This window comes from Paraburkholderia sp. BL21I4N1 (assembly GCF_002973525.1).
Taxonomy (GTDB): domain Bacteria; phylum Pseudomonadota; class Gammaproteobacteria; order Burkholderiales; family Burkholderiaceae; genus Paraburkholderia.
In genome coordinates this window covers 112,606-226,498 of record NZ_PVEN01000008.1, presented here as the reverse complement: position 1 = coordinate 226,498, position 113,893 = coordinate 112,606, and the positions used below count along the sequence as shown (strand labels likewise).

General features: G+C 62.4%; 107 protein-coding genes, 1 other RNA gene, 1 pseudogene and 1 riboswitch (1 of these 110 cut by a window edge). Of the genes and pseudogenes, 57 read left to right on the top strand and 52 right to left on the bottom strand.

Translation table 11 applies throughout. From position 1 onward, the window contains the following. Nucleotides 1-212 precede the first annotated feature (212 nt). The 5 genes from leuS to B0G83_RS21625 all read left to right on the top strand — a co-directional run bounded on the left by leuS (nt 213) and on the right by B0G83_RS21625 (nt 6,553). On the top strand, nt 213-2,804 hold the full coding sequence (gene leuS, locus B0G83_RS21645) for a leucine--tRNA ligase (RefSeq protein ID WP_105509443.1): 2,592 nt from the start codon (nt 213-215) through the stop codon (nt 2,802-2,804). Between the two features lie 91 nt (nt 2,805-2,895). Further along, nucleotides 2,896-3,447, top strand: a complete 552-nt coding sequence (gene lptE, locus B0G83_RS21640) for an LPS assembly lipoprotein LptE (RefSeq protein WP_105509442.1) — start codon at nt 2,896-2,898, stop codon at nt 3,445-3,447. A gap of 36 nt (nt 3,448-3,483) precedes the next feature. Continuing rightward, a complete protein-coding gene (gene holA / locus B0G83_RS21635; RefSeq protein WP_105509441.1) occupies nt 3,484-4,605 on the top strand; it encodes a DNA polymerase III subunit delta in 1,122 nt (373 codons plus the stop codon). A gap of 134 nt (nt 4,606-4,739) precedes the next feature. Then, the gene (locus tag B0G83_RS21630; protein WP_105509440.1) at nt 4,740-6,011 is read left to right on the top strand and encodes a glutamate-5-semialdehyde dehydrogenase; all 1,272 of its coding nucleotides are present in this window, start codon (nt 4,740-4,742) and stop codon (nt 6,009-6,011) included. 125 nt (nt 6,012-6,136) lie between these two features. Further along, a complete protein-coding gene (locus B0G83_RS21625) occupies nt 6,137-6,553 on the top strand; it encodes a CopD family protein (protein WP_105509557.1) in 417 nt (138 codons plus the stop codon). A 31-nt stretch (nt 6,554-6,584) separates the two neighbouring features. Here the strand turns inward: B0G83_RS21625 and B0G83_RS21620 are convergent, their stop codons facing one another. Both B0G83_RS21620 and B0G83_RS21615 read right to left on the bottom strand, forming a co-directional pair. Next, a complete protein-coding gene (locus B0G83_RS21620; RefSeq protein WP_105509439.1) occupies nt 6,585-7,025 on the bottom strand; it encodes a nuclear transport factor 2 family protein in 441 nt (146 codons plus the stop codon). 66 nt (nt 7,026-7,091) lie between these two features. Beyond that, a complete protein-coding gene (locus tag B0G83_RS21615; RefSeq protein WP_105509438.1) occupies nt 7,092-7,529 on the bottom strand; it encodes a nuclear transport factor 2 family protein in 438 nt (145 codons plus the stop codon). 942 nt (nt 7,530-8,471) lie between these two features. Between B0G83_RS21615 and B0G83_RS39585 the strand changes: the two are divergent. The 3 genes and pseudogenes from B0G83_RS39585 to B0G83_RS21605 form a co-directional block, all read left to right on the top strand. Further along, a pseudogene (locus tag B0G83_RS39585) lies at nt 8,472-8,606 on the top strand (ESPR-type extended signal peptide-containing protein); the annotation flags it as partial. 9 nt (nt 8,607-8,615) lie between these two features. Then, nucleotides 8,616-11,087, top strand: coding sequence for a YadA family autotransporter adhesin (locus B0G83_RS21610; protein ID WP_374954932.1), 2,472 nt, complete (start codon nt 8,616-8,618; stop codon nt 11,085-11,087). Between the two features lie 343 nt (nt 11,088-11,430). Continuing rightward, nucleotides 11,431-11,925, top strand: coding sequence for an OmpA family protein (locus B0G83_RS21605; RefSeq protein WP_308701476.1), 495 nt, complete (start codon nt 11,431-11,433; stop codon nt 11,923-11,925). A 66-nt stretch (nt 11,926-11,991) separates the two neighbouring features. On the opposite strand, the gene B0G83_RS21600 is transcribed toward B0G83_RS21605, so the two are convergent. Next, the gene (locus tag B0G83_RS21600; RefSeq protein WP_105509435.1) at nt 11,992-12,837 is read right to left on the bottom strand and encodes a MurR/RpiR family transcriptional regulator; all 846 of its coding nucleotides are present in this window, start codon (nt 12,835-12,837) and stop codon (nt 11,992-11,994) included. 296 nt (nt 12,838-13,133) lie between these two features. Between B0G83_RS21600 and edd the strand changes: the two genes are divergently transcribed. The 4 genes from edd to B0G83_RS21580 all read left to right on the top strand — a co-directional run bounded on the left by edd (nt 13,134) and on the right by B0G83_RS21580 (nt 17,915). Beyond that, nucleotides 13,134-15,038 (top strand): phosphogluconate dehydratase, encoded by a 1,905-nt coding sequence (gene edd / locus B0G83_RS21595; RefSeq protein WP_105509434.1) that lies wholly within the window; start codon nt 13,134-13,136, stop codon nt 15,036-15,038. A gap of 26 nt (nt 15,039-15,064) precedes the next feature. After that, a complete protein-coding gene (gene eda, locus B0G83_RS21590; protein WP_105509433.1) occupies nt 15,065-15,706 on the top strand; it encodes a bifunctional 4-hydroxy-2-oxoglutarate aldolase/2-dehydro-3-deoxy-phosphogluconate aldolase in 642 nt (213 codons plus the stop codon). A gap of 270 nt (nt 15,707-15,976) precedes the next feature. Next, nucleotides 15,977-17,410 (top strand): gluconate:H+ symporter, encoded by a 1,434-nt coding sequence (locus tag B0G83_RS21585; RefSeq protein ID WP_105509432.1) that lies wholly within the window; start codon nt 15,977-15,979, stop codon nt 17,408-17,410. A gap of 10 nt (nt 17,411-17,420) precedes the next feature. Next, entirely contained in the window at nt 17,421-17,915 is a 495-nt protein-coding gene (locus tag B0G83_RS21580) for a gluconokinase (RefSeq protein WP_105509431.1), read from the top strand. Nucleotides 17,916-18,022: 107 nt separating this feature from the next. Here the strand turns inward: B0G83_RS21580 and purB are convergent, their stop codons facing one another. Continuing rightward, entirely contained in the window at nt 18,023-19,411 is a 1,389-nt protein-coding gene (gene purB, locus B0G83_RS21575) for an adenylosuccinate lyase (RefSeq protein WP_105509430.1), read from the bottom strand. A gap of 165 nt (nt 19,412-19,576) precedes the next feature. On the opposite strand from purB, the gene B0G83_RS21570 reads away from it, so the two are divergent. The 6 genes from B0G83_RS21570 (at nt 19,577) to B0G83_RS21545 (ending at nt 25,408) form a co-directional block, all read left to right on the top strand. Beyond that, entirely contained in the window at nt 19,577-20,533 is a 957-nt protein-coding gene (locus tag B0G83_RS21570) for a LysR family transcriptional regulator (RefSeq protein ID WP_105509429.1), read from the top strand. A 146-nt stretch (nt 20,534-20,679) separates the two neighbouring features. After that, nucleotides 20,680-21,993, top strand: a complete 1,314-nt coding sequence (locus B0G83_RS21565; RefSeq protein WP_105509428.1) for a Glu/Leu/Phe/Val dehydrogenase — start codon at nt 20,680-20,682, stop codon at nt 21,991-21,993. 299 nt (nt 21,994-22,292) lie between these two features. After that, a complete protein-coding gene (locus B0G83_RS21560; protein WP_105509427.1) occupies nt 22,293-23,186 on the top strand; it encodes a glutamate/aspartate ABC transporter substrate-binding protein in 894 nt (297 codons plus the stop codon). An 82-nt stretch (nt 23,187-23,268) separates the two neighbouring features. Continuing rightward, nucleotides 23,269-24,009, top strand: a complete 741-nt coding sequence (locus B0G83_RS21555) for an amino acid ABC transporter permease (RefSeq protein ID WP_105509426.1) — start codon at nt 23,269-23,271, stop codon at nt 24,007-24,009. Beyond that, complete coding sequence (gltK, locus tag B0G83_RS21550; protein WP_105509425.1) at nt 24,009-24,686, top strand: glutamate/aspartate ABC transporter permease GltK; 678 nt, start codon at nt 24,009-24,011, stop codon at nt 24,684-24,686. The genes B0G83_RS21555 and gltK overlap by 1 nt, the downstream gene beginning before the upstream one ends. Further along, nucleotides 24,683-25,408, top strand: coding sequence for an amino acid ABC transporter ATP-binding protein (locus B0G83_RS21545; RefSeq protein WP_105509424.1), 726 nt, complete (start codon nt 24,683-24,685; stop codon nt 25,406-25,408). The genes gltK and B0G83_RS21545 overlap by 4 nt, the downstream gene beginning before the upstream one ends. A 130-nt stretch (nt 25,409-25,538) precedes the next feature. Here the strand turns inward: B0G83_RS21545 and B0G83_RS21540 are convergent, their stop codons facing one another. Continuing rightward, nucleotides 25,539-26,474 (bottom strand): class II glutamine amidotransferase, encoded by a 936-nt coding sequence (locus tag B0G83_RS21540; RefSeq protein WP_105509423.1) that lies wholly within the window; start codon nt 26,472-26,474, stop codon nt 25,539-25,541. 32 nt (nt 26,475-26,506) lie between these two features. Beyond that, nucleotides 26,507-26,662, bottom strand: a complete 156-nt coding sequence (locus B0G83_RS38700) for a hypothetical protein (protein ID WP_181157001.1) — start codon at nt 26,660-26,662, stop codon at nt 26,507-26,509. On the opposite strand from B0G83_RS38700, the gene pyrC reads away from it, so the two are divergent. The 3 genes from pyrC to rnpB all read left to right on the top strand — a co-directional run bounded on the left by pyrC (nt 26,640) and on the right by rnpB (nt 29,120). Next, nucleotides 26,640-27,701, top strand: a complete 1,062-nt coding sequence (gene pyrC, locus B0G83_RS21535) for a dihydroorotase (protein WP_105509422.1) — start codon at nt 26,640-26,642, stop codon at nt 27,699-27,701. The two genes, B0G83_RS38700 and pyrC, sit on opposite strands and share 23 nt — an antisense overlap. Nucleotides 27,702-27,721: 20 nt before the next feature. Further along, a complete protein-coding gene (locus tag B0G83_RS21530; protein ID WP_105509421.1) occupies nt 27,722-28,549 on the top strand; it encodes a DUF3025 domain-containing protein in 828 nt (275 codons plus the stop codon). Nucleotides 28,550-28,706: 157 nt separating this feature from the next. After that, an RNA gene (gene rnpB / locus B0G83_RS21525) (RNase P RNA component class A) lies at nt 28,707-29,120 on the top strand. A gap of 143 nt (nt 29,121-29,263) precedes the next feature. Here the strand turns inward: rnpB and B0G83_RS21520 are convergent. Continuing rightward, the gene (locus B0G83_RS21520) at nt 29,264-29,686 is read right to left on the bottom strand and encodes an OsmC family protein (protein ID WP_105509556.1); all 423 of its coding nucleotides are present in this window, start codon (nt 29,684-29,686) and stop codon (nt 29,264-29,266) included. Between the two features lie 705 nt (nt 29,687-30,391). Here B0G83_RS21520 and rplM point away from each other — a divergent pair. The 3 genes from rplM (at nt 30,392) to erpA (ending at nt 31,795) form a co-directional block, all read left to right on the top strand. Beyond that, entirely contained in the window at nt 30,392-30,820 is a 429-nt protein-coding gene (rplM, locus tag B0G83_RS21515) for a 50S ribosomal protein L13 (protein ID WP_020069304.1), read from the top strand. 11 nt (nt 30,821-30,831) lie between these two features. Continuing rightward, nucleotides 30,832-31,224, top strand: a complete 393-nt coding sequence (gene rpsI / locus B0G83_RS21510; protein ID WP_007180423.1) for a 30S ribosomal protein S9 — start codon at nt 30,832-30,834, stop codon at nt 31,222-31,224. 205 nt (nt 31,225-31,429) lie between these two features. After that, nucleotides 31,430-31,795 (top strand): iron-sulfur cluster insertion protein ErpA, encoded by a 366-nt coding sequence (erpA, locus tag B0G83_RS21505; RefSeq protein WP_035548542.1) that lies wholly within the window; start codon nt 31,430-31,432, stop codon nt 31,793-31,795. 110 nt (nt 31,796-31,905) lie between these two features. On the opposite strand, the gene B0G83_RS21500 is transcribed toward erpA, so the two are convergent. Continuing rightward, entirely contained in the window at nt 31,906-33,036 is a 1,131-nt protein-coding gene (locus B0G83_RS21500; protein ID WP_105509555.1) for an anhydro-N-acetylmuramic acid kinase, read from the bottom strand. Nucleotides 33,037-33,252: 216 nt separating this feature from the next. Between B0G83_RS21500 and tyrS the strand changes: the two genes are divergently transcribed. The 3 genes from tyrS (at nt 33,253) to B0G83_RS21485 (ending at nt 35,821) form a co-directional block, all read left to right on the top strand. Next, the gene (gene tyrS, locus B0G83_RS21495) at nt 33,253-34,503 is read left to right on the top strand and encodes a tyrosine--tRNA ligase (RefSeq protein ID WP_105509420.1); all 1,251 of its coding nucleotides are present in this window, start codon (nt 33,253-33,255) and stop codon (nt 34,501-34,503) included. Between the two features lie 68 nt (nt 34,504-34,571). Beyond that, complete coding sequence (dtd, locus tag B0G83_RS21490; protein WP_074765712.1) at nt 34,572-35,030, top strand: D-aminoacyl-tRNA deacylase; 459 nt, start codon at nt 34,572-34,574, stop codon at nt 35,028-35,030. 119 nt (nt 35,031-35,149) lie between these two features. After that, nucleotides 35,150-35,821: a histidine phosphatase family protein gene (locus B0G83_RS21485; RefSeq protein ID WP_105509419.1), complete on the top strand. Its 672-nt coding sequence runs from the start codon at nt 35,150-35,152 to the stop codon at nt 35,819-35,821. A 123-nt stretch (nt 35,822-35,944) separates the two neighbouring features. Here the strand turns inward: B0G83_RS21485 and ruvB are convergent, their stop codons facing one another. From ruvB to B0G83_RS21445, 8 genes are all read right to left on the bottom strand, one after another. Further along, the gene (gene ruvB / locus B0G83_RS21480; protein ID WP_105509418.1) at nt 35,945-37,009 is read right to left on the bottom strand and encodes a Holliday junction branch migration DNA helicase RuvB; all 1,065 of its coding nucleotides are present in this window, start codon (nt 37,007-37,009) and stop codon (nt 35,945-35,947) included. Between the two features lie 121 nt (nt 37,010-37,130). Then, nucleotides 37,131-37,712 (bottom strand): Holliday junction branch migration protein RuvA, encoded by a 582-nt coding sequence (gene ruvA / locus B0G83_RS21475; RefSeq protein ID WP_105509417.1) that lies wholly within the window; start codon nt 37,710-37,712, stop codon nt 37,131-37,133. A gap of 125 nt (nt 37,713-37,837) precedes the next feature. Beyond that, a complete protein-coding gene (gene ruvC, locus B0G83_RS21470) occupies nt 37,838-38,380 on the bottom strand; it encodes a crossover junction endodeoxyribonuclease RuvC (protein WP_105509416.1) in 543 nt (180 codons plus the stop codon). Nucleotides 38,381-38,645: 265 nt separating this feature from the next. Then, nucleotides 38,646-40,211: a bifunctional phosphoribosylaminoimidazolecarboxamide formyltransferase/IMP cyclohydrolase gene (purH, locus tag B0G83_RS21465; protein WP_105509415.1), complete on the bottom strand. Its 1,566-nt coding sequence runs from the start codon at nt 40,209-40,211 to the stop codon at nt 38,646-38,648. Between the two features lie 56 nt (nt 40,212-40,267). Beyond that, the gene (locus B0G83_RS21460) at nt 40,268-40,501 is read right to left on the bottom strand and encodes a Fis family transcriptional regulator (RefSeq protein WP_007180440.1); all 234 of its coding nucleotides are present in this window, start codon (nt 40,499-40,501) and stop codon (nt 40,268-40,270) included. Then, nucleotides 40,498-41,562, bottom strand: coding sequence for a tRNA dihydrouridine synthase DusB (dusB, locus tag B0G83_RS21455; RefSeq protein WP_105509414.1), 1,065 nt, complete (start codon nt 41,560-41,562; stop codon nt 40,498-40,500). Before dusB ends, B0G83_RS21460 begins: the two co-directional genes overlap by 4 nt. A gap of 230 nt (nt 41,563-41,792) precedes the next feature. Next, complete coding sequence (locus tag B0G83_RS21450) at nt 41,793-43,130, bottom strand: UbiH/UbiF/VisC/COQ6 family ubiquinone biosynthesis hydroxylase (RefSeq protein ID WP_105509413.1); 1,338 nt, start codon at nt 43,128-43,130, stop codon at nt 41,793-41,795. Nucleotides 43,131-43,136: 6 nt separating this feature from the next. Further along, on the bottom strand, nt 43,137-44,543 hold the full coding sequence (locus B0G83_RS21445) for an aminopeptidase P N-terminal domain-containing protein (protein ID WP_105509412.1): 1,407 nt from the start codon (nt 44,541-44,543) through the stop codon (nt 43,137-43,139). Nucleotides 44,544-44,726: 183 nt separating this feature from the next. On the opposite strand from B0G83_RS21445, the gene B0G83_RS21440 reads away from it, so the two are divergent. Continuing rightward, nucleotides 44,727-45,341: a glutathione S-transferase C-terminal domain-containing protein gene (locus tag B0G83_RS21440; protein ID WP_181156999.1), complete on the top strand. Its 615-nt coding sequence runs from the start codon at nt 44,727-44,729 to the stop codon at nt 45,339-45,341. 252 nt (nt 45,342-45,593) lie between these two features. Then, nucleotides 45,594-46,352, top strand: a complete 759-nt coding sequence (locus B0G83_RS21435) for a M48 family metallopeptidase (protein ID WP_105509410.1) — start codon at nt 45,594-45,596, stop codon at nt 46,350-46,352. Between the two features lie 73 nt (nt 46,353-46,425). Here the strand turns inward: B0G83_RS21435 and lnt are convergent, their stop codons facing one another. The 7 genes from lnt to B0G83_RS21400 form a co-directional block, all read right to left on the bottom strand. Next, nucleotides 46,426-48,159 (bottom strand): apolipoprotein N-acyltransferase, encoded by a 1,734-nt coding sequence (lnt, locus tag B0G83_RS21430; protein WP_105509409.1) that lies wholly within the window; start codon nt 48,157-48,159, stop codon nt 46,426-46,428. A gap of 61 nt (nt 48,160-48,220) precedes the next feature. Further along, entirely contained in the window at nt 48,221-49,114 is an 894-nt protein-coding gene (locus tag B0G83_RS21425) for an HlyC/CorC family transporter (protein WP_105509408.1), read from the bottom strand. Nucleotides 49,115-49,413: 299 nt separating this feature from the next. Continuing rightward, nucleotides 49,414-50,100: a gamma-glutamylcyclotransferase gene (locus tag B0G83_RS21420; protein WP_105509407.1), complete on the bottom strand. Its 687-nt coding sequence runs from the start codon at nt 50,098-50,100 to the stop codon at nt 49,414-49,416. Between the two features lie 29 nt (nt 50,101-50,129). Beyond that, nucleotides 50,130-50,591, bottom strand: a complete 462-nt coding sequence (gene ybeY / locus B0G83_RS21415) for an rRNA maturation RNase YbeY (RefSeq protein WP_105509406.1) — start codon at nt 50,589-50,591, stop codon at nt 50,130-50,132. A 60-nt stretch (nt 50,592-50,651) separates the two neighbouring features. Continuing rightward, nucleotides 50,652-51,734: a PhoH family protein gene (locus B0G83_RS21410; protein ID WP_105509405.1), complete on the bottom strand. Its 1,083-nt coding sequence runs from the start codon at nt 51,732-51,734 to the stop codon at nt 50,652-50,654. Between the two features lie 79 nt (nt 51,735-51,813). After that, the gene (gene miaB, locus B0G83_RS21405; RefSeq protein WP_105509404.1) at nt 51,814-53,187 is read right to left on the bottom strand and encodes a tRNA (N6-isopentenyl adenosine(37)-C2)-methylthiotransferase MiaB; all 1,374 of its coding nucleotides are present in this window, start codon (nt 53,185-53,187) and stop codon (nt 51,814-51,816) included. Nucleotides 53,188-53,282: 95 nt separating this feature from the next. Next, on the bottom strand, nt 53,283-54,266 hold the full coding sequence (locus B0G83_RS21400) for a LysR family transcriptional regulator (RefSeq protein ID WP_105509554.1): 984 nt from the start codon (nt 54,264-54,266) through the stop codon (nt 53,283-53,285). Between the two features lie 122 nt (nt 54,267-54,388). On the opposite strand from B0G83_RS21400, the gene B0G83_RS21395 reads away from it, so the two are divergent. From B0G83_RS21395 to ribB, 4 genes are all read left to right on the top strand, one after another. Beyond that, entirely contained in the window at nt 54,389-54,790 is a 402-nt protein-coding gene (locus tag B0G83_RS21395; RefSeq protein ID WP_105509403.1) for an extradiol dioxygenase, read from the top strand. A 17-nt stretch (nt 54,791-54,807) separates the two neighbouring features. Further along, nucleotides 54,808-55,974: an MFS transporter gene (locus tag B0G83_RS21390; protein ID WP_105509402.1), complete on the top strand. Its 1,167-nt coding sequence runs from the start codon at nt 54,808-54,810 to the stop codon at nt 55,972-55,974. Nucleotides 55,975-56,393: 419 nt separating this feature from the next. Next, a complete protein-coding gene (locus B0G83_RS21385) occupies nt 56,394-57,149 on the top strand; it encodes a helix-turn-helix domain-containing protein (protein ID WP_258168047.1) in 756 nt (251 codons plus the stop codon). A 121-nt stretch (nt 57,150-57,270) separates the two neighbouring features. After that, a riboswitch (FMN riboswitch) is annotated at nt 57,271-57,455 on the top strand. Between the two features lie 146 nt (nt 57,456-57,601). After that, entirely contained in the window at nt 57,602-58,321 is a 720-nt protein-coding gene (ribB, locus tag B0G83_RS21380; RefSeq protein WP_105509401.1) for a 3,4-dihydroxy-2-butanone-4-phosphate synthase, read from the top strand. Between the two features lie 107 nt (nt 58,322-58,428). On the opposite strand, the gene B0G83_RS21375 is transcribed toward ribB, so the two are convergent. From B0G83_RS21375 to glpD, 4 genes are all read right to left on the bottom strand, one after another. Beyond that, entirely contained in the window at nt 58,429-59,115 is a 687-nt protein-coding gene (locus B0G83_RS21375) for an HAD family hydrolase (protein WP_105509400.1), read from the bottom strand. Nucleotides 59,116-59,293: 178 nt separating this feature from the next. Further along, a complete protein-coding gene (locus B0G83_RS21370; protein WP_105509399.1) occupies nt 59,294-60,010 on the bottom strand; it encodes an MIP/aquaporin family protein in 717 nt (238 codons plus the stop codon). Nucleotides 60,011-60,103: 93 nt separating this feature from the next. Further along, entirely contained in the window at nt 60,104-61,603 is a 1,500-nt protein-coding gene (glpK, locus tag B0G83_RS21365) for a glycerol kinase GlpK (protein ID WP_105509398.1), read from the bottom strand. 180 nt (nt 61,604-61,783) lie between these two features. Next, on the bottom strand, nt 61,784-63,313 hold the full coding sequence (gene glpD, locus B0G83_RS21360) for a glycerol-3-phosphate dehydrogenase (RefSeq protein WP_105509397.1): 1,530 nt from the start codon (nt 63,311-63,313) through the stop codon (nt 61,784-61,786). Between the two features lie 204 nt (nt 63,314-63,517). On the opposite strand from glpD, the gene B0G83_RS21355 reads away from it, so the two are divergent. Continuing rightward, complete coding sequence (locus B0G83_RS21355; protein WP_105509396.1) at nt 63,518-63,892, top strand: hypothetical protein; 375 nt, start codon at nt 63,518-63,520, stop codon at nt 63,890-63,892. Nucleotides 63,893-63,910: 18 nt separating this feature from the next. Here the strand turns inward: B0G83_RS21355 and B0G83_RS21350 are convergent, their stop codons facing one another. The 3 genes from B0G83_RS21350 to B0G83_RS21340 form a co-directional block, all read right to left on the bottom strand. Continuing rightward, nucleotides 63,911-64,528 carry a TetR/AcrR family transcriptional regulator gene (locus B0G83_RS21350; protein WP_105509395.1) on the bottom strand — a complete coding sequence of 206 codons (618 nt, stop codon included), beginning with the start codon at nt 64,526-64,528 and terminating at the stop codon, nt 63,911-63,913. A gap of 138 nt (nt 64,529-64,666) precedes the next feature. After that, nucleotides 64,667-64,864 (bottom strand): hypothetical protein, encoded by a 198-nt coding sequence (locus B0G83_RS21345; RefSeq protein WP_035548469.1) that lies wholly within the window; start codon nt 64,862-64,864, stop codon nt 64,667-64,669. 405 nt (nt 64,865-65,269) lie between these two features. Then, nucleotides 65,270-66,049, bottom strand: a complete 780-nt coding sequence (locus tag B0G83_RS21340) for a DeoR/GlpR family DNA-binding transcription regulator (protein WP_105509393.1) — start codon at nt 66,047-66,049, stop codon at nt 65,270-65,272. Nucleotides 66,050-66,401: 352 nt separating this feature from the next. Here B0G83_RS21340 and B0G83_RS21335 point away from each other — a divergent pair, with 352 nt between their 5' ends. From B0G83_RS21335 to B0G83_RS21320, 4 genes are all read left to right on the top strand, one after another. Beyond that, entirely contained in the window at nt 66,402-68,039 is a 1,638-nt protein-coding gene (locus tag B0G83_RS21335; RefSeq protein ID WP_105509553.1) for a gamma-glutamyltransferase family protein, read from the top strand. Nucleotides 68,040-68,066: 27 nt separating this feature from the next. Then, nucleotides 68,067-69,446, top strand: a complete 1,380-nt coding sequence (locus B0G83_RS21330; protein ID WP_105509392.1) for an MFS transporter — start codon at nt 68,067-68,069, stop codon at nt 69,444-69,446. Between the two features lie 348 nt (nt 69,447-69,794). After that, a complete protein-coding gene (locus B0G83_RS21325) occupies nt 69,795-70,622 on the top strand; it encodes a ferritin-like domain-containing protein (protein WP_105509552.1) in 828 nt (275 codons plus the stop codon). Between the two features lie 113 nt (nt 70,623-70,735). After that, the gene (locus tag B0G83_RS21320; RefSeq protein ID WP_105509391.1) at nt 70,736-71,269 is read left to right on the top strand and encodes a hypothetical protein; all 534 of its coding nucleotides are present in this window, start codon (nt 70,736-70,738) and stop codon (nt 71,267-71,269) included. Nucleotides 71,270-71,330: 61 nt separating this feature from the next. Here B0G83_RS21320 and B0G83_RS21315 read toward each other — a convergent pair whose 3' ends face one another. The 4 genes from B0G83_RS21315 to B0G83_RS21300 all read right to left on the bottom strand — a co-directional run bounded on the left by B0G83_RS21315 (nt 71,331) and on the right by B0G83_RS21300 (nt 75,887). Continuing rightward, a complete protein-coding gene (locus B0G83_RS21315) occupies nt 71,331-72,881 on the bottom strand; it encodes a DEAD/DEAH box helicase (protein ID WP_105509390.1) in 1,551 nt (516 codons plus the stop codon). A 214-nt stretch (nt 72,882-73,095) separates the two neighbouring features. Further along, nucleotides 73,096-73,716 carry a hemolysin III family protein gene (locus tag B0G83_RS21310; protein ID WP_035548452.1) on the bottom strand — a complete coding sequence of 207 codons (621 nt, stop codon included), beginning with the start codon at nt 73,714-73,716 and terminating at the stop codon, nt 73,096-73,098. A 120-nt stretch (nt 73,717-73,836) separates the two neighbouring features. After that, nucleotides 73,837-75,135 (bottom strand): cytochrome c, encoded by a 1,299-nt coding sequence (locus tag B0G83_RS21305; protein WP_105509389.1) that lies wholly within the window; start codon nt 75,133-75,135, stop codon nt 73,837-73,839. Between the two features lie 20 nt (nt 75,136-75,155). Continuing rightward, nucleotides 75,156-75,887, bottom strand: coding sequence for a c-type cytochrome (locus tag B0G83_RS21300; protein WP_105509388.1), 732 nt, complete (start codon nt 75,885-75,887; stop codon nt 75,156-75,158). A 370-nt stretch (nt 75,888-76,257) separates the two neighbouring features. Here B0G83_RS21300 and copC point away from each other — a divergent pair, with 370 nt between their 5' ends. Together copC and B0G83_RS21285 are read left to right on the top strand one after the other, a co-directional pair. Then, a complete protein-coding gene (gene copC, locus B0G83_RS21290; protein ID WP_105509386.1) occupies nt 76,258-76,653 on the top strand; it encodes a copper homeostasis periplasmic binding protein CopC in 396 nt (131 codons plus the stop codon). Next, nucleotides 76,650-77,579, top strand: a complete 930-nt coding sequence (locus B0G83_RS21285) for a CopD family protein (protein ID WP_105509385.1) — start codon at nt 76,650-76,652, stop codon at nt 77,577-77,579. The genes copC and B0G83_RS21285 overlap by 4 nt, the downstream gene beginning before the upstream one ends. Nucleotides 77,580-77,757: 178 nt before the next feature. Here the strand turns inward: B0G83_RS21285 and B0G83_RS21280 are convergent, their stop codons facing one another. From B0G83_RS21280 to dgoD, 4 genes are all read right to left on the bottom strand, one after another. After that, complete coding sequence (locus B0G83_RS21280) at nt 77,758-77,979, bottom strand: YodC family protein (RefSeq protein ID WP_105509384.1); 222 nt, start codon at nt 77,977-77,979, stop codon at nt 77,758-77,760. Nucleotides 77,980-78,005: 26 nt separating this feature from the next. Then, a complete protein-coding gene (locus tag B0G83_RS21275; protein ID WP_105509383.1) occupies nt 78,006-78,308 on the bottom strand; it encodes a hypothetical protein in 303 nt (100 codons plus the stop codon). 252 nt (nt 78,309-78,560) lie between these two features. Next, complete coding sequence (locus B0G83_RS21270; RefSeq protein WP_258168103.1) at nt 78,561-79,814, bottom strand: MFS transporter; 1,254 nt, start codon at nt 79,812-79,814, stop codon at nt 78,561-78,563. Nucleotides 79,815-79,966: 152 nt separating this feature from the next. Next, nucleotides 79,967-81,115, bottom strand: a complete 1,149-nt coding sequence (dgoD, locus tag B0G83_RS21265) for a galactonate dehydratase (protein ID WP_035548440.1) — start codon at nt 81,113-81,115, stop codon at nt 79,967-79,969. A gap of 206 nt (nt 81,116-81,321) precedes the next feature. Here dgoD and B0G83_RS21260 point away from each other — a divergent pair, with 206 nt between their 5' ends. Next, the gene (locus tag B0G83_RS21260; protein ID WP_105509551.1) at nt 81,322-82,035 is read left to right on the top strand and encodes a FadR/GntR family transcriptional regulator; all 714 of its coding nucleotides are present in this window, start codon (nt 81,322-81,324) and stop codon (nt 82,033-82,035) included. An 8-nt stretch (nt 82,036-82,043) separates the two neighbouring features. Here B0G83_RS21260 and B0G83_RS21255 read toward each other — a convergent pair whose 3' ends face one another. Both B0G83_RS21255 and B0G83_RS21250 read right to left on the bottom strand, forming a co-directional pair. Next, a complete protein-coding gene (locus B0G83_RS21255) occupies nt 82,044-83,288 on the bottom strand; it encodes an NADH:flavin oxidoreductase (protein WP_105509381.1) in 1,245 nt (414 codons plus the stop codon). Between the two features lie 112 nt (nt 83,289-83,400). Continuing rightward, nucleotides 83,401-84,939 (bottom strand): DHA2 family efflux MFS transporter permease subunit, encoded by a 1,539-nt coding sequence (locus B0G83_RS21250; RefSeq protein ID WP_105509380.1) that lies wholly within the window; start codon nt 84,937-84,939, stop codon nt 83,401-83,403. Nucleotides 84,940-85,073: 134 nt separating this feature from the next. On the opposite strand from B0G83_RS21250, the gene B0G83_RS21245 reads away from it, so the two are divergent. The 6 genes from B0G83_RS21245 (at nt 85,074) to B0G83_RS21220 (ending at nt 93,292) form a co-directional block, all read left to right on the top strand. Further along, the gene (locus B0G83_RS21245; protein WP_105509550.1) at nt 85,074-85,517 is read left to right on the top strand and encodes a MarR family winged helix-turn-helix transcriptional regulator; all 444 of its coding nucleotides are present in this window, start codon (nt 85,074-85,076) and stop codon (nt 85,515-85,517) included. Nucleotides 85,518-85,639: 122 nt separating this feature from the next. Beyond that, complete coding sequence (locus B0G83_RS21240) at nt 85,640-86,503, top strand: LysR substrate-binding domain-containing protein (protein ID WP_105509379.1); 864 nt, start codon at nt 85,640-85,642, stop codon at nt 86,501-86,503. A 190-nt stretch (nt 86,504-86,693) separates the two neighbouring features. Beyond that, a complete protein-coding gene (locus tag B0G83_RS21235; RefSeq protein ID WP_105509378.1) occupies nt 86,694-88,805 on the top strand; it encodes an alkaline phosphatase family protein in 2,112 nt (703 codons plus the stop codon). Nucleotides 88,806-88,818: 13 nt separating this feature from the next. Beyond that, a complete protein-coding gene (locus tag B0G83_RS21230; protein WP_258168041.1) occupies nt 88,819-89,187 on the top strand; it encodes a hypothetical protein in 369 nt (122 codons plus the stop codon). Nucleotides 89,188-89,242: 55 nt separating this feature from the next. Then, nucleotides 89,243-91,381: a phosphocholine-specific phospholipase C gene (locus tag B0G83_RS21225; protein WP_105509377.1), complete on the top strand. Its 2,139-nt coding sequence runs from the start codon at nt 89,243-89,245 to the stop codon at nt 91,379-91,381. 330 nt (nt 91,382-91,711) lie between these two features. Further along, nucleotides 91,712-93,292 carry a methyl-accepting chemotaxis protein gene (locus tag B0G83_RS21220; protein ID WP_105509376.1) on the top strand — a complete coding sequence of 527 codons (1,581 nt, stop codon included), beginning with the start codon at nt 91,712-91,714 and terminating at the stop codon, nt 93,290-93,292. 52 nt (nt 93,293-93,344) lie between these two features. Here B0G83_RS21220 and B0G83_RS21215 read toward each other — a convergent pair whose 3' ends face one another. Continuing rightward, nucleotides 93,345-93,707 carry a hypothetical protein gene (locus tag B0G83_RS21215; protein WP_105509375.1) on the bottom strand — a complete coding sequence of 121 codons (363 nt, stop codon included), beginning with the start codon at nt 93,705-93,707 and terminating at the stop codon, nt 93,345-93,347. 331 nt (nt 93,708-94,038) lie between these two features. Between B0G83_RS21215 and B0G83_RS21210 the strand changes: the two genes are divergently transcribed. The 3 genes from B0G83_RS21210 (at nt 94,039) to B0G83_RS21200 (ending at nt 95,571) form a co-directional block, all read left to right on the top strand. Further along, complete coding sequence (locus B0G83_RS21210; RefSeq protein WP_105509374.1) at nt 94,039-94,374, top strand: hypothetical protein; 336 nt, start codon at nt 94,039-94,041, stop codon at nt 94,372-94,374. Between the two features lie 608 nt (nt 94,375-94,982). Next, a complete protein-coding gene (locus B0G83_RS21205; protein WP_105509373.1) occupies nt 94,983-95,294 on the top strand; it encodes a BrnT family toxin in 312 nt (103 codons plus the stop codon). Beyond that, complete coding sequence (locus tag B0G83_RS21200) at nt 95,275-95,571, top strand: hypothetical protein (RefSeq protein ID WP_105509372.1); 297 nt, start codon at nt 95,275-95,277, stop codon at nt 95,569-95,571. Before B0G83_RS21205 ends, B0G83_RS21200 begins: the two co-directional genes overlap by 20 nt. A gap of 16 nt (nt 95,572-95,587) precedes the next feature. Here B0G83_RS21200 and B0G83_RS21195 read toward each other — a convergent pair whose 3' ends face one another. From B0G83_RS21195 to B0G83_RS21185, 3 genes are all read right to left on the bottom strand, one after another. After that, entirely contained in the window at nt 95,588-96,427 is an 840-nt protein-coding gene (locus B0G83_RS21195) for a hypothetical protein (protein WP_105509371.1), read from the bottom strand. A gap of 318 nt (nt 96,428-96,745) precedes the next feature. Further along, nucleotides 96,746-96,943: a hypothetical protein gene (locus B0G83_RS21190; protein WP_105509370.1), complete on the bottom strand. Its 198-nt coding sequence runs from the start codon at nt 96,941-96,943 to the stop codon at nt 96,746-96,748. Then, a complete protein-coding gene (locus B0G83_RS21185; protein WP_105509369.1) occupies nt 96,936-97,817 on the bottom strand; it encodes a hypothetical protein in 882 nt (293 codons plus the stop codon). The genes B0G83_RS21190 and B0G83_RS21185 overlap by 8 nt, the downstream gene beginning before the upstream one ends. Before the next feature lie 617 nt (nt 97,818-98,434). Between B0G83_RS21185 and B0G83_RS21180 the strand changes: the two genes are divergently transcribed. Both B0G83_RS21180 and B0G83_RS21175 read left to right on the top strand, forming a co-directional pair. Continuing rightward, nucleotides 98,435-99,295 (top strand): hypothetical protein, encoded by an 861-nt coding sequence (locus B0G83_RS21180; RefSeq protein ID WP_105509368.1) that lies wholly within the window; start codon nt 98,435-98,437, stop codon nt 99,293-99,295. Between the two features lie 26 nt (nt 99,296-99,321). Continuing rightward, nucleotides 99,322-100,053: a hypothetical protein gene (locus B0G83_RS21175; RefSeq protein WP_105509367.1), complete on the top strand. Its 732-nt coding sequence runs from the start codon at nt 99,322-99,324 to the stop codon at nt 100,051-100,053. Nucleotides 100,054-100,206: 153 nt separating this feature from the next. On the opposite strand, the gene B0G83_RS21170 is transcribed toward B0G83_RS21175, so the two are convergent. The 3 genes from B0G83_RS21170 to B0G83_RS21160 all read right to left on the bottom strand — a co-directional run bounded on the left by B0G83_RS21170 (nt 100,207) and on the right by B0G83_RS21160 (nt 105,311). After that, a complete protein-coding gene (locus tag B0G83_RS21170) occupies nt 100,207-100,950 on the bottom strand; it encodes a hypothetical protein (protein WP_105509366.1) in 744 nt (247 codons plus the stop codon). 44 nt (nt 100,951-100,994) lie between these two features. After that, entirely contained in the window at nt 100,995-104,165 is a 3,171-nt protein-coding gene (mobF, locus tag B0G83_RS21165; RefSeq protein ID WP_105509365.1) for a MobF family relaxase, read from the bottom strand. A gap of 81 nt (nt 104,166-104,246) precedes the next feature. Then, nucleotides 104,247-105,311: a site-specific integrase gene (locus B0G83_RS21160; RefSeq protein ID WP_105509364.1), complete on the bottom strand. Its 1,065-nt coding sequence runs from the start codon at nt 105,309-105,311 to the stop codon at nt 104,247-104,249. A 467-nt stretch (nt 105,312-105,778) separates the two neighbouring features. Here B0G83_RS21160 and B0G83_RS21155 point away from each other — a divergent pair, with 467 nt between their 5' ends. Next, nucleotides 105,779-106,177: an AlpA family transcriptional regulator gene (locus B0G83_RS21155; protein WP_105509363.1), complete on the top strand. Its 399-nt coding sequence runs from the start codon at nt 105,779-105,781 to the stop codon at nt 106,175-106,177. Between the two features lie 61 nt (nt 106,178-106,238). Here B0G83_RS21155 and B0G83_RS21150 read toward each other — a convergent pair whose 3' ends face one another. After that, on the bottom strand, nt 106,239-106,952 hold the full coding sequence (locus tag B0G83_RS21150; protein WP_105509362.1) for a hypothetical protein: 714 nt from the start codon (nt 106,950-106,952) through the stop codon (nt 106,239-106,241). 214 nt (nt 106,953-107,166) lie between these two features. Here B0G83_RS21150 and B0G83_RS21145 point away from each other — a divergent pair, with 214 nt between their 5' ends. Together B0G83_RS21145 and B0G83_RS38230 are read left to right on the top strand one after the other, a co-directional pair. Continuing rightward, complete coding sequence (locus B0G83_RS21145; RefSeq protein WP_258168037.1) at nt 107,167-109,044, top strand: type IV secretion system DNA-binding domain-containing protein; 1,878 nt, start codon at nt 107,167-107,169, stop codon at nt 109,042-109,044. A gap of 67 nt (nt 109,045-109,111) precedes the next feature. Continuing rightward, nucleotides 109,112-109,441, top strand: a complete 330-nt coding sequence (locus B0G83_RS38230; protein ID WP_146120271.1) for a hypothetical protein — start codon at nt 109,112-109,114, stop codon at nt 109,439-109,441. 77 nt (nt 109,442-109,518) lie between these two features. Here B0G83_RS38230 and B0G83_RS21140 read toward each other — a convergent pair whose 3' ends face one another. The 4 genes from B0G83_RS21140 to B0G83_RS21125 form a co-directional block, all read right to left on the bottom strand. Further along, nucleotides 109,519-109,905 (bottom strand): hypothetical protein, encoded by a 387-nt coding sequence (locus tag B0G83_RS21140; RefSeq protein WP_105509360.1) that lies wholly within the window; start codon nt 109,903-109,905, stop codon nt 109,519-109,521. 70 nt (nt 109,906-109,975) lie between these two features. Then, the gene (locus tag B0G83_RS21135) at nt 109,976-110,605 is read right to left on the bottom strand and encodes a hypothetical protein (protein WP_105509359.1); all 630 of its coding nucleotides are present in this window, start codon (nt 110,603-110,605) and stop codon (nt 109,976-109,978) included. A 72-nt stretch (nt 110,606-110,677) separates the two neighbouring features. After that, nucleotides 110,678-111,010, bottom strand: coding sequence for a hypothetical protein (locus B0G83_RS21130; RefSeq protein ID WP_105509358.1), 333 nt, complete (start codon nt 111,008-111,010; stop codon nt 110,678-110,680). Nucleotides 111,011-111,020: 10 nt separating this feature from the next. Further along, a complete protein-coding gene (locus B0G83_RS21125; RefSeq protein ID WP_146120270.1) occupies nt 111,021-112,145 on the bottom strand; it encodes a CAP domain-containing protein in 1,125 nt (374 codons plus the stop codon). 181 nt (nt 112,146-112,326) lie between these two features. On the opposite strand from B0G83_RS21125, the gene B0G83_RS21115 reads away from it, so the two are divergent. Together B0G83_RS21115 and B0G83_RS21110 are read left to right on the top strand one after the other, a co-directional pair. Beyond that, nucleotides 112,327-112,782 carry a helix-turn-helix domain-containing protein gene (locus B0G83_RS21115; protein WP_105509355.1) on the top strand — a complete coding sequence of 152 codons (456 nt, stop codon included), beginning with the start codon at nt 112,327-112,329 and terminating at the stop codon, nt 112,780-112,782. Nucleotides 112,783-113,114: 332 nt separating this feature from the next. Continuing rightward, nucleotides 113,115-113,893, top strand: partial view of a helix-turn-helix domain-containing protein gene (locus tag B0G83_RS21110; RefSeq protein WP_105509354.1) — the 5' portion only. It continues 265 nt past the right edge of the window; 779 of the gene's 1,044 nt are visible here — the first part of the coding sequence; its start codon is at nt 113,115-113,117; its stop codon lies beyond the right edge, outside the window.

Here is a 113,893-nt window from a genome sequence, read left to right as displayed (position 1 = left end):
GACTCGGCGCGGACTCGGCGCCTGCACGGTGCGCATTCAGCGCGCACCAGTCGCGCGGGAACGCATCACCGCGCCTGACGCCGCGCGGCGTACCCGCCCGCGAACGGTATAATCAGCCCTTTCCCCCGCAGAGGGGAATCGACGCCATTTCATCCAGCAGAGCACCAAAGCGGCCGGTGCGAAAGCACCGAACCCAGCGATCCCATCACACCATGCACGAAAAATACGTTCCCTCCGACGTCGAATCCGCCGCGCAAGGGCAATGGCGCGCCATCGACGCGTACAAGACTTCGGAAACCACCGAGAAACCCAAGTTCTACTGCGTCTCGATGCTGCCGTACCCGTCGGGCAAGCTGCACATGGGCCACGTGCGCAACTACACGATCAACGACGTGATGTACCGCTATCTGCGGATGAACGGCTACAACGTGCTGATGCCGATGGGTTGGGACGCGTTCGGCATGCCGGCGGAAAACGCGGCAATGGCCAACAACGTGCCGCCCGCGAAGTGGACCTACGACAACATCGCTTACATGAAGAAGCAGATGCAGTCCATGGGCCTCGCGATCGACTGGTCGCGTGAAGTCGCGACCTGCAGCCCCGATTACTACAAATGGAACCAGTGGCTGTTCCTGAAGATGCTCGAAAAGGGCATCGCGTACAAGAAAACGGGCACCGTGAACTGGGATCCGATCGACCAGACCGTGCTCGCGAACGAGCAGGTGATCGACGGCCGCGGCTGGCGTTCGGGCGCGCTGGTCGAAAAGCGCGAAATCCCGATGTACTACATGCGCATCACGCAATACGCGGACGAACTGCTGAACGACCTCGAAGGCCTCGGCTGGCCCGAGCGTGTCAAGGTCATGCAGCAGAACTGGATCGGCAAGAGCTTCGGCGTGAACTTCGGCTTCCCGTATGAGATCGACGGTGAACAGAAGCTGCTGCGCGTGTTCACCACGCGCGCTGATACCGTCATGGGCGTCACGTTCTGCGCGATTGCCGCCGAGCATCCGCTCGCCACGCGTCTCGCGAAAGACAAGCCGGAACTCCTGCCCTTCATCGAAGAATGCAAGCGCGGCGGTGTCGCTGAAGCCGACGTCGCGACTATGGAAAAGAAGGGCATGGGCACGGGCTTCTACGTCACGCATCCGCTGACGCAGGAACAGATCGAAGTGTGGATCGGCAATTACGTGCTGATGAGCTACGGCGAAGGCGCGGTCATGGGCGTGCCGGCGCACGACGAGCGCGATTTCGCATTCGTGAAGAAATACAGCCTGCCGATCAAGCAGGTGGTGGCCGTCGAAGGTAAGGTGTTTTCCACCGAAGCCTGGCAGGAATGGTATGGCGAGAAGACCGGCACGCTGATCAACAGCGGCAAGTACGACGGCCTCGCCTACGAACCGGCGGTCGACCAGATCGCCGCCGACCTGAAGGAACTCGGCCTCGGCGACAAGCAGATCACGTGGCGTCTGCGTGACTGGGGCGTGTCGCGCCAGCGTTATTGGGGCACGCCTATTCCTATCATCCACTGCCCGAAGTGTGGCGACGTGCCGGTGCCGGAACAGGATCTGCCGGTGGTGCTGCCGGAAGACCTCGTACCGGACGGCACGGGCAATCCGCTCGCCAAGTCCGAAGCGTTCGTGAACTGCACCTGCCCGACGTGCGGCAGCGCGGCTAAACGCGAAACCGACACGATGGACACCTTCGTCGATTCGTCGTGGTACTTCTACCGCTACGCGTCGCCGGATGCGAAGACCATGGTCGACGAGCGCACCGATTACTGGGCGCCGATGGATCAGTACATCGGCGGTATCGAGCACGCGATTCTGCACCTGCTGTACTCGCGTTTCTGGGCGAAGGTGATGCGCGACCTGGGTCTCGTCAAGTTCGGCGAACCGGCGAAGAACCTGCTCACGCAGGGCATGGTGCTCAACGAAACGTACTACCGTGAAAGCGAGGCCGGCAAGAAGACCTGGTACAACCCGGCCGACGTCACGGTCTCGTTCGACGACAAGGGCCGCCCGGTCGGCGCGGTCCTGAACGCGGACGGCCAACCGGTCGTGCTCGGCGGCGTCGAGAAGATGTCGAAGTCGAAGAACAACGGCGTCGATCCGCAACTGCTGATCGACCAGCACGGCGCGGACACCGCGCGTCTATTCGTGATGTTCGCCGCCCACCCTGAGCAGTCGCTCGAGTGGTCCGGTTCGGGCGTGGAAGGCGCGAGCCGTTTCCTGCGTCGCGTGTGGAGTTTTAGTCAGGCGAACGAAGCTGCGTTGCGTGCGGGCGGCACGGTCGAGGCCGCAACACTGGGCGACGTCGACAAAACGCTGCGCCGCGAGATTTACAGCGTGCTGAAGCAGGCTGATTTCGACTACCAGCGTCTGCAGTACAACACGGTGGTATCGGCCGCGATGAAAATGCTCAACGCGCTAGACAGCGCGAAGGGCGCGCAACCGGCCGTACTGCGCGAAACGTACAGCGTGATGTTGCGCGTGCTGTATCCGGTGGTGCCGCACCTCACGTTCCAGTTGTGGCAGGAACTCGGTTTCGCCGACGTCCACGGTTCGCTGCTCGACGCGGCATGGCCGAAGGTCGACGAGCAGGCATTGGAACAGTCGGAGATCGAACTCGTGCTGCAGGTGAACGGCAAGGTGCGCGGCGCGATCACCGTGGCGAAAGACGCCACGCGTGAAGCGATCGAACAGCTCGCGGCCGCTCACGAGATGGTCGCGAAGTTCAGCGAAGGCAAGGCGCCGAAGAAGATCGTCGTGGTGCCGGGCCGCCTCGTGAACGTGGTCGTTTGACGCGCGACGAGAACATGACAGCGGACAGGAGCGGCCGCGCAGGGCGGCGCCTGTCTCTCGCTGCGGAATCTACTGCGAACCAGGAGCCAATGTGACTCGCAGAATGGTATTGACGCTGGCTTGCAGCGTGCTGATGTTGTCCGCTTGCGGCTTCCAGTTGCGCGGCCAGCAGGACTACGCGTTCAAACGCCTCTATATCGCCGGCGGTTCGCCCGCGGCCAATGCGCGCCTCACGCGCATGGTGCAAGGCGGCAGCGATACGGTGGTGGTCACCGCGCTCGCCAATTCCGACGCGACGCTGCAATTGAACGAAGCCCGCAGCGTCAGCACGCTGACGCTGAATTCGCTCGGCGTGGTCGAGGAGTATCAGATGAATCTCTCGATGAACTACACGCTGGTCGGCAAAGATGGCACGGTGCTGATTCCGCCGAGCGTGATCGGGTTGAACCGCGCAATGACTTATAGCGACCAGTATTCGCAGGCCAAGGCTGCGGAGTCCGACATCCTGTTCGCCGATATGGAAAACGACGCGATCGACCAGCTTACGCGCCGTCTGTCGATCGTGCGTTCGCTGCATCCGGCGCCGGGTCAGGAAGTGCCGGCGGTGTCGCCGCGCGCGCCGTTGCCGCCACCGCCGCTGTGAGCGTGGTGCTTCGTTCAACTTTGCCGGACGCTCCGCATGCAACTGCGACTTGACGCGCTCGAAGCGCATCTCGCCAAGGGACTCGCCGGTCTCTACGTCGTGTACGGCGACGAGCATCTGCTCGCGCAGGAAGCGTGCGACCGCATTCGTGCCACGGCGCGCGCGGCTGGCTTCACCGACCGCTCGGTGTTCACCGTGGAGCGTGGGTTCGACTGGAGTTCGCTACTCGGCGCGAGTCAATCGATGTCGCTGTTCGGCGACCGTCAACTGGTCGAATTGCGGATTCCATCGGGCAAGCCCGGCAAGGAAGGCGCGGATGCGTTGAAGGCGCTTGCCGCCGCGGTCAACGACGATGTGCTGACCATGGTCACGTTGCCGCGTCTCGACGCGGCAACGCAGAAATCGGCGTGGTTCACGGCGCTGGCCGACGCCGGCGTCGCGTTGAAGATCGATCCGGTGGAGCGCGCGCAGTTGCCGAACTGGGTCGGCCAGCGGCTCGCGGCGCAGGGGCAGCGGGTTGCGGCCGGCGAAGAAGGGCGGCGCGCGCTGGCCTTTATCGCTGAACGGGTGGAAGGCAATCTGCTGGCCGCGCATCAGGAAATTCAGAAGCTCGGGCTGTTGTATCCGGCGGGGTCGTTGAGTTTCGACCAGGTTCAGGACGCTGTGTTGAACGTCGCGCGTTACGACGTTTTCAAGCTGAACGAGGCGATGCTCGCGGGCGACGTCGGTCGTCTGTCACGTATGCTCGACGGGCTGCGTGGCGAAGGCGAGGCTGCGGTGCTGGTGTTGTGGGCGGTCGTCGAAGAAGTGCGCACGCTGCTGCGGATCAAGCGCGGCGTGGAGGCGGGTAAGCCGCTTGCGATGCTGGTGCGTGAGAACCGTGTGTGGGGGCCGCGCGAGCGGTTGATCGGACCGGCGCTTTCACGTGTAACGGAAGGGGCGCTGGAAAAGGCGCTTGCTTTGGCGGCCAAGCTGGATCGGCAGGTGAAGGGTTTGTCCGGCGGGACGCGGGGAAACCATCGCAACGATCCGCCGCCCGATCCGTGGGATGGTCTGTTCGAGCTGGCGATGACCGTGGCGTCGCCAAAAACGTTGGCCGTGCCGCCACTGCGGCCTCGGAGCGCAGCGACTGCTGCGCCGTCGCGCCGGCCAGTTTGAGCTGTGAGGCGGCGCTGGCGGCCCAAACCGCCACGCCAGGCAAAGCACCGCCGCGCGTCTTACAATCGCTTGATGTTTCGCTAATTCTGTCAGTCCGCCCCGCCTGAGCGTGGCGCGGCACCAAGAGAATCTCCATGGATATCGACCAGTACATGACCGACCTCGGCCGCCGCGCCCGTCACGCTTCGCGCGCGATGGCGCGGGCGTCGACGGCGGCGAAGAATGCCGCGCTCGCGGCCGTTGCTCACGCCATTGAACGCGATACCGTGTTGCTGAAAGAAGCCAACGCGCGCGACCTCGCCAAGGCCCGCGACAAAGGACACGACGCGGCGTTTATCGACCGTCTCACGCTGTCGGACAAGGCGCTGAAGACGATGGTCGAAGGCTTGCGGCAGGTCGCCGGACTGGCCGATCCGATCGGTGAAATCGGCAACATGAAGTTTCGGCCGAGCGGCATTCAGGTGGGTCAGATGCGTGTGCCGCTGGGCGTGATCGGCATCATCTACGAATCGCGGCCGAACGTGACGATCGACGCCGCCGCACTGTGCCTGAAATCGGGCAACGCGACGATTCTGCGCGGCGGTTCCGAGGCGCTCGAGTGCAATACGGCGCTGGCGAAGTTGATCGGCGAAGGCCTGGAAGCGGCCGGATTGCCGCAAGACGCGGTGCAAGTGGTGGCCACGGCGGATCGCGCGGCCGTCGGCAAGCTCATCACGATGACGGAATACGTCGACGTGATCGTGCCGCGTGGCGGCAAGAGCCTGATTGCGCGTCTGATCGAAGAAGGCCGCGTGCCGATGATCAAGCACCTCGACGGCATCTGCCATGTGTATGTGGACGATCGCGCGGATCTGACGAAAACGCTGACCGTTTGCGATAACGCGAAGACGCACCGCTACGGCACCTGCAACACGATGGAAACGCTGCTGGTTGCGCGTGATATCGCGGCTGAGGTATTGCCGGCGCTGGGCAAGCTGTATCGCGCGAAAGAAGTCGAGTTGCGCGTGGATGCGGCGGCGCGAGCGGTGTTGTCGGCTGCGGGCGTGGCGCCGCTTGTCGATGCCACCGAGGAAGACTGGCGCACCGAGTATCTTGCGCCGGTCCTGGCGATCAAGGTGGTCGACGGTCTTGACGCGGCGATCGAGCACATCAACGAATACGGCTCGCATCACACCGATGCGATCGTCACCGAAGACCACGACCGCGCCATGCGCTTTCTGCGCGAAGTCGATTCGGCGAGCGTAATGGTGAACGCGTCGACGCGTTTCGCCGATGGTTTCGAATTCGGCCTTGGCGCAGAAATCGGTATCTCGAACGACAAACTGCATGCGCGTGGGCCGGTGGGTCTGGAAGGGCTGACGTCGCTCAAGTATGTCGTGCTGGGTCATGGCGAAGGCCGCCAATAAGTGGCGAGCGTTCGTCGCGAGCGCTGATTGAAAAAGCGGCTGCGCAACGCAGCCGCGCTCGCACTTGCCGCCGCTTCCGCCCGATTCGCACACACTAACGAACCCCACAACAACAGGTGCTCCCGATGCTTTGGGTCAAAACATTTCACATTGTCCTGGTGGCTTCCTGGTTTGCCGGCCTGTTCTATTTACCGCGCATCTTCGTCAATCTGGCGATGGAAACGGATACGGCTGCAACGGCGCGTCTCCTGACGATGGCGCGAAAATTGTTCCGCTTCATGACATTCATCGCGGTGCCGGCGCTGGCCTGTGGTATCTGGCTGTGGCTAGTGATCGGGATTGGCCGCGGGCAGGGCTGGATTCACGCGAAGGTCGGCGTGGTGGTCTTGTTGATCATCTATCACGCGTACTGCGGTGTGTTGCTGCGGACTTTTGAACGTGGCGAGAACCGTCGTTCGGATAAGTGGTATCGGATGTTCAATGAGTTGCCCGTGCTGGGCATGCTGGCGGCTGTGGCGCTGGTGGTGATCAAACCGTTTTAAGCTTTGGGTGGGAGCGCAACGCTCCACACTGTTAGACGTTATGCACCGACCCGAGAGTCGTATGTGACGACGCGACACGCCAGGTGTCGCCACGTCGCACATACAGGTCGGTGAACGCGTAATCGATCGTTTTTAAACCCGATGCCGGCGTGTAGTGATTGACGCCGGACACCATCGCGACATTCCCCAGTACACGTACTCTCAGATCGCCGAGCGACTGCGCGGCGCCAGGCGGCAAGGACGGTGCGAACAGCACGTCGGCTTTGCTGCGACGGGCGCCGTTTGGCATGGTTTCGACGAAGGAGTTGTCGAGTAGTTGGTCGAGCGTGGCGCGGTCGCCGTGAGCGACGGCGTCGACCCACATCTGCTCGATCGAAACCAGTGTGGCGTCAACTTGAACCTCGGTGTGGAGGCCGACGGCCAACACGCAAGTTGATAGGCCGAGGGTGGTCAGGAAGGCAAAATATTTCATATTCCCTGTTTATGGAAGAAAGGTGCGTTAAATGTCACGCGGCGACTAAACCGCAATGAATCATGATCACGCTCCATTGCCTGATTTGCGCATGCGCGATGACACGGCGCGCCAGCCGTTCGGTCGTCTGGCGTAGACATCGGTGAACAAGAAATAGATTGCTTTAGCGCTGGGTGCCGGTTGGTAGTGGTTGACGCCGGTTACAACGGCAATGTCGCCGATTACCCGTACGTTGACCTCCGTAAGTGTCTGGCTCGAACCGGCAGGAAGTCCCGGCGCGGAAAGCGCGTCCGCTTTGCTACGGCGTGCTCCGTTGGACATCGTCTCGACGAACGAGTCATCCAGAATTTGGTCGAGTACGGCGTGATCGTGGCGGGACGAGGCATTTACCCAGGATTGTTCAAGGGCAGCTAACGCCGCTTCGTCCGATGTTGCGGTGGATGCCTGCGATGCAACGGGCGAAAGCAGCAGGCCGACGGTAGCCAGGATGGTAAAGCGGTTCATGAAAACTCCTGAAGAGAGTGAATACGTTCTCAAATACGGTTGTCGATCCGGAGCTGCGATCGAGAATCGTCTGGTGTTGATAAGAAGATGACGGCGTTTAAATTTGGATGCAGGCTCGTTGCGCAAAATGGGATTGATTGGTTGGTTGGCGTTTTATCTGTCGTCACTTTAATAGGTCAGCTTTTGAGGCCTTGGGTCCAATTTTGTCGGCGACCAGTGGGTTAATCCACAGGATTAGTCTTAATTTTCTTATTTTGATGTGAGAAAGTCTGAGCGTGGATCGTATTTGTCAGGGTGCGCGCAGAGATTCTCGTTGGTGGCGGGGGAATAAAATTTAAAAATAGGAGGGATCCTATTTTTATTCTAACGTGCGCCGCACGCAGAGATTTTTGAGTCTCAAATCGCTTAGTCAGCGTGCGACCACCTTCTGATAAGCCCATCAGCTAAGAGATGTATGTTTTTGACCTGACGATCAGCACGTCAAACGGTCCACGGTGTGACGCGTACGAGCGACGAGTTATGGATATGCGGCGCCGCATCATGGCTGGCCGACCAAGTCCCTCGTCGGTTGTTTCGTCGTTCAGTTTCGCGTCGCGCAATCAGGATTTTCTTAATTTTTAAAATAGAACGAATCAGCCTAAATTTTTATATTTCAGATTTTTGTCTGTGAATATTAGGACCTTTCCTAGGTAAATTGGTTGTTCTGTCTGGTTGACGAGGAATTGTCCTAAGTATAATTGAATTTTAAGAATTGTCCCATTAAAGCGTGAGTCGCTTAAACATACATTTGTGTCACCAGCCGAAGGGTGAGTGACGTGGTCCGAAAATTCTCATTCGTATGACCGCTTTTTCATTCCCTCGGTGACCGACTGATATGCGTGAAGCGCCGACTTGGTCGCTTGCAAAACAGATCAGTTACTACACTTTCAACAGGATGAAATCGTGAACAAGTCGTACAAAACCGTTTGGAATGAAACTACCGGAACCTATGTGGCTGCATCGGAAGTGGCGAGGAGTCGGGGGAAGAAGAGTAAGAGCAAGAGCGTGCTTGTTGCCGCGATCCTGGCAGCAGGCGCTGGCGCTTCGGTGAGTGCAAGCGCCGGCGGATTGGACAGTGGCTCAGTAGTGGACGGCAATCAGGAGGTCATTGGTGCGGGCGCTTTCGTGATTACCGACGCAGCCGACGTCGGTCAGGTGTGGGACGTGATCCCGGCCGGCTCAGGTAGTGACGGCCTTCAGGCAACTTTGCTCAGGGGCGGCATGCTCAAAGCCGGTGCAGGCGGCTCGGGCATCGATACGACGGGGCTGAACACCTCGTACAAGACCGCAGCGTACTATTCGCAGGTCGCCGGCATGGGTGACAGCGTTGGCTCGACCCCCCCGTCGGACGTGGCGCGCGTTGAAGGCGCCGCATCGATCGCGATCGGTTCGAACGCGTACGCCAAGGGTGCAAAGTCGACAACAGTTGGCGCGCAGTCTTTTGCTTCGGGTGCTGATTCGGTCGCCCTGGGCTCGGGCTCGGTGGCGAATCTGGACAACACCGTCTCGGTGGGTAGCGATGGCACGGGTTCGTACACCGCTTATGACGCAAAGGGCGTGGCGTACACGATCCATAATCAGGCGAACACACGTCGTCTGGTGAACATGGCCGCCGGTCAGAACGACACCGATGCTGTCAACGTGTCACAGCTCAAGGGCGTGACGGCTGCGCTCGGTGGTGGTTCAAGCCTGAACGCGGATGGCTCGGTAAAGGCGCCGACCTACGCGGTCAACGGTACAACCTACGACAATGTCGCCGACGCAATCGCGGCGGCAGCATTGACCGGTGGTGGCGGCGGGACCGATCCGAACGCAGTAGCCTATGACGATGCCTCGAAGGGTCTTGTGACGCTGAAGGGCGCCGAAGGCACGTCGATTACCAATGTGAAGGCAGGCGAACTGTCGGCAACCAGTATGGACGCAGTGAACGGTTCGCAGTTGTTTGCCACGAACGAGAAGGTTGAACAGAACGCGTCGGATATCGCGAAGAACACCGGCGACATCACGAATCTGGACCAACGTGTGACGAACAATGCAACGTCGATCAGCAACATCGATGGCCGCGTGACCAACGTTGAAGGCTCGGTGACCAACATCACTAACCAGATCAACAGCGGTGAAATCGGTCTCGTGCAGCAGGACAAGGATTCGCACGACCTGACGGTCGCCAAGGATCTGGACGGCACGCATGTCGACTTCATGGGTACCGCAGGTGCGCGTGAGTTGATCGGTGTGGCAAACGGCACGACGGACGCTTCGGCCGTCAACCTGAGCCAGCTCAAGCCGGCAGTCGACGCACTCGGCGGCGGCGCAATGATCAACGCAGACGGTTCGGTTACCGGTCCGACGTATCACATGCAAGGTGGTACGCAGAACACGGTGGGCGGTGCGCTCGATTCACTCGACGCCAACCTGTCGACGTTGAAGACGCAGATTGACGGAGCAGGCGTTGGCCTCGTCACGCAAGACGCGGTGTCGAAAGACATTCTCATCGCGGGCAGCACCAACGGTATGCGCGTCAACATGGCTGGTACTGGGGGTAACCGTGTCGTGACAGGCGTGGCGGCCGGTGCGGTCAACGCGTCGAGCGTCGAAGCGGTCAACGGTTCGCAGTTGTATGCGAGCGCGGCCAGCACGGCCGCAGCGATCGGAGGCGGCTCGACCGTCAACGAAGATGGCACGATCACCGCACCGACTTACGTTGTCGGTGGCACGACCGTGACCAACGTGGGTGACGCGATCAGCAACATCGATAGCCGTACGACGCAAAACTCGACCGACATCACCAACATGCAGGCGACGATCAACAACTTTGGCGGGTCGGTGGCGAATGCGGTGCAGTACGACTCGGCCGCTCACGACAAGATCACGCTGGGTGGATCGGCTGGCGCAGCGAAGGTGAAGCTGACCAACCTGCAAGACGCGGATTTGTCCGCAACCAGCACTGACGCGGTGACCGGCTCGCAGTTGTGGAACACCAACCAGCAGGTTGCGGATCTGAATCTGCAGATCAAGAATCAGGCGTCGACCGGCAACACGTATATCGCGATCAACACGGATGGTGGCGCCGCTTCGGCATCGGGTGACAACTCGATGGCGATGGGCGGTGGCGCACAAGCAAGCGGCGCGAACTCGGTGGCAATCGGCGGTGGTTCTGTCGCGGATCAGGACAATACCGTGTCGTTCGGTTCGGAAGGCAACGAACGCCGTCTCACGAATGTCGCGGACGGCAAGGCCGGAACCGATGCCGTGAACATGCGTCAATTCCAGTCGGGCATGACTGAGTTGTCACGTAACGCGTACAGCGGCGTCGCGGCGGCCACCGCGTTGACGATGATTCCGGATGTTGACCAGGGCAAGACCATTGCAGTGGGTGTCGGCACGGCGAACTACAAGGGCTATCAAGCCACGGCGTTGGGCGCATCGGCTCGCATCACGCAGAACCTGAAGGTGAAGATTGGTGCGGGTATCAGTTCGGGTGGCACGACGATCGGCGCAGGTGCTTCGTACCAGTGGTAAGTGCCTTGACGGACGGGGCGTGAGTCCCGTCCGTCAACCGGGTCTGTCTTGACCTATAAAAGTGCGCCCTCGTCGGCGGCTCGCGCCGCCGGGAGGGCCGCTTCAATTCACTGAATTCCCAAAAATGAACATGAATCTGATGAAGTATCTCCGCGCGCCGTTACTCGGCACGTTTGTCTGTTTCCTTGCTGCATGCACCACGCAGTCTGGTCCTACCTACACGCTGCGTGCAGTGAGCGTCCCGAACCAGCAGGTACCGGTCTATCGCGTTAGCTGCGACGGACTTCTGGAAAACTCGAATAGCTGCGTCCGCGTTGCTGAAGAAACCTGTAAAGAAAACGGCATGGCGCTGCTTGAATCGATCGATCGTGTCGACGCTACCGTACCGAAGAAGGACCCGCGCGAACTGACCTTTATGTGTGGCAAGCCGGCCGTGCAACAGCCGGCCGCGCAGCCGGTCGTGAAGCAGGACGTCCAGCCGGTCGCGCCGCAGCGTCAGCTGGTTCTGCAAGGCGACGCCAACTTCGCAACCGACAGCGCAACGCTTAACCCGGCAGCGAAGGCCAGCCTCGACCGATTTCTCAGCGCGAACCAGGGTATCAAAGTTCGTCGTGTGGTCGTGACGGGTTATACGGACAGCAGGGCGTCGGAACCGCATAACCTGAAGCTCTCCCAGGCGCGCGCAACCACCGTCGCGCAATATCTGCACGATGGCGGCCTGCAAGCCGAGCAGTTCTACACGCAAGGCAAGGGCAGCGCCGATCCGGTCGCATCGAATGCCACGGCTGAAGGCCGTGCACAGAACCGCCGTGTCGAAGCCAGCGTGCGTGTCGAATAATCCGCAGCACACATCGTTTTGACCTCAAAGGCCTGCCATCGAGCAGGCCTTTTCATTTCCAGCGCGTCAACCCTCGCCGTCGATCCTCAACCGCCCAATCACTCCCTTCGCCTGTCCCAGTCGCTCCACAAGCTCGGGACCACGACTCAGCGCCACACCCACCGCCAGAATGTCCCCGATCGCCAGATGCGACATGCGCGATGTCATCGGCGAAAACACATCGGTTTCTTCCACCACGTTCGAGAACAACGAAATCGTCGCCACCCTCGCCAGCGGCGAATTCCCATGCGTAATCGCAATCACTTTCGCGCCACGTGCCAACGCCGAGCGCGCCGCTTCGATGATGTCGCGTGTACGGCCGGTATTCGACACCGCCACCACGACATCGCCAGGTTCGAGCAACGCCGCCGACATCGAATAAGTATGCGGATCGGAATACGCGACGCTCGGCATGCCGAGCCGGAAGAATTTGTGCTGAATATCCTGCGCGGCAATTCCTGACCCGCCCGCACCGTAGAACTCGATACGCGCCGCGTTGGCCAGCAGTTCCACCGCGGCATGAACGCTATCCGGCGACAGGTTATTGCGCACCTCGATCAATGTCCCGATGGTCCGGTCGAACACTTTCGCAATCAGTCCCGGCGCGCCTTCATCCGGCCGTACGTCGCGGTACACGGTCGGCACGCCCGCCGCGATCCCCTGCGCCAGCCGGATCTTGAATTCGCGAAACCCCGAAAACCCAAGCGCGTGACAAAACCGCGCGATAGTCGGCTGACTCACACCCGCGCGGGCGGCGACTTCGGTCATCGACAGATCGAGCACCTCGCGCGGTGCCTCGATGATGTAATCGGCCAGCTTGCGCTCGGACGGCCGCAACTGGTCGCGCATCTCTTCCACCTGGGACAGCATCATCGGAAAACTCGCACTATGCTGAAGAATGCGTGGACTATAGCTGATCCCCACAAAAGGTACAAAAACTACAAATCGATGCGTAGGTGTTATCCCTAGGTTTCACCAATTCCCCGCAGACGGGCTACCAGTATGGGCTTGTTTATATTTGCAAGATGCGGCAACGCAGCACGAGCCCACATTGCGATCTTGTAGTTTTTCTACTAAGATGACGTGGGTCGACTGATCCGACATCCCCTGCGATACCTACCTGGCACGGCGCGTACGCGTCCCTCAAGGCCAGCGACGAAGGAGCTCCGATGGTTTCCCCGCATTCGCAATTGTTGAAGGTCACGCAACGTGTGATCGAGCGCAGCAAGCCCACCCGCGAGGCGTACCTCGCCCGCATCCATCAGGCGCAGGGCAAGTTCCCGGCGCGCGGCGCGCTCTCCTGCGCCAATCTGGCGCACGGTTTCGCGGGTCTGGAAGGCAACGACAAGCTAGTCATCAAGCAGATTCGCGAGCCGAACATCGGCATCGTGTCCTCGTACAACGAGATGCTGTCGGCCCACGCGCCGTACAAAAACTACCCGGACATCATCAAGCAGGCCGCGCGTGAGAACGGCGGCGTCGCGCAATTCGCGGGCGGCGTGCCGGCCATGTGCGACGGTGTGACGCAAGGCAATGCGGGCATGGAGTTGTCGCTGTTCTCGCGCGAAGTGATTGCCATGAGCACGGCGGTCGCGCTCACCCACAACATGTTCGACGCGGCGTTGTGTCTCGGCATCTGCGACAAGATCGTGCCGGGCCTGCTGATCGGCGCGCTGCAATTCGGCCATCTGCCGACCATCTTCGTGCCGGCAGGTCCAATGGGCAGCGGCCTTTCGAACGACGACAAAGCCAAGACGCGCCAGCTCTTCGCCACCGGCCAGTGCGGCCGCGACGCGCTGCTCGAAGCGGAAGCCGCCGCGTATCACAGCCATGGCACCTGCACGTTCTACGGCACCGCGAACAGCAATCAGATGCTGATGGAAGTAATGGGTTTGCATCTGCCGAGTTCGGCCTTCGTGCATCCGCACACGCCGCTACGCGATGCGCTGACCGCGCAAGCCGCGCGCCGTGTGCTCGATCTGACGGTGGACCGTGGCAACTACATGCCGATCGGCCATGTGGTCGACGAGAAAGCGGTCGTCAACGGCATCGTCGCGTTGCTGGCCACGGGCGGTTCGACCAATCACACGCTGCACCTCGTCGCGATCGCTCGGGCGGCGGGCATCGTGATCGACTGGGACGACTTCGACACGCTGTCGCAAGCGGTGCCGCTGCTCGCCAAGATCTATCCGAACGGCAAGGCCGACGTGAATCACTTCCACGCCGCCGGCGGCGTCGCGTTCCTGGTGCGCAATCTGCTGGAAGGCGGCTTGCTGCACGAAGACGTCAACACCGTCGCGGGCAAAGGCCTCAAGCACTACACGGAAGAACCGAAGCTGCTCGACGGCAAGCTCGAATGGGTGCCGGGCGCGCAGACCAGCGAAGATACGGCCGTGCTGCGGGGCATCAAGGAGCCGTTCCAGCCGGACGGCGGTTTGCGTCTGATGCAAGGCAAGCTCGGCCGGGGCGTGATCAAGATTTCGGCGGTGGCGGCGCAGCATCGCAAGGTCAAGGCGCCGGCGATCGTGTTCGATTCGCAGGAAGCGGTGCAGGCGGCCTTCGACAAAGGCGAGCTGAAGCGTGATTTCATCGCGGTGGTGCGCTTCCAGGGCGCGCGCGCAAACGGCATGCCTGAGTTGCATCGTTTGACGCCGCTGCTCGGAGTGTTGCAGGATCAAGGTTTCCATGTCGCACTGGTTACTGACGGCCGCATGTCGGGCGCGTCGGGCAAGGTGCCGGCGGTGATTCATCTGTCGCCGGAAGCGCTGCTGCAAGGGCCGATCGGCAAGGTGCGCACGGGCGACATACTGGTGATCGACGCCGATGCCGGCGTGCTCGACGTGGAGATCGACGCAGCCGAATGGGCCGCGCGTCAGGGCGCCGTGCCGCAGCATCAGGCGGAAAACGAAGTCGGCTTCGGCCGTGAACTGTTCGGTGTGTTCCGCGCGGCGGCCGCGCCGGCGGAGCTGGGTGCCTCGGTGTTCGGCGCGATGGTCGGCGAAGTTCCGGCCCACCACGCCGCTCAAGTCAAAGCACACAGCGAAACCCACACAAGCACCACCCAAGCCAGCTAAACGCTGCAGAAACAAGGAGTTTGACTATGACGTCGAAAACAGTAAGCGATATCGTGCGCCTCGGCCCGGTGATTCCGGTGCTCGCGTTCGACTCGGCCGAGCAGGGCGAACACGTATCGCGCGCGCTGCACGCGGGCGGCGTGAAAGTGCTGGAGATCACGCTGCGCACCGCGGCGGGCCTGGAAGCGATCGAACGCGCGAGCCAGCTCGCCGACGACATCGTGGTCGGCGTCGGCACGATCACGAAGCCCGAACATTGCGCGCAAGCCAAGAAAGCGGGCGCGCAATTCGGTGTCTCGCCGGGCCTGACGAAAGACATGCACAAGGCTGCTCAGGACGCCGGCCTGCCGCTGCTGCCGGGCGTAATGACGCCGAGCGACATCATCCAGGCGCTGGAACTGGGCTATGAGATCGTCAAGTTCTTCCCGGCGCAGCAAGCCGGCGGCGTGCCGATGCTGCAGGCTTTTCATGGTCCGTTCCCGAATCTGAAGTTCTGCCCGACCGGCGGCATCACGGCTGAAACAGCGACGCATTTTCTGTCGCTGCCGAACGTAGTCTGCGTGGGCGGTTCGTGGCTCACGCCGAAAGCCGCGCTGGCCGCGCAGAACTGGGACGAAGTCACGCGTCTCGCGCGTGCCGCGAGCCAGTTGGCCGCACCCTCGCATTAAGGTCACGGGACCGCACGCGCTTTAGTCCGCGCTTTTGTCCGTTTTTCAGGCCGACACAAAGGAGCCTCGTCGACACAGCTAGTCATGCTGTCGCGGCGAGGCTCCTTTTCGATATGCGCGTCCAAATGGCGGGCGTTTTACGGCAACAGACAGTAAAATTCAGCGTCCGCGCGGTCAGCCCGGTTTTCAGGCGTCGCGCAGGTCGCCGTGAGACGAGGTGCCGGCCGCTTGTCCTGCACTCAGAATCAATAACGCAAAAGGAGGAGCTTCATGGGAGCTACCCACGGCAGCCTGCTGCTGGTCTTCGGCGTGATCGCCATCGCCTTGCTGATCCTGCTGATCACGCGCTACAAGGTGTATCCGTTCCTCGTCCTCATTATCGTGTCGCTGCTGCTGGGGCTCGCCTCCGGCATGCCGATGGCGACCATCGTCAAATCGTTCGAAACGGGTAACGGCAACACGCTCGGGCACATTGCGATCGTGGTGGGCCTCGGCACCATGCTCGGCAAGATGATGGCCGAATCCGGCGGCGCCGAGCGCATTGCCACGACGCTGATCGACTGGTTCGGCGAGAAGCATATTCACTGGGCGATGATGGTCGTCGCGATCATCGTCGGCTTGCCGGTGTTCTTCGAAGTCGGCTTCGTGCTGCTGATTCCGATCGCGTTCAACGTCGCGAAGCGAACCAATAAATCGCTGTTGCTGGTCGGCCTGCCGATGGTCGCGGGTCTCTCAGTCGTGCATGGTCTGATTCCGCCGCATCCGGCCGCGATGCTCGCGGTGCAGGCCTATCACGCGGATATCGGCAAGACGATCGCTTATGGGTTGATCGTGGGCATCCCAACGGCGATCGTCGCGGGTCCGCTGTTCGCGTTGCTGATCAGCCGTTATATCAAGCTGCCGAAAGATAACGCGCTTGCCGCGCAGTTTCTTGGCGGCGCGGCAGCAGGTGTGGCTGCGGGCGGAGGGGCAGGTGCTGCTGGCGCTAGTGACGCCGCGAAGAGCGGCGCACAAAACATCGCGCCGAAACGCGAACTGCCGAGCTTCGGCATCACCCTGTTCACGGTTTTGTTGCCGGTGATCCTGATGCTGATAGGCAGTTGGGCCGACCTCATCACCGAGCCGAAAACGTTGCCTAACGATCTGCTGCGCTTCATCGGCAATTCGGACGTCGCGCTGTTGATCGCCGTGCTGGTCAGCTTCTGGACCTTCGGTGCGAGCCGCGGCTTCACGCGCGAGCAGATCCAGAAGTTCTGCGGCGACTGTCTTGCGCCGATCGCGGGCATTACTCTGATCGTCGGCGCGGGCGGCGGTTTCGGTCGGGTGCTGATGGACAGCGGTATTTCCAAGGAGATCGTCAATGTGGCCACCTCGGTGCATATGTCGCCGCTGCTGTTCGGCTGGCTGGTCGCCGCGCTGATTCGTCTCGCGACGGGTTCGGCCACGGTCGCCATGACCACGGCGTGCGGCATCGTCGCGCCGATCGCGGCCGCGGGTGGCGTGCAGGTTCAGCCGGAATTGCTGGTGCTGGCCACGGGCTCGGGCTCACTGATCTTCTCGCACGTGAACGACGGCGGCTTCTGGCTGATCAAGGAATACTTCGGTATGACGGTGGGGCAGACCTTCAAGACATGGTCGCTCCTCGAGACCATCATCTCGCTGATGGGGTTGGGTTTGACCTTCGCACTCGCGGCGGTCGTGTAAGGAGTTTTTGATGATTCTGATCGCAATGGGCGTGTCGGGCGCCGGCAAGACAAGAATTGGCGAAATGCTGGCGGAACGCCTGCAATGCCCGTTCACCGACGGCGACGCGTTTCACAGCGCCGCCAACAAGGAAAAGATGCACCACGGCATTCCACTCACCGACGAAGATCGCTGGCCGTGGCTGCAAACGATCCGTACCGCGATCGTGGACAAGCAGAAGGCGGGCGAGACGGCGGTGTTCACGTGTTCGTCGTTGAAGCGTTCGTATCGGGACGTGCTGCGCAACGGCGATAAAGACGTGTGTTTCGTTTATCTGCAGGGCTCGCGCAAGGTGCTGGAAGAGCGGCTGACTACGCGTACCGGGCACTTCTTCGATCCGTCGCTGCTGCAAAGCCAGCTTGATACGCTGGAAGAGCCCGGTCCGGATGAAGCGATCACGGTGAGCATCGAGTTGACGCCAGAACAGATCGTCGAGGAAGTGTTGAAGCAGGTGGAAGAGCGCTAAGCTAGTCCGGCGACGCATCGACACACGGTTGAAAAAAAGACGCTCCGAGGAGCGTCTTTTTCATGCCTCAAACAACGAGGCGATGATCGATCAATGACGGCGCGACTTCACGCAATCCGCTTCGCCAGCTCCACGGCCTTGCCGATATACGAACCCGGCGTCATTGCCAGCAAACGATCTTTCGCGTCTTGCGGAATTGCCAGGCCGCTCACGAAGGTTTGCAGCGCTTCGCGCGTAATGCCCTTGCCGCGCGTCAGTTCCTTCAACTGCTCGTACGGGTTCTCGATGCCGTAAACGCGCATCACCGTTTGCACCGGCTCCGCCAGCACTTCCCAGCAATTGTCGAGGTCTTCGTTCAGACGTTGGGCATTCACTTCGAGTTTGTCGAGACCGCGAATCAGCGAGTCGTACGCGAGCAGCGAGTAACCGAACGCGACGCCGATATTGCGCAGCACCGTCGAGTCGGTCAGGTCGCGCTGCCAGCGCGACACAGGCAGCTTGTCGGCGAGATGGCGCAGCGTGGCGTTCGCCAGCCCCAAATTGCCTTCCGAGTTCTCGAAGTCGATCGGATTGACCTTGTGCGGCATGGTCGACGAACCGATTTCACCGGCCTTCGTGCGCTGCTTGAAGTAACCGACCGAGATATATCCCCATACGTCGCGATCCAGATCCAGCAGGATCGTGTTGGCGCGCGACACCGCGTCGAACAGCTCGGCCATGTAGTCGTGCGGCTCGATCTGGATCGTGTACGGATTGAACGTGAGCTTCAGACGTTGTTCCACCACTTCACGCGAGAAGCTTTCCCAGTCGAACTCCGGATACGCGGACAGATGCGCGTTGAAGTTGCCGACCGCGCCGTTCATCTTGCCGAGCAGTTCGACCTTCGCGATCCGGTCGATTGCGCGTGCCAGACGCGCGGCGACGTTCGCCATTTCCTTGCCGAGCGTAGTGGGGCTGGCCGGCTGGCCGTGCGTGCGCGACAGCATGGGCTGTTCGGCGTGCGCATGGGCCAGCGCGACGAGACGCTGATGCACCGAGCGCAGCGCCGGCAGGATCACGTGTTCACGGGCGCCGGCCAGCATCAGGCCGTGCGACGTGTTGTTGATGTCTTCCGACGTACACGCGAAGTGGATGAACTCGCTCGCGCGTTCCAGTTCTTCCTGACCCTTGACCGATTCCTTCAACCAGTATTCGACGGCTTTCACGTCGTGATTCGTCACGCGCTCGATGTCTTTGATGCGCGCGGCGTCGTGCGCGGTGAAGCGTTCGGCCAGTTGCAGCAGGAACTGTTCGGACGCTTCGGAAAAGCGCGGCACTTCGGCGAAACCGGCGTGCGACAACGCGATCAGCCAGTGGATTTCGACCGTCACGCGATTGCGCATGAAAGCGGCTTCCGAGAGCCACTCGCGCAGGGCTTCGGTTTTCGACGCGTAACGGCCGTCGAGCGGGGAGAGCGCGTTCAGCGCGAAGAGGGTGTCGGGGCGGGTGTCGGACATGATGGGGGCGTGACGCAAGGGTGAAGACGCGGAGGAAACTGCGGGAACCGCGAATTTTACCACCGGACGCCGCCTGGCCCGGGTTGTCCGGGGTCGTGCCGCCGCCCAACGCGCCGCACCCACTAGAATGCTGACTTCTTACCACTTGCCGGCAGCAGGCCCCGCATGGAACTGAAATGGCTCGAAGACTTCGTTTCGCTCGCGGAAACGCGTAGTTTCAGCCGCTCGGCCGAATTGCGCCACGTCACGCAGCCGGCTTTCTCGCGACGGATTCAGGCGCTCGAAGCGTGGCTCGGCACCGAACTGATCGACCGTTCGGTTTATCCGACACGCTTGACGGCGGCCGGTCAGGTGTTCAACGAGCAGGCGCTGGCGATGCTGTCGCAGTTCCACGAAGCCCGCGCGCTGCTGCGCGGCCACACGGCGACGCCGCAGGCGACCATCGAGTTCGCGGTGCCGCATACGCTTTCGCTGACATACTTTCCGCGCTGGCTGCAGCGCATCGAAGCGCAGATGGGCCCGATCCACACCCGGCTGCGCGCGCTGAACGTGCACGACGCGGCCTTGGCGCTGGTGGAAGGCGGCTGCGATCTGATGATGGGCTATCACCATCCCAGCCATCCGGTCGCGCTCGATCCGGGCCGCTACGACATGCTGACGCTCGGCAACGAGCCGATCAGCCCGTTCTCCGCGCCGGGCCGCGCCGGCCGGCCGCGGTACACGCTGCCGGGCACGCCCGAGACGCCTGCGCCTTACCTGTCCTACACGCCGAATGCATATCTGGGCCGCATGACCGAGGTGATTCTCGCCAACGCGCCGGAGCGCCTGCATCTGGACCGGCTGTATGAAACCGACATGGCCGAAGGACTCAAGGCGATGGCGCTGGCCGGCCACGGCATCGCGTTCCTGCCGCACAGCGCGGTGGAAGACGCGGTCGCCGACGGCAAGCTGATCCGCCTCGATCGCGCGACGCGCGGCACGCCCGAGGGGCAGCTCACGCTGAGCATGGAGATTCGCCTGTATCGCGACAAGCTCGCCGCGAAGAGCGACGATGCGCGGCAGATTCTCGTGCGACAACTATGGGATGTCGTTTCGGAGGAACTGGCGCAGCGCAGCGCCTGAGTTCCCGCCGTCCTGCCTCCACGCGACGCAAATTTGCGGCTTCTTGAGGGTTATGCAAAAAAAACATAATCGGATAAGGAAACGGCATTGGATTTCAAATCGGCGTTTTTCCACAATGCTGCTATTCGATCAACGCCGGAGCGTTCATGTCTTCCCAGCAGCAAGTCGCACAATCCGCATCAACGTTGCAGTCGGTTCCCTCCTACCTGAATAAAGACGACCTCGGCCCGTGGGGCAACTACCTGCGCCAGGTCGACCGCGTCGCGCCGTACCTCGGCTCCCTGTCCCGCTGGCTCGAAACCCTGAAGCGCCCGAAGCGCATTCTGATCGTCGACGTGCCTATCGAACTCGATAACGGCACGGTCGCGCATTTCGAAGGCTATCGGGTGCAGCACAACGTGTCGCGCGGTCCGGGCAAGGGTGGCGTGCGTTATCACCAGGACGTGACGTTGTCGGAAGTGATGGCGCTGTCGGCATGGATGTCGGTGAAGAACGCCGCGGTGAACGTGCCGTACGGCGGCGCGAAGGGCGGTATCCGCGTCGACCCGCGTACGTTGTCGCGTGGTGAGCTCGAGCGCGTTACGCGCCGCTACACCAGCGAAATCGGCATCATCATCGGACCGAATACCGACATCCCCGCGCCGGACGTGAACACGAACGAGCAGATCATGGCGTGGATGATGGACACGTACTCCATGAACCAGGGCCAAACGGCTACGGGCGTCGTGACCGGCAAGCCGATCACGCTCGGCGGTTCGCTGGGCCGTCGTGAAGCCACCGGCCGCGGCGTGTTCGTGGTCGCTAGCGAAGCGGCACGTCGCATCGGTGTCGAGATCGAAGGCGCACGCATTGCGGTGCAAGGCTTCGGCAACGTCGGCGGGATCGCCGCGCGTCTGTTCCAGGAAGCGGGCTCGAAGCTGGTGGCGGTGCAGGATCACACCGGCTCGCTGTACAAGTCGACCGGTATCGACGCGGTGGCGCTGCTCGACCACGTGGCGAAGACGGGTGGCGTGGGCGGTTTCGCGGAAGCGGACGCCGTCACGAACGAAGAATTCTGGAACGTCGAATCGGACATCCTGATTCCGGCCGCGCTGGAAAACCAGATCACCGAAAAGAACGCCGGCAAGATCAAGACGAAGATCGTCGTGGAAGGCGCCAACGGCCCGACCACCACGGCAGCGGACGACATCCTGCATGATCGCGGCATTCTCGTGATTCCGGACGTCGTGGCCAACGCCGGCGGCGTGACCGTGTCGTACTTCGAATGGGTGCAGGACTTCTCGAGCTTCTTCTGGACCGAAGACGAGATCAACCAGCGTCTGGAACGCGTAATGCGCGAAGCGTTTGCCGCCGTGTGGCAAGTGTCGAGCGAACAGAAGGTATCGGTGCGGACCGCGGCGTTTATCGTCGCGTGTAAGCGGATTCTGGAAGCGCGCGAACTGCGCGGCCTGTATCCCTGATCGTTCCGCGTGAAACGGCGGGCTTGCGTACTCGCGGGTCCGCTGGGCGTTTCAGCTTCAGCTTCGGTTTCAGCGTCAAATCCTTAGCTTCAACGCGGTCCACAAGACGGCGTGTTTGACCCGGCGGGCGGCATCGTATCGATGCCGCCCGCCTTTGCATGTCCGGCAGCGGCGTAACGCCGCAGCAGCCGGCGCCGCGAAACCGTAGCGGCGTAGGCACAACACCATGGTTTATCGCCATACTTTCAAAATAATTACTTTGCTAAACTGGCGCCGGTTCTTGCCAAGGAGATCACCACATGAAGGTTAAAAAAGCTGCGCTGCTGCTCGCGACTCTCGGACTGTTTACCGTTGGCGCGCATGCGCAAGACGCGGGTACGCTGAAAAAGATCAAGGACACGGGCGTCATTTCGCTGGGTCACCGCGAATCGTCGATTCCGTTTTCGTATTACGACGACAAGCAGAATGTCATCGGCTACTCGCAGGAATTCGCGCTGAAGGTGGTGGAAGCCGTCAAGCAGAAGCTGAACATGCCGAACCTGAAGGTGAAGCTCACGCCGGTCACGTCGCAAAACCGTATTCCGCTGGTGCAGAACGGCACCGTCGACATGGAATGCGGCTCGACCACCAATAATGCCGAGCGCCAGCAACAGGCCGCCTTCTCGAACACGATTTTCGTGATCGGTACGCGTCTGATGACGCGTAAAGACTCCGGCATCAAGGACTGGGCCGACCTGAAGGGCAAGACGGTCGTGACGACCGCCGGCACCACCTCCGAGCGCCTGCTTCGCAAGATGAACCAGGACAAGAGCATGGGCATGAACATCATCAGCGCGAAAGACCATGGCGAGTCGTTCCTGACGCTCTCCACCGGCCGTGCCGCTGCGTTCATGATGGACGACGCGTTGCTCGCGGGCGAACGCGCCAAGTCGAACAACCCGACCGACTTCGTGATCGTCGGCACGCCGCAATCGCATGAAGCGTACGGCTGCATGATTCGCAAGAACGATCCGGAATTCAAGAAGGTCGTGGACGACGCGATCGCGAAGGTCGAAACCTCGGGCGAAGCCGATGCGATCTACAAGAAGTGGTTCGAATCGCCGATTCCGCCGAAGGGCCTGAACCTGAACTTCCCGGAAAGCGATGACATGAAGGCGCTCTTCAAGAGCCCGAATGACAAGGCAATCGACTAAACCTTAGCTGTTTTTTTGAAACGCTAAACGGAACGGAAGGGGCCACGCGCTTCTTCCGTTTCTTTTTGCTGGAGTCTTGGTCATGTCATATCACTGGAACTGGGGCATTCTGCTGAGTCCGGTCTCCACCGGCGAGCCGACCACCTACCTGGGCTGGTTGCTGTCCGGCTTCTGGGTGACGATTACCGTGTCGTTGTCGGCATGGGTGATCGCGCTGATCGTCGGTTCGTTCTTTGGCGTGCTGCGTACGGTGCCGAACAAATGGGCGTCGGGTGCCGGCACGGTTTACGTTGCGGTTTTCCGCAATATCCCGCTGATCGTGCAGTTCTTCATCTGGTATCTGGTGATACCGGAGCTGCTGCCCGTTTCCGTCGGCAACTGGTTCAAGCAATTGCCGCCGGGCGCGCAGTTCTTCTCGGCGTCGATTCTGTGTCTGGGGCTGTTCACCGCCGCACGTGTTTGCGAGCAGGTGCGCTCGGGCATCAACGCGTTGCCGAAGGGCCAGCGCGCCGCGGGTCTGGCCATGGGTTTCACGCAATGGCAGACGTATCGCTACGTGCTGTTGCCGGTCGCGTACCGCATCATCGTGCCGCCGCTCACGTCCGAGTTTCTGAACATCTTCAAGAACTCGGCGGTCGCGTCGACGATCGGCCTGCTGGATCTGTCCGCGCAGGCGCGTCAGCTGGTCGACTACACGTCGCAAACGTATGAGTCGTTTATCGCGGTCACGCTGGCCTATGTGCTGATCAATCTCGTCGTGATGCAACTGATGCGCTGGGTCGAAGCCAGAACCCGGTTGCCTGGCTATATCGGAGGCAAGTAATGCACCATTTCGACTGGAGCGGTATTCCGGGCGCACTGCCTACGCTGTGGACCGGCGCGGTCGTCACTTTCCAGATCACGCTGATCGCGATCGTGTTCGGTATCATCTGGGGCACCATTCTCGCCATGTTGCGGTTGTCGTCGTTCAAGCCTTTCGTGTGGTTTGCGAAGGCTTATGTGACGATCTTCCGTTCCATTCCGTTGGTGATGGTGTTGCTGTGGTTCTTCCTGATCGTGCCGCAGGTGTTGCAGAACGTGCTCGGTTTGTCGCCGGATATCGACATTCGCCTCGCGTCGGCCATGGTCGCGTTCTCGCTGTTCGAAGCGGCCTATTACTCGGAGATCATCCGCGCCGGCATTCAGGCGGTGCCGCGCGGGCAGGTCAACGCGTCGTTCGCGCTCGGCATGAACTACGCGCAGGCCATGCGTCTCGTGGTGCTGCCGCAGGCTTTTCGCGCGATGGTGCCGCTGCTGCTCACGCAAGGTATCGTGCTGTTTCAGGATACGTCGCTCGTCTATGTGATCAGCCTCGCCGACTTCTTCCGCACCGCCACCAATATTGGCGACCGTGACGGTACGAATATCGAAATGGTACTGTTCGCGGGCGCATGTTACTTCGTGGTCTGTGTGATCGCGTCGAGCCTCGTCAAAGGTCTTCAGAAAAAGGTCGCAAGATGATCTCAATCAAGAATGTTTCGAAGTGGTACGGTCAATTCCAGGTGCTGACCGACTGCACGACGGAAGTCAAAAAAGGTGAAGTGGTGGTGGTGTGCGGACCGTCGGGTTCGGGCAAGTCCACGCTGATCAAGACCGTCAACGGCCTCGAGCCGTTCCAGAAGGGCGAGATCGTCATCAACGGCCAATCGCTGACGGACAAGAAAACCAATCTGTCGAAGCTGCGTTCGAAGGTCGGCATGGTGTTCCAGCATTTCGAACTGTTCCCGCATCTGTCGATCGTGCAGAACCTGACGCTCGCGCAGGTCAAGGTGCTCGGCCGGTCGAAAGACGAAGCCACGGCGAAAGGGCTGAAGTTGCTCGATCGCGTGGGCTTGCGCGCGCATGCGGACAAATTCCCGGGCCAGTTGTCGGGTGGTCAGCAGCAGCGGGTGGCGATTGCGCGTGCGTTGTCGATGGATCCGATCGCGATGCTGTTCGACGAGCCGACCTCGGCGCTCGACCCGGAAATGATCAACGAAGTGCTCGACGTGATGGTCGAACTCGCGCAGGAAGGCATGACCATGATGTGCGTGACGCACGAAATGGGCTTCGCGAAGAAGGTCGCGCACCGCGTGATCTTCATGGACCAGGGTTTGATCGTCGAAGACGACCGCAAGGAAGACTTCTTCGCGAATCCGAAGTCGGATCGTGCGAAGGATTTTCTGGCGAAAATTCTGCACTGAGTGGCTGTCGGGCCGCGCGGGTTGGGTCGCGCGCGGCTTGTTCCGCTGGAAACAGAAAAGCCGCTCCCGGGAGCGGCTTTTCTGTTTCTGCTTTTTACTTCAGCGCCTACGCCTGGCGAGACCGGCGCGATCAGGACTCGAACGCGGCCGTATCGTCAGCGGCTTCGAGATCGAGCTCAGCCAGCGCCGGCTCTTTCGCCTCGTCGGTCGCGGCAATCGTCGTGGCCGACGCCGATGCATCCAGCGCCGGATTCCGCAGCTTCTCGAGCACCGAAGCCGGCACCGGCACGTTGATGCGGCCGATCACTTCGCCGTGCTGGAACATCATCAGATCGCCCGGCTTGAACGCGGTCCAGACTTCGTTGTCGGTCAGCGGCTTGGTCGCGATCACGGCGACCCGGTCTTCCGGCGTCGTGTATTTGGCGAAGTCGATCGACACGTCCGCATCGACCAGATGCGCCGTGGAAAACGGCCAGCGCCGCACGATGTAGTGCAGATGCGTCGAGCAGTGCGCGAACAGCGCCTGGCCGTTCGACATCAGGAAATTGAACACGCCGAATTGCGTGATTTCGCGCGTGAGGGTTTCGAGCGCGGCGAACAGTTCGTCCAGCGGTGGCTGTTGCGCACCGGGAAAGGCCTTGCGCAAGCCTTCGAGCAGCGCGCAGAAAGCGAGTTCGCTGTCGGTCGTACCGACCGGTTGATACACACCCGACAAGACCGGCGAATAGTCTTTCAGGTCGCCGTTATGCGCGAAGATCCAGTGACGTCCCCACAATTCGCGCATGAACGGGTGGCAGTTTTCCAGCAGGATGTGCCCCTGCGTCGCCTTGCGAATGTGCGCGATGGTGTTTTTCGATTTGATCGGATAGCGCTTGACCATTTCGGCGATCGGCGAGGTGGCCGACGATTGATGGTCGATGAACAAACGGCACGCTTTGTCTTCGAAGAAGGCGATGCCCCAGCCGTCGGCATGGTGATCGGTGACGCCGCCGCGGGCCGCAAAGCCGGTGAACGAGAACGTGACGTCCGTCGGCGCGGCGCAGTTCATTCCGAGAAGTTGGCACATGTTGCGGGTAAGCCTGTGAACGGGGCGAGCCGTTACAATGATGATTTTCCAAGCATATCACCGAGCCAGAAGCGCCAAATAGCAAAATTGACGTGGGTTTGTGCCGCAAATAACGGTTTGACCGCATCAATTGGCTTTTTTCGCTGAGCCTCGTCCCCACTCGCCATGACCGCATCCAACGCTTCCATCGACTCCATCACGCTCGCCCGCCCGGACGACTGGCACCTGCACGTTCGCGACGGCGCCATGATGGCCGCCGTTCTGCCGGACACCGCGCGCCAGTTCGGCCGCGCGATCATCATGCCGAATCTGAAGCCACCGGTGACCACCACCGCGATGGCCGCGGCGTATCGCGAGCGGATCGTCGCCGCGATTCCGGAAGGCGCGAAGTTCGAACCCTTGATGACGTTGTATCTCACCGACAACACGCCGCCCGACGAAATCCGCCGCGCGCGTGAAAGCGGCTTCGTGCACGGCGTGAAACTGTATCCGGCGGGCGCGACGACGAACTCGGACGCGGGCGTCACCGACATCATGAAGTGTGCGAAAACGCTCGAGGTCATGCAGGAAGTCGGCATGCCGCTGCTGGTGCACGGCGAAGTGACGGATGCGTCGATCGATCTGTTCGACCGCGAGAAAGTGTTCATCGACCGGGTGATGACGCCGCTGCGCGCCGCGTTTCCGGCGCTGAAGGTGGTGTTCGAGCACATCACCACGAAAGACGCGGTCGACTATATCCGTGACGCCGGCGTGGCGCCGGGACTGCTGGGCGCCACGATCACCGCGCACCATCTGCTGTACAACCGCAACGCGATCTTCCTGGGCGGCATTCGTCCGCATTACTACTGCTTGCCGGTGCTGAAGCGCGAAACGCATCGCCTGGCACTGGTCGAGGCGGCGACGTCGGGCAATTCGCGTTTCTTCCTCGGCACCGATAGCGCGCCGCATCCGAAAGGCTTGAAGGAGCACGCGTGCGGCTGCGCGGGTTGCTATACGGCGCTGCACGCGCTCGAGCTTTATACGGAAGCGTTCGACAACGCCGGCGCGCTGGATAAGCTCGAAGGCTTTGCGAGTTTCTTCGGTGCGGACTTCTACGGCCTGCCGCGCAGTGCGGAGCAGGTCACGCTGCGTCGCGAGGCGTGGACGCTGCCGGCCGAGTTGCCGGTCGGCGATACGCCGGTGGTGCCGCTGCGTGGCGGCGAGTCGATCGGCTGGCGCCTGGTCTGAACTTGTCTGCGTTGAGCTCCATGCCGGTGAGCGAGGTTCAGAGCCCGGGCTTCGCCGGGATCGACTGGTCGATGCCATGGTTCGCGCAGTTTGCAGGACGCGGTGAGCGTTGGCAGCGGGCCGCGCTGACGAGCTACGCGGCGTTGCTCGCCGAAATGAACGCCGACGCCACGTTGATGGGGCAAACCACGGGGCGCGGCGAGCGTCTCGCGTTTATCGCGCAAGACGACTTGCCGCCCGGCGCGGCGTACGAGGCGCACATCTCGGCGACCGGTTGCGTGCCGACGCGCCACAATCTGCACGACTTCTTCAATGCATCGATGTGGTTTGCGTTTCCGCGGATCAAGGCGGCGCTGAACGCGCGGCAGTCGGCGGCTATCGACGTGTTGGGCGTCGGCCCGACCCGCGGCGGCGTGCGCGATACGCTGACTGTGTTCGATGAAAACGCGCTGTTGTTTGCATGCGCGGATCCGATGTTGAGCGACGCGCTGCGTGGCTTTGACTGGCAAACGTTGCTGGTTGCCCGGCGTGATGCATGGGGTGCGCGTTGCGAAGTGCGCTGCTTCGGCCATGCGTTGCTGGAAAAATTGATCGCGCCGTTCAAGGCCTGTACGGGGCACGCGTGGATCGTCGACGTGCCGCCGGAGTATTTCACCTGGCACGCCACTGCGCGAAACGTGTGGCTGGACGCATCGGTCGGCGCCGCGCTGCTGAACACCGAAGCGTTGACGAGCCGCATGTTCGCGCCGCTCCCGGTACTGGGCATTCCGGGCTGGTGGCCAGACAACGAAGCGCCCGCGTTCTACGACGACGCTTCCGTGTTTCGTTCCGGACGACGATTCCGTTAAACAGATTCAAATGTGTGACGCCACGTTGCGCGGTAACGGGCCTCGAAAATGTTCGGCGACGTCGCCTCGGAAGCGCGCCCGTTCGGCCTTGTCCATCTGGCTATTTCAACCGTCGATGCCGGTCATCCGCCCCGCAGGTGTTAAAATCCTGCCCAGCAAAGCAGGCTAGGCAGTCGCGGCCTCTGCGGCTTCGGCCAACGAGGGCGAGGAAAGTCCGGACTCCACAGGGCAGGGTGATGGCTAACGGCCATCCGTGGTGACACGCGGAACAGGGCAACAGAAAGCAAACCGCCGATGGCCCGGCGCAAGCCGGGATCAGGTAAGGGTGAAACGGTGCGGTAAGAGCGCACCGCGGCTGCTGCAAGGCAGACCGGCACGGTAACCTCCACCCGGAGCAATTCCAAGTAGGCAGGCTAGCATCTTCGAGATGCAGGGCGGTGCCCCCGTCACGTCTGCGGGTAGGAAGCTTGAGCGCGTCAGTAATGGCGCGCCTAGAGGAATGACTGCCACGCGCGCGGCGTTTTCGGACGCGGCGCGTGCACAGAATCCGGCTTATCGGCTTGCTTTGCCACCCAAACAAAAAATGCCGGCGTCCGTCAGGACGTCGGCATTTTTTTCTGCGGTGCGGGTTTTAGCCGCTCGGCGATTCGACAGCGGGTGCGCGGTGTGTACTCGCGTCCGCCGTATTGCCGTACTGCTGCACCGAATTCGGGCTCAACCCGCGACGATGTCGAATGAGTGCGTCAATTCAGCGGTCTTCGCGATCATGATCGACGCCGAGCAATATTTATCGTGCGACAGATTGATGGCGCGTTCCACGGTGGCCGGGTTCAGATTCTTGCCGGTCACTGTGAAGTGGAAATGGATCTTGGTGAAAACCTTCGGATCTTCGCTGGCGCGCTCCGCCTTCAGCGTCACCGAGCAGCCGGCAATTTCCTGGCGGCTTTTCTTCAGGATCATCACGACGTCGTACGCCGTGCAGCCGCCCGTGCCGAGCAGCACCATTTCCATCGGACGCGGTGCCAGATTGCGGCCGCCGCCTTCCGGCGCGCCATCCATGGCCACCAGATGGCCGCTTCCTGTTTCGGCCGCGAACGCCATGCCGTCTTGGCCCATCCAGCTTACTTTGCATTCCATGCTGTGCTCCACCGCGCTGCGCAATATCGAGACGGCATTGTAGCCCGGTGTTTGGGGATTCGCCCGAGGCGACTTCGGCTGGAACTTATGCCTGATGACGGCTTGCGTGTTGCGCTGCCGCATGTTCATGCCGATTCGGGAATGCCCCGATCGTTTTAGGGGTTTTACTCTAGCCGATGCCGCTTCGGAACGAAGTGTAGGAGCAGCATGGACCTTGATTCATAAGGAAATTGTGCGAATTGCGCTTTCGTAATTCAGTTGTCACACTGTGAAATTGAATTTCACAATGCAAATGTTCTTGCGTCGCACAAGGGTGCCTCATATAATCGTCTTCATCGGTTGCAGCAGTTGTGCAACCTCCGCTGTCTCCTCCACCTCCTCCTTTGGTGGATTAAACCCGAACCGCTCGTTCGGGTTTTTTTTCGCCCGTATGTCTACCCGACTGCTTCGTGATCGTCCCGGTTTTGCGCCGGATCCGGCACCACTAAGCGCATTAAACCATGCCGGTCTGGCCCGCTAATTGACGGAAATTTCCAGCAAACCCTCGCACGTTTTGACTTGCCGTAGCAAATTCCATTATAATTCAAGGCTTTTCCGCATTCGCGCCCGCGGAGGAAGAACCAGGGAGAGCCTGCACGCGCCTCGATGCGCACACTACAAGCAGGAAAAAAACATACTGGGCGCAGCAATTTTTTTGGATCGATCATGAAGACGTTTTCCGCAAAAGCCCATGAGGTTACGCGTGAATGGTACGTGATTGACGCGACGGATAAGGTTCTCGGGCGTGTCGCCAGCGAAGTGGCACACCGTCTTCGCGGCAAGCACAAGCCTGAATTCACTCCGCACGTCGACACCGGTGATTTCATCATCGTTATCAACGCCGGCAAGCTGAAGGTCACGGGCAACAAGGCTACTGACAAGAAGTACTATCGCCACTCGGGTTACCCGGGCGGTATCTATGAAACGACGTTCGGCAAGATGCAAGAACGCTTCCCGGGCCGTGCGCTCGAGAAAGCGGTCAAGGGCATGCTGCCGAAGGGCCCGCTCGGCTACGCGATGATCAAGAAGCTGAAGGTCTACGCCGAAGCAACGCATCCGCATTCGGCGCAACAGCCGAAAGCGCTCGAGATCTAAGGGGAGCCCACATGATCGGTAACTGGAATTACGGCACGGGCCGCCGCAAGAGCGCCGTCGCACGCGTCTTCATCAAGGCTGGCAAGGGTGAGATCATTGTAAACGGCAAGCCTATCGCCGATTACTTCTCGCGCGAAACGTCGCTGATGATCGTGCGTCAACCGCTGGAACTCACGAACCACGGCGTCACGTTCGATATCAAAGTCAACGTGAACGGTGGCGGTGAAACGGGTCAAGCCGGTGCGGTTCGCCACGGTATCACCCGCGCGCTGATGGACTACGACGCAACGCTGAAGCCGGAACTGTCGAAGGCTGGCTTCGTGACGCGTGACGCTCGTGAAGTCGAACGTAAGAAGGTCGGCTTCCACAAGGCACGTCGCCGGAAGCAATTCTCGAAGCGTTAATCGTTTCGAGTGCGAGCTGGCCCTCGGGCCGGTGCGCTGCAAAAGCCGCCAACGCTTTCGCGAAGGCGGCTTTTTTTATGGCTTCGTATTGTGGTGGTTGCGCCGCAGCTTGATTCCACGGGGAGAACCCATTGATTCTGTGGGGTTAAGCACGATATTGAGATCAGCCCTACAATAGCGGCTAGAAGCTTTTTGGAGAGTCCGAATGAACGCAGTCACCGAAACACCCGTGACCGAAATGCCTGCCCCCTTCGTTTTTACCGACGCAGCGGCTGACAAGGTCAAGCAACTGATCGAAGAAGAAGGCAATGCGGAGCTGAAATTGCGCGTGTTCGTGCAAGGCGGCGGCTGCTCGGGCTTTCAGTACGGGTTTACGTTCGACGAAGCCGTCAATGAAGACGACACCGTCATGAACAAGAGCGGCGTCCAGTTGCTGATCGATTCGATGAGCTACCAGTATCTGGTCGGCGCTGAGATCGATTACAAGGACGATATCAACGGCGCGCAGTTCGTCATCAAGAACCCGAACGCTTCGACCACGTGCGGTTGCGGTTCGTCGTTCTCGGTTTGATGGCTGCTGTCTGAGCGCGAGTTGTACGAATAAAAAACGGGGCTGCGGCCCCGTTTTTTCGTTGTCCCGGCATAGGCGCACGTCAGACGCCGCTTCGATTCACGCTTCTTTCAGCGCGGGTAGATCGCGCCCAGTATGCGTTCCGCAGCTGCACCGGTGACCGCCGGCAGATTGCCCGGCAGCCTCGCCACGCAACGCATCGCCAGCCACGCGAAGGCCAGCGGCTCAACCTGGCTTGGCGGCACGCCGAGCGCGTCGGTGGTCATCACTGGGACGCCGCTGACGCCGCTGTCTTCCAACGCCTGCTGCAACGCCTTCAGAATCTCCGGATTGCGCGCGCCGCCGCCACACACGTAGACCGCCTTGGCATCCGATGCATGCCGCTCGATTTCGCGCGCCACGGTCACCGCAGTGAGTGCGACAAGCGTCGCTTGCACGTCGGCGGGGGCAAGCGAGGCGAACGGCTGGAGTTTTGCGTCGAGCCATTCGGGGTTGAACAGGTCGCGTCCAGTACTTTTGGGTGGTTGCTGCGAGAAGAACGGCTCGTCCAGCAGCGCGTTCAGCAGCGTGCGATCCACCTGGCCGCCAGCGGCGAAATGGCCGTTTTCATCGAAGGGCTTGCCGAGATGGCGCTGCGCCCACTCGTCGAGCAGCGCGTTCGCCGGCCCGCAGTCGAAGCCGCGCACCCCGCCCGTTGCGTTGAGAATCGTGATGTTGCTGATCCCGCCAAGATTGCAGACCACCCGCGTTTCGTTCTTCGCGCCGAACACCGTGGCATGAAACGCCGGCACCAGCGGCGCGCCCTGGCCGCCGGCCGCGACGTCGCGACTGCGGAAGTCGGCGATCACGTCGATATGCATCATTTCCGCGAGCAGCGCCGGGTTGTTGATCTGCCGCGTATAACCTTTTTCCGGCCGATGCCGCACCGTCTGCCCGTGCACCCCGATCGCGCGCACTTCTGCCGCGGACACGCGGCTTTCGCGCAGCAGTTCGTGGCAGCACACCGTGTAGCGGGTGGCGAGCGCGTTGGCGGCCAGCGCTTCGCGTTCGATCTCGTTGTCGCCGGGTTGCTGCAGCGCGAACAACGCGTCGCGCAGGCCGGCCGCGAAGCCGACGAACGCCTCGGCGAGCACCACCGGTGGCTTGCCTTCGGCAAATCTCACGGCCACGCCATCCACGCCGTCCATGCTCGTGCCGGACATCAATCCAAGGTAGACGCCGTCTGCGGTGTCTTGCGCCACGTTGCTGCTCCTGTCGAGATTCGTTGCGATTGGTTGTAGCAGATTATCCAGCCAAGCGCGGCCGAATATAAAGCGTCGTGACGCCAACCACCGGGGCCGTCGCGCGAAAATTGTGTAGAAATCGCGCCCCGCCGGGACGCTTGCGACGGCGTCAGTGGGCGCGGCGGCGCGCATCTATGGGACAATCTCTTTTTTTCGCGACTTCAAGTTTCCAGCATGAGCACCGAGTCCACCAAGCCTACCCCCGCTGCCGTCCTTCCGCTCACCGACGAAGTCCGTCACGCGCTCGCCGTCACCAAGCGCGGTGTCGACGAACTGTTGATCGAAGACGAATTCGCGCAAAAGCTCGCGCGAAGCGCCGCGAGCGGCAAGCCGCTGCGCATCAAGCTCGGGCTCGATCCGACCGCGCCGGACATCCACATCGGCCACACGGTCGTGCTGAACAAAATGCGCCAGTTGCAGGATCTCGGCCACACGGTGATTTTCCTGATCGGCGATTTCACGTCGTTGATCGGCGATCCGTCGGGCCGCAATGCCACGCGTCCGCCTCTCACGCGCGAACAGATCGAATCCAACGCCAAGACGTATTTCGAGCAGGCCGCGCTGGTGCTCGACCGCGACAAGACGGAGATCCGCTACAACAGCGAATGGTCGATGCCGCTTGGCGCCGACGGCATGATCAAGCTCGCGTCGCGCTACACGGTGGCGCGCATTCTTGAACGCGAAGATTTCACCAAGCGCTTCCAGGGCGGCGTGCCGATCTCGATCCACGAGTTCCTGTACCCGCTGATGCAAGGCTATGACTCGGTCGCGCTGAACGCCGACCTCGAACTCGGCGGCACCGACCAGAAGTTCAACCTGCTGGTGGGCCGCGAGTTGCAGAAGCAGTACGGCCAGGAGCAGCAGTGCATTCTGACCATGCCGTTGCTCGAGGGGCTCGACGGCGTCGAAAAGATGTCGAAGTCGAAGCACAACTACATCGGCATCAGCGAAAAGCCGACGGACATGTTTGGCAAGCTGATGAGCATTTCCGACGTGCTGATGTGGCGTTACTTTGAACTGCTGTCGTTCCGTCCGATGGACGAGATCGCAGGCTTCAGGAAAGAGATCGAAGCGGGCCGCAATCCGCGCGATTTCAAGGTGATGCTCGGTCAGGAGATCGTTGCGCGTTTCCACTCGCAAGCGGACGCCGAGCGGGCGCTCGAGGACTTCAACCATCGCGCGAAGGGCGGCGTGCCGGACGATATCCCGGCGGTGACGCTCGCGGGCGCGCCGCTCGCCATCGGGCAGTTGCTCAAGCAGGCGAACCTGGTGCCGTCGACCAGCGAAGCGCTGCGCAACATCGAGCAGGGCGGTGTGAAGATCGACGGCGCGACCGTGTCCGACAAGGGGCTGAAGGTCGAAGCGGGCGAGTTCATCGTGCAGGTCGGCAAGCGCCGTTTTGCACGCGTCACGCTGACGGCCTGATCGCGCTCGACCAGGGATAACTCAGCGATGACACGAACGCTGCTACAGCGAGAGTCGGAGTTGCGCCGATGATAGCGTTGATCCAACGCGTGCGGCGCGCGGAAGTGCGCGTGGCCGACCGCGTGACCGGCGCGATTGAAGCAGGTCTGCTCGCGCTCGTGTGCGCCGAACGCGGCGACACCGAGGCGGCCGCCGATCGGCTGCTCGCCAAGGTGCTCGGCTACCGCGTGTTTAGCGACGCGGCCGGCAAGATGAATCTCTCCGTGCAGAATCTGGACGGCGCCGGGCGCGCGGGCGGCTTGCTGCTCGTGTCGCAGTTCACGCTGGCCGCGGATACCAACAGCGGCCTGCGCCCAAGCTTCACGCCGGCCGCCCCACCGGACGAGGGCAAGCGCCTGTTCGATTACTTCGTTGCCGCGGCGCGCGGCAAGCATCCGATCGTCGAGACCGGCGAGTTCGGCGCCGATATGCAGGTGTCGCTCGTCAACGACGGGCCGGTCACGTTCTGGCTACAGACCAACGCCTGATTTGCAGGCGGTTTGTCAGCAGCAACATGGCGGCGCGTTTGCGTTCGCCTCTCCCTCCAGCCGCTTTTTGCGACAATAGCGGTTCGGCATAACCGGCGAATGGTGCCCACTTTCATTCCATGACCACGCAGATTCTGTTTATCCGGCACGGCGAGACCGATTGGAACCGCATCAAGCGCATTCAAGGTCACATCGACATTCCACTGGCGACGACGGGTCTGGCCCAGGCGCAACGTCTCGCACGCCGCATGGCCGACGAGGCGAAGCAGGGCGCGCGGCTCGACGCGATCTATTCGAGCGACCTGCAGCGCGCGCAGCAAACCGCGCAGCCGATCGCCGACGCGCTCGGCCTGTCTCTTCAGCTGCGCGAAGGTCTGCGCGAGCGTTCATACGGCGCGTTCCAGGGCCATGACAGCGACGAGATCGCACTGCGTTTCCCCGACGAATACGCACACTGGCAAACTCGCGACGCCGGCTTCGCGCCGCCGGACGGCGAGTCGCAACGCACGCTCTACCACCGCGTATTGCATGCGATCGAACCGCTGGTCGCGGCGCATCCCGGCGGGCGGATTGCGTGTGTCGCGCACGGCGGCGTGCTGGATTGCGTGCGCCGTTTCGCCTGCAATTTGCCGCTCGACGCGCCGCGTGATTACGCGTTGCTCAACACGAGTGTGAATGTGGTGGATTTCGATAACGGCCGCGCGACGATCGTGTCGTGGGCGGACGTGTCGCATCTCGACGTACCGAGCTCGGACGACACCTTTAAGAAGGTCCCGGAGCCGGGTCGTTAAGCGCTAGGTCGCGGCAGGGCTCAGGCTACAGGTTGATGTCTTGTTGACGCTTGCTGTGTGACCTGCCGCAGTGCCGTTAGCCAGCGTGATCTGACATTCGGCACAGCACTCGCGCCATCCAGCTCAGGTCGCAGCCGAATCCCAGATGCCCGGCAACGCGCTCGTTGAATCCGGTGCGGCCAATCCGAAATGCCGATAAGTGAGCATCGTGGCGACGCGGCCGCGCGGCGTGCGCTGCAGGAAACCCTGCTGAATCAGATACGGTTCGAGCACGTCTTCGATCGTGTCGCGTTCCTCGCCGATCGCCGCCGCCAGATTGTCGACGCCAACCGGGCCGCCGTCGAACTTGTGCAGGATCGCTTCGAGCAGCTTGCGGTCCATCAGATCGAAGCCGACCGCGTCGACGTCGAGCATTTTCAGCGCGGCGTCGGCCACTTGCGCGGTAATGTTGCCGTCGGCTTTCACCTCGGCGAAGTCACGCACGCGACGCAGCAGGCGGTTCGCGATCCGCGGCGTGCCGCGTGCGCGCCTGGCGATTTCGAACGCGCCGTCCGGATGAATCTGCGCCTTGAGCAACGACGCCGAACGCGTGACGATTCGAGCCAGCTCTTCAGCGTTATAGAACTCGAGCCGCGCGACGATCCCGAAACGGTCGCGTAGCGGATTGGTCAGCATACCCGCGCGGGTGGTCGCACCGACCAGCGTGAACGGCTGCAGGTCCAGCTTCACGCTACGCGCGGCCGGCCCTTCGCCGATCATGATGTCGATCTGATAATCCTCCAGCGCCGGGTACAGAATTTCTTCGACGACCGGTGAGAGCCGGTGGATTTCGTCGATGAATAGAACGTCGTTGGCTTCGAGATTGGTGAGCAGCGCGGCGAGGTCGCCGGCCCGTTCGAGCACCGGTCCGGACGTTTGCCGCAGATTGACGCCCATTTCCCGCGCGATGATGTGCGCGAGCGTGGTTTTGCCGAGGCCCGGCGGCCCGAACAGCAGAACGTGGTCGAGCGATTCGGAGCGGCGCTTGGCCGCCTCGATGAAAATTTCCAGCTGGCCGCGCACCTTTTCCTGCCCGACATACTCGTCGAGCTGGCGCGGCCGCAACGCACGCTCGAACGCTTCTTCGTTCGGCGAGACGGGCGTGGCCGCGATGATGCGCTCGGCGGCAAGTTTGTCGGTTTCGATCATCTGGCCATTGTACCGCGCTGGCCTCGTTGCGAAACCCGGCCGAACGGCCAGGGTGCGCTAAGCCCATGGCCTGTGAGATGCTGTACCGGTCGCATGCAAAGTCAGCGTCCGGAGCGTCGTGTCAGCCCTTGGACAACGCCTTCAGTGCGAGCTTGATGCCCTCGGAAACGCCGGTGCCGGCCGGCACGTTCTTGACGGCCGCCAACGCTTCTTTTTCGGAGTAACCCAGGGCGAGCAGCGCGTTCAGGATATCGGAGGCATGGTCGGATGCCGACGCCGCGCCAGCCATTGCGCCCAGGTCGGCGCCGAGCTTGCCCTTCAGTTCGAGCAGCAGGCGTTCGGCCGTCTTCTTGCCGATGCCGGGCACGCGCGTGAGGCGAGCCGCGTCCTGCATCGTCACGGTCTGCGCCAGTTCGTGCACGCTCATGCCGGACAGCACCGCGAGCGCCATGCGTGCGCCGATGCCGGAAATCTTCAGCAGTTCGCGGAAGGTGGCGCGTTCTTCGGCGGTGCCGAAGCCGTACAGCAGATGCGCGTCCTCGCGCACGATCATCTGCGTGAGCAGCACGACGCGTTCGCCGGTCGAGGGCAGGTTGTAGAACGTGCTCATCGGCACGTCGACTTCATAGCCGACACCGTTGCAGTCGACGAGCAGATGCGGCGGGTTTTTTTCCAGCAGAACGCCGGCAATGCGACCGATCATGGCGGATTCGATTTCGAGAGAAAGGGCGAGTGTAGCGCAGCGGGCGGGGCGCGCGCGATGCCTGCACCGCGTGTGTCACAACCAGCGCGCGCGGCGCCGATCACGGCTGGCGAACGCCGGCGGCTCTAGCCCACCAGTCGCCCGCGTCTCACGCGCAAGCCCTTCTTCGCGAGTGCCGGTGCAATACCGCCGAGCGTGCTCAGCGTCGTGCCGCTGTGCGCATGGCAGATCGCCATGCCGAGCGCGTCGGCGGCGTCCGTGCTGGGCACGCCGGAGAGGTTCAGCAGTCGTACCACCATCTGCTGCATCTGTTCCTTGGTGGCGCGGCCGTAGCCCACCACCGCCTGCTTCAATTGCAGCGCGGTGTACTCGGCCACCGGCACGCCGCCCGCGACCAGTCCGCAGATCGCCGCGCCGCGCGCCTGGCCAAGCAGCAGCGTGGACTGCGGGTTGACGTTGACGAACACTTTTTCGATCGCCGACTGATCTGGCGAGTGCTGGCGGATCAGCGTCGAGATGCCTTCGAAAATGGTGCCCAGACGCGAGGGCAGATCGGCGTCGGCGGTCTTGATGACGCCGCTCGCGACGTAACTGAGCGTGTGGCCGCTTTGATCGATCACGCCGAAGCCGGTCACGCGCAAGCCGGGGTCGATGCCGAGAATTCTCATGAGGTGCCGCACATGCCGTAAAAACCAGGTGCTTGCGATACTACAACACGCGCACCGCGTGACGGCCGGCGAGCGTCGAGATCGGCGGAATAAAAACCGCTACGTGCGCGGTTCAGCGGTAACGATGCAATGGCAACCTCGGCGGCGCCAAAAGAAAACGGCCCGGCGGAAAACTCCGCCGGGCCGTTTCATCGCTGAACGCGAGCTAGTCATCCACGGCGAGCGACTTCACCCTCGGGCCGCCCCCGTCACACCAGCCAAAAAATCAATGCCGGAAGTGACGCACACCGGTCAACACCATGGCGATGTTGTGCTCATCCGCCGCGCTGACCACTTCGTCGTCGCGCATCGAGCCGCCCGGTTGAATCACGCAGGTCGCGCCTGCCGCCACCACCACGTCCAGACCGTCACGGAACGGGAAGAACGCGTCCGACGCCACCGCCGAACCCGTCAGCGTCAAACCGGCGTTCTGTGCCTTGATGCTGGCGATACGCGCCGAGTCCACGCGGCTCATCTGGCCGGCGCCGACGCCCAGCGTCATGCCGTTGCCGCAGAACACGATCGCGTTCGACTTCACGTACTTCGCCACGCGCCATGCGAACAGCAGGTCGTCCATTTCCTTCGGCGTAGGGTGACGTTTCGTGACCACACGCAATTCGCGCGGCTGCACGTTCTTCGAATCGAGCGATTGCACCAGCAGGCCGCCGCCCACGCGCTTCAGATCGAATGCGTTGTGACCGTCGCCCAAAGCGATTTCCAGCAGACGCACGTTCTGCTTCGCCGTGAACACCTGACGCGCTGCCGCGCTGAACGACGGCGCGATCAGCACTTCGACGAACTGCTTGGCCACTGCTTGCGCCGCCGCTTCATCCACTTCGCGGTTGAACGCGATGATGCCGCCGAATGCCGACGTCGGATCGGTCTGCAGCGCCTTCGCGTACGCTTCGTGCGCATCCGCGCCGATCGCCACGCCGCACGGGTTCGCGTGCTTGACGATCACGCAGGCCGGCACGTCGAACGTCTTCACGCATTCCCACGCCGCGTCGGAATCCGCGATGTTGTTGTAGGACAGTTCCTTGCCCTGCAACTGGCTGTAGTTCGCCAACGCGCCGGCCGGCACCGACAGATCGCGGTAGAACGCCGCGCTCTGGTGCGGGTTTTCGCCGTAGCGGAGGTCTTGCACCTTGTCGAACGCCAGGTTGAACGTAGCCGGGTACGTGTTGCGCGACGCGTGTTGCAACTCGTCGGTCAGGCTGGTCAGGTAGTTCGTGATCGCGCCGTCGTACTGCGCGGTGTGCGCGAATACCTTGGTGGCGAGGCGGAAATTCGTCTTGTACGACACCGCGTTGCTGTTCGCACGCATTTCGTCGAGCACGACCGCGTAGTCGGTCGGATCGACCACCACCGTCACGTCGCGGTGATTCTTCGCCGCCGAACGCAGCATGGTCGGGCCGCCAATGTCGATGTTCTCGATCGCGTCTTCCAGCGAGCACTCTTCTTTCGACACGGTCTGCACGAACGGGTACAGATTCACGACCAGCAGGTCGATGGTCGGAATGTCGTGCTTTTCAAGCGCGGCCATGTGTTCCGGGAGGTCGCGGCGCGCCAGAATGCCGCCGTGCACCTTCGGATGCAGCGTTTTCACGCGCCCATCGAGCATTTCCGGGAAGCCCGTGTAATCGGCGACTTCGGTGACGGGCAGACCCGCGTCCGCGAGCAGTTTCGCGGTGCCGCCGGTCGACAGGAGCTTGACGCCGAGGTCGGACAGCGACTTGGCGAAGTCGACGATGCCGGACTTGTCGGAAACGGAGATGAGCGCTTGCTTGATCATGATGAAGACGAAAAGCCGAAGGGAAACGTGGCAGGGCGCGAGAAAACGACAGCGAACTACAACAAACCGTGCTGTTGCAGCTTCTTGCGCAGCGTATTGCGGTTAATGCCGAGATACTCGGCGGCCAGCGACTGATTGCCGCCGGCCTGCTCGAGCACCACTTCGAGCAAGGGTTTTTCCACGCACGAAATCACCATGTCGTAGACGTCGTGCGGATTGGAGCCGTCGAGATCCTGGAAATACATCCCCAGGCTGTCGCGGACAGATTGTTCGATATTGTTCTTGCTCATGCTGCTAGTCGGTCGGTTGGGTCCGGCTCGCCGTTCTCGTTGAGCGTTTCGTCGACATAGACAAGGCGGTCGGAGATCGCCTTTTGTGCGTCGAAGAACTCGTTGACGGCGAGGAGTTGTTCGCGCGTGGTGTCCAGCGTATTCATGCGATGCCGGAACACGTTGGCGCCAGAAAGGCCGCGAGTGTACCAGCCGATGTGCTTACGCGCAGTGCGCACGCCGGTAAATTCCCCGTAGAACGCGTAGTGATCTTCGAGATGCTCGTTCATCACATGCTGGATTTCGTCGATGCGCGGCGGCGGCAGCAACTCGCCCGTTTTCAGGAAATGCTCGATCTCCCGAAACAGCCATGGGCGCCCCTGCGCGGCGCGGCCGATCATGATCGCGTCGGCGCCAGTGGCGGCGAGTACCGCGCGCGCCTTGTGCGGCGTCGTAATGTCGCCGTTCGCGACCACCGGAATGCGCACGGCGGCCTTGACGGCGGCGATGGTCTCGTATTCGGCGTCGCCGTGATAGAGATCGGCGCGGGTGCGACCGTGCACGGTCAGCATGGCGATGCCGGCGTTTTCGGCCAGATGCGCGACGCTCAGCGCATTCTTGTTGTCGCGATTCCAGCCGGTGCGGATTTTCAGCGTGACGGGCACCGCGTCGGGCCCGACGCCCACCGCGCCGACCACCGCCTCGACGATGCGCTGCACCAGCGGCTCGTTCTGCAACAGCGCCGAGCCGGCCGCAACGTTGCAGACCTTCTTGGCCGGACAGCCCATGTTGATGTCGATGATCTGCGCGCCGTTCGCGACGTTGTGGCGCGCGGCTTCGGCCATCATGACCGGATCGGCGCCGGCGATCTGCACGGCGATCGGCTCGACCTCGCCAGTGTGGTTGGCGCGCCGCATGGTCTTTTCGCTTTTCCACAACTGCGCGTTCGAGGCGACCATTTCCGACACCGCATAGCCCGCGCCCAGCCGTTTGCACAGTTGCCGGAACGGCCGGTCGGTCACACCCGCCATGGGCGCGACGAACAGGTTATTACGCAGATTGTGGGAGCCGAGAGTGGGCATAGCGTGGACGCGCGCCGCGCCCGATTGCGCAATTTGTGTCAATCGGAGCGTTCGCGAAATGCGAGAGAAAACCACCATTTTAGCGTTAACAGATAGCCGGCACCCGACATGCGTGTGTCGTAACCCATTAAATCTTCTATGAAAGTGGTCCGGTTCATAGAACCGGCATCTCACATGCGGTGCGCGCCGCGCCGCGTCAAAAGGCCGCGCGGCGCGAGCGGACGGCGTGCCTAGCGGCGTTGCCCGAACATCATTTGACGCGCCAGCGCGGTTTTCAGCGGCGGCACGAATTCGAGCGCGGTGAGCGCGAGACCGCGCACGATCGCGAGCGGCGCGAAGTCGACGGTGAACAGGCGCGCGAGCGTGTCGGTCGCGCCGATCGTGAGACGGCGGTCGAGCGCGCGGCGTTGCGCGAAGGTGGCGAGCGCGAGCGGCGTGGGGCCTTCCGCGGACAATGCGTCGGCGAGCGAATGCGCGTCGCGCAGGCCGAGGTTCAGCCCCTGGCCGGCCACCGGGTGCAGGGTTTGCGCCGCATTGCCGATTGCGACGACGCGGCCCTGAACGAGTGTCTCGACCGCGTTCAGGCCGAGCGGGAACGACGCGCGGCCTTTGATCTGCGTGAAACGGCCCATGCGGTCGCCGAACGCCGCGCCGAGTTCGCGCAGGAAGTCGGTGTCGGAGAGTTGCGCGCGGCGGGCGGCTTGTTCCGGCGCACAACACCAGACCAGCGCATAGTCCGCGCCGCGCACGCCGCCCATGGGCAGCAAGGCGATCGGACCTTGCGACGTGAAGCGCTCCCAGGCCACATGCGGTTGCGGCGAGGAGACGGTTACCGTGCCGACCAGCGCGGTTTGTCCGTAGTCGCGTGAGCCGTTTTTCGCGGCGCGTTTGCCGGATTGATCCGCAGCGTCGGAATCGAGGCTGCCGGCGCTCGGCCGGGCGTAGTTTTCCGCGATGTTTTCAGCCGAGTCCGCGCTTGCCGCACGGTCCCGTCCCGTCCGTCGGGCTTTCTGATCGCCGAACAACCCGCCTTCGGCATTCACCAGAATCCGCGTACGCAACGAACGCGCGACGCCCGCCGTTTCGATCGGTAGCGTCACGCCGTCATGCTCCTGGGTCGGCGCTGCGGCCGAGGTCGAGCGGAACCAGTGCACCGAACTCGCATGCACCGCGTCGGCCAGCCCATGCACGATCGACCCATAGCGCAGCACATACCCCAGCGCCGGCAGACCGTGCTCGGTGTGATCGATCAGCGTGCGGCCGAAGTGCCCGCGCTGCGACACATGAATGCGCTGGATCGCGGTGGCGTCGGCGGGCCAGCGCAGCGGCTCCAGAATCATCCGGCTGCCGTGCGAGACGGCGATCGCGCGCGGGTCGGCGATCGAGTCTTCCGGCTCGCGTGCGTCGACCAGCGCGATCTTCAGCGCCTGGGTCGCGCTGCGGCGCGCCAGCCAGCCGGCCAGCGCCAGCCCGACCGGTCCGGCGCCGACGATCGTCACGTCGAAATCGTACGGATGAGTGGCCGAGGCGGGCTTCAGAATCACCGTCGACGGGGAAACATCGTTCATTGCGGATTACGTCCTTGTTTCGTGGGCCGCGCGGGCTTCCTGCATCAGCGCCTCGATTTCGTCGGCGGCGACCGGCACGTCGCGCGTGATCAGCTCGCAGCCGGTCGGCGTGACGATCGCGTCGTCCTCGATGCGGATGCCGATGTTCCAGTAGCGCTCGGGCACGCCTTCCGTCGGGCGGATGTACAAGCCGGGCTCGATGGTCAGCGTCATCGACGCCTGCAAGGTGCGCCACGGCAACACGCCCGCGTCGTCGCGCGGCGCGCCGCGTTCGCGGTAGTCGCCGACGTCGTGCACGTCCATGCCGATCCAGTGGCCGGTGCGGTGCATATAGAAGGGCGCGTAGGCGCGCTCGGCGATCACGTCGTCGACCGAAGCGAACTTCGCGCGGTCGATGATGCCGGTGTCGAGCAAGCCTTGCGACAGCACACGGACGGCTGCCTGGTGCGGATCGTCGAAGGTGGCGCCGGCGCGGGTGGCGTCGACGGCAGCCTGCTGCGCGGCCAGCACGATGTCGTACAGCTCGCGCTGCGCCGGCGTGAAGCGGCCGCTGGCGGGGAACGTGCGGGTGATGTCGGACGCGTAGCCGTCGAGTTCGCAGGCCGCGTCGATCAGGATCAGGTCGCCGTCCTTTGCTGCCGCGTTGCCGGCCGGGTAGTGCAGCACGCAGGCATTGGCGCCCGCCGCGACGATCGACGTATAAGCCGGCGCCTGCGCGCCGAATTTGCGGAACGTATAGAGCAGTTCGGCTTCGAGTTCGTACTCGCGGATACCCGGATGGCACGCGGCCATCGCGCGGCGATGCGCCCGCGCCGAAATTTGCCCGGCGCGGCGCATGACGGCGAGTTCGTGGTCGTCCTTGACGAGCCGCATGTCGTCGAGCAACGGGATCAGATCGCCTGCAGTCGTGGGCGTCGCGACTCCGCTGCGGCCTTGCGCGCGCACCGTGTCGAGCCAGCCGCGCACCTGTTCGTCCAGTTGCGCCGAGCTGCCGAGCGCGTAGTGCAGCGACGGTTTGTCGGCAAGCAGCCGCGGCAGTTGCACGTCGACGTCGCCGATTGCGAACGCCGCGTCGAAACCGAACGCCGTGCGCGCGCCGTCGGGGCCGAAGCGGAAACCTTCCCACGTTTCGCGCTCGACGTTTTTCTCGCGGCAGAACAGGATCGACGCCGGCTCGCCGGACGCGGCGCTGGCGTCGAGCACCAGCAGCGCTTCCGGTTCGGTGAAGCCGGTCAGGTAGTAGAAGTAGCTGTCGTGCCGGTACGGATAATCGGCGTCGCGGTTGCGCAGGGCTTCCGGCGCGGTGGGGACGATGGCGACGCCGCCGCCCGTCGCGCGCAGCGCGGCGAGTACGCGCTCGCGGCGCGTTCGGTAGACGTCGATGGCGAGGGTGGGTTCGGTCGGCTGGTTCATCGTGCGATTGTAGCGCCCAATGCGCGGACTTATTTTGCGCGGATACGGATCGCAGCGTCGCCGTGCCGCTGTTGCAATCCATCCACAGCGAGTCTGCATGCGGCTTGCGAAGAGACGCTGGTACGCTCGCGAAGGCCGCCGAGCACTTATACTTTCGCCGGATTCAGACAAAGGCAGATGGTAATGATGAAACTCATCGGTTCGCTCGGTAGCCCGTATGTGCGTAAAGCGCGGATCGTGCTGGCCGACAAGAAGATCGACTACGAACTGGTGCCCGAGAACGTCTGGGCGCCCGACACCACGATTCACACCTTCAATCCGCTCGGCAAGGTGCCGTGCCTCGTGATGGAAGACGGCGAAGCGGTGTTCGACTCGCGGGTGATCTGCGAATACGTGGATACGCTGTCGCCGGTCGGCAAGCTGATTCCGCAATCCGGCCGTGAACGCGTGGAAGTGCGCTGCTGGGAAGCGCTCGCCGACGGCATTCTGGATGCGGCGGTGCTAATTCGCCTCGAAAGCACGCAGCGCGCGCCGGAGTTGCGCGTGGACGCATGGGTCGCGCGTCAACAACGCAAGATCGACGAAGCGCTGATCGCAATGTCGCGGGGGCTGGGCAGCAAGACGTGGTGCGCGGGCAATCACTACACGCTCGCGGATATCGCGGTGGGATGCGCACTGGGTTATCTGGATTTCCGCATGCCCGAGTTGAACTGGCGCGAACCGTATCCGAATCTGGATAAGCATTTGCAGAAGCTCTCGCTGCGTCAGTCGTTTATCGACACGGTGCCGGCGAACTGAGTATTGCAGATCGCGAAGATTGAGCATTGCAAAAAGCTGTCAATCAAGCTTCCAAAATAATGAATTAAAACTTACGTTTGTGGTAAAAATGCGCCTGCCCGTCAGGCGCATTTTTTTTGTCTGTCGCGTGGCGTAATGGTTTATGCAATCAACATATCCGGCGAATTAATCGGTGAATTGCAGCCATTGCGAATCGGCGTCGCGGGAGAAAGCGCGCCGCTCAGATCAATAACTCGCAGAGAGACTTCCACCATGAAACCGTATCGCTTTGTCATTGCCGCTTCCGCACTTGCCATGTTTGCCGCCTGCTCGAATGTCGGTAACGTCGATCCGTCCGCGCTGATCAAGTCCGGCCAGATGGCCACCCAGGCCGCCACGCTGAGCGACGCCGACGTGCGCGCGTTGACCGACAAATCGTGCGCGCAGCTGGATGGCGAAAACAAGATCGCCGCCGCGAACAGCAAGTACCAGAAGCGCCTGAACAAGATCGCCACGCAACTGGGCGACAACATCAACGGCACGCCGGTCAACTACAAGGTGTACATGACCAAGGACGTCAACGCATGGGCCATGGCCAATGGTTGCGTGCGCGTCTACAGCGGGCTGATGGACATGATGAACGACAACGAAGTGCGCGGCGTGGTCGGCCACGAAATGGGCCACGTAGCGCTCGGCCACACGAAGAAGGCGATGCAGGTGGCTTATGCCACGTCGGCGGTGCGTGGTGCGGCGACGTCGGCGGGAGGCCTCGCGGGATCGCTGTCCGGTTCGCAACTCGGCGATTTCTCCGAGAAGCTGATTAACGCGCAATTCTCGCAAACCCAGGAAAGCGCCGCCGACGATTATTCATTCGATTTGCAGAAAAAGAAGAAGCTGGATCCGTCGGGGCTGGTGACGGCATTTAACAAACTCGCGCAACTGGATGGGGGTAAATCGAGTATGTTCAGTTCGCATCCGTCGTCGCCGGAGCGGGCGCAGCATATTCAGCAGCGGATCGCTTCGAATCAGTAACTGCAAGAATGAAAAACGCGCGCTCTGGCATGCCAGCAGCGCGCGTTTCTGTTTCGGTGGTTAGTTCTTGCGGTTATGGTGTTTTACGGCGTCGTGTAATGCCCGGCCCGAATGCAAATCCAAATGCCAATAGCAGCAACGACACGGCCAGCACCGTGTTATTCCCGCTCGTCACATACGGCGTGCGGCCGGACGTGCCTTGCACCGTCACGTCGAGCGAGCCGATCGTGAACGGCTTGAGGCGGCCGAGCACCTTGCCGTTCGCGTCGATCGCGGCGGTCATGCCGGTGTTGGTGGCGCGCAGCATCGGCCGGCCGGTTTCCAGCGAACGCATCCGCGCGATCTGCAGATGCTGGTCCAGCGCAATCGTGTCGCCGAACCAGGCGAGGTTGGTCGAGTTGACCAGCACGCCGGCCGGCGTCTCGCTTTCGCGAATGCTGCGGGCAATCTCTTCACCGAAAATGTCTTCGTAGCAGATGTCGACCGAGACCGGCTGGTTGTGCACCATGAACGGTTTCTGCACCGGCGCGCCGCGGAAGAAATCGCCGAGCGGAATGTTCATCAGATTGACGAACCAGCGGAAGCCCCACGGCACGAACTCGCCGAACGGCACGAGGTGGTGCTTGTCGTAGCGGTACACGTCGCGAGAACCGGGCGTGACGCCGAACAGGCTGTTCGTGTAGTCGATCAACTGGCCTTCCGGCGTGACCGTGCCGCCGAGTGCGCCGAACAGGATGGCGCTGCCGGTCGAATCCGAAAAACGGCGTACCGCCGACGCGAACGGTGCCGGCAATTGCTGGATGAAAACCGGAATCGCCGTTTCCGGCGTGACGATCAGATCGGCCGGTTTCGACGTGATCATTTGCTGGTACATGTCGATCGCGGCGCGCATGCCGGATTCTTCGAACTTCATCTCCTGCTTGACGTTGCCTTGCAGAAGACGCACGGTCAGCGGCGCGTTGGCGGGGACTGTCCATTGCGCGAGTGGCAGCAGCAGGCCGGCCGCGATCAGCGCCAGCGCGATGAGGCCGGGCAGTGCGGCACGGACGCCGCTGGGTTTGCCGTTTGCCTGACCACCCTGAGCCGGATTGCCGATATTGCCGCCGACACCGGCAGCAGTCCCGCTCGCCTGCCGCAAAGCCGCCAACTGCATGAGCGCCTGCACGATCAACGCGGCCACCAGCGCCAGCACCCAACCCACGCCATACACGCCCGCCACCGGCGCAAAGCCGGCAAACGGACCATCCACCTGCGCATAACCGCTCGCAAGCCACGGAAAGCCGGTGAACACCGTGCCGCGCAGCCACTCACCGATCGCCCACGCGCTCGCGAACGCCAGCGCGCCATGCCAGGTCGGCGAGAACGGCGTGCGGTCGTCCGCCGCGCCGTTGCGTGCATGACCGGCGCAGAGCGACCACAACGCAGCGGCAAATGCCGGATAGATCGCCAGATACAACGAAAACAGCACGACCGCCGCGCCGGCGAGCGGCGCGCTCATGCCGCCGTAGAAATGCATGCTGACGTATAGCCACCACACACCGCTGACGAAGTTGCCAAAGCCGAATGCGCCACCGGTCAAAGCGGCGCTTTTCCAGCCGGTGCTGCGCGTGAGCCACGCGAAGAAGAACGCGAAAATCGCGAGTTCGAGCCAGCCGCCATGCGGCGTCGGCGCGAACGAAAGCGTATTGGCCGCGCCGGCGAAGGCGGCGACGAGGTAATGCCAGCGGGGCAGCGCGCGACCGCGGACAGCTTGAGCGGCAGAAGCGCTCACGCCGCGGCGCGAACGGGAAGTTATCGGGTCGGCCATCGTTGCGCGGTCGGCGTGAGGTGTTGAGGAAGCGAGAAAAGCGAGCCGGCCAGGGCCTGGCTCAGGTCTGCACGTGCTGCGCTTCGCGCTCGCGCTGGCCGGCCAGCGGATCGCGGCGCACCAGCAGCATGTGGATCTGGCGGGCGTCGCCGCGCAGAATCTCGAAGATCAGATCGTCGAGGCGAACCTTCTCGCCGCGATGCGGCACACGGCCGAAATGATGCGTGACGAGTCCGCCGATCGTATCGACTTCGTCGTCCGGGTAATCCGTGCCGAAGGCTTCGTTGAACTGCTCGATCTCGGTCAGCGCGCGCACGCGGAAGCGTCCGTCCGGCGACGCGATGATGTTGCCGCTTTCCTCGTCGAAGTCATATTCGTCTTCGATATCGCCGACGATCTGTTCCAGCACGTCCTCGATCGTAATCAGGCCGGCCACGCCGCCGTATTCGTCGACCACCACCGCGAGGTGATTGCGATTCACGCGGAAGTCGTGCAGCAGCACGTTCAGGCGCTTCGATTCGGGGATAAACACGGCGGGGCGCAGCATGCCGCGCACGTCGAATTCTTCTTCGGCGTAGTAGCGCAGCAGGTCTTTGGCCAGCAGCACGCCGATGATGTTGTCGCGATTGCCCTCGAACACCGGATAGCGCGAGTGCGCTTTTTCCAGCACGTAGGGAATGAATTCGGCGGGACTGTCCGCGATGTTGATCGCGTCCATTTGAGCGCGCGGCACCATGATGTCGCGAGCGCTCAGTTCGGAGACTTGGAAGACCCCTTCGATCATCGACAGCGAGTCGGCGTCGATCAGGTTGCGCTCGTGGGCGTCCTGCAGGATTTCCAGAAGTTCTGCGCGCGAGTCGGGCTCGGGCGAGATGAAGTCGGTCAAACGCTCGAGGAGTGAGCGCTTTTCTTGCGGTTTGTCGAGTTGGCGTCGACTGGGATACGTGTCGTTCATGGTAGTGCGCCCGGCGAGTCTGGGCGCGCTGTTGCAGAGCATTAAGGATACACCAGGCGCATGGCAGGACCGTGTCCCGCCGGGGCCGGCGAAGAGTGAAGCAGGGTTGAGACCGAAGCGCAGTCAAGGCGCGCGTGGGTCAATCCTAACTGATTACGCGAACAACGGCGTTTTGAAGCAAAAAAGTACGCGCGATAGCTGACATGCCCGACGCCATGGCCGCTGTTGCGCGCGGATTAGATTGCATGCGCCGGAGCGTTTGACGCTAATGTTGTTTAAGCCCCCCGGCTTGCAGCGGCCTAACGATCGGCATCGAGGCCGGCTTCGCGGCTTTCTTCGCGGCAGCGCCCCAGCAGCGCTTCGAGCGCGCGGTCCGGCATGCCGCTTTCGCGCAGTGCGTCGACGGTGCGGCTGACGTAATCGAGCGTGGTGCCGTAGCGTCCGCGGGCGCAGCCGAACACGGTCTTGACGATGTCGTCGCGCAGTTTGCCGGTGTAGCTCGGCACGTCGCGGCGCATCACGAACGCCAGCGCGTCGACGCGCCGTCCGTCGGCAAGGACGCACGGCAGCCACGCCGGGCGGTACGAACCCATGGCCATTTCGCGGCGCCACAAGGCTTCCAGATGCGGCATCGCGCCGTCAGCCGAAACGCGAAACGCGATGCCGGTGCACGAGCCGCCGCGATCGAGCGCGAGCACGAGGCCCGGTTGCTCGGGCGTGCCGCGATTCACGCGCGACCACAAATACAGGCCGCGGTGGTAGCCGTGCACTTTGGAGCGGGTGGCTTCGGCGGTAGGCAGGCCGGGATTCCAGATCAGCGAGCCATAGCCGAACAGCCACAGATCGCTCCGGCGGTCCCAGTCGCGCAGCGTGCAGTCGAGCGACGCGCGCAATTCCTCGTCCGTCAGCAGCCTCGATTCACCGAGCGCCGGCGGGTAGTCCGGGCAGGGTGGGCGGGTCACGGCTTCAGGGGCGGAGGGACTCACGGCGTGCTTTCGGCGAGATCAGGTTGGGATTACCGATAAGGATCGGGAAAGCCGAGCTTGCCGAGAATCTCGGTTTCGATCGCTTCCATTTCCTCGGCTTCTTCTTCGACTTCGTGATCGTAGCCCTGCGCGTGCAGCGTGCCGTGCACCAGCAGATGCGCATAGTGCGCGAGCAGCGGCTTACCCTGTTCGGCGGCTTCTTTTTCGACCACCGGACAGCACAGGATCAGGTCACCCGTGACCGGATCGTCTTCCGTTTCGGCGTAGGCGAAGGTCAGCACGTTGGTCGAGTAATCCTTGCCGCGATAGGTGCGGTTCAGCGTGCGGCCTTCTTCGGCATCGACGAAGCGCACGGTCAGCTCACCGTCCGCGAACAACGCCGCCTTGATCCAGCCGGCCACCGTGGCGCGCGGCAGCAGCGCCTTGTGTTCCGGCCAGGTCTTGGCGGCGGGGAATTGCAGATTCAACGTCAGTTTTGGGGCGCGGCTCATGCTGATTGGATGTGTTGCGGTTTTTGCCGAGGCATAAAAGAACAATGCAGATCGATGCGATCAGCGCGAATCCGCTGGGCCGGCGGTTTTTTGCGAATGCGCATCGTACGCCTCCACAATCCGCGCGACCAGCGGATGGCGCACCACGTCCGCGCTGGTAAAGCGGGTCAGCGCGATGCCGCGCACGTCCGACAGCACCTGCTGCGCTTCGATCAGCCCGCTCTTGTGGCCGCGCGGCAAATCGACCTGGGTCGTGTCGCCGGTCACCACTGCTTTCGAGCCGAAGCCGATCCGCGTGAGGAACATCTTCATCTGTTCGGGCGTGGTGTTCTGCGCCTCGTCGAGGATGATGAACGCGTGGTTCAGCGTGCGGCCACGCATGTACGCGAGCGGGGCGATTTCGATCATCTGCCGCTCGAACATCTTGGCGGTTTTGTCGAAGCCGAGCAGGTCGTACAGCGCGTCGTACAGCGGACGCAGATACGGATCGACCTTCTGCGCCAGATCGCCCGGCAAAAAGCCCAGACGCTCGCCCGCTTCCACGGCCGGCCGCGTCAGCACGATGCGTTTCACCTGATCGCGTTCGAGCGCATCCACCGCGCAGGCCACCGCGAGGTAGGTCTTGCCCGTGCCGGCCGGACCGATGCCGAAGGTCACGTCGTGCGCGATGATCTGCTTCAGATACTCGCGCTGCGCCGGCGTGCGCCCGCGCAGGTCCGCCCGGCGCGTGTACAGCTTCGGGCCGAGCGCGTCGAGATCGTCTTCGGCGGCGTCGGCGGGCTGGTCGAACGGGTGGTCGGGATTGCCGGGGAAACGCGCATCGGCGGCTTCGTCGCCATTCGTGCCGTTACCGTTGCCGTTCGGCCGGTGCCGCGCCGGATGGCGCACTTCGATGAGCGCGAGCTGGATGTCGTCGATCGACAGCGGCGCGCGCGCCTTGTCGTAAAAGTTTTCGAGCGCGGTGAGCGCGAGTTTCGCGCCGCGCCCGCGAATCGCGATGCGGTGGCCGCGGCGTTGCAGCGTGACGTCGAGCGCCTGCTCGATCTGCCGCAGATTTTCGTCGAGCGGTCCGCAGAGGTTGGCGAGCCGCGCGTTGTCGTCGCGCGGTGCGGTGAATTCCAGATGCTGCTGAGTGGTCTTCAAGGCGGTGGTTCGATCCTGTCGGTTTCGATACGCGGATTGGGCGGCGCGGTTCGCGCTGCGGAGTACTTTTTACCGTCGCTCAGTGGGTCGTGGTGGGGGCGTCGTCATGCACCAGCACCAGCTCGCCACGCAACGAATGTGGGTACGCATGGACGATTTTCACGTCCACCATCTGGCCGATCAGCCGCGCGTGCGACGCGACCGGCGCCGGGAAATTGACCACCCGGTTGTTTTCGGTGCGGCCCGCGAGTTCGTTCGGGTCCTTGCGCGCCGGGCGCTCGACCAGAATGCGCTCGATCTTGCCGACCATCGAATCGCTGATGCGCTGCACGTTTTCTTCGATCGTAGCCTGCAGATGTTGCAGGCGCTTGAGCTTGACTTCGCGCGGCGTGTCGTCGTGCAGATTCGCGGCGGGCGTGCCGGGACGCGGGCTGTAGATGAACGAGAAGCTGGTGTCGTACTGCATCTCGTGCACGAGCGCCATCATCTTGTCGAAGTCTTCCTCGGTCTCGCCGGGGAAGCCGACGATCATGTCGGTGGACAGCGACAGGTCAGGGCGGATCGCGCGCAGCTTGCGGATCACCGACTTGTATTCGAGGACCGTGTAACCGCGCTTCATGGCCATCAGCACGCGGTCGGAGCCGTGCTGCACGGGCAGATGCAGATGACTGACGAGCTTCGGCACCTTCGCGTAGGTATCGATCAGGCGCTGCGTGAATTCCTTCGGATGCGACGTGGTGTAGCGAATCCGCTCGATGCCCGGAATGTCGGCGACGTATTCGATCAATTGAGCGAAGTCGGCGATTTCAGTCGAGCCGAGCGTCATGCCGGCGCGGTACGCATTCACGTTCTGGCCGAGCAGCGTGACTTCACGCACGCCCTGGTCGGCGAGGCCGGCGATTTCGGTCAGCACGTCGTCGAGCGGGCGCGACACTTCTTCGCCACGCGTGTACGGCACGACGCAATAGCTGCAGTACTTGCTGCAGCCTTCCATGATCGAGACGAATGCGCTCGGACCGTCGACGCGCGCCGGCGGCAGGTGATCGAACTTTTCGATTTCCGGGAACGAGATGTCCACTTGCGCGCGGCCGCTTTCACGGCGCTTGTCGATCATTTGCGGCAGACGATGCAGCGTTTGCGGACCGAACACCAGGTCCACGTAAGGTGCGCGCGCCACGATCGAGGCGCCTTCCTGGCTCGCCACGCAACCGCCCACGCCGATGATCAGATTCGGGTTCGCTTCCTTCAACTCGCGCACGCGGCCGAGTTCGGAGAAGACTTTCTCCTGCGCTTTTTCGCGCACCGAACAGGTGTTGAACAGAATCACGTCCGCGTCTTCGGGCGTGTCGGTCTTGACGAGGCCTTCCGCCGCGCCGAGTACGTCGACCATCTTGTCGGAGTCGTACTCGTTCATCTGGCAGCCGTACGTCTTTACATAAACTTTCTTTGTCATCGAATTTCGCCGGTCGCAGTGGTTAACCTGGGGGCGTCTTTTAAAAAGTGGAGTGGGGGCAGAACATGCCGGCAAGGTGCTGGCGTAACTCAATATTATAGCCCTTCACCCGCTGGGCTTTCCGCGCCCGCCGTGCCGCGCGGCCGTTCCGCCGGCAGGCCCAGCAGGCTTTCCAGTTCGTCCGAAACTTGCGCGAAGCGCTCGCTCAGAAAATCCAGCAGCACGCGCACGCGCGGCGCCATGAAGCGGTTGCGGTGGTAAAGCGCGTGCAGCGGCGCGTCCGGGTAGCGCCAGTCCGGCAGCAGCACTTTGAGGCCGTCGGCGCGCAGATCCGCTTCCACGTCCCACATCGACTTGATCACGATGCCGTAGCCGCGCAGCGCCCATTCGCGGGCGACGGCGCCGTCGTTGGTCTCGCGGGCGGTCTCGAACGGCACCGTGTAGTGCTGCGTCTCGTCGCCGCGCGTAAAGCGCCACTCGTTCGCGAGGCCGCTCGCGGTGCCCAGCACGATGCAGTCGAAATGGGCCAGATCGAGCGGATCTTTCGGCTCACCCTTGCGCGCGATGTAATCCGGCGACGCGCACAGCACGCGCCGGTTCGGCGCCAGCTTGCGAGCCACCAGCGAACTGTCTTGCGGCACGCCGAAGCGAATCGCCAGATCAATGTCTTCCTGCACCAGGTTCGACAGCGAGTCCGACAGCGTCAGCGCGAACGTCACCTCCGGGTAGAGCGCGTTGAACTCGTCGAGCCAGTGCATCAGCAGATTGCGGCCGAAATCCGATGTCGCGGAAATGCGCACCTTGCCGCGCACCACGCCCTGGCCCGCTTGCAGCGCGGCTTCGGCGTCGTCGAGCGATTGCAGCGCCTGGCGGCAGCAGTTCAGGTAGAGACGGCCTTCGTCGGTGAGCCGGAGCTGGCGGGTGGTGCGCTCGAATAACCGCGCTTTCAGGCCGGCTTCCAGTTTGGCGAGGCGCGCGCTGGCGGCGGCCGGCGTCAAGCCCATCTTGCGGCCCGCCGCCGACAGGCTGCCCTGCTGCGCCGCTTCGACGAAAAGGCGGATGTCGCCGAGGTTATCCATCGCGTGGCTTTCAAAAATAATTTGATAATGCTTCAAATGCTACGCCAATTATCAAACCGGCGCTCAGCGCCGACAATCCAATCCTCGAAAACCCTAACGTCCTGCGCCGAGGCGCCCACACCATGCAACTCGATCACGCCACGATCGTCACCGCCGACCTCGACACCGCGCGACGTTTTTTCGTCGATGTGGCGGGCCTGATCGACGGTGCGCGTCCGCCGTTTTCGATCGGTGGTTACTGGCTGTACGCGCACGACGGCCGTCCGGTCATCCATCTGATCGACGCGACGGTGCCCGCTGCGACCGGCAGAGCGGCGCCGCGTATCGATCACATCGCGTTCCGGCTGGAGAGCGCCGCTGAGTGGCAGGCGCTGCTCGGACGTCTGCATACCACCGGCGTGGACTACCAAAGCGCGCAGGTCCCGCCGATGGGACCGCAACCCGCCGAAGTGCAACTCTTCGTGGCGCTCGCGCCGGGCGTCGTCATCGAATTCGTGACGGCGTTGCAGCACGCTCAATCCTGATTCATGGAGTTATAAAAATGCCTATTCCTTTACTCGCGCTAGCGATCAGCGCCTTCGCGATCGGTACGACCGAATTCGTCATCATGGGCTTGCTGCCCGACGTCGCGCGCGATCTGTCCGTATCGATTCCGTCGGCGGGTTTGCTGGTGAGCGGCTATGCGCTCGGCGTCGCCGTCGGCGCGCCGCTGCTCGCGGTGGTCACCAGCAAGATGCCGCGCAAGCTCGCGCTGCAACTGCTGATGGGCGTGTTCATCGTCGGCAATACGCTGTGCGCGATCGCGTCCAGCTACGCCGTGCTGATGATTGCGCGGGTCGTGACCTCGTTCGCGCACGGCTCGTTCTTCGGGATCGGCGCGGTGGTGGCGGCCTCGCTGGTACCGGCTGAAAAGCGGGCCAGCGCGATCGCGCTGATGTTCACCGGCTTGACGCTCGCAAACGTGCTCGGCGTGCCGTTCGGCACTTTCGTCGGTCAGGAATTCGGCTGGCGCGCGGCGTTCTGGATTGTCAGCGTGTTCGGCGTGCTGTCGCTGGCGGGCGTGTCGCTACTGGTGCCGAATCGTCACGATTCGGGGCCGGTCGGTCTTGGTCATGAAGTGCGCGTGCTGAAGGATCCGCAAGTCTGGACCGCGCTCGCGATGACGGTGCTCGGCTTCGGTGGCGTGTTCGTGGTGTTCACCTATATCGCGCCGATTCTGGAGCAGGTGAGCGGTTTCTCGCCGCGCGGCGTGACGCTGATTCTGGTGCTGTTCGGCGTGGGGCTGACGATCGGCAACACGGTCGGCGGCAAGCTCGCGGACCGCGCGCTGATGCCGTCGCTGATGGGCATTCTGGTCGCGCTGGCGGTGGTGATGGCGATTTTCGCGCGCACCAGCCATTCGCAGGTGGCGGCGGCGATCACGATCTTCGTGTGGGGTATCGCGGCGTTCGCGACGGTGCCGCCATTGCAGATGCGCGTGGTCGAGAAGGCGGCCGCGGCGCCGAATCTGGCGTCGACATTGAATATCGGCGCGTTCAATGTGGGCAATGCGGGCGGCGCGTGGCTGGGTGGCCTGGTGATCAACCACGGGCATTCGCTGGATACGTTGCCGTGGGTTGCGGCTGGGGTCAGCGTGGCGGCTTTGCTGTTGACCTGGTTTGCCGCGCGCAGAGATGCGCCGGGGGCTGCGGTGGCGCAGGGGGCTTGATGATGGTCAGTTGTTGGCGCCAACTGTGCTGGCCTGTCTTTCACGGCCGATTTGAAGGACGCCGGCACAGGCAATTCCGCTGATACTCGGGGCTTATTGACTGCGCGTTTGGCGATAGCGACGTACGCCAATATTCAGAAGTCGTACGCAACATGCCGCTGATGTCGTATCAGGATTGCACGACACCTCGTTAGCAGAGCAGCGAGACGCTGACTGGTTCGTCAATCGGAACGGCTTTTCCATACTTCTTCCATCACCAGCACTTCCTGTCTGCCCGAATCCGCAAGAACACCAGCGTTTCTAAGCGAGCAGCGCATATAACAGTGTGAAGATAACTTCGTTGGGCGTGGCTAACCACGATGCTATCTTGCTTCCACTAACTGCTCGCCCGCCGTCCGGCGGCGCTCCTGGAGGCAATCATGCATTCCCCGCTTGCGCTGGTTCGCGATCCCGCGGCTGACACCGCAGCGTCGCCGCGTGCCGCCGAACCTTTCGATGCGCTCGAACATCTGGTCGGCGTGAACCTCGCCCGTTTGCGCGCCGAGCGGCAACTGTCGCTCGACGCATTGGCCCGTGCGTCCGGCGTCTCGCGCGCCATGCTCGCGCAGATCGAATCGGCGCGCAGCGTGCCGTCGATCAAAGTGCTGTGCAAGGTCGCGGCCGCGTTGAAGGTATCGGTTGCCGCGTTTTTGCGGCGTCACGCGACCAATGGCTTCGAACACTTGCCGGCCGAGCGCTCGTCGCGGGTCGTCAGTGCCAACGGCCGCTATTCGGCCCGACCGCTTTATCCCGACGCCGAGCCGACCGTCGCCGAGTTTCACGAGTTGCGTATCGCGCCGTTGCATACCGAAGCAGGCGCACGCCGCGCGCCGGGCACGACGGTCAATCTCGTGGTCAGCGAAGGCACGCTCGAAGTCAGCGTGCACGACCAGCGTCAATTGCTTGCCACGGGCGACGCGATCGTGTTCGACGCCGACCAGCCGCATAGCCTGCGCAATCCCGGCGACACCGAAGCGCGCGCGTTTCGCGTGACGTTGAAGGCGGAAACGCCGCCGCGTTGGGACGTACCGGCGTCGCACGAGACGTTGCGTGAAACCACGCATGCCGCCGCGCGCGAGTCGGCACATGAAGCACGTGAGGCCCATGAACCGATCCGCGAGACCGCACCGGTTTAACGGAAAATCGCGAACGGACACGCTCCACCGCAAGTCGCGTTCTCCATCCGTTCAGTAGGGGTTGCGCTGCAGACCCAGCGTGACTGCTGTATGCTTTGCCAGCCGGTCGATCCGGCAATCAGTGCGTCTTCAGGGCGGGGCGAAATTCCCCACCGGCGGTATGCCGGCAGCGCGAAAGCGTGAGCCGGTGAGCCCGCGAGCGCCCGCATCGCGTGGTCTTTTCGAGTCGGAAAGATCGCAGCGGGGTCAGCAGATCTGGTGAGAAGCCAGAGCCGACGGTCATAGTCCGGATGGAAGAAGATGTGCAGATAGTCATGTTCGTTTCCGTTGCACCGCTCGCAGTTTGAGCGGCGTGCGAGTGTCGCTTTGCGCGGCGCTCAACGGCGCGTCTTTGTCTGTTTGCAATGCCCTGAAACGTTTTTCGCCCAACTTTTGCGATGAGCGTTTCAATCATGACCTTTGCTACTTTTCCTGTTCCGTCGACGATCGCGGACGACGCTTTCCTCGATCTCCCGCTGCTCGCCACCGAACCCGTTCCGCCGCGTATCGCCGCCGCGTTGCAAGCCATGCGCGATGGTCGTGCCGTGGTCCTGCAAGACGACCACGACCGCGAGAACGAAGCCGATCTGATCGTCTCGGCCGAGCGTCTTTCCGTCGAAACCATGGCGCTACTGATCCGCGAATGCAGCGGCATTGTTTGCCTGTGTTTGCCCGACGAGACAATCCGCGCGCTCGAATTGCCGCCCATGGCGGTCAACAACGAAAGCCGTCACGGCACCGCGTTCACGGTCTCGATCGAGGCGCGCGACGGTGTGACGACGGGCGTGTCCGCGCTCGACCGCGTGACGACGATTCGCGCCGCGATCGCGGATACCGCGAAGCCCGCGGACATCGTGCGTCCGGGTCACGTGTTCCCGTTGCGCGCCATGCCAGGCGGCGTGCTGGCACGCCGCGGTCATACCGAAGGCACGGTGGATCTGGCGGTTCTCGCGGGTCTGAAACCGGCCGGCGTGCTGTGCGAACTGATGAACGCCGACGGCACGATGACGCGTGGCGCGGAGGTGGAACGCTTCGCCGCGCAACACAATCTGCCGATGCTGACCATCGCCGAGCTGGTGGAGTTTCGTCAGGCACTGGCGCAGGCACGCGAGTGCGTGGCTGACGAGGCGTGATGACATAAAGCGGCGCGCGACTCGCGATTTCGTGCGTCGCTCGTGGAAATGCAAAAAGGCCGGCTCTCATCGAGAGTCGGCCTTTTTTCCAGGCGATTGCAATCAGTCTACGACTGCTGGTCGCCGAACTCGCCGCGCACGCCCGCTTCCACCATTGCGGGCAACTCGTCCATATGCTTCATGATGCGCGTCATGCCCATCTTGCGCAGCGCGTCCGCATAGCCGTCCGGGATATGGCTCGCGCCGACGAACGCGATCGTCTTCATCCCCGCCGCGCGTGCGGCGTTCAGGCCCGCGACACTGTCCTCCACGACGACACAACGTGACGGTTCCACGCCCAGCGTTTGCGCGGCGAACAGATAGACATCGGGATAAGGCTTGGGCCGCGCCACCTGCTCGGCGCTGAAAATCCGCTCGCCGAAAACCTGCTGCAAACCCGCGCGCCGCACCGACGCATGCACGCGCGCCATGCGGCTGTTCGACACGACGGCCGCCGGCAAGCTGACGCGCTGCAAAGCGTCGCGTACGCCGTTAATCGGACTGAGCGACGCCGCGAGTTCGAGCTCGACGTTGTGTTCGACGGTGTTCAGGAAATTCGCGGGCAGCGTAATGTCGAAGGACTTCTCGATGCCTTCGAGAAAGCGCGACATCTGCTGGCCAAAAGCCGTTTTGACGACGGGTTCGAAGTCGAGACCGGGGAAGGTGGCGTTGAGCGTGGCGAGCATCACGCGGTCGGCGATGATTTCGCTGTCGACGAGTACGCCGTCGCAGTCACAGATGAGGTGGTCGATCATGCTTGGGAACGGAATGCAGAACGCGCATGAGCAAGACAGTTGCAAGCTCGTGCGCGCAGATTGAAAGCATCATGATACGTGCTTTGGCGTCGTCTGCTCGATGCCGCTGCGTTCCGCTGCGGCCGGGACGGCCCTCGGAGGCACTTCGTCCCGGCCTTGAACCCGCTGTGCCGCGAGCTTAGTGCGTGGTGTGCAGGAACATGTACAGCGCCGTAGCCGCCGCGCCGCCCAGCAGCGGACCGCAGACCGGAATCCACGCATAGCTCCAGTCGCTGCCGCGCTTGCCAGGAATCGGCAGCAGCGCGTGCATCAGACGCGGCGACAGATCGCGCGCCGGGCTCATCGCGTAACCCGTCGGGCCGCCGAGCGAGATGCCGATACCGAGCACCAGCAGGCCGACCGGCAGCGCGTCGAGCGCGCCCAGACCGACTTGCGGCGACGCCAGATACAGCACGCCGAGAATCAGCACGAAGGTGGCGATCATTTCGGTGAGCAGGTTATGCGGCACGCTGCGAATGGCCGGCGCGGTGCAGAACACGCCGAGCTTCACGTCGGCATCGGCTTCTTTCTCGAAGTGCTGACGATAGGCGATCCACACGAGCAGCGCGCCCGCCATCCCACCGAGCATCTGCGCGGCCACGTAGCCGGGCACTTTGGCCCACGCGAATTTGCCGGCCAGCGCGAGGCTGACGGTCACGACCGGATTCAGGTGAGCGCCGCTGAACGAAGCGGTGACGTAGACCGCGATAAACACGGCCATCGCCCAGCCCATCACGATCACGATCAGGTCCGCACCCTTGCCCTTGGTGCGCGCGAGCAGCACGTTGGCGACCGCGCCGTTGCCGAGCAGCACCAGAAGCGCGGTGCCGATGAATTCCGCAATGTAAGGAGACATGATTGGGTATCCGAAATATAGTTGTTAGGGAAGCCGCTGGATCAGCGGCTTCGTTATGTCGAAAGTTGGTCTACTTAAAAGGTAACGCGATGCTCAGGGCGTATCGGCCCACGCCTTGGCGGCGCGGATCGCGCGCTGCCAGCCGTCGAGGTTGGCCTTGACCTCGGCATGCGGCAGGGCGGGCGTGAAGCGGCGGTCGAGCGCCCACTGGCTCTGCAGCTCGTCCACGTCTTTCCAGTAGCCGACCGCGAGACCGGCCAGATACGCTGCGCCGAGCGCGGTCGTTTCCGACACCTTCGGGCGCACCGCATCGACGCCGAGAATGTCGGCCTGGAACTGCATCAGCAGATTGTTCGCGCAAGCGCCGCCGTCCACGCGCAATTCGCCGATGCGAATGCCGGAGTCGGCTTCCATCGCCTTCAGCACGTCGAGCGACTGGTAAGCGATCGAATCGAGCGCGGCGCGGGCAATGTGCGCCGAGCTCGTGCCGCGCGTCACGCCGAACAGCGTGCCGCGAGCGCGGGCGTTCCAGTGCGGCGCGCCGAGGCCGGCGAAGGCGGGCACGAGATACACGCCGTCGGTGTGCGGCACGCCGCGCGCCAGCGTTTCGATTTCAGCCGCGTTCTTGATGATGCCGAGTCCATCGCGCAACCATTGCACCACCGCGCCGCCGATAAAGATGCTGCCCTCAAGCGCGTAGTTGATCTTGTCGCCGATCTGCCAGGCAATCGTGGTGACGAGATTGTTCTTCGATTCGATCGGCTTTTCGCCGGTGTTCATCACGAGGAAGCAGCCCGTGCCGTAGGTGTTCTTCACCATGCCCGACTGCGTGCACATCTGACCGAAGAGGGCCGCGTGCTGATCGCCGGCAATGCCCGCGAGCGGAATCTTCGAAGCGAACACGGTGGTCTTGGTCGGGCCGTACACTTCCGACGAAGGACGCACTTCCGGCAGCATGTTGCGCGGAATGTCGAGCGCTTCGAGCAATTCGTTGTCCCACTGCAGCGTGTGGATGTTGAACAGCATGGTGCGCGACGCGTTGGTCACGTCGGTGACGTGCAGACCGCCCTTGGTGAAATTCCACACCAGCCAGCTGTCGACCGTACCGAACGCGAGGCGGCCTTGCTTCGCCTTTTCGCGTGCGCCTTCCACGTTGTCGAGGATCCAGCGGATCTTGGTCGCCGAGAAATACGAGTCGATCGGCAGACCGGTTTTCGCGCGGACTTTTTCCTCGAGACCTTGCTCCTTGAGCTGGTCGCAGAAATCGGCGGTGCGGCGGTCTTGCCAGACGATCGCGTTATAGATCGGGTGGCCGGTTTCGCGATCCCACACGATGGTGGTTTCGCGCTGATTGGTAATGCCGATCGCCGCGATCGACGTGCCGTTCATGCCGGCGCGCGTGACGGCCTCGGCGGCGACGCCGGCCTGGGTCGACCAGATTTCCTGCGGGTCGTGCTCGACCCAACCCGGACGTGGATAGATTTGCTGGAATTCTTTTTGCGCGGTCGACACGACATTGCCGAGCCGGTCGAACAGCATGGCACGCGAGCTGGTCGTGCCTTGGTCAAGGGCGAGGATGTACTGATCCTGCATTGTCTCTTCTCCATGCGTTTTATGAATCGCCGGACTGTTGAACGGCGACGGGAACGGCTTGTTGTTTTAAGCGGGCTGCAACAGCAACAGATGTGGTGGTGCGTCCCGGCTTGCTTCAGCCGAGGGGTAAAAAGAATCCGGTTTGCCGCGAGCAGCGGGGGCGCTGCTCGCTCGTATTGACTACGCGCTCTGTCGGAACGGTTCGCGGGCGAACCATGCGTCGATGTCTTGCGTGATCGAATCGAGCGTGCCCGGTTCGACGTGCAGGCCGAGTTTCGAACGGCGCCACAGCACGTCCTGAGCGCTGCGCGCCCATTCGGTGTCGCGCAGGTAGGTCAGTTCGGCTTCGTGGAGACCTGGCGCGAAGGCGCGGCCGAGGTCTGCCATGGAGCGTGCGTTGCCGATCACGTGCTTGACGCGCGTGCCGTACGCGCGGGCCAAACGGTGCGCCAGGTCGGCCGGCAGCCATGCGTGCTGCTGCTTGAATTCGGTCAGGAAGCGCTCGAAGTTCGCGTTCGGAATGTCGCCGCCGGGCAGCGGTGCGCCGGCCGTCCACGACGCCGCGCTTTTGTGCAGCGCATGCGAGAGTTTGTCGACGGCTTCTTCCGCGAGCTTGCGGAAGGTGGTGATCTTGCCGCCGAACACCGACAGCAGCGGCGCTTCGCCGGCGGGCGAATCGAGTTCGAGCGAGTAGTCGCGCGTGACCGCCGACGGATTGTCCGCGCCTTCTTCCTCGAGCAGCGGACGTACGCCCGAGTAGGTCCAGCGCACGTCGGCCGGTGAGATTTTCTGCTTGAAGTAGCGGTTGATCGAGTCGCACAGGTACTGCGTTTCGTCGGGTGTGATCGCTACTTGCGACGGGTCGCCGCGGTATTCGATATCGGTCGTGCCGATCAGCGTGTAATCGTGTTCGTACGGAATCGCGAAGATGATGCGCTTGTCCGGATTCTGGAAGATGTACGCGTGATCGTGGTCGAACAGGCGCCGCGTGACGATGTGGCTGCCTTTCACGAGCCGCACGCTGTGCGACGCTTCACGGCCCAACGCGCCGTGCAGCAGTTCGCCGACCCATGGGCCCGCGGCGTTCGCGATCGAGGCGGCGCGCACGTCGAGAATCGTGCCGTCCGCGCGTTTCAGTTGCGCGCGCCATTCGCCGCCGGCGCGCACCGCGCTGACCAGCCGCGTGCGGGTGAGAATCCTCGCGCCGCGCTCTTCGGCGTCCAGCGCGTTCAGCACGACGAGGCGCGCGTCGTTGACCCAACCGTCCGAATACACGAAACCGCGTTTGATCGAATCGACCAGCGGCGCACCTGCAGGATGGTTGCGCATCACGATGCCGCGCGAGCCCGGCAGCATTTCGCGTTTCGCGAGGTGGTCGTACAGGAACAGGCCGGCGCGGATCATCCACGCCGGGCGCAGATCGGGCATGTGCGGCATCACGAAGCGCAGCGGCCACATGATGTGGGGCGCCGCGCGCAACAGCGTTTCACGCTCCTGCAGCGCTTTGCGCACCAGCCCGAACTCGCGGTATTCGAGGTAGCGTAGGCCGCCGTGAATCAGCTTGGTGCTGGCCGACGACGTATGCGCCGCCAGATCGTCCTGTTCGCAGAGCAACACCGACAGGCCGCGGCCCGCCGCATCGCGAGCGATGCCTGCGCCGTTGATCCCGCCGCCCACGACGAGCAAATCGTATCTCGAGCCTTGCGTCACCTGCTGTGTCCTCTGCGTCTGTTTTCGGAAAGCGGTTAGGAAAAACTATCGAACCGATAGTGTTCGTTTGCGAACTTTAATGAACATATTCGAAAAAGTAAAGTTCGCTTGTCTTAGGGGAACCTCTAACTCGGCGGCGGAGGTGGTGGCGCAACGCGCGGCCACGGACGATACTCTCGGCAACAGCCATTTCGAGGTGAATTCATGCGTGGACTTTTGATGATCGGCGCGGCCGTCATGCTCGCGGGATGCGTTGGTACGCCGAGCCTGAACGGCACGATGGGCGCGCCGTCGTTCGTGTCGTTGCAGCAGATGTGCAGCGCCCAGACGGTGGATTACGGCAAGGACGCGCAAGGCGTCTACGCCGCGCTGTTCGACGCTTATGTGGCGAATCGCCACGGCAAGCTGCCGAAAGAGGATTTTTGCGGATTTCAGGCGTCGATCGCTCAGCGCTTCGCGAGCCAAGGTTTAAGCACGGATCCGCAGGTGCGTAATCAGTGGGTCGCGTTCTTTACCGATCAGCGGGCTAAGGCGTTGAGTTGGCGCGCGGCGGTGGATCCGACTCTGCGGAATGGTTGAGGCGCGGGGCGTCGGCTGCTACGGCTGGGCGCCGCGCCATAACATTCGCCGAAGCTGAGCGAGCACGGCTTCCCGCGTCGCGCCGGACTGGCCGAAGGGTTGCTGCGCCTCGGGCAGGGGCAACTGATTAGCGAGTGCGAGCATCGTGAATCCGTGCAAACTCGCCCAGTACGCGTAGCCGATCAGTTGCGGATCGCCTTCCAGCAGTCCCGTGTCGACCAGCCGTTCGAAATGCGCGCTCAGCATCTGCTGCGCACGCAGCGCGGCAGCGGCGAGATCGGGGTAGCCGCCTTCCGGCTGGTTCACGTCGAACATCAAACGGTACGCGTGCGGCTCGTCGAGGGCGAACGCGACATAGGCGTCGCTCACCGCCAGACGATTGTCGACCGACGCGTTTTCCGCCGCGGCTTCGAGATGGGCCGCAAAGCGATTGAACGCGGCGGCACGGACCATCGCGAGAATGTCGTCCTTGTCGCGGAAATAGCGATACGGCGTCATCGCGCTGCAGCCCAACTCTTTCGCCAGTTCGCGCATCGTCACGCCTTGCGCGCCGCGCGTGGCGAACGCGTTCTCGGCGACGCGGCGCATCGCTTCGCGGAATTGCTGGATGTCGTCGGCGGAGAGGGTTTTGGGCATGCGCGAGGGGTGGAAGTCCGTCGCGTCAATTTACTGTGTAAATACGTTGCACACAACAAAAGCGGGCGTTCGGATGAACGTCCGCTTTTCATTCAGAGAAAGTCGTTCAGAGTCGGGCAGGCCGCCGTGCGACGGACGCTACGAAAAACGTTTGATGGCCCGCAATGCGCTGTCGCCGATTTCCGTCACGCGCCACTGTTCGTTGCCCGATGCGAGCCGTTCGAGTTGGACCAATTGGCGTTCCAGCAGGGCGTCGAGTTCTTCTCGCTCCATGTCGACCTGGTGGGGAGCGTCCTTGACGAGCAACAACGTGGCGAATTCATGCGGACTTAGCATCGTTCTCTCCATGTCAAGCAAGCGCGGACGGCCTTGTCGGCAACTGGCGAGGCGCCAGCCAAGTCCGCTAGAGGATCAGGCGGGAAGTACGGTTCACACGACAGATTCACGCAGCCGCCGCTACGCGAAATGCGCAACGGACGCCGGGGAACTGGAGTGTAGTCAACCGCACGTTAAACACCAAAGGGGCCCCAGTAAATTTTCCCTTTGACAATCCGACGCCGTCGAGGCGGTTTGGGACCTCGGCTAAAAGCTTGATTTCACTCGAAGTTTCGCGTGCGCTGCAGCATGGCGGAAAACGCCTGGGCGGCCTGAGCGGAATTTCGCAAAATTCGGCACGACGCGGCGCCAAGCCGTTTTCGACCCCGCGCTAAGTCACTCGCCGCGCATAACAGAACTCGCTGCTTACTCGGCGATATAAACCTGGCAATTCGCCGCCGTCAGCGTCTCGGCCATTTCCGCCGGCGGCGCGGCGTCGGTGAAGAGCGCGTCGATCTGATCCAGATGCCCCTGGCGAACCAGCGCCGGGCGGCCGAATTTGGAGTTGTCGGCGGCGAGAAATACGGTGCGCGCATGTTCGATGATCGCTTCGGCCACACGCACTTCGCGGGTGTCGAAATCGCGCAGCGTGCCGTCCGTTTCGATCGCCGACGTGCCAATGATCGCGAAATCCACCTTGAACTGCCGAATGAAGTCGATCGCCAGTTCGCCCACGATTCCCTTGTCCCAAGGCCGCACAATCCCGCCCGTCACCAGCACCTCGCAATCCGGATAGCCGCTCATCATGCTGGCGACGTTCAGATTGTTGGTGATCACGCGCAGGCCGCGGTGCCGGTTCAGCGCGCGAGCCACTTCCTCGGTGGTCGTGCCGAGGTTGATGAACAGCGACGCCTGGTCTGGAATGTGAGTGGCCACTAACGCCGCAATGCGCCGTTTCTCTTCGTGGAACATGCGCTGACGCGCGGTGTAGGAGACGTTTTCGGAGCTGGTCGGCAGGCTGGCGCCGCCGTGATAGCGGCGCAGCAGATTCATGTCGGCGAGCCAGTTGACGTCGCGGCGGATCGTCTGCGGCGTTACGTCGAAGTGGGCCGCGAGGTCGTCCACGGTCACGAAGCCGTCGCGTTGCACCCACTCCAGCAGTTCCTGTTGCCGGGCATTGAGAGTCAGGCGGGGGTCTCGGGTCATGTGTCTCGGTTCGTGGGTTTTTTGTCGGCGCCGGTCGCCCTCGACGCTGCAAGCTAGTCTGGAAAGGCGGCTGAAGCGTGAACGGGATGGGGCTATTGTAAGACCATCGCCGGGCTTGTCTGCCAGGTCGTGCGACATCCATAAGATACCGGACGACTCGCACTCGATCCATTCAGGCCGATTACGCATTTATTCATTTGATAAATGAATTTGTTTTTTGGGTCAGATCGCGCTGCAATCCGAGGTCCATCGCGGCCTGTATGTGATTCGCATTTGCGCTGTAATTGATTCAATTCCCCCTGGTTGCCGGCTGTCGTCACGAGCCGGCACCGCGCTTTCGAGAGTGTTCGACATGACTGGCTTCAACTGGCAAAACCCTTACCCGACGCCGCGTCTGCCCGTATTCGCGCGCAACATCGTTTCGACTTCGCATCCGCTCGCCGCGCAGGCGGGGCTGCGCATGCTGTGGAAAGGCGGCAATGCCGTCGACGCGGCGATCGCGGCGGCTGCCGCCATCACGGTGGTCGAGCCGGTGTCCTGCGGCCTTGGCGGCGATGCGTTCGCGCTGGTGTGGGACGGTAAGAAGCTGCACGGTCTGAACGCGTCGGGCGTGTCGCCGGCGGCGTGGAACGTCGACTACTTCAAGCGCAAATACGGCGAGGAAAACGGCCTGGCGACGCAACCCAAGCGCGGCTGGGACGCGGTGACGGTGCCCGGCGTGATCGCTGGCTGGGAAGCGCTGCATCAGAAGTTCGGCACGCTGCCGTTTGCCGATCTGATGGAGCCGGCGATCGAAATCGCCGAGCGCGGCCACGCGGTGGCCAGCATCGTCGCCTATAAATGGGCGGCCGCGGTGCCGGAATTGAAGGATCTGCCGGGCTTCGCGCAAACCTTCATGCCGCGCGGCCGCGCGCCGGAAGTGAGCGAACTGGTGCGCTTTCCCGGCCACGCGAAAACGCTGCGCAAGCTTGCCGAGCAAGGTCCGCGCGCGTACTACGAAGGCGAGATCGCCGAACAGATCGCCGCGTTCGCCCGCGAAGGCGGCGCCGCGCTGACCCTCGACGACCTGCGCAACTACCGCGCGGATTGGGTCGAGCCGATCGGCAAGGAATATCGCGGCCATACCGTGCATGAGATTCCGCCGAACGGCCAAGGCATCGCGGCGTTGATCGCGCTGGGCATCCTCGAAAAATTCGACGTGAAGGCGCTGGCGGTCGACAACGTCGAGTCGCAGCACTTGCAGATCGAAGCGATGAAGCTGGCGTTCGCCGACGTCTACCGTTACGTCGCCGATCCGCGTTCCATGGACGTCACGCCCGAGCAGATGCTCGACGACGCGTATCTCACGTCGCGCGCGAAGCTGATCGACCACAAGCGCGCCACGCAGTTCGACTTCGGCATGCCGAAGGCGGGCGGCACGGTCTATATGTCGGTGGCGGACGAGCGCGGCATGATGGTCAGCTTCATTCAATCTAACTACATGGGCTTCGGCTCGGGCATCGTGGTGCCGGACAGCGGCATCGCAATGCAGAACCGCGGCTGTGGATTCTCGATGGATCCGAAGTCGCCGAACGTGGTGGAAGGCGGCAAGCGGCCGTTCCACACGATCATTCCGTCGTTCCTCACGCAGCAGGTGGACGGCCGCCAGGAAGCGGTGATGAGCTTCGGCGTGATGGGCGGCGACATGCAGCCGCAAGGCCATCTGCAATCCATCGTACGGATGCTCGACTACGGCCAGCAGCCGCAGGCCGCCTGCGACGCGCCGCGCTGGAAGGTCAACCGCGACTTCACGATCGACATCGAATCGACGCTCGATCCGCGCACCGCCGAAGCGCTGCAGAAGCTGGGCCACACGATCAAGTCGGTCGACGATCCGTACATGGATTTCGGCTCCGGTCAGTACATCTGGAAGCTTGATCGCAACGAGCCGGAGCGCGGTTACGTGGCGGCGAGCGACAGCCGTCGCGACGGGTTGGCGGCCGGGTTCTGACCGTATCCAGACAAGGCAGGAGACATCATGCATACCCCCGCGCCGCCTTCGGCGGCAGCTTCCCCTCATGCCGCGCCCGCACCGCTTTCCAAAGCCATGGTGCGGCGGATCGTGTTTTCGTCGTCGGTCGGCAATGCGCTCGAGTGGTTCGACTTCCTAGTCTATGGCTACTTCGCCACGATCATCGCCAAACAGTTTTTCCCGATGCAGGACGAGTGGCTGTCGACGCTGCTCGCCATCGCCACCTTCGGCATCTCGTTCCTGATGCGGCCGCTGGGCGCCGTCGTGCTCGGCATGTACGGCGACCGCAAGGGCCGCAAGGCGGCGCTGACGCTCGCCATCGCGCTGATGATGGTCGGCACCTTCACGATGGCCGTGATGCCGCCGTATGCGTCGATCGGACTGGCGGCACCGGTGCTGATCCTGCTCGCGCGACTCGTGCAAGGATTCGCGGTGGGCGGCGAGTTCGGCAGCGCGACGGCCTTCATGGTCGAGCATAGCGCGTCGCGGCGCGGCTATTACGCGAGCTGGCAGTTCGCGAGCCAGGGGCTCGCGGCGATCACGGCCGCGGCCTTCGGCTCGCTGCTGACCGTGTGGATGCCGTCCGAGCAACTCAATAGCTGGGGCTGGCGTCTGCCTTTCGTGTTCGGCTTGCTGGTCGGGCCGGTGGGTTATTACATCCGTTCGCACCTCGACGAAACGCCGGAGTTTCTCGCGCTGAACAAAGCGCGTGAAGCCCGCGAGGCGGCCGGCCTTCGCCCCGTCGCGAACGACGAAGAAGCGAAGGGCGCTTCGTTCGCCAACCAGTGGGTCAATCTGCTGCTCGCGGTGGGCATCGTCGCGCAATCCACGGTAGGCGTGTACGTGCTGCAGTTGTACATGCCGATGTACGCGGGCAAGCAGTTGCACATGCCGGCGGCGGCGTCGTTCGGCGTCGTGGTGCTCAACGGCGGCTTGCAGTTTCTGTTGTCGCCGGTCATGGGGGCGCTGTCGGATCGCATCGGCCGGATTCGCATCATGCTGACGACGTCGGTGCTGATGGGTGCGCTGATCTATCCGATGTTCGCCTTGCTGCAGTCGCATCCCACTATCGGCTGGCTGTTGCTGCTGCAAGGCACGGCCGGTATTTTCAAGGCGGCTTACTCCGGACCGATGCCCGCGCTGATGTCCGAGATATTTCCGACGCAGGTGCGTTCGACCGGCCTTTCCATTGGTTACAGCATTGGCGTGACGATCTTCGGCGGCTTTGCGCCGACGATCGTCGAAACGTTCATTCACTTGACCGGCGACAAACTCGCGCCAAGTTATTACGTGCTGATCGCGGCGGTGTTGTCGGGGTTGTCGCTGGTCGTCGTGGCATTTCGCATGCGCCGGGTGCGTCTGATGCAGGCCGTCCAACCTGCCTGAGCGTATCGATCCGCGCCTTCGGCCAATTTATCGCGGGCCGCTTCGACGCCGCACGAACGGACCTTCTTCAAAGCAAAAGCCAGCTCGTCGAGCTGGCTTTTTTTGCTTCATGCACACTGAGTTTTTGTCAGACCGAAGCGTTCGACTACCCGCGAATTGGAACTGTCAGCACCCGGCATGGTCTGTGCTGGGTTATCTGCAGAGTTGCGAAACACCGGCTAAGATGCAAGATACAAGGGGTTAACTCTAATTCAAAGTGCTGTATCCGACACGGCGGGACCGCCCTGGCGAGAGCAGGCGGTTGCGGGCATGCTCCACGAGTCGATACAGTTTTCGGAGCAAGACACGATGCACACAGAGCTGAACCACGTCATGCCGTGGCGGATCGAGGATATCGACCTCACCCGCATTGATCGGCAGAAGGCGGTTGCCAATGAAGATCTGCTGCTGCTGCTGTGCGCCGCTTCGTTTATCGAAAGCGGCACTGATCTTTATACAAGCAATCTAAGTACTTTTTTTGACGGCGATCCGGAAGTGTCGGCCTGGCTCAACAACGAGTGGGAGCCGGAGGAAATGCAGCATGGCCGCGCGCTCAAAACCTACATCGCTTATGTGTGGCCGGAGTTCGACTGGGACAAGGCATTCAGCCAGTTCATGGAGGAGTATTCGCTGACCTGTTCGGTGGAAGACTTCGAAAAGACGCGCGCGCTCGAAATGGTGGCGCGCTGCGTGGTGGAAACCGGTACGGCCACGCTGTATCGCGCGATCGGGGAATGCTCGGACGAACCGGTGCTCAAAGAGATTACGGACAACATCCGTATCGACGAAGTCCGTCACTACAAGCACTTTTTCCGGTTCTTCAAGAAGTACAACAAGATCGAAGGTAACGGCCGTCTCGCGGTGCTCGGCGCGTTGATGCGCCGCGTGATGGAGATGAAGAACGAAGACTCGGAGATCGCGTTGCGGCATGTGTTCGCGGTGCGTTATCCGGAACGCGTGCACGACTCGGCGTACAACCGCGAACGCGCGGCGCGGATCAATTCGCTGGTGCGGCGCAATCTGTCGGCCGATATGTGCGTAAAGATGTTGCTCAAGCCGCTCGATCTGCCGGCGCGCATTCAGCCCGGCGTGCATTACCCGCTGGCGAAGATCACGCATTATGTTTTCTTCCGCTGATCGCCTGCTCGACGTCAACGTTTGATGAAGCAAATGGCCCGCTTACGCGGGCCATTTGCTTTTCGAGGCATGATGCGAACTTCGACTATGACTCGTTATCGGACCGGCACACCATGAGCGATTCTCCCGCACCCGAACGTCCGCTCGAACAGACCGTGTTCGATGAATGGCCCGACGCCGTACGCGCGTTGTTCGACGGTTCGTCGCTGACGAGCAAGGCGGGCTTTACCGCGTCGCTGTTGAGCGTCGATACGAATGGCCACATCCGTACCTCGCTACTCGGCGTCGGCGAGTTGTATGCGCCCGATTCGCGCACGCTCTGCATTGCGTTGTGGCCGTTAGCAAGAGCGACGCGCGCAATCACGCAAAGCGGGCGCGCTGCGCTGAGCTTCGTTTGCGATGAGGCGTTCTATCAGGTGCAGTTGCGCGTCAAGCCATTAGCGAGCGTGGCAGGCGACGACAGCGGGCTGGTCTATCTGATCGGTTCGATCGACACGGCGGAGGCGCAGAGCGTGCGTTATGCGCGTCTGACGAGCGGCATTACGTTCGAACTGGCAGAGGAGAGGGAGGCGGTGCTCGATCGATGGGAACGGCAGATCGAGCACCTGAAGCAGGCGGCGGCTGGGGCCAGCCGCCTTGACGTGTAATGTTACTTAGCGCTTACCGCGTAGCGCTCAACCGCTTATCGGCTTAGCGCTTAAACGCGGCTCAACGCCCGCGCTGACCACTACGCGACGGCTGGCCGCCACGCGGCGCATCGTTGCGCGGCTTCGCGCCGCCCAGCAAGGCGCCCGGATTGCCACCTTGCGGCTTGCTGCCCTGCGGCTTGCGCGGCGCATGCTGCGCGCCGCTGCCTTCATGTGCAACCGCGCGCGGACGGTCGTCCTGGCGCTGGCCGTCGCGGCGCGGCTGGCCGCCGTTGCCGGCCGGCTTCGCGCCTTGCGGCTTCGGCTGTTGCTGGCCGCCGGCCGGGCGTTGACCCGAGCGTTGCGCCGGCTTCGCGGCACCCGCGCCATCGCGCTTCGGTGCGCCCTGGCCCTGACGCGGCGAACGTCCGCCACCATTACCGCCGCCGCCTTGGCCGCGGCGCAGAATCGGTTCCGGCTTCGCGGTCGGGTCCGGCTCGAAACCGGCGATCACTTCCTGCGGCACCGGACGCTTGATCAGCTTCTCGATGTCCTTCAGCAATTGCAATTCGTCGACGCAGACCAGCGAAATCGCTTCGCCCGTCGCGCCCGCGCGACCCGTGCGGCCGATGCGGTGCACGTAGTCTTCCGGCACGTTCGGCAGATCGAAGTTGACCACGTGCGGCAGTTGATCGATATCGATACCGCGCGCGGCAATGTCGGTCGCTACCAGCACCTGCAGCGTGCCGTCCTTGAACTCGGCGAGCGCGCGCGTACGTGCCGACTGGCTCTTGTTGCCGTGAATCGCGAGGGCGCTGATGTCGTCCTTGGTCAATTGCTCGGCCAGACGATTCGCGCCGTGCTTGGTGCGCGTGAAGACCAGCACCTGGAACCAGTTGTGTTGCTTGATCAGATGCGTGAGCAGCTCGCGCTTCTTGTCGCGATCCACCGGGTGAATCTTTTGTGCGACCGTTTCCGCCGTGGTGTTACGTCGCGCGACTTCGATCAGCGCCGGCGAGTCGAGCAGATTGTCGGCGAGCGTCTTGATCTCGTCCGAGAAGGTCGCGGAGAACAGCAAGTTCTGACGCTTGGGCGGCAGCTTCGCGAGCACGCGCTTGATGTCGTGGATGAAACCCATGTCGAGCATGCGGTCGGCTTCGTCGAGCACGAGAATCTCGAGATGCGACAGGTCGATGGTCTTCTGCTGCATGTGATCGAGCAGACGGCCCGGCGTCGCAACGACGATGTCCACGCCGCTGCGCAGCGCACCGATCTGCGGATTGATGCCGACGCCGCCGAACATCACAGTCGACTTCAGCTTCAGATACTTGCCATACGCGCGCACGCTTTCTTCGACCTGCGCGGCCAGTTCACGCGTCGGCGTGAGGATCAGCGCGCGCACGGCGCGCTTGCCGGAACCCGTCGTGACGGCCGGCATGGAGTTCAGACGCTGCAGGATCGGCAGCGTGAAGCCGGCGGTCTTGCCGGTACCTGTTTGCGCGCCGGCCAGCAGATCGCCGCCGTTGAGCACGGCCGGAATAGCCTGGGTCTGAATCGGAGTCGGGGTGGTGTAGCCGAGTTCGTGTACAGCGCGGACCAGCGGTTCGGACAAGCCGAGGGAATCAAAAGACATAAAAGATCTTTGCAATGCAGTTTCGCGAACGGCACATAGGGGCCCAAACAGGCATGAACGCGGCATCGACACACCCGCATGGCGTGTTCGAGGCCCCGAGCCCAGTTCCGGTCGCAGAGAAATCGGCGGCACGCGGGACACGCATGCCGAATGCTTCAACGCGCTATCAAGACACGTTGACTGGCCTTAAGTTGCATTTCGCCGCCGTGGCGTGTCACGCGACGTAGCGCGCGACACTGACGAATTGACACAGACTGCCCGCCAGTACGAACAGGTGCCAGATACCATGTCCGTGCCGGATGCGCTCGTCGTTGATGAAGAAGTAGATGCCGGCGCTATAGATGATCCCGCCGGCCACGAGCCAGGCGGTACCCGCTGCTGGTAAAGCTTGCACCAGCGGGCGGACGGCAACGAGCGCGAGCCATCCCATCAACACATACAGCACCATCGAAACGCTGCGGGTGCGTCGCCCGAGCGTCAGTTCCTGCACGATGCCGAGAGCGGCAAGCCCCCAGCTTACGCCGAATAACGACCAGCCCCACGGTCCGCGCAATGTGACTAGCGTGAACGGGGTGTAGCTGCCGGCGATCAGCAGGTAGATCGCCGAATGGTCGCATTTCTGCAGAACCGCTTTGACACGCGGGTTGCGCACGCTGTGGTAAAGCGTCGAGATAGCATACAGCACGATCAGCATCGCACCGTACACACTGAAGCTGACCACCTTGTACGCGTCGCCGTCGAGCGCGCCCATCGTGACGAGCGTTGCCAGCCCCGCCACCGACAGCACGGCGCCGACGAGGTGGGTAATGCTGTTGAAACGCTCACCGACATGCACGACTCTTTCCTCCTGCGCGGTTTCATCGGACTAAAAGTGCCCCTATGATACCGGTCCTGAAAAAACGAAGGGCGCGGCCGCGTTGTCCGCAGGCCGCGCCCAGGGTGTGACGAACGCTACTTAGTCGAGCGGCGCCGAACGCAGATCGGACACTTGCTGCGGCGACACGGCCGTGCCGTGATTGCCCCACGACATCCGGATGTACGTCACGACAGCGGCGACTTCCGTGTTCGACAGCGCCTGCGCGAACGGCGGCATGCCGTACGGATGCGGGTTGCCGTCCGTGCTCGGCGGGTAACCGCCGTTCAGCACCATACGGATCGGGTTGACCGCCGACGGCATCTGGATCGACTGGTTATTCGCCAGCGGCGGGAACGACGGCGGCATGCCGAGGCCGTTTTCCGCGTGACACTTCGCGCAGTTGTCAGCGTAGATCTTCTGACCTTGTTTCAACAGTTCGCCGCCGAACTTTTCCGACGTTTCGAGCTGCAGCGATTCCGGCGCTTCGCTCTTCTGCGGAATCGTCTTCAGGTACGTGGCCATCGCGTTGATGTCCGCGTCCGACATGTACTGCAGGCTGTTGTGAACCACTTCGGCCATCGGACCGAACACCGCGCCGCGGCTCGACACGCCGGTCTTCAGCAGGTCGGCGATGTCTTTGGTTTCCCAGTCGCCGAGGCCGGCTTCCTTGTTCGACGTCAGCGACGGCGCGTACCAGTTCTGCAGCGGAATCAGGCCGCCGGCAAACGCCGCCGAGCTGACCGGGCCGCCCATGGCGTTGATCGACGTGTGGCACATGCCGCAGTGGCCAAGGCCTTCGATCAGGTAAGCGCCGCGGTTCCATTCAACCGATTTGGTCGGGTCCGCCTTGTACTCGCCTTCACGGAAGAACAGCGTGCGCCAGCCGATCAGCATGTTGCGCTGGTTGAACGGGAATTTCAGTTCGTGCGGACGGCTCGCCACGTTGACCGGCGCGACCGAACGCAGATACGCGTAGATCGCGTCCGAGTCGGCGCGCGTGACCTTCGTGTAGCTGGTGAACGGGAAGCCCGGATACAGCAGACTGCCGTCTTTCGACCGGCCGGTGTGCATGGCGCGGTAGAAGTCGTCCTGGGTCCACTTGCCGATACCGTATTGATCGTCGGGCGTGATGTTCGGCGTGAACATCGTGCCGAACGGCGTGGCCATGGGCAGGCCGCCGGCGAATTGCTTGCCGCCGCGCACCGTGTGGCAGGCGATACAGTCGCCGGCGCGGGCGAGGTACTCGCCCTTCTTGATCAACGCGGCCTGGTCGGCGGGCGTTGCGGCCATGGCGGAACCGTTGTGCAGGTTGTCGCCGCCCGACCACAGGACGGGAACGAGCGCGGCAGCGGCTACGACGATGACTGCCGAGAGGGCGAATAAAGACTTGCGTTTCATTTAGTGTCTCTCCCGGTGCCTTATTGCGGTTCGCTGCCGCAGGCAAGCGGAGTCTTCATCGAGCGGGCCGGAGCCGGCACGGGGTTTTGCGGAGCCTTCTGCGTGGCAAGCCACGAAGCGACGGCGTTCACATCTTCGTCGGTGAGGCGCGTGGCGATGGTATGCATGCAATCAGGCGCGATCGCGTGACGCGAACCCGAGCGCCAGGCGCCGAGCTGCGCGCTGATGTAATCGGCGTGCAAGCCGACCAGACCCGGGATCGCCGGTTCCATACCGGTCAAGCCCTTGCCGTGGCAGGCCGCGCAAGCCGGAATCTGTTTCGTGGTGTCGCCGTTCAGCACGATCTGCTGGCCGCGCGCGAGCGTGGTTTGCGACACCGTCGGCTTGGCCGGCGCCGGATACGGCGGACGCTGTTGCGAGAAATAAGTCGCGATCTGATGAAGGTAGTCGTCGGAGAGATACGTGACGAGGTAGTTCATGGGCGGGTACTTGCGGCGCCCTTCGCGGAAATTCTGGAGCTGGTTGTACAGATAGTCGGCCGGCTTGCCCGCGAGACGGGGGAAGTAGTCGTTGTCCGTACCCTGGCCGTGGGTGCCGTGACACGCCGTGCACCCTTGCACGCGCGCTTCCATCGTGTCGGGGGCCTTCGGTTGAGTCTGCGCTTTCGCAGCGCTATAGACACCCGCGGAGCCGATCAGCAGAAGGGCGAGCAACGGGCGGAAAAGGCGTCTTGAAGACACGCGTAACTCCATCAATATCGGGGACCTGACCGAACTTCGAGCGGCTCGGTGTGAAGGGCAGCCGGCGCTGCGGCGACGCAGCATTCTATCATCGAAGGCTGATGCTGACTATTTGGCACATTAGAGAAGGTTCCGTGTGTCACCGCGATGCGACAGTTTGACGCGGCGTCTGTGTCGTGTTGCCTGCCGGCGATTCGACGTCCGACGCTTGCGGCCAGGCGCCGGGATCGCGTCCTTGGCGCCGCCGAAAACAAACCCGGTGGAACCGACGCGCGCATCGGCCATCGAAGCGTACACTTCCGGGCTCGCCGGCCGCTGTCCGGCCCGGACGTGACCCGGTTCGACGTCCACCGTTTTCCTGATCATCCGCTATCGGCCTTACATGAAGCTATTCAAATTTTCCCGTACGACGTCGCGTGCGTTGGCGCTCGGCGTCGCGGCGCTGCTTGGCGCGTCCACGGCGTCGACCGCGTTCGCACATGCGCATCTGGTGTCGAGCGAGCCGGCGGCGAACGCCGCGGTCGCCGCGCCCGCCGAAGTGACCCTCCATTTCACCGAGCCGCTCGAGCCCGCGTTCAGCCGGATCGAACTGGCCGACGCGAGCGGCAAGGCCGCGCTGCCGGCGGCCTCGGCGCCCTCGCTGGTCGATAAGGACGACGCCAAAGTCATGCATCTGCCGCTGCCGCCATTGAGCGCGGGCCGCTACGCGGTGCATTGGACGGCGGTGGCCACGGACGGCCATCGGACCCAGGGCACCTTCGCGTTTATCGTCCAATGAGCTTCGACGGATTGTGGATCGGGCAGGTCGCCATGGCCGCGCTCATGAACGTCGCGTTTGCGTTTGCCGTCGGTTCGGCGCTGCTCGGCGCGTGGCTCGCCAAAGACGCGCAGACCAAGATCTCGCCGGCTCGTCCGGCCTGGTTGCGCGCGCAACGCTCGATGCTGACCGCCACCGTCGTGCTGGTGCTCGCCGACCTCGGCTGGCTGCTGTACCAGGCGGCGTCGATGAGTGGCGTCGCGTTGCCGGCGGCCATCGGCGTGGTGCCGACCGTGCTGACGCAAACCCACGTCGGCTACGGCTGGAGCGTGGCGTTCGCGGGTGCGCTGGTGTTGCTCGGCACGGCCATGACGACTCATGCCGGCATGGTGCGCAATGCGCTGCTGTGGCTCGCGGTAATCGCGGTCGCGGCCGGCAAGGCGTCGCTCGGTCATGCGGCCGATGCCGGAGTGGCGTCGGCGGCGATCGGCATGCAGACGCTGCACGTGCTGGTGACCGGCGTGTGGGGCGGACTCGCGATGGCGGCTGGACTCTCGGTGCTGCCGGCGCTCGGCACGTCGACCGCGCGCGGCATGCTGATCCGCACGGCGACGCAAGTGTCGAACGTGTCGGTAGTGGCGGTCGCGCTGGTGCTGCTGTCGGGTGTTTTCAACGCGGTACGCGGCTCGGGCGGTTCGTTCGAAGCCATCGAACTGAGCACGTGGGGCCATGTGCTGATGCTCAAGCTCGCGCTGGTCGGGATGGCGCTCGTGCTCGGCGGGCTCAACCGTTTCTTGGCGTTGCCGCGCCTGCGCCGCACGGCGTCGACGATGGACGCGCATACCTTCGTCAACGTGCTCTATCTGGAAGCGCTGGCGATGATCGGCGTGTTCGTCGCGGCGGCCGCGCTGTCGCATAGCGTGCCGGCGTTCGCGGCGTTGGGTTGAGCGGTGCGCGTGGGCCGCGCTGGCTCACGCGTCGACCGTGTCCGTCTTGCGCCACTTCTGCAACACCCATCCGCCAGATAACGCTCACGAAGCAGATAAAAAAAGCGCCGCACGGCAAAAGCGTGCGGCGCAAGACACACGGTCGCCTGGCGGTGGCCAGCACATCCGTTACTGCTCTTTAGGCGGCGAGCGCATGACTCGCCCGCTCCAGGGTCTCCTCGGGAAACATCTCCTGCTGTAGCTCGCCCGCGTCGCTGAACCACTGGCAGATCAGCCAGTTGCCCGGTGCGAACAGCACGGGGCCGTTCCAGATGGCTGTCATCGGACGCCCGCCTGACTTCAGCCTCAGTACCTCGCCCGCGCGATACGCGGATGTCGCGCGTCGCCTTGTCAATCGCATGGTGGGCTCCCGTCGAACGAGTCCGCTTACTCGAAGCCGAGCCGGTGGCCGAGGATCGGCGCGCAGAACAACGCGATCGCGCAGCCGGCGGCCTTGCCTTCGAGTTCGGCGCCCGCGGTGCGCGAGCCGTACAGGTGCGTCAGCAGATCGAACAGCTGGGGCAGGCAATAGATCACCGCCGCGCCGATGAAGCATTTCTCGATCACCGAGATGCGCCAGCCGCGTTCGAATGCGAGCGCCGCGCCGACGATGCGCAGTACGCCGAACATGACCAGTGCGCCGACGGCGGCCTGTTCGCGGATCAGATAGTCAGGAAGGAATTCGCCCATGATGGTCCCCGATGCATGTGGTGTTTGCATGCATTTGAGCAAGGACCGGGCCATGTGTATGTCTGATGCCGAACAATCTGCTGGTAAGCCTTGATGGATAAGGCTTTGCGCGGAAACGGCAGGAGCCTTGGGCGAGCCCGTAAACGCCTGTTCGAGCCGGTTTGGTCCGGAGTGTTACGTTACTGCGACGGCCCGCGCGTCACGTCACCGTAACGCGCGGGCAAGCGGTTTGAGCGAAGCATTGACGAAGCTTCATCGAATCCGTTCGATCTTCCCGACGAGGAACAGATAGGACAGCGCGCCGACCACGCCGACAGCGCTCATGAACACCAGCGCCGGTTTGAAATCGTTGTTCCTGACGATAAAACCGATCACCACCGGCACGCAGATCGACGACAGATTGCCCATCAGGTTGAACATGCCGCCGGTGAGACCGAGCAATTCCTTCTTCGCCATCGACGACACCAGCACCCACGTGATCGACGAAAAACCGCTGCCGAAAAACGCGATCGCCATGAACAGAATGACCATGGCCGGCGTCTCGACATAGTTCGCGCCGACGATCGCCGTGGACAGCAGCAACCCCGTCACGATCGGCGCCTTACGCGCCACGGTGACCGACACGCCGCGCCGTATCATCCAGTCCGATAGCAACCCCGAAGCCAGAATGCCGACGAACGCGGCGAGAAACGGCACGGCCGCCATGAAGCCGGCTTTCAGGAAGTCCATGTGCCGGTATTTGACGAGGTAAGTGGGGAACCAGGTGAGGAAGAACCACAGCGTCGAGGTCACCGCGATCTGTCCGATATACACGCCCCACAGCTTGCGGTTGCCGAGCACGGCGCGCCAGTCGGCGGCGCCGTAACGGGTGCGGCGCGGTTTCGCCGAGCCGCTCGATTCGTCGGATCGACCCAGATCGACGAGTCCGCCGCCCGCGCGGATCGTCTCGAGTTCGGCTTCGTTGATATCCGTTGCTTCCGACGGTTCGCGATACGACGCGTACCACACCAATCCCCACAGCACGCCGACCGCGCCGGTCAGAAAGAACACGCCCTGCCAGCCGAAATGCTGCTGCGTGAGCACGAGCGCGGGCGTCAGGAACGCGAGACCGACGTACTGACCCGACGTGTAGCTGGCGATCGCGCGGGCCCGTTCGTTGTCGGGAAACCAGGTCGTGACGACCCGGTTGAGCGTCGGATAGGCCGGCGCCTCCAGCGCGCCGAGCAGCACACGCAGCGAGAGCAGTACCGCGAACGCGCTGGCGAAGCCTTGCAGGATCGTCGCGAGCGACCACAGGCCGATAACGAGCGCCAGCAGCAGGCGCGGCCGCGTGCGGTCCACCAGCATGCCGCCCGGAATCTGCAGCAGCGCGTACGACCAGCCGAACGCGGAAAACACCAGCCCCATTTGCGCCGGATCCAGTTGCAGATCCTGAGCGATGGCAGTGGCGGCGATCGACAGATTGCTGCGGTCGAGATACGTGATGACCACGGTGATGAACAGCATCGCGAGCAGGCGGTGGCGTTTGCCGGTTGCTCGCGACTGGATGTGGGTTGTCTCCACTGAGGGTGTCCTCGGGTTGGTTTTTTTCGTGGTCCGAAAGTGAAAGCGAAAGCGCAAAGCAAAACGCCGCCCTCGGGCGGCGTTCATCGATGCATTTACCACTCGGCGACGCTGCCGTCCTCGTGGCGCCACACCGGATTGCGCCAGCGGTGGCCGACCTTCGCCATCTCGCGCACCTTCTCTTCGTTGACCTCGATGCCCAGACCCGGGCCCTGCGGAATCGACACGAAGCCGTCTTCGTACTTGAAGACTTCCGGATTCTTGATGTAGTCGAGCAGGTCGTTGCCCTGGTTGTAGTGAATCCCCAGGCTCTGTTCCTGGATGAACGCGTTGTAGCTCACCGCGTCGATCTGCAGGCAGGTGGCCAGCGCGATCGGGCCGAGCGGGCAATGCAGCGCGAGCGCGACGTCGTACGCTTCGGCCATCGACGCAATCTTGCGGCACTCGGTGATCCCGCCCGCGTGCGACGCGTCCGGCTGAATGATGTCGACGTAGCCGCCCGACAGAATGTGCTTGAAGTCCCAGCGCGAATACAGGCGTTCGCCGAGCGCGATCGGCGTGTTGGTCTGGTTGACGATGTCGCGCAGCGCCTCGGCGTTTTCCGACAACACCGGTTCTTCGATGAAGAGCAGTTTGTACGGGTCGAGTTCTTTCGCCAGCACCTTCGCCATCGGCTTGTGCACGCGGCCGTGGAAATCCACGCCGATGCCGATGTTCGGTCCGACCGCCTCGCGCACCGCCGCTACGTTGTTGATCACGCCCTGCACCTTGTCGAAGGTGTCGATGATCTGCAGCTCTTCCGAGCCGTTCATCTTGACCGCCTTGAAGCCGCGTTCGACCACGGCGCGCGCATTATTCGCGACGTCGCTCGGACGGTCGCCGCCGATCCACGAATACACCTTGATCTTGTCGCGCACCTGGCCGCCGAGCAGCGCATGAATCGGCACGCCATGATGCTTGCCCTTGATGTCCCACAGCGCCTGGTCGACGCCGGCAATTGCGCTCATGGTGATCGGGCCGCCGCGATAGAAGCCCGCGCGGTACATGACCTGCCAATGGTCTTCGATCAGCAGCGGGTCTTTGCCGATCAGGTAGTCGGCCAGTTCTTCCACGGCCGCCGCGACCGTGTGCGCGCGCCCTTCCACCACCGGCTCGCCCCAGCCGACGATGCCCTCGTCGGTTTCGATCTTCAGGAAACACCAGCGCGGCGGGACGATGAAGGTTTCGAGCTTGGTGATTTTCATGGTGCGTGTCTCCTTGCGGCTTGGGCGCCTGCGAACATTTCGAGGATTCACATGCTACAACAAAGTGTGTTTAAGTACTATTAATAGTACTATTCGCCAGATAGTGATCGGATCGCGGTCACGGCGGGCAAGCTGCCGAAGCATTGGTCTGCAGGTTGAGATGCCCGATAATCGCGCTCGTTCCGGCCTGGGTTGCCTCAGTTCCGATATCAATAGCGCCGCGAGGCCGCTGGGAGAAAGCTATTCAGCACGATCTGCATGGGCGCGTCGCCCATCTTCTGGCCACCGCGATTCTGCGCGGCGACTACGCGCCCGATTCGATCCTGCCGCGCGAAGCGGAGTTGATGGAGACGTTCGGCGTGAGCCGCACGGTGTTGCGCGAGGCGTTGCGCACGCTGACGTCGAAAGGGTTGATCGAATCGCGGCCGCGGGTGGGCACACGCGTGCGGCCCAAACAGGCGTGGAATCTGCTCGATGTGGATGTGCTCGACTGGTATTCGCGCGTCGCCGAGCCGATGGCGTTCGCGCTCAAGCTGCAGGAAATGCGCGAGATGATAGAGCCGTATGCCGCGGGTCTGGCGGCGGCTTCGCATACCGAAGACACGTTCTACACGCTGGAAGCGGCGCATGGAGCGATGGCGGCGGCGCGCAATGTCGATGAATGGGTGCGGGCCGATCTGCAGTTTCACCTGAGCGTGCTGAGCGCGTGCAGCAACGAATTGCTGATTCCGCTGGGCACGTTGATCGAGCGGACGTTGGAAGCGCAGTTGCGGCTGAATGCGAAACGCGCGGACGTGTTCAACGCGTCGCTGGGCGAGCATACGGCGGTGTTCGAGGCGATTCGCGCGCGCAATGCCAAGGCGGCGCGCGCGGCGATGGCGGGTCTGCTGGGTGTGACGAGAGGGCGGATCGAAGGCTAGGGGCGCGTTTAAGCCGCTGCGATGCGGTTCAACGCCGCGTCGTTGGGCGGTTGTAGCGCGCATGACGTGCCGCCCGGTGTGTACATCATCACCACGCAGCGATTGCACGACGTGCAGCCCGATTGCGTTGCTGATTGCGCTGCCGATCCAACTGCTTGCAACTGCAACTGCCCGACGAACCCCGGATCGAACACCAGCGCGCGCGCCATCGCAACTGCGTCGAAACCTTCCCGCATCGCCAGTTCGACGTTGGCCAGCGAACGCACGCCACCGAGATAAGCCAACGGCATGCGCACCGCTTCGCGCACCTTGCGCGAATGCTCGAGGAAGTACATCTCCCTGAAGCCGTCGAATGTCGGCTCGGTCAGTTTCTGCAGCGACATCGCGCATCGCACGATCGGGTTCGAGACGTTAGCGCGCGCCTCGGCCGGCATCGGACCGCCGAATAGTTGCCACACCGATTCGACATTCATGCCGCCGCTCAGCACCAGCATGTGCGCGCCGTCCGCTTCGAGGAGGCGGGCGATCGTGGCGGCGTCGTCGGCGGTGCCGCCGCCTTTCACGCCTTCGGTCACGCCGATCTTGCACAACACCGCCATATGCCGGCCGACCGCGTCGAGCACCGCGCGCAACACCTGGCGCGGAAGGCGGGCGCGCTCGTCGGGCGAGCCGCCGTATGCGTCGCGTCGACGGTTATACAGCGGCGACAGGAACTGGCTTAGCAAATAACCGTGGCCCATATGGATCTCGACCGCGTCGAAACCGGCTTCGCGCGCGACCCGTGCCGCCTGCGCGAATTGCTGCGCGTAGGCGTCCATGTCGCGTTCGGTCATTGCCTGTTTGAAAAACCGGCCGCTCATCATGCCGACTTTGTTGAAACCGCCCGATGCGCTAAGCGGCCGGCGTGTCGATAGCTCCGGCAAGAACGTGAAGCAGCCGCCGTGCGTGATCTGCGCGCAGGCCGCGGCGCCGTGACGATGTACCGCATCGGTCAACGCGCGTAGCGGCGCGACCGTCGCGGGATTCAGCTGCGCCTGATCGACGAACGTGCGGCCGTCGGCACTGACCGCGCAATAGGCGACGGTCGTCATCGCGGCGCCGCCTGCCGCGATGCGTTCGTGCAACTGGACGAGCATCCGCGACGGCACGCCGCCGGGTGTCATGCCTTCGTTGGTGGCCGATTTGATCAGGCGGTTGCGCAGCGTGACAGGCCCGATGCGAAGCGGGCTGAAGGGGCTCGGGGCAGCACTCATGGACGATAACGATGGCGTGGGTGGCTCGCGACCGCTTCATTCTGAAGTCGCCGCCGCGCGCCGTACATCGTCCATTCGGACTAGTCGGCTCGCCGAGGCGTGCCGTCAAAGCTCAATCCATCGCCGCATGGGCGACCGATGCATCCGGCGCCTTACGCGAAGGCCGAATCAGCAACAGCAGCGGAATCACCAGCAGCGTCGCCATGAACATCAGCTTGAAGTCGTTCAGATACGCGATCATCGACGCCTGCTGCGTGATCGACACGTTCAATGCCGCCATGTCGTAATTCGAGCCGCTAGCCAGCATGGTTTGCATCGCCGGATTGAATGGCGTGACGTTGGCCGCGAGATCCGCGTGCGAGACCTGGGTGTTGCGCGTCATCAGCGTCTGCACGATCGAAATGCCGATACTGCTGCCGATATTGCGCATCAGGCTATACGTGGCGGTGCCGTCGGCGCGCAGTTCGGGCGTGAGCGTCGAGAAGGTCAGCGCGCTCAGCGGCACGAACACCAGCCCGAGCCCGAAGCCCTGAATCACCCCCGGCCAGACGATGTCCGACTCCGACAGTACGATCGTGTAATGCATCATCTGCCATAGGGCGAAAGCAGAGATCAGGAAGCCGGCGAGCAGCAGCAGTCGCGCGTCGATCCGTTTCAATAGCCGCCCGGCGAACAGCATGGCGACCATCGTGCCCGCGCCGCTCGGTGCGGTGACGAGGCCAGTGGTCGCGACCGGATAGTTCATCAGGTTCTGCAACATGGGCGGCAGCAACGCGCGCGTGGCGTACATCACCGCGCCGATCACGAAGATGAAAAACGTGCCGGTGGCGAAGTTCGGGTCTTTCAGCAACTCGTATTTGAAGAACGACTTCTTGCCGACCGTGGCCGTATGCACGAGAAAAAACGCGAAGGCGATCGCGGCGACCAACGCCTCGATCACGATCTCATGCGAGCCGAACCAGTCGAGTTGCTCGCCGCGATCGAGCATGGCCTGCAACGCGCCGATCGCGAGGCCGAGCGTGGCGAAGCCGAAGGCGTCGAACTTCGCGTCGGGTTTCGGCGCGCGCGTCGGCAGAAAGGTCGCGACGCCGAATAGCGCGAACGCACCGATCGGCACGTTGATGAAAAACACCCAGCGCCAGTTGTAGCTGTCGGTGAGCCAGCCGCCGAGCGTCGGACCGAGAATCGGTCCGACCATCACGCCCATGCCCCAGACCGCCATCGCCTGGCCTTGCTTCTCGCGTGGATTGATGTCGAGCAGGATGGATTGCGACAGCGGCACCAGCGACGCGCCGAACACCCCCTGTAACAAACGCGACGCGACGATCTGCGTCAGCGTTTCCGACAACCCGCACAGCGCCGACGACACCGTGAAACCGCCAATCGCGACGATCAGCAGCCGCTTCACGCTCAGCCGGTCGGACAGCCAGCCGGTGAGCGGCGTGGCGATCGCGGCGGCGACAATGTACGAGGTCAGGACCCACGTGATCTCGTCCTGCGACGCGGACAGCGTACCTTGCATATGCGGCAGCGCCACGTTGGCGATCGTGCTGTCGAGCGTTTGAATCAGCGTCGCCAGCATGATCGAGATCGTGATCATCGGCCGGTTGAGCGGCGCGGCGGCGCTGGCCGGCGGGGAGTCGGAAGACATGAATGAGTGGCGTGGCCGAATAGTAAGCATGCTTAGTATATCGGCTGGGAAGCGCACCGCTATCGGGAGTTATGCGGAGCCTGAATTGCGCGGCTTCAATCGCGGAATTCGCGGCGGCTTCGTATAATCCGCGCATGAAAACCCAACTCGATGAGCGCTTCGGCTTTCTGATTTCCGACGTCGGCCGCCTGACGGGCAAGCGTTTCGACGATCTCGCGAAGTCATCCGTCGATCTGACCCGTGCGCAGTGCCGCGTGCTGGCTTACCTCGCGCATTACGGCGACATCAATCAGGCGCGCCTCGCGGACCTGCTCGAAGTCGCGCCGATCTCGGCGGGCCGTTTGCTCGACCGGATGGAAGAGGGCGGCTGGATCGAGCGGACCGCCAATCCGCAGGACCGTCGCGAACGCCAGGTCGGCATGACGCCGAAGGCCGAGCGCACGCTCGGCAAGGCGCGCAAGGTCGGTGATGAAGTGGCGCTCGAAGCGCTGGACGGTTTCAGCGACGACGAAGCAAGGCAGTTGATCGCGCTGCTGCAAAGGGTGCGCGGCAACCTGAGCCGGTTGGTGGACCGCTGATGCGTCGGCAGACTACGGGCTGCGCCTGAGTTGCCGATAAGTTTTCTTACAAAAACAAAAGCCGTTTGTAACGCAATTGCCACGTAGCGGTAATAAATTGGAAGTTTTCCCTTTGGTCTTCCATGCTCGCACCGCTTCTGGTTGCCTTTTACGAAACCGTCCGGCAGGGCAGCGTTACCGCTGCGGCAAAGCGCCTCGAAGTCAGTCAGCCGACCATCACCGCGCGCATCCAGCAACTCGAAAAGCAGTACGGCGTCGAGCTCTTCCATCGGCGCGGCAGCCGCTTCGATCTGACCGACGCGGGAGCGGCGCTGATGCCGCTGATCGACCGGATGCAACAAACCGAAAGCGATATCGATTTCACGCTGCGCAACGAACGCGAATTGGCGGCGGGCAATCTGCGGGTCGGTGCCACGGGGCCGTACTACATTTTGCCGGCGATTGCGGCGTTTCATCGGCAGTATCCGGCTGTGAAGATTCACATCGAGATCGGCAACTCGCAACAGATTCTCGACGCGCTGCTCGATTTCCGCGTCGATCTTGCGGTGTCGTCGCAACGTGTCGACGATCCGCGTTTCGCACGCCGTACGATCGCCGACGATCCGCTCGTCGTCGTCGCGCATTGCCGGCATCCGCTGGCGGCGCAGAAAGTGGTGCGGCTCGCCGACGTCGCCGCGCATACGCTGCTGTTGCGCGAGCCCGGCTCGCGCACCCGCGAGGCGACCGAGACCGCGCTTAAACGCATCGGTCTGGAGCCCGCGATGCTGATCGAGATCGGCAGCCGCGAAGCGATCTACGAAGCGATCCGCCACAACATGGGCTGCACGCTGATGCCCGTCGGCGAAGCGCCGGCGCATCCTGATCTGCGCCAGCTTCCACTCGAATCGGACGCGCCGATCCTGCAGGAATACCTGTACCACTTGCAGGCGCGTGCGGGCTCGCGGCTGATTACGTCGTTCATGGCTAACGTCGACGCCCCGGCCTAGCACGCTTCGCGAACCCGGAATGAACACCTGGCGCCACGTATCGCCCGTAAGAACGCGGCCCTCACAAAATGGCTGATGACGGTATCGGCCAGCTTGCGTAGAACGACATACCCGCGTCGCCCGCGGTCCCTATCGTTGCATCGATTCGCCGGATGGTCCGGCGCACATCGGCATCGGAGAGGGGACGAACATGAGACGGCACACCGTCGTGCAATTGGCATGCGGACTAGCGCTGCTCGGCGCGTTCAGCGCTACGGCGAGCTTGAGCGGTTGCGGCGGCGTGTCGCAAGCGGGCGGCAGCGGTTCCGGCGGCACCTCGGGCAGCGGCGCGGCGAACACGCAACCCGGCACGCCGGCCAGCACGCCTGCGGCCACCGGTCCCGCAGCGAAAAAAATGCTGCTGGTCGAGCTGGACGGCGTGACCTACAACGCGTTGAGCGCGGGCATGGCCGGCGGCACCTTGCCGAATCTCGCGAAGCTGACCGTGGCGCCCGCCTACAGCGGCGGCGTCAACGGCACGCTCTCGCAGCAACCGAACCTCGACACACCCGGCTGGGCGAGCATCCTGACGGGCACCTGGGCCGATCGTCACCAGATCAACTCCGACGCGCCGAACCAGGCCTCGCATAGCAGTACCGTGTTCCAGCTCCTCAAGACGGCCGGCTTCGGCACGATGGGCGCGGCCGTCGATTCGAACGGTCTCGCCGCGTTGCTGACGCCGGATCAGAACGCCGGCAATCTCAACACGCTGGTGAATTGCGCCTCAGTCGACGCCTGCGTCACGCAGAACGGCGTGAGCATGATCGACAACGGCTATTCGCTGGTGGTCGCGCAATATCACTCGGCGCAGGACGCGGCGCTCAACGCCGGCCTGTCGTCGACGAACTATGCGAGCACGCTGACGCAACTGGACAGCGCGCTCGGCACGCTGGTTGCCGAAACGGCCAAGCGCAGCAATGAAAACTGGCTGGTCGTGGTGACCAGCAGCCACGGCCTGAACGCGGCCGGTGGCACCGACGGCTTGCCACTGCCGCTCGAATCGACCAGCTTCATCGCGTTGAATCAGGCGCCGAATGCGCGTCTCGGCAACACGACTGCGCCGTCGACCATGGCCGCGCTCTATACGCGCGCCAGCATCGCCGACGTCACGCCGACGCTGCTCGCTTACCAGAGCGCGCTGCCGGCCGCCGCGACCTATGCGCTCGACGGCGGTCAACTGATCGGCGCGACGCCGGTGTCGCAACTGATCGGCACGACCGGTAGCGACAACGCCAGCCTCGTGCTGACGTGGACCGCGCCGGCCAGCGGCGCGATCAGCGTACTGCGCAACGGCACGCAGATCGCCAGCCTGCCCGCCGGCACGGCGACCTACACCGACAGCCAGCTCGGCCTGACGGCGACCGGCGTCTATCCGTTCAACTACACGGTCGTGGCCGGCAGCGCGCCGCTCGCGACGATCACCCAGGTCGTCTACGTGCAACCGCCGCCGCCTCCGCCGCCCCCGCCGCCGCTCGCGACGACGTTGACCACCGGCCTGAGCAGCTACTACCCGTTCGGCGCGCTGCCGCCGGTCGATCGTCTGAACGCCAGCACGATGGGCCCGTGGGCCGCGGACGCCGACGGCGGCTCGCTGTTCGCCGATCCGTTCGGCGGCAAGGGTCTGCAGATCGACACGCATACGGTCGATACCAACGGTTTCGACGGCTACAAGCTGACGCAGACCAACGACGTGACGACCCACGCGCAATTCACGATCGGCTTCTGGTTCTATACGTCGTGCGCGAATCTGACGGGCAACGGCACGCCGATCTTCTCGAACAAGAACTACTACTCGGGCGGCAATGCGGGTATCGCGATCGGGCTGTTTCCGGGGTCGAGCGCGAGCTGCAACATCCGCTTCAATCTCGGCGACGGCAGCACGCGTAACGACATCAACAGCCTGAACGTCAGTGCCAACAAGTGGACCTACCTCGCGCTCACCATCGATACCGCCGCGAAGAAGATCAACGCCTACGTGTTCGATCCGGTGCTCGGCGAGCAGAAGGTGCTGGGCCAGGCCTTGAGCGTGAACATCGCCAAGCTGCCGGGTCTGGGTGTGTTCGGGTTGAACGAGGACGGCACTGGCCACTACTACATGAACGCCTGTAACGACACGCCGCCGTACACCGTCGGCAAGTGTGCGGCCACGCCGCCGGATGTCCAGGCGTTCAGCGACCTCGCGCTGTGGACCCGTGTCGTCACCGAAACCGAGCTGCAGTCGGTGTTCGGTTCGGGGCAGCCGTTGTCCACGCTCACGCACTAACCGGAGTCTCGCGATGAACCCGACACGTTTTTTCCCGAACGGGCAGCCGCTGCGCGAAAAGCGCGGCGCGCAGGCGGTCTGTGAGATGTCCGCGGTCCATACACGCCGGACACCGGCGCGTCAGCGCGGCCTGCTGACCGCCGCGGCCCTGGGCGCATTGTGCTGCGTCGCGCTGGCCGGCTGTGACGGCAGCTCGAACGGCGGTAGCAGTTCGGGCGGCGCGAGCGGCGGTGCCACTGCCGCGAACAACGCGGCGGCCGGCGCGGGCGGTGCGAGCGCGGCGGTGCCGATCGTCGCCGCGCCCGCTTCCGGCGCCTGCGCCGCGCTGGGCGCGAGCGCCGTGCAGCCGTTGCAGAACACGCAACTCGTCTGCGCGCCGTGACCCACGTGCGCGCCTCCCTTCCGACGACGACCCGAACCCGCCCAACACGCCCAATATGACCTCATTGGACCGCCGTACCTTCCTGCGCAGCGCCGCGGGCGCTGCCGCGCTGAGCCTGTTTCCGCCCGCGATTCGCCGCGCGCTCGCGATTCCCGCCAACAACACGACCGGCACCATCAACGACGTGCAGCACGTCGTGATCTTCATGCAGGAGAACCGCTCGTTCGACCACTACTTTGGCACGCTGCCGGGCGTGCGTGGTTTTAGCGACCGCTTCACGATTCCGCAACCCGGCGGCACGACCGTGTTCCAGCAGAACGACGGCACGCGCACCGTGCTGCCGTTCTATCTCGACAGCACCAAGGGCAATGCGCTGCTCGCGGGCGGTCCGCATTCGTGGACCGACGCGCACGCGGCGTGGGACAGCGGCCGCATGACGCAATGGCCGAAAGCCAAGGGCGACGTGTCGATGGGTTATCTGAACCAGTCCGACCTGCCGTTCCATGTGGCGCTGGCGAATGCGTTCACGATCTGCGACGCCTATCACTGCTCGCTGCACGGCGGCACCAACTCGAACCGCATTTTCCTGTGGTCCGGGACCAACGGCGCGAGCGCGGGCTCCAATCCGGTGGTCAACAACGACGGCTGGGACGGCCTCGGCGCATCCGCGACCGGCCTCACGTGGACGACGTATCCCGAACGTCTGCAAGCGGCGGGCGTGAGCTGGAAGGTCTACCAGAACATGCCGGACAACTACACCGACAACTCGCTCGCCGGCTTCGCGACCTATCGCAAGGTCAACGAGACGCTGCCGGGCTCGCCCTTGCTGCCGTACACGCAGTCGCTCGAAGCGGTGGCGCCGCTCTACAAGGGCATTGGCAACACCATGCCCGACGGTGGTTTCTTGCAGTCGCTGAAAGACGACATCGCGGCGGGACAGATGCCGCAGGTGAGCTGGATCGTGTCGCCGCAGGCGTACTGCGAACATCCGGGCGCATCGACGCCGGGACAGGGCGGCTACTACCTGCAACTGCTGCTCGATACGCTGACCGCGAACCCCGACGTGTGGAGCAAGACCGTGCTGTTCGTCAATTACGACGAGAACGACTGCTTCTTCGATCACATGCCGCCGCCGGACGCGCCGACCAAAAATGCCGACGGCACCTTTGCCGGTAAAACGACGGTGAATGCGCAATACGAGTACTTCACGAAAGCCAACCCGCCCGGCGATTCGTCGCCGCTCGTGCCGGATGGCCAGACCTTCGGGCCGGGGCCGCGCGTCCCGATGTTCGTCGTGTCGCCGTGGAGCACCGGCGGCTGGGTCAATTCGCAGGTGTTCGACCATACCTCGGTGCTGCGTTTTCTCGAACAGCGCTTCGGGGTGACCGAAACCAACATCAGTCCGTGGCGGCGCGCGGTGTGCGGCGACCTGACCTCGGCGTTCAATTTCCGCAATCCGAACGACGCGCCGGTGGCGGCGCTGCCCGCGCCGACCAAGGCCCAGGCCGACGCACAGAACGTGCAGCAGAGCGCGCTCGGCGCGGTGCCGGTGCCGGCGGCGGCGAGCCAGCAGATGCCGACTCAGGCGTTGATGTCGCGGCCGTCGCGTGCGTTGCCGTATCTGCTGCATGTGAGCGCCAACGCCGATACGCAGGACGGTCTGATCTGGCTGATCTTTAGCAATACCGGCACGGTAGGCGCGGTGTTTCATGTGTACGACCAGTTGCATCTCGACCGCGTGCCGCGTCGCTACACCGTCGAAGCCGGCAAGGAACTGTCGGATTCATGGAGCGCGCTCGCCGACGATCAAGGCAATTACAGCCTGTGGGTGCTCGGGCCGAACGGTTTTCATCGCGCGTTCCAGGGCAATGTGGCGAGCGTCGCGAGCGGGCCGAACCCCGAAGTGCGGGTGTGCTACGACGTGAATAACAACGCGGTATATCTGACGATCATGAACGTCGGTAACGCGGCCGCCAACGTGACGGTCACGTCGAACGCGTATCGCGGCGACGGTCCGTGGACCTACGCGGTGCCGGCGGGGATGCAGGTCGAACCGTATTGGTCCGTCGGCGCCGCCGGCGGCTGGTATGACTTCACGCTGACAATGACAGGCGGCTTCTCGCGCCGCTTTGCCGGCCGCGTCGAAACCGGCAAGGACAGCATCAGCGATCCGGCGATGGGCGTGGCGAGTTAAGCCAACGGATTGGAGCAACGGCGGCAATAACCGTAGCAACAGCAACAGCAACAGCAGCAGCGCGCGCAAAGCGCGAGAAGTGGCAATTCAGGGAGTCAGCGAGGGCTGACTCCCTTTTTTTATCCCGCCGGAAGCTGACGGTCGTGTGACCCAGCGTCGCGAATCGCCGCTTTGTATCTGATTTCCAACACTTTTTCCGTGCGTGAGATTCGCGTGGATAATGCCGCCTGCATGTTCGGAGGACCACTGACCGTGGTTATCCGTAGACGGAAGGGGCGAGTGGACGGTCTCTCTTTTCGCATACCAAACCGTCCATCCAAGACCAAACCAATGAACAACAAACAGCTCACCGTCAAAGCCCGGCTTGCGACGGCCTTCGGGGTACTGGCGGCAAGCGTCCTGCTCGTGTCAGGCGTGGCCGTCAATTCTCTCAACGATGCCGACCAGCGGTTCGCGGATTACGTCTCCGGGATCAGCGCGCGTGCCGAACTGGCGTCACGCGTGCGCACCGCGGTCGATCGCCGCGCCATTGCGGCCCGCAATATGGCGCTCGTGACGAAGCCGCAAGACTTCGCGCTTGAAAAGGCCGCCGAGGCGCAAGCCCAGCAGGACGTGCAAACGCGCCTCACCAAACTCAGGCAGATGGTCGATGACGCCGCCGACGCGTCCGGTAAATCTCGCGAACTGGTCGCCGAGATGAGCCGCATCGAGGCGGCTTACACGCCGGTCGCGCAAGGGATCGTTGCGCTCGCAACGGACGGCAAGCGCGACGAGGCGGCAGCCAAGATCAACGACGAATGCCGTCCGTTGCTGGCCGCACTCATCAAAGTCACCGACGACTACGTCGAGTACTCCCGCAGCCAGGCCGAACGGAGCGTGCAGGAAGCCGACGCGCGCAATACCCGCCAGCGCAACCTGCTGATTGCGATCTGCCTGCTCGCGACCGGCGCGGCGGCGATTGCCGGCGTGCTGATCACGCGGGGCCTGACGCGAGCGTTGGGTGCCGAGCCGGCGGCATTGAGCGAGGTTACGCAGCGGGTCGCCAACGGCGATCTGAGCCCGGTGGCCGGCGCGCGGCAGGCGCCGGAGGGTAGCGTGCTGGCGTCGATGGGCGCAATGCAGCAGAGCCTCGTTACGCTGATCGGCCAGGTGCGCTTTGCCGCGGACAGTATCGCAACCGGCTCGAGTCAGATCGCCGCGGGCAATGTCGATCTGTCGTCGCGGACGGAGCAGCAGGCGTCGTCGTTGCAGCAGACCGCGTCGAGCATGGAAGAATTGACGGCGACCGTGCGTCATAACGCCAATAGTGCGCAGCAGGCAAGCGCGTTGTCGACCAACGCGTCGGACATCGCGCAGAAGGGCAACGAGGTGGTGAGCCGCGTGGTGGGCACGATGGGCGACATCAGCGCGAGCTCGGCGAAGATCGCGGATATCACCGGGATCATCGAAGGGATCGCGTTTCAGACCAATATCCTCGCGCTGAATGCGGCGGTCGAGGCGGCGCGCGCGGGCGAGCAAGGGCGTGGCTTTGCCGTGGTGGCGAGCGAGGTGCGCAGTCTGGCGCAACGCTCGTCGGTGGCGGCGAAGGAGATCAAGGATCTGATCAACGCGTCGGTGGAGAAGATTCGCGACGGCTCGTCGTTCGCGCAGGAAGCGGGCAGCACGATGGCGGAAGTCACGCACGCGGTGGCGCGCGTGACCGACATCATGGGTGAGATCGCGGCGGCCACTGGCGAGCAGAGTCGCGGCATCGAGCAGGTGAATCAGGCGATCGCGCAGATGGATACCGTGACGCAGCAGAATGCCGCACTGGTCGAAGAGGCGGCGGCGGCTTCGCAGTCGCTGGAGGGTCAGGGGCGACAGCTTAATGAGGCGGTCGCGTTTTTCAGGCTGGAGGCGGGGCGCAGGTGAGGTGGGTGCGCGGGTGGGTTTAGCGCATGTACGCCAGGTGCGCGCACCGATCCTATTTCGGCTCGGAGGCCGGGGCGACGCCGGACGGCGGTACCAGTTCGAAGCAGGCGGGCGGTGTGACGGGGGGTCTCGTCTTCGCATCCGGTTGCTGCGGGTCGATGCATTTGAACGCGCTCTGGTCGCGCTGGACGAAAATCGTGTCGGCCGACCCGGCGCTGCCGCGTGCGCTGTCGACGACGGCGACGATTTTGTAGCCGTCTTGCAGGAGCGTGGAGAGCGTGGTGGGGGTGGCGCGCCACTGGCTGTCGGGCGGGGTTTGGGCTGGGGCCTGAGCTTGGGCCGACAGCGCGGATGCGGCGGCGATGAGGGCGATGGATGCGGCTGCCGCGGCGAGCCTGGCGGTGCGGGACTTCATCAAGAAACCTCCTTGAAGTTGCGATTTGGAAGACCAAAAACAAAAAAGCCGCTGAACCTTGCGGATCAGCGGCTTTTTCTTGCAACTGGTGGCGAATCAGGGAGGACAACCCGCTCCCGAGATTTCGTCAGCAAGATCAATCGCTTAGGCGATGGTGAGCCAGAAATCGTATGAAAAATAAACGGCTCACTGATAGTATCACAGTCGCCACTAGCGAAACGGGAGTGGCGAGCCGCGTGGGTTCGGCAAGCGCTCCCGAAAGTGAAGGGTTAGGCAAGGTCGCCCAATGTAGCGACCAAAGGGATTAATCCATGCGACGAGAAAATTTGAAATGGCGAAAAAATTCGTAGCCCGGTATTTTTATACTGCTAGTGGGAAATTCGAAGGCGAGACCACCGAGGGTTGGTTCTGGAATAAAAAGAAAAAGAAGGTTCAGGTTCCTACCGAGAGGCTCGCAGACTATGACAATTTTTGCCAAAGTGTTGAGAGTATTTATAACGACCTCGACTCCGAGGGGTATGACGTTGTGAATATCATTCCTCTGGCAATTGGCGCATCTGAGCCCAATCACGCAAAACTAAAAGATGGGAGCTCAACATATTTGGGAGACGCAGGTTTCTCAGTCACGCGAGGCGCCGTGATTGTTGGAAAATTGCGCACCTCCTGACGCGCTAGCGCGAGAGGCCGATCTATTCTGCATGTTTTGGATGGTGTCAGTTTGCCGGCCAAATGCGACAAGCCGCCATCCAGCCCACAGACCAACAATGAAGAAGCCAGCGATAATTAGGGTGAGTTCAGGGAGTGAAATGTGCACAAAGGCTCCGAATGAGAGAGAAGCTCACAAGCTCTCTCATTGGTTCCTGCCCCTGTCAATCCGTGCGGCAAAATCGCCGACGATCGGTCGCGTGGCAAGGTGCGGATCGCTCACGATGCATTGCGCGGGCAGACGTTGAAAGCGCCACATGGCAAACCTCGCGCAAACGGAGATGAGCGCTTTGCCGCTATCTATTAACGATGCGGAGAAGACCTATGGCATATAGGGGCTTTTGCGCAGCCGGTGGGGGATGGGTTTGCATTCTGAATGAAGGCAGGCCGCTCACGCGACGTCCCACGCCCGAGGCTGATCAAAGGGCGTTATTCATGGAAGCAGCGCCATCGATGCCCCTTGTTCGCACCCAGCCGCACGGTTCGTCCCAAGGGGCTTGTTTCCGCGTCTGACGGCCATGTGGGGCAGCGTTCACCCCCCTTGACTTGTATTGACAACGTAAATACATTATGAACATCGATCCGGATTTTCGCTTTCGCTTCGAGGAGCAAGGTTACATTTGGAATGTGGTGAAAGCCAAAGAAAACATTGCGAACCATGGCGTTGAGTTTGAGGAGGCTGCCGAGGTTTTTTTTGACCGATTCTTGAGGGGACGGGACGCTAGCGACAATGGGGAGAAACGTGAAGCTGCGATCGGCTATTCAACGAGACGGCGCCTTCTAACGGTTGTCTATGTGGAAGAGGACGATACAATCAGGTTGATCTCTGCATGGCCGGTATCGGCCGAAGACAGGAGGTTTTATGAAGAAGAAGGCTATTGAAACTATTCGAGAAAGGCTGCGCGAAGATCGCCCCATGACGACAATCACGATGCGCCTGCCTGAGGACGTATTAGATGAACTCAGGCATGTTGCGCCGCTCCTTGGGGTATCGGGTTATCAGCCTTTGATTCGCGCCTATATCAGCCGGGGATTGAGAGAGGATGCTTCAAGGCTGCAAGATGATCCCATTCAGCAAGCCTTAAGGGGGGTTGCAGAAACGCTGCGGGCGAGTGGCGTTGCCGAGGCGATCATTGCCCGAGCAATTGAGCACACTTAATCCGCAGGTCGGTTTCTCATTTCGGGCGCGCGATGCTGAATTTGGTGCCCTCCACCAGCCGGCCGATTGAGTTGGCCTTGGTGTCGTGGTCATACATGCAGTAAAGAAGCCACAGCTTCTTCCACAACTCATCGTCTGGCGCGAGAAACTCGACAGACAGGCCCAAGCTCAACGCCTCCGAATAGTCGATCACCGCGCCATGCGATTTATAGCCATCGGCGCTTGAAATCTTCGCCAGCACGTCCTGAACCTCAGCCAACCCCTTGGTTTTCATCATGCCCTTTTGGAGAATCGAAAGGGCGAGCTGGCGCATGCGGGCGACGGCCATGCCGGCGATTTGCCGAATATGGTGAGGCTGGCTTTCGTCTTCGCTCAGGATCTCGCAAGGAATGTTAAGGCCGTTCTGGCCTTGGAACTGAGGGTCGATCGGCCCGAGTTCCGAATTGACGCCGAGCAGGATCTTCTCGCCAGAGAGTGCTATGACGGTCCCGGCGGACTTGGCCCAGCTCGGGACCACCACGCGCCACGATTTCAGTCGCTGGCGCAAGATCCCAATCAGTTTTTCCGTGGCGTCGACGTTTCCGCCTGGCGTCTGGATGAACAAATCCACATCGCCGCCGGTCACGCCGGAGAGAATCTCCGACAGGTCGTCCGGGTCGGTATGGTTGATCTGTTGGTCAAGCTGGGCGAAGTAAACTACCAACGGACGCCCGGTGAGCGCTTCGATGTCCCCGATCAACAGTTGCCGAAGATACCGATCTTTTTCTTTAACCCAGTATTTGGGCGATTGCGATGGGACTAATGCTCCACGCGGAAAGTGGGGCTGCGGTTTCTTCTGTTCGTCGAGCTCGGGCATGGTCTATTTCGCCGCCGGCGCCAAACATGGTGGCGCTTGGCAAGTTTTTTTCTGATTTAGGCGTCTCGAACACGAGGCCGAGAGGGTTTTCCAGTTTCATTTCATCGAGAGCGGGTCGCGCCGGGGAAGGGGGGGTCTTCGTATTCATGAGCTCACTCTCCTCATGCTGTTCGCTTGATTCCGAGTTTCATGCTCCGCGCATGGCCGTTATTCTTGGCCCGTCGCGATTGTGCTGTCTCAAATTCAGCAAGTCAAAGCGTAAAAACACGTAAGGTTGCCACGTGGGGGCTGCTTCTGGCAGGGCCCAGCGCTGCGTCCTCAGCCTTGTTTGCCGATTGATGCCGTAGGGTCAACGGCCGAGACAATCACGGAACTCTTGATGTCCCCAAGCACAAGCCTCAAATCCTGCGGGCGATAGGCCCCGGTCTGCGCGAAGTCGACGCGCATGTGGTCGGCGGTTTGCTGGACCGTTGCCGTGGGCTCCGGACGAATGCCGTTTTGCTTGATGTCAGTCATTAGAATCTCCATCGATGATAGCCGCGTCCCACGGCTTATGTCTTACCCATCGAAATTTTCTATCGGTCGTGATCACCGCGATTTCGATGGGACCGCCGCAAACCTGCGAAAAGCTCGAAAATTTCATTGCCTTTATCGTGCAATGGATACACGAGTAGACGTAGTCAACCGCGTCTCGAATCGGAAGGGACGCATGCGACAACGATTGCGTCTGCACTATCTGATCGAGCTCTTGGGGCGTCCCGTTCCACTTGCCGGAGGAAAGGAGCGCCGATTTCAAATTTCCGTCCGCGCCAAAAATCAGCCGCTGGATGATGTTTGGAACCCCCCACCATTGAGAAGTTTCGCCAGTCATCGCTTGGCCGACCGGCCTCGCGCCCGTTGGGTCGAACATAACGCTCACCGCCCCGGGGATTCTGTTCGGGAGGGCATATCCGGCGACGCAAAATCCGACAACGAAGCTCGATTTGAGCCCTTCGTATTCGGACTCCTCTTCCGCTGTCCGAACAGCGGCTCCTGCTTCCGCAGTGCCATTCGGAGCTTTTGCGTGCAAAGTTTGGACCCGCTGAACGGGTCCAAACGCTTGGTATTCAGGCCAAAAAACATCAATCAGCGCATTGGCCGCGTCTTCAACGGACCCGGGCGGGTTCGCCGCCAACCGGTCGGAGACGCGGGCAAGAAGCGTTCGATAGCTCAAGCTTCCAAGAGACGCCAGTCCCCAGGTTAGCACGCCCAGCGTGCTGTCTTGACCCAATTCGAATACTTTTTGATTGAAGTTAAAGAAATGCGCGCCACCGGGACCGAATGTCGAAGCGGTGCTGTCAGCGCCCAGAACTATTCCCTCTGGCGAGAGATAGCAAACGGCTATCGTCAAGGCAAACCCCCGGTCGCTTTTATTGATTGGTTTTCGGCATATGGCCAAAAACCTTGAACGCGCCCATCTCCATCCGGTCGCGCCATCCAGTCCGGGCCAACTGCCTTGTTGGCCCGGACTGGATGGTAGCATAGCCCTTTGATTTGTCTACAAATATCGGTAAACGAAGAGTTGTGCGTTGCCGCGAAACGTAGAGACGACGCCATGCTGTGTCAGAGGTGGCCAACTTGCGCATGGCCTGCAAGATCTTGGCGACGCAACGGTTGAGAGCCCACAGGAAAAATAACGTCGCAGGATATCGGGCTCGAGTTTGATTCTCGATCGACACGGCGCTTGACAAAACAACCCAAACGATGGATGATCCACCCCACTGAAGACCTGCTGCCGCTGCATCTGCGTTTTGCCGATGGGGGAAAGGCGAACATCAAGTTCGCCGGGTGACGGGACCTGATAGTCTGGAACGCTAGGTTCTGAATCGCGAGTCGCTTGCAGGCGACTACCACGCTTGATTTAGATGATTGCCTTATGCCCTAGTTATTCTTGCCCCTGCAAAGCAGCTCAAGATACAGCCCCTTAGTAGTTTCTAAGGGGTTTTCTGCTTTTTAGGGACCGAAAAGATGACATTCGAAGAATACTTGGACATCGTTGTCCAGACCGTAGAAAAGAACGCGCATCCCGGCAACCGCACTGTCACCGCCGCCGCGCTCGGGAATCTACTGCGCCAAGCTGTGCCAGAAGAGAACTGGAAAGCGTTTGGAAAACGCACGTTGCATGAGTTGCTTGCGGATCCGAAGCTTGAAGGGCGGTTGTCTATCGTCTCAACGGACAAAGGTGCGCTCGCCGTCTCCTTGCTGGCAGCCGCCTCGCCGTCCGACGCGCCTGCAATAGAAACCTTCAATCCGCTGCGCAAGTCCATCTGGGAGGCGTTTGTTCTTGCCGCTCCGGCCGGGCGACGCTTTATGAATCGGCGCAGCGGTGCGATTCGCGTAGCCTTGGATCTTGCGCCGACTCCGGCAGACGAGTGGGTCGAAATCCGTCCCATCGAGATGGAAGCGCAACGGGAATGGGCTCGCGCGTTCCTCCAAGGCGCGGAAGGCCAACGGTTTCCGGACGCCGAGCAGACCTTGGAAGCGGAATCTTGGCATCCACATCCTTTTTTCCAGGCTCTTCGTGTCGCCGACGAGGCTGCCGCGCGGCAATGGAATAAGTTTCGATCGGCCAAGGTCTCTTCCGTAGTGAAGGATTGGCTTACCCAACATGCTTTGCGCCTGGATTTTGGATTCCAGGTGGCACGCGTGGAGCGTGAGGAAGGCGTTGAAGCGACGCAGTCCCAAGATCTACTCCCAAGCTTTGATCCAGAGGAAACTCGGCGCGTCATTCTTTTGGCTGTTGCGTCGTTGCCTCTCGAAAAACTTCTTGAGATTCCTATCCCGGCCAGCCTCCTGCTGTCCGCGCTCTCCAAGGCCAAGGCGCGCTGATCGCGTGCGAAGGCAAGGAAAGCGCGATGCAACCTCTCTACATTGGCCATCCGGCCAGCCAATACGATGGCGGCCCTAGAGCGCTCGTCCAACTCTGCGCGAAAGACCTAGATGCGCATGGTGGTTGGCCGCTGCGTCCGCACGAGTATGCTGCCAACTTCTCACTCAACGCTCGCAACTTCTGCTCCATGGTGCTTCAGTCGCTTGGGCCGGTTTTGCTGATCAATCCGGTGCAGAGAGAAACCGTCGAGCACATCCGGTTGCGACTGGGGGCGCGCGTTCCGGTGATTGTTGAAGACATCGCATCCCTTGATGAGTTGCGGGAGGCAATTCGTCGAGTATGCCAACAACACGAAGATGGAGAGCCGCTTATGGCTCTCGACGTTGTTGTCGCCCTCCTTATGCTTCGGAAACTCGACTTGGAGCGCATGTGGGCTGGAAATTCCAAAGGCTACATGTGGGTGAGCGACATCCCGAAGGGACGAGGCTTGGATGAAAAGTATCGTGGCCGCGTTGACAACGTTCTTAACATTTTGCTGATGCAGGGATTGTTGATTTATAAGACCAGTAATTCGAAGCGAAAATATGCACTCAACGCCGAGCGACGACCCGAAATCTACGAATTTCTACGGAATCGCAAGTTCTCTGATGACATTCAGCGTGTGTTATTGCGCCATGGCGCGGTCGAATCTGTGAGGGTTCTCGATTTGCTTGATTGTTATAACGAGCCTCCTGAAGAAAACGGCGACGAGTCTTAATACAGGAGCGGGCAAGAGTCGGCTTGGTCTCCGCAGCATCGATGATCTGCGGGACCGATGCTTTGAATTTTTTCCTTATACACCGGCCGCACCGCTGCGCGGGGCATTTGCGGGACGCCGCTTTCGGCGCCCAAAAAACCTCGGCAGCGCCCGTCATGCGCGGGCTGTTGCGATCAACCCGCCGACTTTCCCGTCGCGGTCGAACGGGTGAATCTTGATATCCCACTGCCCGTCGGTGTTTTGGCACCACAGGCACACGCGGCTTTCAAACTCCAAGGCCGACGTCCCGCCCGCAATAGGCGTTGCGCTCAATGCCACGCGGGACGCCTGTCCCGCGCTCGGCTCCGCCTTGGATTTGTCGACGGCGACCAACTCCGCAGCCAAGATCAATGCGATCGCCCCCGAGTCTGATTGCTTTGTCGCGATCACTCGCGCCCTGATGACTGCCGAATCAGGCATGGGCAAGCCGCGCGAGGCCGCCTCCGCTGCGAGCCAAGTCGCGAGGCTCGCCGCCGCTTCGAATGGCGACAGGGGCGCTCCCTCGTCCGTTGGCGTTGCTGACAGCTCGTCTTCTTGCTCCTGGCCGGCTGTGAGAATCGCTCGGAGCTCGGCCACCTCTTGCCGAAGGTCTGCGAGGGCAGACGCCATATCGTCAAAATGAGCGCCGAAAAATTCAGCGAGACCCGCCGCCAAAGGCTCTTGGTTCGCGGGCGCGGCGCTCAGCTCTGACCGTCGGGCGCTTTTGGCCAGCTCGATCGCGATGTCTATGGCGTCTGTCGGCGTGGCGTCGGGCACGTCCGAGACCAATTCTCGGAGCGCCGCAGACCGTTCGCTCGACAGCCGCAATGTCATTTTGCCCCGATCCCAGCCGCGCCCGGAGCGCTCGTCGTTCGCCATTCAATTCTCCCTGTCCGATTCCCTGCTTTTTTCCTCGCGGCCATTCAACGCTGGGGGCCGTCGAGTTCCCAGCCGTGATCGCGCTCGACTGCTGCCACGTCCGACGAAGCGTTCGGACGCGGGGCGATGGCGGGACATTCAATTGGCGGCGGGGCTCTCCGCTGCGCAGACGACGAAGCGCGGGGCGGCCGAGACGCCGAGCCAGAAAGAATCGATGCGCCCTTGCGGGGTTCGCGGCTCGTTTGGTGCGGAGTTGGCGGCAAAGTCCCGCGCGCGCGGGCCGCGCGTTCGGCCGCTGCCGGGCGCGACGCGGCCGACGCCCTCGGGCCATGCGCTCGCTCGCGCCCGCCAACTGGCGGCCGGTCCATGCCTAGGTCCTGAGCGTAGTCGAGGGTTGTGCCCTTCGCGCGACTGCGGGACATGCGTCCCGCGAGCGCCTCGATCACAGCCTCGCGCGACGCGGCCTTGTCGGCTCCCGAACGATGCGACTCGGGGTCGGTCAGCCCCAAAGCTGAGGCGGCGACGAACAATGTGGTCGAAAAGCGCGAACGGCTTGCCGCGACGTAAGTCCATTCGCGGTCAGTCATGTTCGGATTGGCCAGCGCGTAGGTGGCGTCAAACGTCCGCCCCTGCGCCTTGTGGTTGGTCAAGCAATAGGCGAGGTCAAAGCAGGCGAACCCAACCGGCGCGCGGACTTGTCTCTTGTCTTGCTCATTGGGACCATCCAATTCGACCAGAAGTTGCGGCCCGTCTTCGCCGCGCTCGATGGACGCGATCGTTCCAGCCGAGCCGTTGGCGACGCCAATATCGCGGTCATTCTTTAGGAAAACCAGGCGATCGCCGGGCGCGAAGCGCTTCGTTTCGGTCGCCCCGTCGCGTTGCTTGATTTCGACGTCGAGGCCCAGATCGTCGCGCACGGCGCCTGACGCGACAAGCCGCTCGCGCGCAAGACGGTTCAACTCGGCGACTTCCGCGCGCGTGCCGGCGAGCATGGCCTTTTGAACAAGAGGCGTTTTGTCTGACAGCCACTCGCCGACGAGCCGCGCCCAAGCCTCTTCGGGCGACACGGCAATGCGCAAGCGGCCCTTCGAATCCAGAAGATCCAAAGCGGCGCGGGCCTCTCCCTCGGCGAACAAGCGGACCGCTTCGCGCAGCCATTCGTGATCGAACCTTGACTTCCATTTGGCGAAGGCGCGGGCGAGTTTTTCGTCTTTGGAGCACAAACTCTCTGCGGCCACCATGCGAGCCTCCTCGGGAACTTCGCGGAGGGCCTGGGCTTTTTCGCGCGAAATTCCGAGCCCTGCCCGAGCCCGACAGTCGAGCCAGTCCATCAGTGGGCCGAAGTCCGTCCGTTGGCGCTGGATGTCCGAAAGCTCAGCCTTCCCATGCGCGCGCATGAGCGAGGCAAATATGCCGCCGGCTTCAATCGGCTGCAATTGTTTTGGATCGCCGACGCAGACAAGCTTCGCGCCCGCGTTCAGAGCGGCCTCTTGCAGGAGCGAAAACTCGCGAGAGCCGACCATTCCGGCCTCGTCGAGCAACACCACGGAGCGCTCGCCGAATTTCACGCGGCCCGAGCGCAGGGCAAGCAAAAAGCTGGCGATCGTGCGCGAGCGCGCGCCGGTCTCGCGCCCGAGGTTTTGCGAAGCTGCCGCCGATTGGCAGCAACCCAAGACTTCGAAGCCGGCGGCGGCATAGGCGCGAGTGGCCGCCCGCAGCAGGGTTGTTTTCCCCGTGCCGGCCCAGCCCTCGATAAACGCGTGCCGTCCGCTTTCGCAAGCCAGATACAGCGCGGCGTCGCGTTGCTGAGCCAATGAAACAGGAACGCCGAGCTTTGCGCGCAGCTCCGCTTCAAGCGCGTCGAACTCCTTTTCCACCAAGCGCCGATCAATCGAATGCTGGCGGCTGGTCGAGCCGTCGCGCACGCGGGCGTCAATGGCAGATTCCAATGCTTGCCTTTCCTTGGATGTGAACACCTCAGTCATTTGCTCAGTGGCCCCCAATCGCACGATTTGATCGCAAGCCATGAAGCGGTCGAGCTCGCGCAAGCAGTCGGCAGCTGACGCTTGGCCCATGGCGCGAGCGCAGATCGCCGCGAGCGCTTCTTGCTCTGTCGCGCAGGATTGGGAGAGCATGAGCTCGTCGAGGAGCTCGGCGTGGTTCACAGTGAAGGCCGCGTCGGAGTCTGCTTGCGTTGGCCGATCTTCGGATGCGTGAGCGGGAATATCTTCGGGGCTAGTTGGAAATGCTTTCGCCACGGCAAGATCGCGCATGCGCATTACGGCGGTGGCGTCCAAGCCAAGGGCGGCTGTTTGCGCCTTGAATCTCTTCAAAAGCTCTGGCAATGGCGGCTCCGCCTTCGAGGAGCGAGTGTTCAAGGCTGCGATTTCTCGCGCGGCGGAGTCCGACGCCTCCGCGACGCCCTGCTGTTTCAGATAGCGATCAATTTCCTTGCTTCGCGTCGACAGGGCGTCGCGCTGCTGCTCCGATATGCCGACAATATGGAAATAAGGCCCGTCTTGCCGGATGCGGAATCCCATGCCGCGAAGCCGCCAAGCCAACTCGGCTCGGAAAAGCGCTCCGGTCGCGAGCTTGCGCTCAAATTGCGGGCGGAACTCCAACGCGCTCCATTCATCTACCCCCTGTCGCTTCCCCACGTTCAGCACGAATGCATGCAAATGGATTTGCGGATCGAGCGACCTGCTGGCGAAATGAGTGTATGCGGCGGCAAGCGTCGCCTCGGCGACTCGCTTGACGCGACCGCCATGCTCGTGGCGCGTGAGAACGGCCGTGGCTGCAAAGCCAAGCGCCGCCCGAGCGGCGCCATGCAGGCAATCGACAAGTTCCGTTTGCGTGCGCGAGTCGGCGGCGGCGAACACGGCGGAGAAATCTTTCGGGGCCGAGAACGTCATGTCGAGCCCCATGACGTGCGATTCGCCCGCTCCCGTCACAAGCGGCTCGCCGGTCAGGGGATGCATGCCGCGAGCCAGCCGCTCGACTTGCTCCGCCAGCGCCTCGCCGCGCAGCCCCAACAACGGCGCGGCCTCGCCGATCCAAAACGGTGGCGGGGCGCCAAGCTCTCGGTTGCCTGCGACATATTCAGCGAAGTCGCTTCGCTCTCGCGTTGAGGGGGTGCCCAGATAAAACAAGTAGTCGCCGCCACGCGCGCTTCTGGCTTGATTTTTAGCCGAATTGATCTTCGTGATCGATAGCATCGTTGCTGGTCAAGTTCAATAGTAGTGCTAACAAACACGGGATCTTCTCGACCCCGTGTTTTTGGCTTGCAACCGATCCGGTCAGTCCATCCGGTCCGCGAGCTCTTCGCCGCGCAGATTTGCGTATCGGTTCAGCATAGCGAGAGAGCCGTGCCCGACGATTCGCATGATTTCGTATGTGGACAGCTTTCGCTTGTGGAGGACCATGCGCGAAATTGCTTCGTGTCGAAGATCATGGAAGCGAAGATTCCGGATTCCAGCCTCCTTGGCAAAACGCGCAAACATCGTCGAAACGGTATGCGGCTGGCTGAGAAGCCAAAGGACTCGCTTGGAACTCGACGACCGACGCGCGTTGAGGACTTTCAATTGCCGCAGAGCCCTGCGGGAGAGCGGCACGAATCGCTCGCACTTGCTCTTCGTGTGCGCGGCGGGGATATTCCACACGCGACGCTCCAAGTCGAACTCGTCCCATTCGGCCAAAACCAGCTCTTGGAGCCGCGCTCCCGTTTCGAGGGCGAGACGCACGAGCGCGACATAGTGCGGCCTGGCGTCCGTTTTCAACTGGCGCAACCGCGAATACAACGCGGCTTGCTCTTTGCTCTCGAGCCGCCTGTCTCTCTTGTTTTGCCAACCGCGCGGCAGCGAGCGTTCTGAGAACGGGAATGACGGATGGGGCAGATCGAGCTGATCCGCGCGAGCCCGGATCGCTTGGCGAACGATGGCCAAATGATGCACGATCGTTTCATAGGTGAAGGGCCGTCCGCGCATGGAGCGTTTTTCACGCAACCTGCGGATGTATTCTTTGATCCATCGGCGCGTGATGTCTCCGATCGTGGCGGCCCCGACGTTTCTGAGAACGGTGGGGCCGCTGCCCTTGTGACGCCGCGCGGCTTCCGGCGAAGAAAGAAAGTCGCCGATGATTTTCGCGAGGCTCTCGTTCTCGAACGAGGGCGCGGTCCTTGCCGGCTTCGGCAGAACTGCCACTAGCTGCTTGCGCAGCAGCGCTTCGACCTTCACACCGAAGCGCTCGGCGTGCGCTTTTTGTTCGAAGGTTCTGACGATTGTCGGCGCGCCTTGCCTGCGAACGGTGCATTGCCAAGTGGAGGGTGCCCCGTTTTTGCGAGGGCGTTCGTTGATGCTTGCCATGCTGGTCTCCTTGCGGTTGGATTGAGGTCCTGCATCTATAAAGGCCGGAGAGATTGCCAAAAGGCACGTCCAAAACCTTCACGCTGCAAGGCGGCCGATCAGCGGGAAATGCAGCGCTGCGACCGCCCGCACTCTCTCTCGCAAAGAGCCTCGTTGCGCAAGGGGGCTGCGTGAGCTCATTCCCCCGGTGGCAATAGGTATGAAACCGGAATCAGAAGACCGATTGCCGAAAAATTGGTATTTGTGGCCTATTTTGTAGTAAAAATGAGAATTTTATTTTGTAATTTCTTACATATCGAAAAAAATTGCCTGTGGTTTCTCGCCGCTTTATCGTCGTTTTGCAGCGCGCCGGGGCAATATTCCCGACGAGCGGTAGCGAATGGTGGGGGCTTTAATGGGCTTGGACCTCTTCTTTGGGGCCTATATCAATAGGAGCATCGACCAACCAACGACCCGGGAGATTCAAAATGGAAGAGCAAAATAACCAGACCGCCGCTGCAACCCCAAGCGCGATCGTCCCGGCGGAAGAGTTGGAGCGCGCCTCGCGCGCCTTGGCTGAAAAATACAAAATTGATTCTGCGTTCGTTCGGGTGGGCGTGCTGTCTCGCATACTTGGTTTGGCCGCGCCGACTATTTACGCGGCGATGAAGACCGGCCGATTTCCGATCCCACACCGGAAGGTGGGCTCGACGCCTCTGGTGAAACTTGATGACCTCGCACGATGGTATTGCGCCGAAGATTTGTCGCGCGCGCCGTCGTCTGCCCGCCCGGATGGCGAAGCCCACAAGCCAGGCGTCATCGATGAAATCGCAAAAGCAAAGCTCGTCAAAACGGTCTTGCGCGAACTCCGAGGTGAGCGCGAGTGAGTCGAAAAAAACCCGCCAGCTTGTGGCGGGTTTTTTGATGGCCTCGACCCGACGCGCAGGTTCATGAGCGACGAGGACGCTGGCAACCGTGTTTGGCCCTGGTGATTTCGTTCTCGAGATGCATGGGACTTTGCGCCGCAGGCTTCGGCCGACTGCGGGCGGGCTCTGGCCGCGAGCCCGGCGTAGGGCCGAAAATGCGCTCAATTCGCCGCATGGCCCGCTGCCGGGCCGCCTTATATTCAGCATGACTGAGCGTATGCCGTTGCCGTATTTCTTGCGCAGTCAATCCGTGAATGATGCCGTTGAATACCAGCTTGCAAGCCAAGTCGCCGGCCATCGATGCGCGCTCTTTGTCGACTGCTATCGCTCGTTCTCGAAATCGCTCCGCTGCGGCGAGCGCTTCTTCTTGCGAAGGCGAAGCGCTGTTGGATTCGCCTATGGCCTCCGCCAGATCCTCTAGTGAGCAGTAGCGCTCGCGTCTTGCCTTCATGTCATGGCGACTGTGGCTCGCGATGCTCTTCATGCACATGGCAAGAGCGATTGGGAACGCGACGGTCAGTCGCCACGCCCGGCGCCCGCTGGCCATGCGCTCGATCGCCTCGTTAATCAAATCAAAGGTTTCGCTGAACTCGGTGCCACCAAGAAGCCATCGTCCCGTTTTGTTCAGCTCCCTCCAATCGTCGTCTGTCAATGCCGCATACGCTGCGTAGATTTCTGTTGAAGTTGCGTTGCCCAGTGCTTGCGGCGCCACCTGTAACGTTTGTTTTTTTGCCATTGTTTGTCTGCTCTTGTTGTTGATAAAGCGGACGCGGAGCAAATCTTTGTCCGCCGCTTATTCTTCATACCAATAGGCCGACCAATTCCCTGCAAAACACGCACAAGTGGGCATTGCTGACAAACGGTCATGAGTGCTCCGCTCGTCAGATGGTCAGAAAAATCGATGCGGTGGCCGGCCTTACGGATTGGAAAGTCCTTTTGAGGCGGGGAGCATGGAAGAGCGCAACACGGCAAGGAGCCCTTCAACGAAGAGTGTCGACTGGCGCGGATGGTTGGCGTCAAGCGCTATCTTTGGCGTAGCAACTGGCATTGCGACCATTGCTGCGGTGTGGCGGCCGTTGCCTCTGATGGGCGCGCCAATCGGGACTCTTTCCGACCATGCGGCTGTTTTGGCCGAAAGCGCGGTTCATCTGATCGTCCCTTCGCTCTTTCGCTCGGCTTGGCCAACCTACGCAGGCTTCTGGGAGCATCTCGATTCTGCCGATAGGGCCGCGATCGTTGCCCGCGCATCCACTGCCGTGCTTGCGGCAGCGGCTCCTGCCGTCTTGTCGGCGCGATCGCGCCTGACGCCCAGAGACGGGCTCATTCGGTTGCGCGGTCCGCAGAGGCTCGAAGGAGAGGACGCGAGCCGCGCGCTGCGCAAACGCTTTGCCAAACAGGTTCGTCGTCGGCCCGACCACGATCTTGGGCCTGGCATTCCATTCCCCGGCGACATGTGGACTCGGCACGTCCTGATTGTCGGCGGCGTCGGCTCCGGCAAGACGACCTTCATAAAGCCGTTGCTGCGCTCGGTCTCGGCGGCAAAAGAGCAGATGTTGGTTTTTGATCCCAAGGGCGAGTTCACCGCCGAGCTCGGCGGCGCGGACATTCTGGCGCCATGGGACGCAAGAAGCCTCGTGTGGGACATCGCCGCCGACATGAAGAACACGCAGCTCATGAGGCGATTCGCGGCAGCCATCGTCGCCGACAGCGCAGACCCAATGTGGGCCAACGCCGCGCGGCAACTGCTCTGTGGCCTGTTGCTCTTCCTGCGCAAGACGAAGGGCGTCAAGTGGGGCTGGCGAGAGCTCGCGGACCTTGTCGGTCTGCCGCAGCCTGATTTGTTGGCGATCATGCGCGCGCACCACCCCGAAGCCGTGCGCGTTGTCGAGCGCGCATCGGTCACGACCCAAGGCGTGTTGATCAATCTTTCGGCCTTTTGCTCCCCAATCCTCGACCTTGCCGACGCGTGGGGCGATGCGCCCCGCGAGCGCCGCATTGGTTTTCGGCGCTGGATTCAAGGTCGGTCAAGCCGCCGTCAGATCATCTTGCAAGGGCATGGGGCATACGAGGATTTAACCCAGAAATACGTCGCGGCGATCATAGGCCTGATTTCGGCGATCGTGAGCAGCGTGGAAATGGCGGACGATCCCGATCGAAAAATCTGGATCGTGGCCGACGAGCTGCCGGAAATGGGCAAGGTCCCCATTCGGCAGTTGTTTTCAGTCGGCCGTTCTCGCGGCGTTCGATGCATTGTCGCTTGCCAAGATTTCGCGCAGCTTGAACAAATTCATGGCGAGCAGACGGTTCGAGCGCTGAAGTCGATGTGCGGAACGCTGATCGTTGGCCAAATGGCGCCTGGCGACACGGCTGAAAAAATCTGCAAAACGATTGGCTCCCGCGAGCATGAGCGCATGAACGTTTCCACGTCGACGTCCGCCAGCGGCGAATCGCGCGGCCTGTCTTTTTCGCGTGAAACCGTTCCGCTTTATTCGCCCAACGAGCTGGCGTCGCGGCTCGGGCCTACAACGAACGGCAAGGGCGTGACGCTTCTCGTGTTCACTGGCGGCGACGCGCACGAACTTTTCTACCCGTTCGCCGTTTCGAAGAAGGCCCGCGAAGCTCATGTGCCCGCCCGTTGGACGCTCGGGCCTCCCATGGTCGATCCCACCCGGGCAGGTCCGCAGGGCGACGCGGCCGTTGCGCGCGGAGGGGACGCCCTTGGCGGCGCAAACATCGAGGCGGAAGCGTCGAGCGATGTCGAGATGCCGCCGCCATCCGACACAAGCTACATGCAAGAACTCGAAAGGCTAGCTGCCGAGACGCGTTGAACGCAGCACAACACCGCCGCGCAGCGGCGGCAACAACCACGTTTATCAACCATGCCTGAGGAGGATCATGAACAACATTGGACAAGCGGAAGAGGCGAAAGGCGAGCCATTGCGCCAAACTCCAACCAGCGAAGGCGAACAGTCGTCGCGCGCGGCTGGCCATTCACGACAAGGCTTGGGCGGCGCGAGTCGCGCTTCGCGCATCCCTCCCGATGACCGCACCGATGAGGAGAAGGAGGAGGACGAGCGCGCCGAAGAGCAGTATTGGCAAGATCGGCTGAAGGAAGGCTACGAAGCAGCCCGAGACAGCGTAGCCAGCGACGATAGTTGCAGTCGGTTGAGTTGGGGACTCAAACTATGGCGGAGGTTGGCGCTCCGATGGCGAGCATTGCGCTGAGCGACTGTCGCAAAAAAGGCCGCGAGTGCGGCCTAACGCGGACATTTCGCCCGCAGGGAGACGGATAGCCGAGATCCTCAGGCGTCGCCGTTTGGCGTCGCAAACAGATGGCCAAGGCGACGGGCCAGGATGAACCAGCCGACTGCCGCGTTCAAAATGACCTCGAGCAGCCAGCCATGAAAAAAACCTGATGACGTCGGCCCCTCGAAGATCCCGGGCAAGAAGAAGCCGAACATGCACAGCGCGGCGCCAAGCAGAAGCCATCCGAAATCGACGGCACGCTGGGCGCTTCGCGCGAAGATCAGCATAGGCATATACAGAATGATCGCGAAGCCAGCCAGAATGTCCAACAGTGGAATTGACATCACGAGAACAAAAATGAAAAAGAACAACGCGCTTCCAATGTTTTTGCCGCGTTGCATCTGAGTTTCGACGCTTGCAATCTTAGACTTTTGCGCTTGCATAGTGAGAGCTTCCTTGAAAAAGCGCCGACGCCCGCAAACTGCGCGGCGCCGGCGAAGGGGGCTTAAAGTGTCATTGGGGCTTTGAGAACTTGATCAGCTCGACATGGGTGCTGGTCGGCGCAAAATTGCTTTCTTGATCGGAGAAATCCAATTTGACAATGCGGCCAACCGATGGCGCATACCAATCTGTCTCGCGCGTTCGGCCATCTCTTTGCCGGATGTCAGTCGCGCTCCAAGACACAACTTGCTCAACGCGAAAAGCGTCGAAAGCGCCGGCGGCGGTCTCGATGCGTTCAACGCCGACGACTGTGGTGTGCCGTTCGCCGACGGCCTTCCAGCTCCCTGACCGATAAGCATATGACGAACTCCACGAATCTCCGACACGCAGCGGAAAGCGCAGTTTGCCGTCGCTCGGCTCGTAGCTCGCGGCCCCCAACTTTACGATGTTGCTGTTGGCGTCCAGAATCGTCGCGCCTCCGTTCACGATCGCACGGCCGTCTTCGACTCGCGCGACCGTCTGCGTGTAGGTCGAGTTTTTCGAAGGCTCAAGGTCGTTCTTGTATTGAAACGTCCATGCCTCGCCAGCTGTGAAAACTGGCGCGTCGGCTTGCGTGGAAGGAACCTGCGCCGCGACAGGCGCGGGCAGGCTGGCGGCGGATACAGCGAGGGCGGCGGAGGCCGCGAAGATTGAGAGGTCCATGGTGGATGTCGAGTCGTGTCGCCTTGCTATGTGAGTCAGGGTGCGGCTGCTGGTTGAAAAAGCGCGGACTGGTCAGTTGCCCGCGCTGGCCGCGAGCCAGCCGTCAGAGCCTTTGAGCATGCGAACGCGCGCGCTCCCGCCATTGATTTCCAAATCGCACAAGAAGGCTTTGCCGCCGTCGGATTTGCACCCGATGAGCTTCGAAGACTCGACCGCTTTTTTCTGTTCCGCGATTTGCTCGTCAACGAAAGAGCCTTTCCCGCCGATTAACCGCAGTTGCTGTTCGGACTGTTTTTCAATTGCCGTGCGAACGTCCGACTCGCTGGGCGAGCCACCGCATGCCGCCAGCAAAGCTGAGGCGCTGAGCGCCGCGACCAGCGCCGCGCGTTGAACCGAATTTTTCATGGGGCGCTCCTCAGTTGAGAATGGTCGGGATAGTCGTGCGGCCAGGGATGATTTGCTTGTTGGCTGCTGTCGAGGGCGTGCCCGTCGTAAACGACCAACTGACCGAGAACGCCGTCGCCTGCGGGATGCTCGTGTTCGTCAGCGAGCCCGTCACCGCGACCTTGTAAACCGTGTTGTTGGCCAGCGGCGAATTCGGCACGCACATTGCCAAACGGGTCGCCTCGGTGTTGTTCGTGTTGTCGGTTTCGATGCACGGCACCGCATTGCCCGCCGCGTCGGTGATCGTGAAGACGATGTTTGAGAAGGCGCCGTTTCCTGCCGCGCTCAGCGTCACCGGGTAGCCAACCGTGGTGCCTTCGAGCGAGCCGTTGTTGTAGGCCGCCACCGGGTTCGGCGATTCGTTTGCGACCCACGACGGCTTGACGTTCGTCTGGCCGTTATACGGATAGGCCACGAGGATGTTGTCCGGCGTGTTCTGCACGTAGTCCGTGAAGTCGCCGACCAGCGTCGAGAACTTCGCCGAGTCCGTGTTTGTCGGGCCTTGACCGAAGCCCACGTTTGTCGTGTCGAACAAGAAAATCGCACGGTGGAACGGGGCGTCGAACAGCCCGTCGACGGCTTGGGTCGACGAGGTGAACGCCCCGCCGATGCCAGCGGCGATTTCGCCGACTGAGTTCGTCGATTGGCTCATCACGTAGTGAGCGGCTGTCACGCGATCCGACGGAGCGTAGCCCGTGTAGCCCGGCAGGCCCGACGTTTCGTAGTGGCCGACATAGTTGTTGTCATACATGTAAAGCGCGTGGTTCGCTGCGGCCGTCGTCACGTCCGTGATCGGCGAGCCCGAGGAATTGGTGGCCGACGGATTGAACGCCTTGAGGCCGAGTTGCAGCCGCATGCTGTTCGCATACGCGATCGAGTCGGCAATCACGTTGCCCGTTGGCGTGAACGCACCGGCCGATGGACCGGCGGGCGCCAGCAATGCAATCGCCGCAGTGGGCGGAGGCGTTGTGGCGCCCGTGCCGTTCGCGCTCGTCGACGAGGAGGAATTGCCACTGCCACCGCCGCCGCAGGCGGCAAGCGCGGCGAGCGCAAGGGATGAAATGGCGAATGCTGCGGTTTTGTTTGGTTTGTTCATGGTTGGCCCCGATGCGGGCGACAGCTCGGGCGAAGCCCTGCGCGGTTGCCCACTGTTGTTCGTTAAGTCGATAAGTTGATGCATTGCGTCGTGATAATAACTCCAGACGTCAATTCGACACGCTTCGACACGTCGAAAATGATGTCTGGCGTCGTTTTTTTGTGACGCGAGGAGATCACAGATGAAGGGCGACGAATCGACGGGCGACACCGATCTCGCAAAGCGAATCGGCGCCGCAATCGCCCATTTCAGGAAAGCGGCGGGCTACACGCAGGTTCGCGTTGCAGACGCGCTGGGGCTTGAAAAAGAGACTGTTTCGCGCATCGAAAACGGAGTCATTGCGCCAACGATCTTTCGGCTTGCGCAGTTTGCGCACCTTTTTCAGTGCCCCATAAGCGCGCTGTTCGGCGAATACCGAGGCAAGCCAATGGAGGACGCGGGGGAGATCGTTGAGGCTCTCAGCGGGCTTCCGCCTGAGGACCGGCGCGCGATCCTGCGCATCGTCGGCGACGTGTCTGCCATGGCGCGCGACAGGGCGGCGCTGCGCGAAAAAGCGATTCAGCTTGAGCGCGAGGTTCTCGAAAAAGCCATCCCAATGGAGCGAAGCCTGCCTCAGCGGCGTAAGCTTCGGCCTTGAAAAGCTGAAACCAGAGGCGGACGGCGCGAAAAATCTCAAACGGAGGCTTTTCCCCACGGCCGCGCCGCTGACGTCGGCGCATTGCGCCAACGGCCCGCTGCCTGCGGGACTTTCCATTCTCGCCATGCCAACCCCGTTTCAAGTCTAATTTCGGCCCGCATTAATTGCGGCGCTCGGCATGGGCGAATCATCCAGCAGCGCTTTTTTCTCCGCCGCTCAAATTGTTCGACTTTTCTTGTCGTTTCGTCCGAGCAGGCGTTTTTATGGCTTGGCTTAATAGAAAAGAAAGGGATCGAGAATAAGATTCGTCAAAACATCGACGGGTCCGGGGAATGCCGAAGCCACTCAAATTTGATAGCTCATTGTTGAAACCGAAAGACGGTGAGGAGATTTGGCGGGGCGCGTTGGCTCCCATTTATGAAATCCAGCGGGCGGGCGAATTCAGGGCGAAGATTGAAACGTGGGACCTAGGCGGCAGCATGCTGCTCACCTCGCATTCCGCCAAGGACGAGGTCCAGTTTCAGCGAACGCGGCGGCGAATTGCCACATCGGGAGTCGACCACTATCTTGTGCATTGCTTGCTGGGTGGGGAGCTCGTATCTGAATTCGCCTCAGGGCAACAAAACGTGCCTTTGCGGTCCGTCGCGGTTCGGGACATGGCGGTGGAGAACATCGGTTTCGCTCGCGACGCGCCGATGCTGACGCTCAGCATCCCGCGCGCGGCGCTCGACAGAAGAATGCCGGAGGGTTCCCGCCTGCACGGGGCATCGTTTGATGCGCGCGATCCGATTGGCGCCTTGGTGTCGTCGCACATTTGCGCTCTCGCGCAAACGCTGACCGCCATGACGGAAGATGAATCGCGAACGGCGGCGGACGCGACATTAGGCCTTCTGGCCGCGTGCCTGCTGCCGAAAGTGGAGCGGGCTGCGTCCCGAGATGACCCGCGATTGGCGCCAATGCTTCGCGCGCAGGCCATGAGCCTGATCGAACGGCGGCTTGGCGAGTCCGACTTTGACGCCGAGGCGCTTAGGCGGGAGCTCAAAATGTCCCGGACTGCCCTATATGGCCTGTTTGCGGAGAACGGGGGCGTGGCCAGGCAGATTCGGGCGCG

Coding starts and splice junctions, on each gene's coding strand:
- leuS (WP_105509443.1), top strand. CDS start 213: ATGCACGAAAAATACGTTCCCTCCGACGTCGAATCCGCCGCGCAAGGG.
- holA (WP_105509441.1), top strand. CDS start 3,484: ATGCAACTGCGACTTGACGCGCTCGAAGCGCATCTCGCCAAGGGACTC.
- B0G83_RS21630 (WP_105509440.1), top strand. CDS start 4,740: ATGGATATCGACCAGTACATGACCGACCTCGGCCGCCGCGCCCGTCAC.
- B0G83_RS21625 (WP_105509557.1), top strand. CDS start 6,137: ATGCTTTGGGTCAAAACATTTCACATTGTCCTGGTGGCTTCCTGGTTT.
- B0G83_RS21620 (WP_105509439.1), bottom strand. CDS start 7,025: ATGAAATATTTTGCCTTCCTGACCACCCTCGGCCTATCAACTTGCGTG.
- B0G83_RS21615 (WP_105509438.1), bottom strand. CDS start 7,529: ATGAACCGCTTTACCATCCTGGCTACCGTCGGCCTGCTGCTTTCGCCC.
- B0G83_RS21605 (WP_308701476.1), top strand. CDS start 11,431: ATGGCGCTGCTTGAATCGATCGATCGTGTCGACGCTACCGTACCGAAG.
- B0G83_RS21600 (WP_105509435.1), bottom strand. CDS start 12,837: ATGATGCTGTCCCAGGTGGAAGAGATGCGCGACCAGTTGCGGCCGTCC.
- edd (WP_105509434.1), top strand. CDS start 13,134: ATGGTTTCCCCGCATTCGCAATTGTTGAAGGTCACGCAACGTGTGATC.
- eda (WP_105509433.1), top strand. CDS start 15,065: ATGACGTCGAAAACAGTAAGCGATATCGTGCGCCTCGGCCCGGTGATT.
- B0G83_RS21585 (WP_105509432.1), top strand. CDS start 15,977: ATGGGAGCTACCCACGGCAGCCTGCTGCTGGTCTTCGGCGTGATCGCC.
- B0G83_RS21580 (WP_105509431.1), top strand. CDS start 17,421: ATGATTCTGATCGCAATGGGCGTGTCGGGCGCCGGCAAGACAAGAATT.
- purB (WP_105509430.1), bottom strand. CDS start 19,411: ATGTCCGACACCCGCCCCGACACCCTCTTCGCGCTGAACGCGCTCTCC.
- B0G83_RS21570 (WP_105509429.1), top strand. CDS start 19,577: ATGGAACTGAAATGGCTCGAAGACTTCGTTTCGCTCGCGGAAACGCGT.
- B0G83_RS21565 (WP_105509428.1), top strand. CDS start 20,680: ATGTCTTCCCAGCAGCAAGTCGCACAATCCGCATCAACGTTGCAGTCG.
- B0G83_RS21560 (WP_105509427.1), top strand. CDS start 22,293: ATGAAGGTTAAAAAAGCTGCGCTGCTGCTCGCGACTCTCGGACTGTTT.
- B0G83_RS21555 (WP_105509426.1), top strand. CDS start 23,269: ATGTCATATCACTGGAACTGGGGCATTCTGCTGAGTCCGGTCTCCACC.
- gltK (WP_105509425.1), top strand. CDS start 24,009: ATGCACCATTTCGACTGGAGCGGTATTCCGGGCGCACTGCCTACGCTG.
- B0G83_RS21545 (WP_105509424.1), top strand. CDS start 24,683: ATGATCTCAATCAAGAATGTTTCGAAGTGGTACGGTCAATTCCAGGTG.
- B0G83_RS21540 (WP_105509423.1), bottom strand. CDS start 26,474: ATGTGCCAACTTCTCGGAATGAACTGCGCCGCGCCGACGGACGTCACG.
- pyrC (WP_105509422.1), top strand. CDS start 26,640: ATGACCGCATCCAACGCTTCCATCGACTCCATCACGCTCGCCCGCCCG.
- B0G83_RS38700 (WP_181157001.1), bottom strand. CDS start 26,662: ATGGAAGCGTTGGATGCGGTCATGGCGAGTGGGGACGAGGCTCAGCGA.
- B0G83_RS21530 (WP_105509421.1), top strand. CDS start 27,722: ATGCCGGTGAGCGAGGTTCAGAGCCCGGGCTTCGCCGGGATCGACTGG.
- B0G83_RS21520 (WP_105509556.1), bottom strand. CDS start 29,686: ATGGAATGCAAAGTAAGCTGGATGGGCCAAGACGGCATGGCGTTCGCG.
- rplM (WP_020069304.1), top strand. CDS start 30,392: ATGAAGACGTTTTCCGCAAAAGCCCATGAGGTTACGCGTGAATGGTAC.
- rpsI (WP_007180423.1), top strand. CDS start 30,832: ATGATCGGTAACTGGAATTACGGCACGGGCCGCCGCAAGAGCGCCGTC.
- erpA (WP_035548542.1), top strand. CDS start 31,430: ATGAACGCAGTCACCGAAACACCCGTGACCGAAATGCCTGCCCCCTTC.
- tyrS (WP_105509420.1), top strand. CDS start 33,253: ATGAGCACCGAGTCCACCAAGCCTACCCCCGCTGCCGTCCTTCCGCTC.
- dtd (WP_074765712.1), top strand. CDS start 34,572: ATGATAGCGTTGATCCAACGCGTGCGGCGCGCGGAAGTGCGCGTGGCC.
- B0G83_RS21485 (WP_105509419.1), top strand. CDS start 35,150: ATGACCACGCAGATTCTGTTTATCCGGCACGGCGAGACCGATTGGAAC.
- ruvB (WP_105509418.1), bottom strand. CDS start 37,009: ATGATCGAAACCGACAAACTTGCCGCCGAGCGCATCATCGCGGCCACG.
- ruvA (WP_105509417.1), bottom strand. CDS start 37,712: ATGATCGGTCGCATTGCCGGCGTTCTGCTGGAAAAAAACCCGCCGCAT.
- ruvC (WP_105509416.1), bottom strand. CDS start 38,380: ATGAGAATTCTCGGCATCGACCCCGGCTTGCGCGTGACCGGCTTCGGC.
- purH (WP_105509415.1), bottom strand. CDS start 40,211: ATGATCAAGCAAGCGCTCATCTCCGTTTCCGACAAGTCCGGCATCGTC.
- B0G83_RS21460 (WP_007180440.1), bottom strand. CDS start 40,501: ATGAGCAAGAACAATATCGAACAATCTGTCCGCGACAGCCTGGGGATG.
- dusB (WP_105509414.1), bottom strand. CDS start 41,562: ATGCCCACTCTCGGCTCCCACAATCTGCGTAATAACCTGTTCGTCGCG.
- B0G83_RS21450 (WP_105509413.1), bottom strand. CDS start 43,130: ATGAACGATGTTTCCCCGTCGACGGTGATTCTGAAGCCCGCCTCGGCC.
- B0G83_RS21445 (WP_105509412.1), bottom strand. CDS start 44,543: ATGAACCAGCCGACCGAACCCACCCTCGCCATCGACGTCTACCGAACG.
- B0G83_RS21440 (WP_181156999.1), top strand. CDS start 44,727: ATGATGAAACTCATCGGTTCGCTCGGTAGCCCGTATGTGCGTAAAGCG.
- B0G83_RS21435 (WP_105509410.1), top strand. CDS start 45,594: ATGAAACCGTATCGCTTTGTCATTGCCGCTTCCGCACTTGCCATGTTT.
- lnt (WP_105509409.1), bottom strand. CDS start 48,159: ATGGCCGACCCGATAACTTCCCGTTCGCGCCGCGGCGTGAGCGCTTCT.
- B0G83_RS21425 (WP_105509408.1), bottom strand. CDS start 49,114: ATGAACGACACGTATCCCAGTCGACGCCAACTCGACAAACCGCAAGAA.
- ybeY (WP_105509406.1), bottom strand. CDS start 50,591: ATGAGCCGCGCCCCAAAACTGACGTTGAATCTGCAATTCCCCGCCGCC.
- miaB (WP_105509404.1), bottom strand. CDS start 53,187: ATGACAAAGAAAGTTTATGTAAAGACGTACGGCTGCCAGATGAACGAG.
- B0G83_RS21400 (WP_105509554.1), bottom strand. CDS start 54,266: ATGGATAACCTCGGCGACATCCGCCTTTTCGTCGAAGCGGCGCAGCAG.
- B0G83_RS21395 (WP_105509403.1), top strand. CDS start 54,389: ATGCAACTCGATCACGCCACGATCGTCACCGCCGACCTCGACACCGCG.
- B0G83_RS21390 (WP_105509402.1), top strand. CDS start 54,808: ATGCCTATTCCTTTACTCGCGCTAGCGATCAGCGCCTTCGCGATCGGT.
- B0G83_RS21385 (WP_258168047.1), top strand. CDS start 56,394: ATGCATTCCCCGCTTGCGCTGGTTCGCGATCCCGCGGCTGACACCGCA.
- ribB (WP_105509401.1), top strand. CDS start 57,602: ATGACCTTTGCTACTTTTCCTGTTCCGTCGACGATCGCGGACGACGCT.
- B0G83_RS21375 (WP_105509400.1), bottom strand. CDS start 59,115: ATGATCGACCACCTCATCTGTGACTGCGACGGCGTACTCGTCGACAGC.
- B0G83_RS21370 (WP_105509399.1), bottom strand. CDS start 60,010: ATGTCTCCTTACATTGCGGAATTCATCGGCACCGCGCTTCTGGTGCTG.
- glpK (WP_105509398.1), bottom strand. CDS start 61,603: ATGCAGGATCAGTACATCCTCGCCCTTGACCAAGGCACGACCAGCTCG.
- B0G83_RS21355 (WP_105509396.1), top strand. CDS start 63,518: ATGCGTGGACTTTTGATGATCGGCGCGGCCGTCATGCTCGCGGGATGC.
- B0G83_RS21350 (WP_105509395.1), bottom strand. CDS start 64,528: ATGCCCAAAACCCTCTCCGCCGACGACATCCAGCAATTCCGCGAAGCG.
- B0G83_RS21345 (WP_035548469.1), bottom strand. CDS start 64,864: ATGCTAAGTCCGCATGAATTCGCCACGTTGTTGCTCGTCAAGGACGCT.
- B0G83_RS21340 (WP_105509393.1), bottom strand. CDS start 66,049: ATGACCCGAGACCCCCGCCTGACTCTCAATGCCCGGCAACAGGAACTG.
- B0G83_RS21335 (WP_105509553.1), top strand. CDS start 66,402: ATGACTGGCTTCAACTGGCAAAACCCTTACCCGACGCCGCGTCTGCCC.
- B0G83_RS21330 (WP_105509392.1), top strand. CDS start 68,067: ATGCATACCCCCGCGCCGCCTTCGGCGGCAGCTTCCCCTCATGCCGCG.
- B0G83_RS21325 (WP_105509552.1), top strand. CDS start 69,795: ATGCACACAGAGCTGAACCACGTCATGCCGTGGCGGATCGAGGATATC.
- B0G83_RS21320 (WP_105509391.1), top strand. CDS start 70,736: ATGAGCGATTCTCCCGCACCCGAACGTCCGCTCGAACAGACCGTGTTC.
- B0G83_RS21315 (WP_105509390.1), bottom strand. CDS start 72,881: ATGTCTTTTGATTCCCTCGGCTTGTCCGAACCGCTGGTCCGCGCTGTA.
- B0G83_RS21305 (WP_105509389.1), bottom strand. CDS start 75,135: ATGAAACGCAAGTCTTTATTCGCCCTCTCGGCAGTCATCGTCGTAGCC.
- B0G83_RS21300 (WP_105509388.1), bottom strand. CDS start 75,887: ATGGAGTTACGCGTGTCTTCAAGACGCCTTTTCCGCCCGTTGCTCGCC.
- copC (WP_105509386.1), top strand. CDS start 76,258: ATGAAGCTATTCAAATTTTCCCGTACGACGTCGCGTGCGTTGGCGCTC.
- B0G83_RS21285 (WP_105509385.1), top strand. CDS start 76,650: ATGAGCTTCGACGGATTGTGGATCGGGCAGGTCGCCATGGCCGCGCTC.
- B0G83_RS21280 (WP_105509384.1), bottom strand. CDS start 77,979: ATGCGATTGACAAGGCGACGCGCGACATCCGCGTATCGCGCGGGCGAG.
- B0G83_RS21275 (WP_105509383.1), bottom strand. CDS start 78,308: ATGGGCGAATTCCTTCCTGACTATCTGATCCGCGAACAGGCCGCCGTC.
- B0G83_RS21270 (WP_258168103.1), bottom strand. CDS start 79,814: ATGCTGTTCATCACCGTGGTCATCACGTATCTCGACCGCAGCAATCTG.
- dgoD (WP_035548440.1), bottom strand. CDS start 81,115: ATGAAAATCACCAAGCTCGAAACCTTCATCGTCCCGCCGCGCTGGTGT.
- B0G83_RS21255 (WP_105509381.1), bottom strand. CDS start 83,288: ATGAGTGCTGCCCCGAGCCCCTTCAGCCCGCTTCGCATCGGGCCTGTC.
- B0G83_RS21250 (WP_105509380.1), bottom strand. CDS start 84,939: ATGTCTTCCGACTCCCCGCCGGCCAGCGCCGCCGCGCCGCTCAACCGG.
- B0G83_RS21245 (WP_105509550.1), top strand. CDS start 85,074: ATGAAAACCCAACTCGATGAGCGCTTCGGCTTTCTGATTTCCGACGTC.
- B0G83_RS21240 (WP_105509379.1), top strand. CDS start 85,640: ATGCTCGCACCGCTTCTGGTTGCCTTTTACGAAACCGTCCGGCAGGGC.
- B0G83_RS21235 (WP_105509378.1), top strand. CDS start 86,694: ATGAGACGGCACACCGTCGTGCAATTGGCATGCGGACTAGCGCTGCTC.
- B0G83_RS21230 (WP_258168041.1), top strand. CDS start 88,819: ATGAACCCGACACGTTTTTTCCCGAACGGGCAGCCGCTGCGCGAAAAG.
- B0G83_RS21225 (WP_105509377.1), top strand. CDS start 89,243: ATGACCTCATTGGACCGCCGTACCTTCCTGCGCAGCGCCGCGGGCGCT.
- B0G83_RS21220 (WP_105509376.1), top strand. CDS start 91,712: ATGAACAACAAACAGCTCACCGTCAAAGCCCGGCTTGCGACGGCCTTC.
- B0G83_RS21215 (WP_105509375.1), bottom strand. CDS start 93,707: ATGAAGTCCCGCACCGCCAGGCTCGCCGCGGCAGCCGCATCCATCGCC.
- B0G83_RS21210 (WP_105509374.1), top strand. CDS start 94,039: ATGGCGAAAAAATTCGTAGCCCGGTATTTTTATACTGCTAGTGGGAAA.
- B0G83_RS21205 (WP_105509373.1), top strand. CDS start 94,983: ATGAACATCGATCCGGATTTTCGCTTTCGCTTCGAGGAGCAAGGTTAC.
- B0G83_RS21200 (WP_105509372.1), top strand. CDS start 95,275: ATGAAGAAGAAGGCTATTGAAACTATTCGAGAAAGGCTGCGCGAAGAT.
- B0G83_RS21195 (WP_105509371.1), bottom strand. CDS start 96,427: ATGCCCGAGCTCGACGAACAGAAGAAACCGCAGCCCCACTTTCCGCGT.
- B0G83_RS21190 (WP_105509370.1), bottom strand. CDS start 96,943: ATGACTGACATCAAGCAAAACGGCATTCGTCCGGAGCCCACGGCAACG.
- B0G83_RS21180 (WP_105509368.1), top strand. CDS start 98,435: ATGACATTCGAAGAATACTTGGACATCGTTGTCCAGACCGTAGAAAAG.
- B0G83_RS21175 (WP_105509367.1), top strand. CDS start 99,322: ATGCAACCTCTCTACATTGGCCATCCGGCCAGCCAATACGATGGCGGC.
- B0G83_RS21170 (WP_105509366.1), bottom strand. CDS start 100,950: ATGGCGAACGACGAGCGCTCCGGGCGCGGCTGGGATCGGGGCAAAATG.
- mobF (WP_105509365.1), bottom strand. CDS start 104,165: ATGCTATCGATCACGAAGATCAATTCGGCTAAAAATCAAGCCAGAAGC.
- B0G83_RS21160 (WP_105509364.1), bottom strand. CDS start 105,311: ATGGCAAGCATCAACGAACGCCCTCGCAAAAACGGGGCACCCTCCACT.
- B0G83_RS21155 (WP_105509363.1), top strand. CDS start 105,779: ATGGAAGAGCAAAATAACCAGACCGCCGCTGCAACCCCAAGCGCGATC.
- B0G83_RS21150 (WP_105509362.1), bottom strand. CDS start 106,952: ATGGCAAAAAAACAAACGTTACAGGTGGCGCCGCAAGCACTGGGCAAC.
- B0G83_RS21145 (WP_258168037.1), top strand. CDS start 107,167: ATGGAAGAGCGCAACACGGCAAGGAGCCCTTCAACGAAGAGTGTCGAC.
- B0G83_RS38230 (WP_146120271.1), top strand. CDS start 109,112: ATGAACAACATTGGACAAGCGGAAGAGGCGAAAGGCGAGCCATTGCGC.
- B0G83_RS21140 (WP_105509360.1), bottom strand. CDS start 109,905: ATGCAAGCGCAAAAGTCTAAGATTGCAAGCGTCGAAACTCAGATGCAA.
- B0G83_RS21135 (WP_105509359.1), bottom strand. CDS start 110,605: ATGGACCTCTCAATCTTCGCGGCCTCCGCCGCCCTCGCTGTATCCGCC.
- B0G83_RS21130 (WP_105509358.1), bottom strand. CDS start 111,010: ATGAAAAATTCGGTTCAACGCGCGGCGCTGGTCGCGGCGCTCAGCGCC.
- B0G83_RS21125 (WP_146120270.1), bottom strand. CDS start 112,145: ATGAACAAACCAAACAAAACCGCAGCATTCGCCATTTCATCCCTTGCG.
- B0G83_RS21115 (WP_105509355.1), top strand. CDS start 112,327: ATGAAGGGCGACGAATCGACGGGCGACACCGATCTCGCAAAGCGAATC.